The organism is Leclercia adecarboxylata (genome assembly GCF_006874705.1).
Lineage (GTDB): Bacteria > Pseudomonadota > Gammaproteobacteria > Enterobacterales > Enterobacteriaceae > Enterobacter > Enterobacter adecarboxylatus_C.
The window spans coordinates 4,584,063-4,697,187 of the sequence record NZ_CP035382.1 but is presented as its reverse complement, the minus strand read 5'-3'; the positions used below and the strand labels follow the sequence as shown (position 1 = coordinate 4,697,187).

Below are 113,125 nucleotides of genomic sequence, written 5' to 3'. Positions count from 1 at the left end.
CCGTGATAGTGCGGGATCACCTCTTCAATCCAGGGTTTGTCGGCCACCATCGCCTCGGTGATGCGGTGAATCGCCATCGCCTGCGGGCTGATGGGGCGATCCGGACGCACCAGATGGCTGCATGGGTTGACGATCTGCCCGTTCACAACATCGACAGACGCCACTTCCACAATCCCTCCCTGCAGATCGCAGGTTTCGGTGTCGATGACACGTAGCATGGCTCTCTCCTGGCCGTAAAAGGTTTAGCGTAATGGAATGATCTCACCTTGCCAACTCTGCTCTACATAGCGACCCGTTAATAACAGCTCGCCGGGATCGGCGCGAAGGATTAACTGTCCGCGCGCATCCCACAGGGCGCTACCGCCGTCGTGATTGGCCACCAGCACCGCAATCCCGTAGCGATGGGCAAAACGCTGCCACTGTGCAAAGGAGGCGGGCCTTTCAGCTTCACTCACCGCCATGCCGCGGGTAAACAGCGTGGCGTTGGGGGTGATATTGGGCGGCTCGGCGTGAGCATCGACAAGAGACAGGCCGCTGCTGTGTCGACTCTCCAGACAGGCACCTGCGCCATGCGGGTAGAGAATGGCCTGGGGCCGTTCCGGGCTAAACCACGCCAGCCCACGCTGACGCTGGCCGTTATCGTCCACCGTGATCCCGGCAATAACCGAGAGGTTACACGCCTTCACGGCCTCATGCAGCGGCGCGAGCTGCTGGCGAGCAGGTGGGGCAGGGAGTTGGCTGTTTGGTAAGACCGGGCCGGTTAACGAGAGTTCCGGAAAGAGCAGCAAATTGCACTGCTGGCGTGCGGCGGCGGTGATAAAACGCAGATGGTGTGATACGTGGTCGTCCACGCAGTGATGGGTCGGCTGGTACTGAGCAGACGCAATAGTCCAGTGAGACATCGTGATTTCCTTATGCACGGAGTCGCAGAGATTCATAAAGCCCCTGAATGAATCAGGGCTTTTTATCCTGGCATAATCTGTGTAAGGAACTGTAACAGCGGGTAAGGTTACTTAACTTTCGGCTCCCACGGCAGGCGCGAGAGGTTAACAGAGGTTAATCGATGCGCAATCAGTCGCTCGCGGAACCAGTCGCGCAGGTGCGCCGGTTGTTCCCGCTCTACCACCTCAGCGATAACCGGCATGTTATAGCGCTCTTTAAAAGCTACGCCCGCAGCGGCCAAATCTACATTCACTTTGTCCATCTCCTCCTGGGGGAGGGTGGCGAGATTAGTCTTCATAAGGGTCTCCTTCATTTGCGGGCCAACGTTACCCAAACGGCGGCGCATTGACAAGCCCGGGCAGGATGATCCTCGACTGGATCATTATACAGAGTTATCCTCTGACAATCAGGCATAACAAAAAGGAATGTATGTGATGGCGATACCCCTTTCCCGTGCTCTCTGCACGCTGACTCTGTTATTGACTACGTTGACGACGCCGGTTGTCTTTGCTCATGCCCATTTGCAGCATCAATACCCCGCGGCCGATGCCGCCGTTGACGCGGCGCCCCAGGCATTAACGCTCAACTTCTCCGAGGGGATCGAGCCGCGGTTTAGCGGGGTTTCCGTCACGGATGATAAACAGCAGCCCGCCGAAACCGGGGCGGTAAAACGCAATGAGAAGGACCCGACCCAGCTGATCGTGCCATTAAACTCTCCGCTGACGGCAGGCACCTACCGGGTGGACTGGCATGTGGTCTCCGTGGATGGTCACAAAACCCAGGGTAGCTACCGTTTTAGCGTGAAGTAAAATGCTGGCGTTCTGCTACATTACGCTGCGTTTTGTCCATTTTTCCGCCCTGATGGTGCTGTTCGGCAACGCCCTGTACGGCGCCTGGCTGGCACCCGTCTCGCTGCGGCGTCTGCTGGCGCGCCGTTTTCGTCGCCAGCAAAAAGCGATCGCTTCTGTTGGCCTGCTCTCAGCAGTGATGATGCTGGCGCTACAGGGCGGGATGATGGGCGATGGCTGGCAGGATGTTATTAGCGCACCAACCTGGCTTGCAGTACTCACCACCCAGTTTGGCCGGATCTGGCTATGGCAGATTATCCTTGCCCTGATGACCTTCTGGATTGCCTGGCTGGAACCGCGAAAAGCCGTTCCGCTGATCCTGCTGTTTACCGCCGCGCAGTTTATCCTGCTGGCGGGCGTCGGGCATGCGGCGATGCATGAGGGCATTCTGGGGAGGGTGCAGCGCAGCAATCATGGCCTGCATCTGCTGTGTGCGGCCGTCTGGCTGGGTGGCTTATTGCCGCTGCTCTTTTGCCTGCGCCTGTCGCGCGGACGCTGGCGGGAGGCCGCCATCTATACCATGATGCGCTTCTCGCGCTATGGTCATCTGGCCGTCGCCGGGGTGGTACTCACCGGGGCGATCAATACCCTGCTGATCCAGGGCTGGGTAGCGCCGTGGCACTCGGCATGGGGGCGGCTGCTGTTGTTGAAATGTGCGCTGGTGGCAATGATGGTGGTAATTGCGCTGGTGAATCGGTATGTTCTGGTGCCGCGATTTCGTTCTGGCGACGGACGTGAGCAACGTTATTTTATCAGGATGACGCAGACTGAGGTTGTGCTGGGGGCGCTGGTTCTGGCGGCAGTCAGCCTGTTCGCGACCTGGGAACCCTTCTGACGAGGTGGAACACAATGAAAAAAACAGTACTTTCTCTCTTATTGCTGGCCTGTTCCGGCACGGCGCTGGCGGCACCGCAAGTGATCACCGTTAGCCGGTTTGAAGTGGGTAAAGATAAATGGGCGTTTAACCGGGAAGAGGTGATGCTGACCTGCCGTCCGGGCCATGCGCTGTATGCCATCAACCCAAGCACGCTGGTGCAGTATCCCCTGAACGACGTGGCGCAGCAGCAGGTCGACAGCGGTAAGAGCAACGGCCAGCCGATTTCTATTATCCAGGTTGATGACCCGGCTAACCCAGGGCAGAAGATGAGTCTGGCGCCGTTTATTGAGCGCGCCAATACGCTCTGCTAGCTTCCCGCTTCCAATAAAAAAACCGCAGGCTTCTCTTCGGAAGCATTGCGGTTTTTGTGTTTAAGGACAGGCTAACGCTTTTTTTCAGGCCACTTTTGCTGCGGACTGGAAAACCTGGCGTCGTCATCTATTCTTAAAGTGCAAGGCGACTTAGCCTGCATTAATGCCAACTTTTAGCGCACGGCTCTCTCCCAAGAGCCATTTCCCTGGACCGAATACAGGAATCGTATTCGGTCTCTTTTTATCTGTTGAAAGTAAACGCATTTTCCTGTTGCGGACTTTAACAGTTGGGCAACATCCTCTGTTATTCCTTAAACCATACCACACTACGCCCGGCGGAAGTCCAGCGCTTTTTAGCGCTTGTGTTAAATTTTTGCCTGTCACCGATGAAAGCAGATATTAGCGGCAAAACCGGACGCGGATGGCCTGCTCAATCTCATCCAGCAGCTGAAAACGACGACGGTATTCGGCGCGTTTTTTACTGGCAATGCTCTCCAGTGATTTGCGTTCCATGCCGGCTGGCAGGGCCCAGCGGAAGGCATTGTCCTGCTTACCGCCCAGTGACGCCCAGAATTCATCGTAGCTGGCGTGCAGATGGCGCCCTTTGCTCAGACGGTAACGCAGGGCGCGAAAAACATGGCCCTCATCGCTGACGCCGTAAATGGCGCTGATATCTGACTGCTTCGCCAGGTTGAAGACGGCTTCCAGCAGAATACGTTTCGGAAACAGGCCATAACAGGCCCGTGTGGCGTTTTTAATCGTCTCCCGGCCGACATCCCGGCGTGGCCCCTGCAGGCCGCCAATCACCAGCGCGCTGCGCCCGTTCTCTCCGACGACGCTGAAGGTCAGACTCGCCAGCAGGGTATTATCCCCGGCGCGTAACCAGAGAGTGGTTTCGCCCTCGCGCTCGGCCTTCACCGCGGAAGTGGCGCAGATCGTATAGCAGGCGTCCTCTTTGGTGGCGAACTGCAGCAGCGGAAGCGGCGACGGGCTGGTAAAAAGATGCGCCAGGCTACTATCCGGTAGCGCATCAATCCAGGCGTAGTGGTGCAGGATCGCCGCCGCGCGCTCACCGGCCGTCAGCCCGCGGGTGAGGTACTGGCGCTGGGTTTTCACCGGCAGCGTTGGCTGTGCCTTCAGCAAGGTTGAAAAATCATCGCGACGGGCGATCGTCTCCAGCATGCGGGTGGTCGAAGACCAGAACAGCAGGGTGCGCAGGAAAAATTTCAGCCGGTAATCGCGTTTTTGCCACAGCGGCCCGGGCGTAAGATCGCCTTTCGTCAGGGCGAGAATAACGGAAGAACGGTGCGCGTATGGCACCTCAGCAGGCAGGATAGTATTTGACACGATGAAGACCTCTTTATAATTCTGCAATTATCTTAAAGGTCATCGGATAATCATTTAACCGTTGCTAAACCTTTATTTCCGCTTCGTTTAATAACGATTGAGGTTATTAAACAGGGTGCCTTCCTCTCCTCACCAGTGCTCCATTCCGCAGGGGCTATACTGATCCTGAGGAGGCGCTATGTATCTAAAACTTGATGGTCACAACTGGCGACACGTCTGGGTGGTAAGCGATCTTCACGGCTGTTATCAACTGCTTATGGATGAAATAGAGCAGCGACATTTTAATCCGTATGAGGATTTACTTATTTGCGTCGGCGATCTTATCGACCGCGGGCCGGACAGCGTCAAATGCCTGCAGTTATTAAATGAAAACTGGTTTTATGCGGTGCGCGGCAATCATGAGCAGATGGCGCTGGATGCCCTGCATAATAAGAGCTTCGGGCTGTGGTTGATGAACGGCGGCGTCTGGTTTGCCGAATTAAAGGGCGACCAGCAGCAGGCTCTCGACCTGTTCAGGCGCTGCGAAACGCTGCCGTGGATTATCGAAATCACCTGCGCCAACGGCGTGAACGTGATTGCCCATGCCGATTACCCGTCATCGCAGTATGAATGGGATAAACCGGTCGCGAAGCAGCGCATTCTGTGGGACAGGGATCGCCTGCGGGCTCTAATGAACGGTCATGAGGAGGGGATCGCCGGGGCCGATCACTTCTGGTTTGGCCATACGCCGCTAAGTCAGCGGTTTGATTGCCAGAACCTGCACTATATCGATACCGGGGCGGTGTTTGGCGGGTCGTTGACTCTGGCGCAGCTACAGTGATTAGAGGTCGGCATACTCCTGAGCCGGACGCCAGAAGCCGTCGATAAAGTCTTCGACCGGATAGCAGCCGCCGTGACGGATCCGCTGATCGTCCATCGAAGCCTCGCACTGCAGTTCGGTGCGATAAACGTCCACGACCAGGTCTTCGCAACCCGCGTCCAGATAACAGATAAACAGAACCAGTGCGTACATCATGCCCCTTAGCATTCACTATCGTATTAATATTGTAGGGGATGATTCAGGGAAGGGGAAAATACGCTGACAAATAACCCGCCTGCGGGCGGGTTCTCTCCAAATCATGCAAGGCGCATGATCCAGGCATCGGAACCTTGGTCGTAATGCTCACGGTATAGTACGGAGTGTTCGCCATCGAGGAGTGCCGGGACGCTGGTATCTGCATCCCAGGCATCGAGCTGCATGCACAGGTCAGGGTCAGACTTGCAGGGGATGGTTAACGTTCGTTCGCCCTGCGTATCGCCGTTTAACTCGGCATCATCGATTTCGAATGCGCCAATGCGCACATTGGTTTTCGTCATAATGCTCTCCAGAATCTCGCTGTGGTCTGGTACGACCAGTATAGTCGCCCACTTTTCAGCCTGGTCAATGGAGAGCAAAAGCGCCAGTAAAAAAGTGCCTTTTTTTAGCCCGCGTCACCGTTACCGGTAAACAAACGACCATCGCGAACCAGCTCGCGCGGGTAGCTATTCTTCAGACGTGAGCCCACTTTTTTCGCCAGACCGAGGGGGAAGCCCTGGTAAGTCACTACCGCATCATCTCCGGCAGGGCTCTCCTGCGGCCAGACGTCGCGGCCGCGATACCACTCTTCCGCTTCCTGCTGGGTTAAGGCAAAGGCGTTGTCCTGACTGGCCAGGGCGATCACCGCTTCATGCTGCCAGCGGTAACCTTTATTGTGGGTTTCTGCCAGGCGGATGCCGAGGCGGGAGAAGCGCACTTTGCCGATCAGCGGCTCAATCTCCGTCGGGAATAACCACACCTCTTTGTCGCGCTGCCACAGGCGCAGGTTGTCGCCCCAGTGCAGACCGGCCTGGTTTGCCGCAGCGGCGATCTGCGTGGCTTCACGAGTTTTTAGCGGCGTAAACGGGAAATTGCCGACCTTGAATTTAGGGGCTGGCAGCGGCGCGATGGCGGCCGTTTTGCGCAGCCGCGCCACGAAGAAGCCTTCGCAGTCGTAGATGTGCGGGAAGACGTGCAGGAAGCCTTCCGGCGTGACGCATTCACTGGCGCTGGCGAACAGGTCGTTCAGCGGCAGAAACTCCACGGCGTCGGGATACTGCTCTTTTAACCACAGGCAGACCGCTTCGTTCTCGTCGCGGTTGAGGGTGCAGGTGGAGTACACCAGGGTGCCGCCGGGGCGCAGGGCATGGAAGGCGCTGTCGATCAGCTCGCGCTGGGTGGCGGCGATCTCCAGATTGCTGGCCACGGACCAGTTCTTCAGCGCATCGGGATCTTTGCGCACCACCCCTTCGCCGGAGCAGGGGGCGTCCAGCAGGATCGCATCAAAAGCTTCCGGCAGGGCGGCGCCAAAGACGCGGCCATCAAAATGGGTTAACGCCACGTTGCTGATCCCGCAGCGGCTAATATTGGCATGCAGCACCTTAACGCGGCTGGCGGAAAACTCATTGGCGAGGATCGCCCCCTGATTATTCATCCGCGCGGCGATTTGGGTAGTTTTGGAGCCCGGGGCTGCCGCCACGTCCATCACGCGGGATGGCGTATTGTCGTCAGCAAAGAGTGCGGCAACCGGCAGCATGGAGCTGGCTTCCTGAATGTAAAACAGCCCGCTCAGGTGCTCGGCGGTACTGCCCAGCGGCAGGGCTTCCTCGTCGTCACGTTCGATCCAGAATCCCTCTTCGCACCACGGAACCGGCGTCAGTTGCCAGCCGTACGGCGCGACCAGGGTGAGGAAATCCGCCACGCTGATTTTCAGGGTATTGACGCGCAGGCTGCGGCGCAGCGGGCGCTGGCAGGCGGCGATAAACGCATCGAGAGCGAGAGAGTCAGGCAGAGCCTGGCGCATTTGCGCCAGAAATTCATCTGGCAGATAGACGGGACGTTGAGACACGAGCGCACCACAGGGAGTAAAAGAGGCGCGCAGTGTACCACAAAGGCTCCGGTGGGTTGACACCGGAGCGCAGGCATTAACGTGGCAGGGCGGTTCCCCAGGTGCGCCACTCTTTCGGCTCGCTCTCCTGCAACAGGAAGTGCTTGCCGGGCTGGGATTTCGGTGCCAGCGGCGTGCCCGGTGGCGTCGCGAAGGCGATCCCCCCACGGATAAACTGGTTGAAGGTCCCGGTTTTCACTACCCCGCCGGTCAGGCCGAAATCGAGCGAGTAGCCGGAGGCCAGCCAGAAGACCGAGTTGTTCCGCACCAGATGCTGATAACGATCGCTGATGCGCAGGGCCACCATCACCCTGTCGGAAAGCGTCCCCAACGTCAGGCCAGTGACCGTGCCCACTTCCATTCCGCGGAACAGCACCGGCGTACCGATATCGAGCGATGCCGCATCCGGCACTTCCACCACAATGCTCAGGCCATCGAGATAGCGTGAGTCGGTGATGGTCGCTTCCTGCAACTCAAAATCGCGGCGCGGTTTGCCCTGTCCGGGCTCGACGTTGATATAGGGCTGGAGGATAGTATCCAGATGCTCCACGCCTGCGGCGGAAATCTGCGGGGTGATCACCGAGAAACGCGTTCCGGCGCGGGCGAAGTTATCGACATATTCCGGATACAGCACCGCCGTGGCCTGCACTTCATTGCGGGCGGTAATCAGCTTCAGGCTCTGGACCTGACCAATATCAATCCCCAGATAGCGCACCGGCATCCCTTCCGCGAGCTTGCCGGCATCAAAGGCGTGCAGGGTGATCTGACCGCCCACCGCGCGGGCGGCAGTTTCAGACGGATAGAGGATCCGCTTGTCACCTTTACGCTGGCTGGCGCTGGCACCGCTCAGGTTGTCAAAGCTGATGGCGCCGCGCAGGGCACGGGAGAGCGGGGAGGCCTGCACCGTCAGACCGCTGCCGTTGAGCTGCACCTTGGCCCCGCCTTCGGCCCAGAACACGCTGTTGCTGGTCAGCAGCTTGCGGTACTCCGGTTTGATATGCAGTTCGATATCAAAGGCATTTGCGCGCGGGCGCACAAGGATCACCTCGCCCACTTCGAATTTGCGATACAGCACCACCGAGCCCGCCTGCACGTCCGGCAGGGTGTCGGCTACCAGCGTGAGGGTGGTGGTCGGCAGATCGCTCAGGCTGTTTTCGAGGGCTTTGTCCAGGTTGGCATACAACGGGTAGCTGTCGCGCATGGCGCCTTTCTCACCCGGCAGGATACGGATCCCGCCGCTGATCCACTCGCTGGCGCTGGCCGCCAGGAACTCGACCCCGTCGAGCCCGACTTTGACATCCACCCGGCTGTTGACCACGAATTTGCTGTCGCCATGCACCAGCTCGCGGTACTGCGGATCGATCGCCACCTCAAAGGTAACCCCTTTGCTGGTTAACGACCGCTCAAGCACCTGACCAATCTGCACGCCGTGCAGAATCAGCGGCTGACCGGCGTCGATACCGTAGCTTTCCGGCGCGCTAAGGCTTACGGTCAGGACACCTGGTTTTTGTAACAGCGCCTTATCGGCAGGGGCGATAGTAAACTGATTGACCGGTTCGCCGCCGCCGGGGATCAGCTCAAAGGTACTGCCGGTGAGCAGGCTGCTGACGCTGGGGTTGCTGAGGGACAGCTTAGGGCTGCGCATTTCGATACGCGTTTTTTCCCGCAGCAGATCGACCACGCTGGGATCAACGGTCATCTCACCGGTCACCAGGCCGCCAGGATTCAGCGTCATTTTGGTGAGCTGACCTACCTGTAGCCCCTGATACATCAGCGGCGTGGAGTCGGCCTTGAGGCCATCCGCAGAGGGGAGGGTGAGCTTGACGATCACGCCGCGCTGGCTGTGGGCCAGATCTTTGTACAGGCCGAAATCATCTTCCTGTGTGGCGGGCTCGGAGCCTTCCGGCGAATCGAAGGCGATGGCACCATTCACCAGCGCCGCGAGGCTTTCCAGCTTCACTTTGGCCCCGCTCAGGCTCAGGTCGGCATCGACGCCAGAGACGTTCCAGAAGCGGCTCCCTTTTTTCACCAGCGAGGTGAAGCGTCGTTCAATCAGCACGTCGATGGTCACCCCCTGCTTATTGGGGGTGATGGCGTAGTCGTAGACGCGGCCCACGGGGATCTTGCGGAAATAGACCAGCGACCCGCTGTTCAGTGAGCCCAGATCCGGGGCGTGGAGATGAATCATCAGATCGCCGTTGTTGAGCCGGTACTTCGGCTGCGTATCCAGGGCGGTAAAGTGATCCTTTGGCTCACCTTTGCCCGGCATCATGCCGATGTAGTTGCCGCCGACCAGCGCATCCAGCCCGGAAACGCCCGCCAGCGAGGCTTTTGGCGTCACCAGCCAGAACTGCGTCTCTTCCCGCAGGGCGTCTTTCATATCGGACTTGATGCTGGCGCGAACCTCAATTTTATTCAGGTTCTTGTCCAGAGAAATATCCTGGACGGTGCCCACCTCAACCCCCTGGAAACGCACGGGCGTACGGCCCGCAACGATACCGTCGGCGCTCTGGAAATCAATGGTAATGGTATTGCCGCGATCTTCATAACTGGTCCAGATTAACCAGCCGGCGATCATCAGAGCGATAACCGGCAGTAACCAGAAAGGCGAAATACGACGTTTTGTTTTAACTCGCGCTTCAGTCGGCGAAGCTGGCGTTTCCTGACTCATGTGCATCCCAAAGTAAGCGGCTATCCAGCCATTCCACTGCAAGAATAGTCAATATCACCGCAGTACCGAAATAGAGCGCCGCGGGTCCCATAGTAAAAGCAAGGAGCTGATCGCGATTGATCAGCGACATCATCAACGAAATAACAAACAGATCCAGCATTGACCAGCGGCCAATCCAGGTAACGAAACGCAACAGCAGTATGCGGGTTCTTAGCCCCTGTTCACATTTAAAATGAATGCTGACGAGCAGGGTAAACATCACCACGACTTTGGTAAAGGGCACCAGAATACTGGCGATGAACACCACGGCCGCGACGGCGATGTTGCTCTGCGCCAGCGAGACGATGCCCGACATAATGGTATCTTCCTGGCGTGCACCGTTGACGTAAATCACCGAGATGGGCAGCAGGTTAGCCGGTAACAGCAGTATTAGCGAGGCGATCAGCGCCGCCCAGCATTTTTGCAGACTGTTATGGCGGCGCAGGCGCAGCGGAATATGGCAGCGCGGGCAGCGACCGCGCGCGTCGGGTAGCCCGGTATAGTGACAGCCCAGACAGACCCGCAAATCGGTGTTGTAGCGGGTGGCAGGGCGCTGGGGGTAAAACCGCTCCCAGAGCTGCTCCACGTTCAGGTGGATCATTGTGAGAATGCTGAGGATCACCAGCGCGATAAAGGCGAACAGACCACTGCCGGGCTGCAGCCAGGCGTAATCCTGCACCTTGATTGACGCCACGACGATCCCCACCAGGTAGATATCCAGCATCACCCACTCCTTAAGCCTCTCGAGCATCAGAAGCACCGGGCGCAGGTTCATCCCCAGAATATTGCCAAACCACAGGTAGGCGATGGCGGCCACCAGCACTACCGGCGCGCCGACGGTGCAGAACAGTACCATCGAGGCGGTGAGGGGATCGCCCTGGCGGGTCATCTGCCAGATCCCCTCCAGCAGGTTGGCGTCAATACGCACACCCAGCAGGTGCAAACTGAGCAGCGGTTCGCTCCAGGCAAAGGGCATCAGCAGCATCATGGTGACGGCCATCGCGGCCAGTCGCGTCAGGGACCAGTCGCGGCCATCGCGGATTTTTGCGTTGCAGCGCGGGCAGAAAGCACTTTGGTATGATTTCATCTTTGGCAACGTAAAAAGCGTATCGCATTGCGGACAACGCTGATAATGTGCACGGGGCAGCGCATCGCCAACCGCATGCACAGTAATCTTTTTCGCCGGTGTTATTTTCGGTGTTTTAAGAGCCATCGGTCGCGCTAAAAAAGGATAGTTAATAGTTATCTTAACTCATGAATGGATTCATCTTGAGCATGAACGTAAATAATGCGTATTTTAATAGGCTATGCTGTAATTTTGTAAGACAACCAAGTGATTGAATAATGAACAAAACAGAATTCTACGCGGATTTGAACCGTGACTTTCAGGCATTGATGGCAGGTGAAACCAGTTTTTTAGCCACGCTGGCGAATACCAGCGCGTTGCTTTTCGAACGTCTGTCTGATGTGAACTGGGCCGGTTTCTATCTGCTGGAAGGCGAGACGCTGGTGCTGGGACCCTTCCAGGGCAAGCTGGCCTGCGTACGTATTCCGGTCGGGCGCGGCGTGTGTGGTACCGCGGTGGCGCAGGACCAGGTGCAGCGTGTTGATGATGTCCACGCGTTCGACGGGCATATCGCCTGCGACAGCGCCAGCAATGCTGAAATCGTACTTCCTCTGAAAGTGAATAATCAGATTATTGGTGTACTGGATATCGACAGCACGGTCTTCAACCGCTTTACCCACGAGGATGAGCAGGGGCTGCGCGAGCTGGTGGCGAACCTTGAAAACGTCCTCGCCGCGACCGATTATCATAAATTCTTTGCGAGCGTCGCAGGATAATCAACGGATAACGTAGCATTTACCGATGGCGTCATTATAATGACGCCTGTTCATGCCTGCGGCTTGTCGGCAACGTCCGTTGTAATCAGGAAATTTCATGGAAAATCAACCTAAGTTGAATAGCAGTAAAGAAGTTATCGCGTTTTTGGCCGAACGTTTTCCTCAATGTTTTAGTGCCGAAGGCGAAGCTCGTCCCCTGAAAATTGGTATTTTTCAGGATCTGGTAGAGCGTGTTGAAGGTGAGATGAACCTCAGCAAAACCCAACTCCGCTCCGCCTTACGTCTTTATACTTCGAGCTGGCGTTACCTGTACGGTATCAAAGCGGGCGCAACGCGTGTGGATCTCGACGGCAACCCTTGCGGTGTGCTGGATGAGCAGCACGTTGAGCACGCCCGTAAGCAGCTCGAAGAAGCCAAAGCGCGAGTTCAGGCTCAGCGTGCTGAACAGCAGGCGAAGAAGCGCGAAGCTGCCGCGGCCAATGGCCAGGAAGAAGCCCCTCGCCGTGAACGCAAGCCACGTCCTGCACCGCGTCGCAAAGAGAACACCGAGCGTAAGCCACGTGCTGAGCAACCGGCGGCAAAAGCCCCGCGTGCGCCTCGTGAAGAGCCGCGCCACACTCCGGTTTCTGACATTAGCGTCCTGAGCGTTGGTCAGTCTCTGAAGGTGAAAGCGGGTAACAATGCTATGGATGCCACCGTACTGGAAATCACCAAAGATGGCGTTCGTGTACAGCTGACTTCTGGTCTGTCAATGATTGTACGCGCAGAACACTTGTTGTTCTAAAACGGAGGCCAAGCCCGGCATGAACACATTTTTTAAGCTCACCGCGCTGGCTGGCCTGTTTGCGATAACAGGCCACGCCTTCGCTGTGGACGAGATTACGCGTGTCGATCAAATTCCGATTTTGAAGGAAGAGACCCAGCACGCAACGGTCAGTGAGCGCGTTACCTCGCGCTTCACCCGCTCGCACTATCGTCAGTTCGACCTTGACCAGGCCTTTTCGACAAAAATTTTCGACCGCTATCTGAACCTGCTGGACTACAGTCACAACGTCCTGCTGGCCAGCGATGTCGAACAGTTTGCCAAAAAGCAGTCTGAGGTGGGTGACGAGTTACGCAGCGGCAAGCTGGACCTGTTCTACGATCTGTATAACCTGTCGCAGAAACGCCGTTTCGAGCGCTATCAGTACGCGCTTAAGGTGCTTGAACGTCCGATGGACTTCACGGGTAACGACACCTTTAATCTTGACCGCAGTAAGTCGCCGTGGCCGAAAGATGAAGCCGAGCTGAATGCCCTGTGGGACAGCAAAGTGAAGTACGACGAGCTGAGCCTCAAACTCACCGGTAAAGATGAGAAAGAGATCCGCGAAACGCTGACCCGCCGCTACAAATTTGCCATTCGTCGCCTGGCGCAGACCAACAGTGAAGATGTGTTCTCGCTGGCGATGACCGCCTTTGCGCACGAAATCGATCCACACACCAACTATCTCTCTCCGCGCAACACCGAGCAGTTCAACACCGAAATGAGCCTCTCCCTTGAAGGGATCGGTGCGGTGCTGCAGATGGACGACGATTACACCGTCATCAACTCCATGGTTGCCGGGGGCCCGGCTGCCAAGAGCAAGGCGATTAGCGTAGGCGATCGCATTGTGGGTGTCGGCCAGGTTGGCCAGAACATGGTCGATGTGATCGGCTGGCGTCTGGATGATGTCGTTGCTCTGATCAAAGGGCCAAAAGGCAGCAAGGTCCGTCTGGAAATCCTGCCTGCCGGTAAAGGCACCAAGACCCGTATCGTTACCCTGACCCGCGAGCGTATCCGTCTGGAAGATCGCGCGGTGAAGATGTCGGTGAAAACCGTGGGTAAAGACAAAGTCGGCGTGCTGGATATTCCTGGCTTCTATGTGGGCCTGACGGACGACGTCAAGGTTCAGCTGCAGAAGCTTGAAAAACAAAACGTTAAGAGCGTCATTATCGATCTGCGTACCAACGGCGGCGGCGCCCTGACCGAAGCGGTTTCGCTTTCGGGTCTGTTTATCCCGTCCGGCCCGGTGGTACAGGTACGCGACAACAACGGTAAAGTGCGTGAAGATGCCGATACCGATGGCGTTGTTTACTATAAAGGCCCGCTGGTGGTGCTGGTCGATCGCTTCAGTGCGTCGGCATCGGAGATCTTTGCCGCTGCAATGCAGGACTACAGCCGCGCACTGATTGTTGGCGAACCGACCTTCGGGAAAGGCACGGTGCAGCAGTATCGTTCCCTGAACCGCATTTACGATCAGATGCTGCGTCCGGAATGGCCGGCGCTGGGCTCGGTACAGTACACCATTCAGAAGTTCTATCGCGTGAATGGCGGCAGTACCCAGCGTAAAGGCGTGACCCCGGATATCATCATGCCGACTGGCACTGAAGAGACGGAAACCGGCGAGAAGTTCGAAGATAACGCGCTGCCGTGGGATAGCGTTAACGCTGCTACCTACGTGAAGTCGGGCGATATGACTCAGTTTGGTCCGGCGTTGTTGAAGCAGCACGACGATCGCATCGCCAAAGATCCTGAGTTCCAGTACATCGTGAAGGATATTGCCCGTTTCAATGCCCTGAAAGCGAAACGCAATATCGTCTCTCTGAACTACGCTCAGCGTCTGAAAGAGAACGAAGAGGATGATGCAACACGTCTGGCGCGTATCAATGACCGCTTTAAACGTGAAGGCAAGCCTCTCCTCAAAAAACTGGACGACCTGCCGAAGGATTACCAGGAGCCCGATCCGTATCTTGATGAGACGGTGAAGATCGCCATTGACCTGGCGCAACTGGAAAAAGATCATCCTGCCGGGAATCCCGCCCCGGCGAAATAATCTCCCCTGACAGGCACAAGAAATTGTGCCTGTTTTTTTGTTAACCGCATCCAGCCGTCAGGCAGTCATTTCATTGTGTAAAGTTGTGTCTTTCTGGTGACTTACGCCGCTGCAATCCTTGAAAATATGCGGAATACCCATACGATGTGGGTAATCGCATAGTGCGTTTTGTTAAACTGAGGTTAAAAGAATATTATGATGCGAATCGCGCTCTTCCTGCTCACCAACCTTGCGGTCATGGTGGTCTTCGGGCTGGTGCTCAGCCTGACAGGAATTCAGTCGAGTAGCGTTCAGGGCTTGTTAATCATGGCGCTGCTGTTTGGTTTCGGTGGCTCCTTTGTCTCGCTGCTGATGTCCAAGTGGATGGCGCTCAAGTCCGTGGGCGGCGAGGTTATTGAGCAACCGCGTAACGACATGGAACAGTGGTTGATGACCACCGTTGCCAACCAGGCCCGCCAGGCGGGTATTGCTATGCCGCAGGTCGCGATCTATCACGCGCCGGACATCAACGCCTTCGCCACCGGCGCGCGTCGCGACGCGTCTCTGGTTGCGGTCAGTACCGGCCTGTTGCAGAACATGAGCCGTGACGAAGCCGAGGCGGTTATCGCCCATGAGATCAGCCACATTGCCAACGGCGATATGGTGACCATGACCCTGGTTCAGGGTGTGGTGAACACCTTCGTTATCTTTATCTCGCGTATTATCGCGCAGATTGCCGCAGGCTTTATGGGCGGCGATCGGGAGGAAGGCGAGGCGAGTAACGGCAACCCGCTGATTTACTTTGCGGTCTCAATGGTGCTGGAACTGGTGTTTGGTATCCTGGCGAGCATTATCACCATGTGGTTCTCCCGTCACCGTGAGTTCCATGCGGATGCCGGCTCAGCTAAACTGGTAGGTCGCGAGAAGATGATTGCCGCGCTGCAGCGTCTGAAGACCAGCTACGAGCCGCAGGAAGCCTCCAGCATGATGGCGTTTTGCATCAACGGTAAATCGAAATCGCTGAGTGAACTGTTCATGTCCCACCCGCCGCTGGACAAGCGTATCGAAGCGCTGCGTAGCGGCGAGTACCTGAAATAACGGTTTTGGGTAGGAAATAAAAAAGCGCGTCCCCGGACGCGCTTTTTTTATGCCTGCGAACGTGGCTGCGTCACCCTTAGCCCGCTGATAATGGCCGCGACGGTGGCCAGCGTACCGGCGGTCAGCAGCGCCAGATGGGTCCCGCTTTGCCCGGCCAGGTTAAACATCAAGGCCACCAGCGCCGCCCCGGTACTTTGTCCCAGCAGGCGGGCGGTACCCAGCATGCCGCTGGCGCCGCCGCTGCGATGGCGAGGGGCGGCGGTAATAATGGTATGGTTATTTGGCGACTGGAACAGACCAAAGCCCGCCCCGCACAGCATCATCCGCCAGATAATATCCAGATCGTGCGGTGCCACCGGCAGCAGGGCGAGGGCGAAAAGACCGACCGCCATTATCACCAGCCCCAGCGCCCCCAGTAAGCCCGCATGCACCCGTTCAATCAGATAGCCTGCCAGCGGCGCCATCACCATCGTGGCCAGCGGCCATGGGGTTAACAGCAGACCCGTTTCCACTTCCGAGCGACCAATCACGCTCTGCAGGAAGAAGGGCAGAGAAACCAGGGCCAGCATCTGCGCGCAGAAGGAGCATATTGACGTACCGATAGAGAGCGAAAAGAGCGGAATACGCAGCAGATCCACCGGCAGTAATGGTACCGGCAGGGCCAGCTGACGCCGCACGAAGACGAAGCCGACTACCAGCAGCGCCACAACTTCGCCGGCAATTAACGTCAGCGACTGTCCCTGGGCGAAACCGCTGAGGGCGGTGATCAGCAGGCCAAAGGTGAGGGCGTTCATCACCGCGCTCGGCAGATCGAATTTAGGCATACTGCTTTTTGGGCCGTTGGCGGGCAAGTAGCGCAGGGCGAACAGCAGCGCCACGATCCCCAGCGGGACATTGATCAGGAACAGCCACTGCCAGGAGGCTACCGAGAGGATCGCCGCCGCAATTGTCGGGCCTGCCGCCGAGGAGACGGCGACAATAAAGGAGTTAATGCCCATCCCTCGTCCCAGATGCCGCTGCGGGTAGATAAGACGAATCAGCGCGGTATTGACGCTCATCAGCGCTGCGCCGCCAAACCCCTGAACGATGCGCGCCAGCGTCAGGGTGTGCAATGTGTCTGAAAGGGCGCAGAACAGGGAGGTCAGGGTAAAAACCACCAGTCCGCACTGATAGACCCGGCGGTAGCCAAACATGTCCCCGAGGAAAGAGAACGAGAGCAGCGAGATGACAATCGCTATCTGGTAGGCGTTGACGATCCAGATCGAACTGGCAGGCGAGGCATTCAGGTCGCTGGCGATGGTCGGCAGGGCAACGTTGGCGATGGCACCATCCAGCACCGCCATGGAAATACCGATAATAATGGTCGCAATGGCACCATAGCGCTGCGGTAACGGCAGGCCATCTGTGAGGGTTTTTGTCATGAGAATGAATGAGCAATACAGGTTATTATTAACAGGGTAACGATATTATCACTGTTATTTCGGTTATATGTCGCAGATTTGTAACCAGGTTAGCCAGGATTGATTGCAGCAATGCGGTCGCGAATTTATAATAAAAACCGGTTCTAAATTTTATAAAACACTTGCGTTGAGGTGATTAATGGCAATCGCGGATTTGGATAAACAGCCAGATTCTGTTTCTTCTGTGTTAAAGGTGTTCGGCATCCTGCAGGCGCTTGGCGAAGAGCGCGAAATTGGTATTACTGAGCTGTCCCAGCGTGTGATGATGTCAAAAAGCACCGTTTACCGCTTTTTGCAGACCATGAAATCACTGGGTTATGTTGCACAGGAAGGCGAGTCTGAAAAGTACTCCCTGACTCTGAAGTTATTCGAACTGGGCGCACGCGCGCTGCAGAACGTCGATCTGATCCGTAGCGCGGATATTCAGATGCGTGAACTCTCTCGTCTGACGAAAGAGACGGTGCACCTGGGTGCGCTGGATGAAGACAGCATTGTCTACATCCATAAGATCGACTCCATGTATAACCTGCGCATGTATTCACGCATTGGCCGCCGCAACCCGCTGTACAGTACCGCCATCGGTAAAGTCCTGCTGGCATGGCGCGACCGTGAAGAAGTGAAGCAGATCCTCGAGAACGTCGAGTACAAACGCAGCACTGAACGTACCATCACCACCACCGATGAACTGTTAGCGGTGCTGGATAAGGTGCGTGAGCAGGGTTATGGCGAAGATAACCAGGAGCAGGAAGAGGGCTTGCGCTGCATCGGCGTACCGGTATTTGACCGCTTCGGCGTGGTGATTGCAGGCCTGAGTATCTCCTTCCCGACGCTGCGTTTCTCTGAAGAGCATCTGCACGAATACGTGGAAATGCTGCACACGGCGGCGCGGAAGATCTCTGAGCAGATGGGTTATAACGACTATCCGTTCTGAGTTGTTCCTGCATAAAAAAACGCTGCCTGATGGCAGCGTTTTTTATGGATGGGATCAGCCGTTATCGACTACTGTCTCGCTCTTTCGCAGCAGCGGGCAGCGGGAGAGTCCAATAATTCCGCTGTCAGAATGAATATACTGCGCCGTGCTGAAGCCGCGTGCGGTGAGGTACTGACACTGAATACCCAGTCCGCCAGCGTTCTCTTTACTGCCCGTCAGCACGCCGTAGCCTGCGAGCAGTAAACCTGTCCAGACCAGTGCTATAACAATCAGTGTGCGAATAAAAAAGCGCATTATTGCCTCATTTTTTTTAATGACTGCCGTCTAGCGTAACCGATAAAGTCGCGTGAACAAGCCTATGATTCCGAAAAGCTCGTCTTCACGTTACAGTTAGGCATGGTTTAAGTTGCGCATGATAACCTGGCATCAGGCAGTTATGGGACGGAGAGTGGAGTGAAAAAAATACGCTGGGTAATTCTGGTGCTGGTACTGGTGGCCTGTGTGTTGCTCTGGACGCAGACTATCAATGTGATGTGTGACCAGGATGTACAGTTTTTTAGCGGTATTTGTTCTATCAATAAGTTTATCCCCTGGTAACAGGCATTTTTATCGCAAATGATTTCCTTCCGTAACGCGAGTGCTAGAATGAGCGTTTTTATTGGGGGGTGAAATGGGTGAGTTAGTGAATTCCGGGATGCTTAGTGTGGCATCTCTGGCGATTTCGGGAATATTGCTGATCGTGGGTCTGGTGCTGTGGTTTTTCGTCAACCGAGCAAGCTCCCGTACCAATGAGCAAATCGAGCTGCTGGAAACATTAGTTGATTTGCAAAAACGCCAGAACGCGCTGCTGCGCCGCCTGTGCGAAGCCAATGAACCGGAAGAGAAAGTAGCACCAAAAGCGGCAGAAGAGACGGTTAACAGCCAGGACGATGACTTTATTCGTCTGGTAGCCGAACGCTAACCAGTCAGGGGAGGTGAGTATGGCCTGGAGCAATCCCTGGTATAACGCCTCCCTCGCGCATCATACCCCGCAGGGTTTTCGCAACACCGATGGAGCTGAGCACCAACCCGGCGATGTCGAACGCTGGCAGAAAGAACGAAAGGCCGCCGGTTTGCCGAAACCGCCCGAACAGGGCTACGACCAGTTTATCCGCCAGTGGTGGCAACCTGTCACACTCAATACCCTTGAAGAAGACGGCGTCTGGTGGCTGGGACATGCCAGCCTGCTGCTGCGCCTGAACGGGAAATACATTCTCACCGATCCGGCGTTTTCCCGTCGCGCCTCCCCGGTACCCTTTGCCGGGCCGATCAGAAAAACGCCCCCGGTGATGAGCGTCGCGGCGCTTCCACCCCTTGATGCGCTGGTCATTTCCCATAACCACTTTGATCATCTGGATTCCGCCACCTTCCGCCAGCTTCTGCGGCGTTTTCCGCAGCTGACCATTTTCGTGCCGTTAGGCCTGGGGGAGTGGTGCCACCGGCGTGGGGCAAAACAGGTCGTCGAGCTGGACTGGTGGCAAAGCTATACCTTCGAAGGGCTGGGATTCACCGCCGTCCCGGCGCAGCACTGGAGTATGCGCACCCTGTGGGATCGCAACCGCTCGCTCTGGTGTGGCTGGGTCTTTGAGGGGCAAAACCAGCGCTTCTGGTTCAGCGGCGATACCGGTTATACGCCGGAGTTACTGACCATTCCGCAGCGGCTGGGAAAACTGGATACCATTGCGATACCCGTTGGCGCGTATGCACCACGTTGGTTCATGTCTGTTCATCATATGGATCCGCAGGCGGCGGTAGCGCTCTGGCAACAACTGGGGATGCCGACGGCGATCCCGATCCACTGGGGGGTGTTTGAGCTGGCGGATGAATCGCTGGATGAGCCTGTAAAAGAACTCTCTTTGGCCCTGAATGATTTATCGCTGCCGGGGGCTAACTTTCAGCCTCTACGCATTGGTCAATATTTATCCATATAAACTATTCTCTGTTCAGTTAGCACTTATTCCGTATTAAACCGACGCATGTCATATTTTATTTTAATCGAAACGTTTTGATTGCCTTTTTTTGATGCAGGTTCATAAAAATATCATTATTTTGGTGCATGGCAACAATCAGCGTTGCGGTGTATATAAGTTAAACAAGCGAAGCGACCCAAAGTGTTTTTTTTCAAGGAAACAAATGCCTGCCGTTACGATTAAATCAGCATAACTTCTTACCAATTGTTCTAAAGGAAATAACCGCCGCACGAAATCGGCCACGCTTGCTGGACGATATGAAGTTCTTGGTCTAAGTTAAAAAAGTCTTTGATAACAGCGTCTACCCTGACGGTTACTGATCGAGCAACAGACGGGCTATGTATACACGTAAGTGCATTACTGTGCAGATTGTGGCAAATCAGTCCCTGAATTTGTGCGGCTGATCGAGACACGTTTAAAAATGGCTTGCCATTATTTAAGTTGTGTGTGATAACACGGTTTGGGTCAAACGAGGTACAGTTCTGTTTATGTGTGGCATTTTCAGTAAAGAAGTCCTGAGTAAACACGTTGTCGTTGAATACCGCTTCTCTGCCGAACCTTATATTAGTGCCTCATGCAGTAATGTCTCAGTTTTATCTCAGTGAATGCCCGCGGGCTAAGAAAACATTCTAAGGAATTTTGCAAATGGCAAAGATTAAAGGTCAAGTTAAGTGGTTCAACGAGTCTAAAGGTTTTGGTTTCATTACTCCTGCTGACGGCAGCAAAGATGTGTTCGTACACTTCTCTGCAATCCAGGGTAACGGCTTCAAAACTCTGGCTGAAGGCCAGAACGTTGAGTTCGAAATTCAGGACGGCCAGAAAGGTCCGGCTGCTGTTAACGTAACCGCTATCTGATCGAACCCCTGCCTAATCTGAAGCGTTCCGGCGTTTCAGTTGCAGAGATAAAGCCTCGCGTATGCGGGGCTTTTTAATGCATTTTTTTCAAAGTGTTACCACCTGCGTCTCTGTTTGCAGTTTGTTGCAAAGCTGCGAGAGTATTAGCATTGTTTTCCCCCTCAGGGTGCAAATTTGCCGTTAAATCAGGGCGTTGTTATTCAGCCCTGGAGCCCTGGTGAAAAAGAAACCCGTCAATCCCGCAGCAAACTTCACCCCGTTACGTTTTGCCCTTCTCTGCCTGGCCATTTTTGGCAGCCTGGTTTTCCTGCTGGGGCGCGTCGCCTGGCTGCAGATTGTAAAACCGGATCCGCTGGTCAAGCAGGAGGATATGCGCTCGCTGCGTGAGGTGGCTATTAACGCCCCGCGAGGGATGATCGTCGACAGGGAAGGGCGGCCGCTGGCGGTGAGCGTGCCGGTGCAGGCGGTGTGGGCCGATCCGAAAACGGTGCTGGCGAAAGGCGGTGTCGGGTTTGACGATCGCTGGCAGGCGTTAGCCAGCGCCCTGCATCTGTCGCTCACCAACCTTGCCGCGCGGATCAACAGTAATCCGCAGGGGCGTTTTATCTATCTGGCCCGCCAGGTCGATCCCGCTCAGGCCCAGTGGATCGACAAACTCCATCTACCGGGTATCAGCCTGCGGGATGAGTCACGACGTTTTTACCCGGCCGGACACGTGGCGGCTAACCTGATTGGCTTTACCAATATTGACGGGCAGGGCATCGAAGGGATCGAGAAAAGCTTTAATGCGCAGCTCACCGGCAAACCCGGCCTGCGCCGAGTGCGCGAAGATCGCTACGGGCATGTGATTGAGAATATTACCGAGGTCCCGCCAGTGCCGGCGCACAATATCCAGCTGAGCATTGATGAGCGGCTACAGACTATTACGGAAGATGCGCTGGACAACGCTGTGGCATGGAACAAAGCGGAGTCGGGGGCCGCGGTGCTGATCAACATTCAGACCGGCGAGATTCTGGCGATGGCCAGCTTCCCGGACTTCAATCCCAATAACCGTGACGGCGCCACGCTGAATGATTTTCGTAATCGTGCCATCAGCGATACCTTTGAGCCGGGCTCTACCGTCAAGCCGCTGGTGTTGATGACCGCGCTGCAGCAAGGGCTGGTGCAGCCGGACAGCGTCATCGACACCCATCCCTACACCCTGGCCGGGCACCGCATTCGCGACGTCGGTTACTACCCGGAGCTGACGCTGACCGGCATCCTGCAAAAATCGAGCGATACCGGCGTGTCCCGCCTCTCGCTGGCGATGCCGATCCAGCGGCTGCTGGATACCTATCACGGGTTTGGCTTTGGCCGCTCCACCGGCCTCGGGTTAACCGGGGAGAGCAGCGGCCTGCTGCCCGAGCGTAAATTCTGGAGCCAGCTCGATCGCGCTACCTTTGCGTTTGGCTATGGCCTGATGGTCACTCCGCTCCAGCTGGCGCACGTTTACGCCACCATTGGCAGCTATGGTCTGGAGCGTCCGCTCTCTATCACCCGCATTGACCCGCCGGTCATCGGCACCCAGGTAATGCCCGTTCCGATTGTGCAAGAGGTAGAGCATATGATGGAGAGCGTGGCGCTGCCCGGCGGCGGCGGGGTCAAAGCGGCGGTACGTGATTACCGGGTAGCAGTGAAAACCGGCACCGCGAAGAAAATCGATGACGGCGGCAACTATGTGGATAAATATGTGGCCTATACCGCCGGCGTCGCGCCGGCCAGCCGTCCGGTATTTGCCCTCGCGGTGGTGATCAACGATCCGCAAAATGGGGCCTACTACGGCGGGGTGGTCTCGGCACCGGTGTTCAGCCAGATTATGGGTGACGTGCTGCGTATCGAAAACATCAAGCCGGATGGCTTACCGGCCGATTCCAGCCATCTCATCGTAATGCGTTAAGGCCGTTTTATAGCGGGGCGATTAGCGGTACACTTTCGCCCTTTATGATTGCCCGGAGTTACCATGACATTCTGCTGTCCTCTTTGCCACGCGCCTCTGGCGCACACGGATAAAAGTTACGCCTGCCCGCAGGGGCATCGGTACGATATGGCGAAAGAGGGCTATGTTAATCTGCTCCCGGTGCAGCATAAGCGTTCCCGGGATCCGGGCGACAGTGCGGAGATGATGCAGGCCCGCAGAGCCTTTCTCGATGCCGGCCATTATCAGCCCCTGCGCGACGAGGTCGCCGGTAAGCTGGCAGCGTTATTGCCTGAAGGGGCGACATCGATCCTCGATATCGGCTGTGGAGAAGGATATTACACCGCCGCCTTTGCCGATACTGCCCAGAAAAAGGGCGCCGCAACCTTTGGGCTGGATGTCTCTAAATCCGCCATCCGTGCCGCAGCTAAACGCTATTCGCAGGTCACCTTTTGCGTGGCGTCCAGCCACCGCCTGCCGTTTGAAGAGAGCAGCATGGATGCGGTGATCCGCATCTACGCCCCCTGCAAAGGCGAAGAGCTGGCCCGAGTGGTGAAAGAGGGGGGCTGGGTGATCACCGTTACGCCGGGTCCGCGTCATCTGATGGAGCTGAAAGGGCTGATCTACAGCGACGTTCTGCTGCATGCCCCGCACTCGGAGCAACTGAGCGGCTTTGCGCTCCGGGAGGAGCAGTCGCTGGGGTATAACATGTCGTTGAGCGGAACAGAGGCGGTGGCGCTGTTACAGATGACGCCGTTTGCGTGGCGGGCAAAACCTGAGGTGTGGGAGACGCTGGCAAAACAGGAACTTTTCAGCTGCCAGACCGATTTTAGCATCCACTGCTGGCAGCGCGTCGCTTAACCGGCGAAGTGGCTCCACATAATTTGAGCGCCGATACCGATTAATACAATACCGCCGAGGATTTCGGCGCGTTTCCCTAACAGCGGGCCGATAAACCGGCCGATCATCATCCCCAGGGTGGACATGATTAAGGTCGCGCAGCCAATCGCCAGCGCGGTAGCGATAATGTTCACCTGCAGGAACGCCAGCCCCACGCCGACGGCCATCGCATCAAGGCTGGTGGCGATCGCCGTGGTCACCAGCAGCCAGAAGCCGTGGCGGTGAACGGGCTCATCTTCATCAACGTCATTACGAATGCCTTCAATAACCATACGTCCGCCGAGGAAAGTCAGCAGGATAAAGGCGATCCAGTGATTCCACTCCAGCACGAACTGGCTGGCGAGCATCCCCAGACCCCAGCCAATCAGCGGCGTCAGGGTTTCGATAGCACCAAAGATCAGACCGGTACGCAGGGCTTCAGAGAATTTAGGTTTGTGGAGCGTGGCGCCTTTTCCCATGGAAGCAGCAAATGCATCCATAGACATACCAAAGGCCAGAAGAAGTGTTGCAGAGAGGTTCATCAGCGCGTCCAGACCGGGATATCCATATGACACATCACTGCCCCCAGTAAACAGCAGTTGATGCGTCTATGGTCTCGCCTGATTGGTCTGCCTGACGCAGAAACAATCCGTACGTGCCACGTTTTGCAACGAGTATGTTGACACGTACATTTCCGGCATACCGGAAATCGGCTACTCCCCAACGACGGGCGCAACCTTAACATATTTTGAGAAGTTAAAACAACAACCGGAAAGTATTATTCTCCCGGCTGGTTGATAACGATTTTCATTTAGATTTTGATGTGAAAATAACGTTAATAATATGGCGTGTATTCACGCAGAAAATATAGCTTTGGCTATATGACAGGGTAATTTTTTCGTCAAAATATAGCCAGTGCTATTATTTTATCTTACTGAGTTTTAACGAGTAATTTGTATATCTTCTCCAGGTCTTCAATATTCTTCACCCGGATAAGCAGGCGTCGCTGTTCCAGTTGCATCACCAATACGCCGTCTTCCGATAAATTCATCTCTTTAATACGGTTATATTCTATCCAGACATTGGCGAAAAAGAATCCACTGGATTTGAAGATTATTTTCGGCACCCGCATCCAGAACAGATAAAACGCCATTAATGCCAGAACACATAATAACCATGTGGTTAATAACGCACCCTGGCTCATGACGTTGTTATAAATCAGGATCATCAGCAGGCCGGCGAAGATCACGGCATCGACGCGACCGCGACGCAGCAGGGGGATAGTGAGCAAGGTAGGGCCGTTGCGGCGCGGCATGATCAATTCGTCGTAGATGGCATACGCCAGAAGGGCAACAATAAAGACAACCAGTACGATGTCCGTGACCGTCATTCATCCTCCGGATAAAAAAACGGGGGCATACATGCCCCCGGTGTATTCAGTGAAAACTTACAGACCCAGCAGACCGATAGCGTAACCCACGATACCGATAACGAAGAAGCCGACGATAATCCACAGCGCATTCACTTTCTTACGCAGCAGCCACATACAGGCGAAGGTCAACAGCAGCGGCACCAGGCCCGGCATCAGCTGGTCAAGGATGGTTTGCACGGTGGTTACGCGAGTCTGACCATCCTGACCGGTGATGGTTGACACCACCAGCGGAATGTTGACGTGCGTCCACTTGTTTACCAGCGCCCCCATCACAAACAGGCCGAGGATTGACGCCCCCTCAGTCAGTTTCTGCAGGAAGCCGCCGCCCATGTCCTGAACGATATCCACGCCCTTACGGTAGCCGTAAGCGACGCCGTAGTAACGGGTCGCCAGACGCACTACGTTAAACAGGATAAAGAACAGCAGAGGACCGAGCAGGCTGCCGCTCATGGCGATACCCGCCCCCAGCGCCGCGAAGACCGGACGCACGGTACCCCAGAAGATCGGGTCACCGACGCCTGCCAGCGGTCCCATCAGACCGACTTTGATACCGTTAATAGCACCATCGTCGATTTCGGCACCGTTCGCACGCTGCTCCTCCATCGCCAGCGTAACGCCCAGTACCGGGGCCGCAACGTAAGGGTGGGTGTTGAAGAATTCCAGGTGACGCTTAATCGCCTGGCGACGCGCTTCGTTATTTTCCGGGTACAGACGTTTGATCGCCGGTACCATTGAGAAGCAGAAGCCCAGCGCCTGCATACGTTCGAAGTTCCATGAACCCTGGAACAGGTTTGAACGGATGAACACGCCACGAATATCCCCTGGAGTCAGTTTTTTCTGAGGGGTAGTTTTAGTCATATCAACCATGTCGCTCACCTGCTAGTCCAGTTCGTTATCGAGATCGTTATTACCAGCAACCTGTGCACCACCGGCTACGCGGTTATATTTCGGGCTCAGCTGGATGTAGAGGATAGCCATGACCGCACCAATCACGCCCAGTGCTACCAGGTTGAAGTTGGTAAATGCCGCGGTAACAAAGCCGAGGTAGAAGAACGGCATCAGGTAGCCTGCGCGCATCATGTTAATGACCATCGCATAACCAACCACCACGATCATGCCGCCGGCGATGTTCAGACCACCGGTAACGACCTCTGGAATGGCGTTCAGCATGCTCTGGACTTCGCTGGTGCCGACAGAAATTGCCACGATAACCGCCGGGATAGCAATACGCATCGCCTGCAGGAACAGGGACGAGACGTGGAGCCACGAGAGCGCCGTCAGGTTGCCATTCTCCGCCGCCTTATCAGCCGCATGCTGGAAGGCAACGGTAATGGTACGCACGATAATGGTCAGAACCTGGCCCGCAGCCGCCAGCGGGATAGCCAGCGCGATACCGGCACCGATATTTTGATGGCCGGCGATAACCAGCACGGTAGAGATAATGGAGGCGAGCGCCGCATCCGGTGCAACCGCAGCACCGATGTTCATCCAGCCGAGGGCGATCATTTCCAGGGTACCACCGATGATGATACCGGTTTTCATATCCCCGAGAACGGCGCCGATTAACGTACAGGCAACCAGCGGACGGTGAAACTGAAATTCATCAAGTACGGATTCCATACCCGCTATACAAGCGACGATGAACACCAGCACAATCTGAAGAGTGGTAATCTCCATTGTACTTCTCCTATGACATAAGCTTTATGTGAAAAATCAGCGCGGGGTTATTTCCCGACTTTGCCGATCAAATCCATCATTTTCAGTTTCTGGTCGGTGGAAACCTTACGGGCCTCCAGTTCAATGCCGCGTGCATTCAGCTTGTTAAAGGCTTCAATATCCTTCTCATCGACTGAAATCGCGTTGTTCACCTGAGTTTTACCCTGGCGGAACGCCATACCCCCAATGTTGACGGACTTGATGTTCACGCCGCCTTCGACAACGCGTTCCACGTCTGTCGGATTGGTAAACAACAGCATGATGCGTTCGCCCGCATATTTCGGGTTGTTATAAACGCGGATCATTTTGGCGACGTCTACCACGTGGGCGGTTACGCCCGGTGGGGCCACCTGGGTAAGGAGGGTTTTACGGACCGTATCGGCGGCCACTTCATCGCTGACTACGATGATGCGCTGGACGTTGGTCTCTTTGGTCCAGCGCGTCGCGACCTGACCGTGGATCAGACGGTCGTCGATACGGGCAAGGCCAATCTGCATGTAATCGTTCGGGCCCATTGGCTTAAGCGGGGCGGCGGGTTTAGCAGCGGCTGCGGCAACCGGCGCGGGTTTCGCGACTTCGACCGGTTTCGCTTTCAGCGCTTTCACGCCTTCGCGACCGGTTTCAACCGCCAACGCAACCAGCTCGTCAAAGCTCGGGTTGTCGTCGCGTGCCATCAGGGTTTCAACCAGCATCGGAATATTGACCCCGGCGACCACCTCATGCTGCTCTTTATCGACCACAATGCGGCTGGCGGCGTTAAACGGGCTGCCACCCCATGTGTCAACAAGGAACAATACGCCGCTGCTGGTGTCCAGTCTGGACAGTTGAGCCGTGTATTTCTCTATCAGTGTCTCGGCGTTTTCACCGGGAACGAAATCGATCCAGCCGACGTTTTCCTGTTCGCCTAAAAGCATTTCTGCGGTTTTAAGTAACTGCTCTGCAGCCCAACCATGTGTGCCTATAACAATAGCAATAGTCACTTGCTACCTCCTTTTATTATCGTTAATGCCCAAAACGCGTCAGGACATTAGTGATCTTCTTCGAAAGAACGAATCGATTCAGATAAGGGTTAGAGTTCAACTCACTCAGTCTTACGCGATTTATTTTAGACAGTGAAAAAATAATTTATGTGATGAAGATCCGTAATTTAGCCTAAGCCAATGAGATATTTCTGTGATCAAAAAAAGCGCTGAAACATCTGTTTGCAAAGGAAAGTAAATCTTTGCCATAAAGCCCATGTCTCTGATATGTTTAGCGTCCGTTTACTTGTCAGGAGTATTGGGCAGCAGCCCACTGTATGGACCGTCACCGACGCCAGTCACACACCCGGCCAATTCTGGCCAGCCTTACCGGCGATTCGCGCCACTCACTGTTTACGCCTTTTACCGCTTCGCCCGAATCTATCGCGGCGCCGTTTTGCCATTCCTTTAGCAGGAGCTTGTCATGGAATTCTTAATGGACCCGCAGATCTGGGTGGGATTGCTCACGCTGGTGGTGCTTGAGATCGTACTCGGCATCGATAACCTGGTGTTTATTGCCATCCTTGCGGACAAACTTCCGCCTAAACAACGGGATAAAGCACGCTTAATCGGCCTGTCACTGGCGCTGATCATGCGTCTTGCGCTGCTGTCGGTCATCTCCTGGATGGTGACGCTGACGCAACCGCTGTTCACCGCATTCGATTTCACCTTCTCAGGGCGTGACCTGATCATGCTGCTGGGGGGTATATTCCTGCTCTTCAAGGCCACAACCGAACTCCATGAACGGCTGGAAAATCGCCAGCATGACGACGGACACGGTAAAGGCTACGCCAGCTTCTGGGTGGTGGTTCTGCAAATTGTAGTGCTGGACGCCGTCTTCTCCCTCGACGCGGTGATTACCGCTGTCGGCATGGTGAACCATCTGCCGGTGATGATGGCCGCCGTGGTCATTGCGATGGCGGTGATGTTGCTCGCCTCGAAGCCGTTGACACGATTCGTCAACCAGCATCCGACCGTGGTGGTGCTCTGTCTGAGCTTCCTGCTGATGATTGGTCTGAGCCTGGTGGCAGAAGGTTTCGGCTTCCATATTCCGAAAGGCTATCTGTACGCTGCAATTGGTTTCTCGATCATTATAGAGATGTTTAACCAGATTGCCCGCCGCAACTTTATTCGCCAGCAGTCGAACCAGCCGCTACGTGCCCGTACCGCTGATGCGATTCTGCGTCTGATGGGCGGCCGTCGTGAAGCCAAAGCGCAGCAGGACAGCGACAACCATGCTCCGGTGCCGGTACCCGAAGGTGCCTTTGTGGAAGAAGAGCGTTATATGATCAACGGCGTGCTGTCGCTGGCCTCGCGCTCCCTGCGCGGGATCATGACCCCGCGCGGCGAGATCAGCTGGGTCGATGCCAGCCTGAGTGTGGAAGAAATCCGCCAGCAACTGCTCTCCTCCCCGCACAGCCTGTTCCCGGTCTGTCGCGGTGAGCTGGATGAGATCATCGGCATTGTGCGTGCCAAAGAGATGCTGGTGGCGCTGGAAGAGGGTGCCAATGTGGAAGCTATCGCTGCCGCGTCGCCTGCCATCGTGGTGCCGGAAACCCTCGACCCGATCAACCTGCTTGGCGTGCTGCGCCGTGCCCGGGGTAGCTTTGTTATCGTGACCAACGAGTTTGGCGTGGTGCAGGGCCTGGTGACGCCGCTGGACGTACTGGAAGCCATTGCCGGTGAGTTCCCGGATGCCGACGAAACGCCGGAAATCATCAATGATGGTGACGGCTGGCTGGTAAAAGGCACCACCGACCTGCATGCGCTGCAACATACGCTCGGTCTGGAACATCTGACCAACCATGACGATGATATCGCGACGGTAGCCGGTCTGGTGATCGCCGTTAACGGTCAGATCCCGCGTAGCGGTGATGTGCTTGAATTACCGCCGCTGAAGATCACGATCGTGACCGCCAATGATTACCGCGTTGACCTGGTGCGCATTGTTAAAGAGCAGTCTGCCCACGACGAAGAAGAGTAATCAGGGTAGTGACGGCATCATGTTCCCGCTGTGAGGGGGTGGCGGAGGTGAACTCTCCGCCAGCCACTGCGGGAAATCCCGCAGCGGCATGGGCCGCGCATACAGGAACCCCTGCAGAATTTCGACACCGTGCAGGCGAAGATGCTTCGCCTGGTCGCAGGTTTCCACCCCTTCGGCCACCAGCTCAATGTTCAGACGCTGGGCCAGGGCAATAATAATATCCGTCACCGTCGAGTTAACGGCATCGGTGCCAATCGCGGCGGTGAAGGATTTATCAATTTTCAACACTTCCGGATTGAGTTTCTCCAGCCACGACAGCGAGCTGTTGCCGGTGCCGAAATCATCGATCGCCAGCTTGACCCCTTTCTGATGCAGTGCCTCCACGATGTTGTAATCCATCTCCAGCAGGGTATCGCGCTCGGTGAGCTCTATCACCAGCTGCTGCGGGGGGGCGGCGCTGAACCAGACGTGATTCAGATCGTGGAGAAGCACCCCGTCGCGAAAATGTTTGGCCGCCACGTTGATGCCAATATGAAATCCCGGCGCGGGCGGAAATATTGCCAGCTGGCTGACGGTTTCGATCAGCACGTAGCGGGTCAGGGGGACAATCAGGTTATGCTCCTCCGCCAGCGGGATAAAAATATCCGGGGCGATCCATCCCTGCCGCGGATTATTCCAGCGCAGAAGGATCTCAACCCCGACGCAATCCTGTTTTTTGGCATCGATCAGCGGCTGGCAAAACAGCTCAAACTCACCGGCAGCAAGCCCGTAATTAATCTCCCGGGTGAAGCTCATGCGACTGGCCGTGGCAAGCCAGGCGATATAGCCCACCAGCATGGTGAATATCACCGCCAGCGGCAGCTGCGACGGGAGGTTTTTCAGCGCCAGATCCGTCGGGCCAGGGCCGTTAACGGTAATGGTGAACGGGAAATTGCCGGAGGCCTGCTGATACACCGTTTCGTCACTGTCAAATACCAGCGCGTCTGAGAGCTGGCGCTCATGGTTCAGATGTTTACCGCCCACGCTGAGATTGACGTCGTTGATGATCGGCAGCTGGGGCTCCAGAAGTAGCCTGGCAATGAGATCGATATTCACAATCTCCATCACCCCGTCGTCGCTCTGGCCGGGCACCGGATACCACTGGATAAGCACCGGGCTGCCTTTCAGCAGGGCGTGGTCGGAGGTGAGAAGCAATAAAGGCTGAGACGCGGGCAGTCGGGGCTGGAGCTGGCTGATGGGAATGTCGCGGTTACCGAACATGCTGGAGCAGTAGAGGATACCGTCCTTAATCAGGCCAATCGAGCGTACGGTTTGCAGGGAAGCGGCCTGTTTGCGCAATAAGAAATTGACCTCCACGCAGGGCAGGCCGATCAGCGGCTGTACCACGTCGCGCCCGGTCTCCAGCGGCTGGAGGATCTTATCCAGCGTCTCGACAGCATGCGATACGAAGGCGGCGGTAGACTGCTGATTTAAATTGCGCTGCGAAATAAAGCCGATAATGAGCGTGCAAACAAGGGTGGAAAGTGACAGCACCAGGCAGACGATGATCCGTTTGCGGCGATAATTTTTAATTATCCTGTGAGCTGTTTGCATGCCACGGCCACCTGAAGAGCCACGCGGATGCCCGTGGCAACTCAGGTAGTGTAGTGGGCATTATTTCAGGTAACGAGAAAAGTGCATAAAATTCGCCCATCCGTATCAGATGGGCGAAAGAGGTATGAAAGACAAAAGTCGCAGTGGCGCCGTCAGAGGATTAGTCGCACTGCACCTTGATGGCCAGGCCGCCGCGGGAGGTCTCACGGTATTTGGCGTTCATGTCTTTGCCGGTTTCATACATGGTTTCGATCACCTTATCCAGCGAAACGCGTGGTTCGCTGGTGCGGCGCATCGCCATCCGCGAGGCGTTGATCGCTTTCACCGAAGCAATGGCGTTACGTTCGATACAAGGTACCTGTACCTGGCCTGCAACCGGGTCGCAGGTCAGACCGAGGTTATGCTCCATGCCAATCTCCGCAGCCACGCACACCTGTTCCGGGCTGGCGCCCAGCAGCTCTGCCAGACCGGCCGCCGCCATTGAGCAGGCCACGCCCACTTCACCCTGACATCCCACTTCTGCACCGGAGATGGAGGCGTTCATCTTATAGAGCGCGCCCACCGCGCCCGCGGCGAGGAAGTAACGAATATAGATATCCGGGCTCACCGATTCGATAAAGTGATCGTAGTAGGCCAGTACCGCCGGAACGATACCGCAGGCACCGTTGGTGGGAGCCGTTACCACGCGGCCACCGGCGGCGTTCTCTTCGTTTACCGCCAGGGCAAACATGTTCACCCAGTCGATGACGTTCATCGGATCGTTGGAATATTTGTCGGTGGTGACCAGCATCCGGCGCAGGGCAGAGGCGCGACGCGGTACGCGCAGCGGGCCCGGCAACACGCCTTCGGTATTGATACCGCGATCGATACAGGCGCGCATGGTCTGCCAGACGTTAGCAAAATAGTCTTCAATCTCTTTCTTGCTGTGCAGCGCCAGTTCGTTCTGCATCACCATGCCGGAGAGGGACAGGCCGGTCTCGTGGCAGTAATCCAGCATCTCTTTCGCCGACTTGAACGGGTAAGGCACGTTCACGTCGCCCGTCGCGTCCTGGCCGAAATGCTCTTCGTCGACAATAAAGCCACCGCCGATGGAGTAATAAGTTTTGCTGTAGACCACTTTGTCGCCGCTGAAGGCGTGGATCTGCATCCCGTTTTCATGCAACGAGAGATTGTCGCTGCGAAAACGCATGCCGTCGTCCTGTGGGAAGTCCACTTCCTGCCGGCCATTCGCCAGCAGCAGACGACCGCGCGTTTCCACGTCGCGGATAAACGCCGGAATGGCGTCAATATCTACGGTGTCCGGCATATTTCCGGCCAGACCCATAATAATGGCGATATCGGTGTGGTGGCCTTTACCCGTTAACGACAGTGAACCGTAAACGTCCACGGCCACGCGGGTAATGCTGTCCAGTAATCCTTTTTCGACCAGGTCATCGACGAACTGTTTACCGGCCTTCATCGGCCCTACAGTGTGGGAAGAAGAGGGACCAATCCCCACTTTGAACATGTCGAATATACTAATCACTTTAACACTCCTGACAGGGTTACCGGGTTTCCAGTAACGATGTAATAACTTCGCATAGTGTAAGAGGGAAGCCCGCCGTCAGCTCAACTATTCACATGAATTAAACTAATGCCTGAGGCGGGATAAACTAATAGCGGGAGGCGGATCGCAAAGGTACAAAAAAAGGGCGAATGTAAAGTATAGTCAAGGTTTCAGGCCGATCTGCAGCGCCAGCTCACGAATAATTCCTGCCGTCATGCCCCAGACAAAATAATGCTCATACCAGGATAACCACACCCGATGATCGTGGCCACGACGATGAATATCGAGCGGATGATAACGGCCCAGACGCAGGGCTTCCGCCAGCGGCATTTCGAACACCGACTCCACTTCGTCTTCGCTGGCGTGATAGTGCAGATCCGGCGGGATAATGCCCACTACCGGGGTCACCTGAAAACCGGTCACGCTGTCTACCGGCGGCAGGACGCCAATCACCTCGACCTTGTGCGGCGGGATAGCCACCTCTTCCTCGGCTTCACGCAGGGCGGCGGCAATTAACGAGGCGTCGGTGCTGTCCACCGCGCCGCCGGGAAAGGCCACCTGACCGGCATGCTTGCGCAGCTTCGCCGAGCGCCGGGTCAACAGCAGGCCCGGCTGCTCCCGGCGCACCACCGGGATCAATACCGCCGCCTGACGCTGGTTCAGCGACGTGCTGTTCACCTGCGGGCGCAGAAGCTGAAAACGCGATAAAAAATTGTCGAGGGTCAGGTCGTGGGTATTCACCAGTTAGCGCTCCAGTTGTTGCAGAATACGATTCACTTTATCAAAGGTTTCCTGATATTCCGCCGCGGCCTGGCTGTCAGCCACGATCCCGCCGCCTGCGGAACAGTAGATCTGCCCGGCCACCGCCGTCAGGGTGCGAATAGTGATGCTGGTGTCCATGCCGCCGCACAGGCTGAGATAGCCGATGCTGCCGCACCAGGCGTTACGACGATGGGGTTCCAGCTCGTCGATGATCTCCATTGCCCGCACTTTTGGCGCGCCGGTGATCGAGCCGCCCGGGAAGGCGGCGCGCAGTAGATCGCACGCGGTCTGCGCTGGCGGCAGCCGGGCGGTAATGGTGCTCACCAGGTGATGCACGGCCGGGAAAGGCTCAACCACGAACAGCTCCGGCACCCGCACGCTCCCCGGCTCCGCTACCCGGCCAATGTCGTTGCGCATCAGATCGACAATCATCAGGTTTTCGGCTCTGTCTTTCGGCGAGGCGGCGAGCTTCTCCGCCTGCTGGCGATCGGCATCCGCATCCGCGAGGCGCGGCAGGGTGCCTTTGATCGGGCGGGTCTGGATAGTGCCATCCGCCAGATGGATAAAACGCTCCGGCGACAGGCTGAGGATCGCCCCCTCGTCGAGGCGCAAAAAGGCGCTGAACGGAGCGCGGTTGCTCGCATTCAGTCGGGTAAAGGCCTGCCATTCGTCCCCTTCATAGCGGGCCTGGAAACGCTGGGCCAGATTGACCTGATAGCAGTCGCCGCTGTGCAGAAACGCCTGCACACGATCGAATTTTTCATGATACTCCGCCGCGGTCATATTGGCCTGCCAGCCGGAGGTCAGCCGGAACGCGGGCACATTCGCGGGCGCGCGTCGCGATTCAAGCCACGCCAGGCGGGCTTCAGCATCGCCATGACAGACCAGCGACACCTGCTGGCGGTGATGATCGACCAGGATCGCCCAGTCGTAAAGACCCACGGCCATGTCCGCCAGGGTGATATCGCGCCAGGCCCGTTCCGGCAGCTGCTCAAAGCGGCGGCCGAGGTCGTAGCCGAACAACCCCAGCGCGCCGCCCTGGAAGGGCAGGTCCGGGTCCGGCGTGCAGGGCAGGCCCATCTCATCAATGGCCTGCTGAAGCAGACTCAGCGGACAGGCGTCAGAGTGAACCCCGTCGATCAGCGTATCCACCCCGTGGGTCACCAGCGTGGTGCGCGGGTCGGCCACCAGAATGTCAAAGCGGCTGTAAGGATGATCCGCATGACCAGAATGCAGCAGCATCGCCCACGGCAGATGACTTATTGGCGCAAACCAGAATTCTGCGGCGTCAGGACGCCAGGGTAATGTCAAAACAGTGGGGGATAACGGGTTCATGGGTGGTAGACTACCGGGCAGCGTGAAATAATTAGCGCTGATAATTTAGCAGGAGTTGACGATGTTTGCAGGTTTACCTTCACTGAGCCACGACCAGCAGCAAAAGGCCGTCGAGCGTATTCAGGAGCTGATGTCCCAGGGGATGAGCAGCGGACAGGCTATTTCCCAGGTGGCAGAAGAGCTGCGCGCCACCCATACCGGCGAGCGGATCGTGGCGCGTTTTGAAGATGAGGATGAAGAAGAGTAACGCCCTTACACCGCGGCGATAATCTTAATTTCAACCTTATACTGCGGTTTCATCAGCGCCGCCTGTACCGTGCAGCGTACAGGCGCGTGACCTGCCACGACCCACTCATCCCAGGCTTTGTTCATCGCCGCAAAATCGTCTTTATTGGCCAGGAAGATAGTCGCATCCAGAATGCGGGACTTATCGCTGCCCTGTTTTTCCAGCACCGCGTCGATCTGCGCCAGGGTATTGGCGGTCTGCTCATACGCGTCGGCGTCGAGATTCGCCGGTACGCCGGTGTAGTACAGGGTCTGGTTGTGGATCACTACATCTGACCAGCGGGCTTCGGCATCAATGCGCACAATTGTCATATACGTTTCCTCGTGAGTGTCTGTTTCAGCAGGCAAGACTGCCATATTGTTTTGCCTGCGTCACTCTCGACTGGCGCCAGGGCGAGCGGCCTGACATAATCCCCTGTGCAAAAATACAGGGGGCAGAGTGGCAGACGATTTCGCAGCAGACGGACAGTTAGCAAAGGCAATTCCAGGCTTTAAGCCGCGCGAGCCGCAGCGTCAGATGGCGCACGCGGTGGCCGATGCGATCGACAGCGCCCAGCCGCTGGTGGTGGAAGCGGGCACCGGCACCGGTAAAACCTATGCCTACCTCGCGCCCGCGCTGCGCGCCAAAAAGAAAGTGATCATCTCCACCGGCTCAAAGGCGTTGCAGGATCAGCTCTACAGCCGCGATCTGCCCACCGTAGCTAAGGCCCTGAAATATAAAGGCCGTCTGGCCCTGCTGAAAGGGCGCTCCAACTACCTCTGTATTGAACGTCTCGAACAGCAGGTGCTGGCGGGGGGCGATCTGCCGGTACAGACCCTCAGCGACGTGATCATCCTGCGCAGCTGGGCCAACCAGACCCTCGACGGGGATATCAGCACCTGCGCCAGCGTGGCCGAAGACTCCGCCGCCTGGCCGCTGGTCACCAGCACTAACGACAACTGCCTCGGCAGCGACTGCCCGCTGTACAAAGACTGCTTTGTGGTCAAAGCGCGTAAAACGGCGATGGATGCCGACGTAGTGGTGGTCAACCACCACCTGTTCCTGGCGGATATGGTGGTGAAAGAGAGCGGCTTTGGCGAGCTGATCCCCGAGGCCGACGTCCTGATCTTCGATGAAGCCCATCAGCTCCCGGATATCGCCAGCCAGTACTTCGGCCAGCCCCTCTCCAGCCGTCAGCTGCTGGACCTGGCGAAAGATTTTACCATCGCTTACCGCACTGAACTGAAAGATACCCAGCAGCTGCAGAAGTGCGCCGACCGACTGGCGCAAAGCACGCAGGATTTCCGCATGCAGCTCGGGGAGCCAGGCTATCGCGGCAATCTGCGCGAACTGCTTGCCGATCAGCATATCCAGCGCGCGCTGCTGCTGCTCGATGATGCCCTTGAGCTCTGCTACGACGTGGCGAAGCTCTCCCTGGGGCGCTCGGCGCTGCTGGATGCCGCCTTCGAGCGCGCCACCCTGTACCGCGCCCGCCTGAAACGGCTGAAGGCGTTTAACCAGCCGGGCTACAGCTACTGGTACGAATGCAACTCGCGCCATTTTACCCTCGCGCTGACGCCGCTCACCGTGGCCGATAAGTTCCAGGAAGTGATGGCGCAGAAGCCGGGCAGCTGGATTTTTACCTCCGCCACGCTGTCGGTAAACGACGATCTGCACCACTTCACCGAACGTCTTGGTATCGCAGAGGCCAAATCCCTGCTGTTGCCGAGCCCGTTTGATTATGCCACCCAGGCGCTGCTCTGCGTCCCGCGCAATCTGCCGATGCCTAATCAGCCCGGCGCCGCCCGTCATCTGGCGGCCATGCTCAAGCCGATGATCGAGGCCAACAACGGCCGCTGCTTTATGCTCTGTACCTCCCACGCCATGATGCGCGATCTGGCGGAGCAGTTCCGCGCCACCATGACCCTGCCGGTGCTGTTGCAGGGTGAAACCAGCAAAGGCCAGCTTCTGCAGCAGTTTGTCACCGCGGGGAATGCCCTGCTGGTGGCGACCAGCAGCTTCTGGGAAGGGGTGGACGTGCGCGGCGACGCTCTGTCGCTGGTGATCATCGACAAGCTGCCCTTCACTTCGCCGGACGATCCGCTGCTGAAGGCGCGGATGGAAGATTGCCGTCTGCGCGGGGGCGATCCCTTCGACGAGGTGCAGCTCCCTGACGCGGTCATCACCCTCAAACAGGGCGTGGGCCGTCTGATCCGCGACGTGGACGATCGCGGGGTGCTGGTGATCTGCGATAACCGTCTGGTGATGCGTCCTTACGGGGCCACCTTTATCGCCAGCCTGCCGCCGGCACCGCGCACCCGGGATATCGATCGCGCGGTGCGTTTCCTGGCGGCGTCTCAGTCGGAGTAATTTGCTGACGGGTGTGTTAAAATGCGCGCCTTTTTGTGACTGACCCTTGCGAGAGCGCGACAACACATGCGAATTCTGGCTATTGATACCGCCACAGAGGCCTGCTCTGTTGCCCTGTGGAACGACGGTAAACTCTGTGCTCATTTCGAAGAGTGCCCCCGGGAACATACCCAACGTATCCTGCCTTTGGTGAAGATGATCCTCACCGAGGGCAACACCTCCCTGAATAACCTCGATGCTCTGGCTTATGGCCGCGGCCCCGGCAGCTTTACCGGCGTGCGCATCGGTATTGGCATTGCCCAGGGGCTGGCGCTGGGCGCCGAACTGCCGATGATTGGCGTTTCGACCCTCGCCACCATGGCTGAGGGCGCCTGGCGCAACACCGGTGCCACCCGCGTGCTGGCCGCCATTGACGCCCGGATGGGCGAAGTCTACTGGGCGGAGTACACCCGCGATGAGCAGGGCGTCTGGCACGGTGAAGAGAGCGAAGCCGTGCTCACGCCGGAAGCGGCAGGCGAGCGCATGAAGCAGCTTTCCGGTGAGTGGGCGACCGTCGGGACCGGCTGGCCGGCGTGGCCAGCGATGGCAAACGACAGCGGTCTGACCCTGGTGGACGGCAAGGTGCTGCTGCCTGCCGCCGAAGATATGCTGCCTATCGCCCGTCAGCTGCTGGCCGCAGGAAACACCGTGGCGGTCGAGAAGGCCGAGCCGGTTTATTTGCGAAACACCGTAGCGTGGAAGAAACTTCCGGGCCGGGAGTGAATCTCAGTATCAGAGCCTGAGAAAAAGGAGTCGCATCATGGCGGTTCAAAAATATGTCGTTCGTCTGCTGACCGTCGGGGCGCTGGCCCTGGCATTAACAGGATGTGTCTCTGTCCCTGATGCGATCAAGGGCAGCAGCCCGACACCGCAGCAGGATCTGGTCCGGGTGATGAACGCCCCGGAACTGTACGTCGGCCAGGAAGCACGCTTTGGCGGCAAAGTGGTGGAGGTGATGAACCAGCAGGGGAAAACCCGTCTGGAAATTGCCACCGTTCCGCTGGACAGCGGCGCGCGGCCGATGTTGGGTGAAGCCTCACGCGGGCGCATCTATGCCGATGTGAACGGTTTCCTCGACCCGGTAGACTTCCGTGGCCAGCTGGTCACCGTCGTCGGCACCATCACCGGCGCGGAGCAGGGCAAAATTGGCAACACGCCGTATAAATTTATGACCCTGCAGGCCAACGGCTATAAACGCTGGCGAGTAGTGCAGCAGGTAGTGATGCCGCCGCAGCCTATCGATCCCTGGTACTGGGGCCCGCATCCGTGGCGCTATGGATATGGCTACGGCTATGGCGGCTGGCCAGGTTATGGTCCCGGACCGGCTCAGGTTCGGACGGTGGTAACAGAGTAAATATCTGTTATGACTGAAGAAGAAACAGCGGCCCTGCCGCTGTTTCGTTTTTTTTATCGCTATAACAAAAATAAATAGTGACGCGCTTCGCAACCTTAAATCCGGACAATTAATAAACTGGTACGCTGAGTTAATATTATGTTAACGACTTGTTTATTAACCGGGGCTGTGATGACGACGAACACGCATTTCAGAGGTGATGTAGTGAAGAAGGTTTGGCTTAACCGTTATCCTGCGGATGTGCCTGCAGAGATCAATCCTGACCGTTATCAATCCCTGGTTGAACTGTTTGAAAACTCCGTGACGCGCTACGCCGATCAGCCTGCGTTTGTGAACATGGGTGAGGTGATGACCTTCCGTAAGCTGGAAGAGCGCAGCCGGGCGTTTGCGGCCTACCTGCAACAGGGTTTAGGCCTGAAAAAAGGCGACCGGGTCGCGCTGATGATGCCGAACCTGCTGCAATATCCGGTGGCGCTGTTTGGCATTCTGCGCGCCGGGATGATCGTGGTTAACGTTAACCCGCTGTATACCCCGCGCGAGCTGGAGCATCAGCTGAACGACAGCGGCGCAGCGGCAATTGTGATTGTCTCGAACTTCGCGCACACCCTCGAGAAAGTGGTCGACAAAACCCAGGTGAAACACGTCATTCTGACGCGGATGGGCGATCAGCTCTCCACCGCCAAAGGGACGCTGGTGAACTTCGTCGTCAAGTACGTCAAACGTCTGGTGCCTAAATATCACCTGCCGGACGCCATCTCCTTCCGCCGGGCGCTGCACAACGGCTACCGCATGCAGTACGTGAAACCGGAACTGGTGCCGCAGGATCTGGCCTTCCTGCAGTACACCGGGGGGACCACCGGGGTGGCGAAAGGGGCGATGCTGACCCACCGCAACATGCTGGCGAACCTCGAGCAGGTGAACGCCACCTACGGGCCGCTGCTGCATCGTGGCAAAGAGCTGGTGATCACCGCGCTGCCGCTCTATCACATCTTCGCCCTGACCATGAACTGCCTGCTGTTTATCGAGCTTGGCGGGCAGAACGTCCTGATCACCAACCCGCGCGATATTCCGGGGCTGGTCAAAGAGCTGGCGAAATATCCTTTCACCGCCATGACCGGGGTGAACACCCTGTTTAACGCGCTGTTGAATAACAAAGAGTTCCAACAGCTCGACTTCTCCACCCTGCATCTGTCGGCGGGCGGTGGGATGCCGGTGCAGCAGGCGGTGGCCGAGCGTTGGGTCAAACTTACCGGGCAGTATCTGCTGGAGGGCTATGGCCTGACCGAGTGCGCCCCGCTGGTGAGCGTGAACCCGCACGATATCGACTACCACAGCGGCAGCATCGGCCTGCCGGTGCCCTCCACCGAAGCCAAACTGGTGGATGATGAAGATAACGAAGTGGCGCATGGTGAACCGGGTGAACTGTGCGTGAAAGGGCCGCAGGTGATGCTGGGCTACTGGCAGCGTCCGGATGCTACCGATGAAATCATCAAGGACGGCTGGCTGCACACCGGGGATATCGCGGTGATGGATGACGAAGGTTTCCTGCGCATCGTCGATCGCAAGAAAGACATGATCCTGGTCTCCGGGTTCAACGTCTATCCGAACGAGATCGAAGACGTAGTGATGCAGCACAACGGCGTGCTGGAAGTGGCTGCAGTAGGTGTTCCGGCGGGCAGCAGCGGTGAAACGGTGAAAATCTTTGTGGTGAAAAAAGATCCGTCCCTGAGTGAAGAGGCGCTGATCACCTTCTGCCGTCGCCAGCTGACCGGCTACAAAGTGCCGAAACTGGTGGAGTTTCGCGACGAACTGCCCAAATCGAACGTCGGGAAGATATTACGACGAGAATTACGTGACGAAGCGCGCGCCAAAGTAGACAATAAAGCCTGAGCTTCGTGTTAGTCACCCAAAGACGCTGGCCATGCCGGCGTTTTTTTATGGGCGCAAACCAAAGAGAATATGATTTGAATTACCAGATGATCACCACCAACGACGAGCTGGCTTCGCTGTGCGATGTCACCCGTGACGCACCCGCCATTGCGCTGGATACCGAGTTTGTGCGGACCCGCACCTATTACCCGCAGCTGGGTCTGATCCAGATGTATGACGGAAAAAATGTGTCGCTTATCGACCCGCTGGGGATCACCGACTGGGCGCCGATGCGCGAGTTGCTGCTGAATACCGCCATCACCAAATATCTGCATGCCGGCAGTGAAGATCTGGAAGTTTTCCTTAATACCTTCGGCATCATGCCGGAGCCGCTGATCGACACCCAGATCCTCGCCGCCTTTGCCGGTCGTCCGCTGTCCTGGGGCTTTGCCGCCATGGTGGAAGAGTACACCGGGCTGGCGATCGACAAGAGCGAGTCCCGCACCGACTGGCTGGCTCGCCCGCTGACGGAACGCCAGCTCGACTACGCGGCGGCGGATGTGTTCTACCTGCTGCCGATCGCCGGTCAGCTGATGAAAGAGGCCGAAGCCTCCGGCTGGCTGCCTGCCGCCCTGAATGAGTGCCGGATGACGCAGCTGCGTCGTCAGGAGATCACCGATCCGAAAGAGGCGTGGCGCGACATCAGCAATGCCTGGCAGCTGCGCACCCGCCAGCTGGCCTGTCTGCAGCTGCTGGCCGACTGGCGTCTGCGTAAGGCGCGCGAGCGCGATCTGGCAGTGAACTTTGTGGTGCGTGAAGAGCATCTGTGGGCCGTGGCGCGTTACATGCCGGGTAGCCTGGGCGAGCTGGACAGCATCGGGCTTTCCGGTTCGGAGATCCGCTTCCACGGTAAAACCCTGCTGGCGCTGGTGGAGAAGGCGCAGGCGTTGCCGGAAGAGGCATTGCCGCAGCCGCTGTTAAACCTGATGGATATGCCGGGTTATCGCAAAGCGTTTAAGGCGATCAAAGCCCTGGTGCAGGAAGTGGCGGCGGAAAGTAAAGTCAGCGCCGAGCTGCTGGCCTCACGTCGTCAGATCAACCAGCTGCTGAATGCGCACTGGAAGCTGAAACCGCAGAATGGTACGCCGGAACTGATGGCAGGCTGGCGCGGAGAACTGATGGCCGATCGCCTGAATGCGTTGCTGGAAGAATATCCGCAGTAACTGGGCTCTGTAACCCCCGGCGGCGCGATGCTTGCCGGGGCTACAAATCCGTAGGCCGGGCAAGCGTCGCGCCGCCCGGCAACAACCACGGTTAAGAACGCGACTCTTCCGCTTCCGGCAGGGTCACGTTGAGCTCCAGAATCGAGATATCCCCGTCCTTTTGCTCCAGCTGTACGGTCACCATTTCCGGGTCAATCTGCACATACTTGCAGATCACTTCCAGAATGTCTTTACGCAGCTGCGGCAGGTAGTGCGGTTCCGCGTCGCTGCGGCGGCGTTCTGCCACGATGATCTGCAGACGCTCTTTTGCGATGTTAGCGGTGCTTTTTTTCCGCGAGAGAAAAAAGTCCAGTAATGCCATAACTTATCCTCCGAACAGGCGTTTGAGGAAACCTTTCTTCTCTTCTTCTATGAAGCGGAAAGGACGTTCTTCTCCGAGCAGACGATCTACCGTGTCCGCATACGCTTTACCGGCGTCTGCGTTAGCGTCGAGGATAACCGGTTCACCCTGGTTAGACGCGCGCAGCACGGATTGATCTTCCGGGATGACGCCAACCAGTTTGATGCGCAGGATCTCCAGCACGTCTTCCATACTCAGCATATCACCTTTATTGACACGACCCGGATTATAACGGGTCAGCAACAGGTGCTCTTTAATCGGTTCTTCGCCATTTTCCGCACGGCGGGATTTCGAGGCGAGGATCCCTAAAATACGGTCGGAGTCGCGCACGGACGACACTTCCGGGTTGGTGGTGATGATGGCTTCATCGGCGAAGTAGAGCGCCATCAGCGCGCCGGTTTCGATGCCCGCCGGTGAATCGCAGACCACGAAATCGAACTCCATTTTTTTCAGCTCATCGAGCACTTTTTCCACGCCTTCACGGGTCAGCGCATCCTTGTCGCGCGTCTGCGAAGCGGGAAGAATATAAAGGTTGTCGGTACGTTTATCTTTAATCATCGCCTGATTCAGCGTGGCGTCACCCTGAATCACGTTCACAAAATCGTACACCACGCGGCGTTCACAACCCATAATCAGGTCAAGGTTACGCAGGCCGATATCGAAATCAATAACGACGGTTTTCTTTCCCTTCTGGGCCAAACCAGTAGCGATGGCCGCGCTGGAGGTGGTCTTGCCAACGCCTCCTTTACCCGAAGTAACAACAATAATGCGTGCCATAGAAATTCCTTGTTAAAAAGGGATCAATTCAACGGTTGAACGGTCAAAGCGTTGTCTGCCAGGCGCAGACGTGCCGCTTTGCCAGAAAATTCGGCCGGGATGTTATCACTCAGCCAGTAAACACCTGCGATGGAGACCAGCTCCGCCTCCAGGTGGGTACAAAAAATTTGCGCATCGCGATCGCCGCTGGCACCCGCCAGCGCACGGCCTCGCATTGAGCCATAAATATGGATATTGCCATCCGCAATCAGCTCCGCCCCCGCGCTGACGTGGTTGGTCACAATCAGGTCACAGTTTGGCGCATAAATGCGCTGACCGGAACGCACCGGCAGATCAATCAATCGCGTTTTTGTGACAGGAGTAACAGGGACTTCAGGTGGGGCAGGGGGCTCTGCGCGTGGGGCTTTATCTTTGCCTTCGTTCAGCAGCGGAAGACCCGCCCGATCGATTTCGGCTTTCAGTTCAGCGTCTTTGCAGCCGCTGATGCCCACAATTCGCAGGCCGGTGGCGGTGACCGCCTGCTGCAAATGGTGCCAGTTAACCGGCGCTTCGAGGCCGCTTACGTTGATGACCACGGGCGCATGTTTCAGAAATGCGGGCGCCTGGGCGATTTTGTCTTCTAACGCCTGACGAATAACCTCGGGTTTTGCTTCATGCAAATGAACCACTGATAAGGTGAAGCTACTGCCTTTAAGCTCGATGGGCGTGTTTGACATCCTGGCCTTACTCAATTTGCTTTTACCACGACGTGCGCGCCGTGATATTCCGAAGAGTATCAGGCATGTTATAGTCACAATTATATTGAGGCAAGTCACCCTCCCGCTTAATTCAGAGTAAATATATGTTTTGTGTGATCTACAGAAGTACCCAGCGCGACCAGACCTACCTGTATGTCGAAAAAAAGGACGATTTCTCCCGCGTGCCTGAGGCACTGCTGAAAAGCTTCGGTAAGCCGCAGCTGGTGATGCTCATGCCCCTCGACGGGCGTAAGCAGCTGAGCAACGCCGATCTGGAAAAAGTAAAAACCGCATTGACCGAACAGGGCTATTATTTACAACTCCCTCCACCGCAAGAGAATTTACTCAAACAGCATCTCGAGGCGCAGGGGAAAAAATAGTTTAAGAATTATCTGTCAGCGTCACATTAACCGTTCAGGGGACGTATATGTATCAACATCATAACTGGCAAGGAGCCTTACTGGATTATCCGGTAAGTAAAGTCGTCTGCGTAGGAAGTAATTACGCAAAGCATATTCAGGAAATGGGAAGCGCGATTCCGGACGAGCCGGTGCTGTTCATTAAACCGGAAACGGCGCTCTGTGATATCCGCCAGCCGCTGGCATTACCCCAGGGGCTTGGCTCGGTTCACCACGAAGTGGAGCTGGCGGTGCTGATCGGCGCCACGCTGCGTCAGGCTTCTGAAGATCATGTGCAGAAGGCGATTGCCGGTTATGGTGTGGCGCTGGATCTGACCCTGCGCGATGTGCAGGGCAAAATGAAGAAAGCGGGCCAGCCGTGGGAAAAAGCCAAAGGTTTTGATAACTCGTGCCCGATCTCCGGATTTGTCCCGGTATCGGAGTTTCAGGACGATCCGCAGAACACCACCCTGAGCCTGAAGGTGAACGGCGAGGTGCGTCAGCAGGGCACCACCGCCGACATGATCCATAAGATTGTGCCGCTGATTGCCTATATGAGTCGTTATTTCACCCTCAAACCGGGCGATGTGATCCTCACCGGCACCCCGGAAGGGGTGGGTCCACTCTCCGGCGGCGACGAGCTGGAAGTGGCCGTTAACGGCCTGTCGCTGAAAACCCGCGTGCTGTAATCCCCGCTTGCCGCCCCTTTTGGGCGGCAAAACTTGCATCGAGGTGCCAGACTGGTTATAAGGTGCGCTTTATTTTGACGTGTGGACATCCTTATGAGCGAAATCCCTTTCTGGCAAAGCAAGACTCTCGACAACATGACCGACGCCGAGTGGGAATCGCTGTGCGATGGCTGCGGGCAGTGCTGTCTGCATAAGCTGATGGATGAAGACTCGGACGAAATCTATTTCACCAACGTCGCCTGCAATCAGCTGAACATCAAAACCTGCCAGTGCCGAAACTACGAGCGCCGCTTCGAGTTAGAGCCGGACTGCATCAAGTTGACCCGCGATAACCTGCCGACCTTTGAATGGCTGCCGCCGACCTGCGCCTATCGTCTGCTGGCGGAAGGGAAAGACCTGCCGAAGTGGCACCCGCTGCTGGCCGGTTCTAAAGCGGCGATGCACGGCGAGCGAATTTCTGTGCGCCACATTGCGGTGCGGGAATCAGAGGTGCGCGACTGGGAAGACCATATTATGAATCACCCAAACCGCGCATAATAAAAAACCCGCCTCGGCGGGTTTTTTATTGCCGGGTGGCGCTGCGCTTACCCGGCCTACAACACCGTAGGCCCGCGCAAGCGAAGCGCCGCCGGGCATTAGCGCCCAAACAGATCGCGTTTTTTCGGTTTAAACGGCTGGGCAATCAGCACCAGCAGCGCTACGACCAGATAGGCGGCGAAAATGCCCACCAGCCACTGCGGCATCTCAAGGGTCAGGAACTCCCACTGACGCACGGAGCAGTCACCGCTTGCCACGAATACCTGCGGCAGCCACTTATCCAGCGGCAGCCAGCTCGGGAAGCGGGCGGCAAAATCGCAGGTCTGAAACGGCGACGGATGCAGCTGGATCATGGTGTGCTCCCAGGCCAGCTGCAGGCCTTTTCCGGCGCTGTAGAGCCAGATGGCAATCGCGCCGTAGCGCAGCGGGCTTTTCGGCGCGATGGCGCCGACCAGGCCTGCGCCCATCACGCCAAACAGCGCGCTGCGTTCATAGATACACAACACACAGGGCTTCAGCAACATCACATGCTGGAACCACAATGCCACCATTTCGAGCGCGAAGGCGGTCAGGGCCAACAGCAACCACGCTCCGCGTCCACGCGAGCATTGGTTCAAAAATTTCAACATAATCATTTCCCTGGAACAGGTATAGAAAGCGCAGTGTAAACGAAAACAATTTGCGCGCCAGTCTCGGCACGCAAAATATAACGTAATCGGATATTTATCATTCGTCAGTGCAGCCGGGTAATAAATTACCCGGCTGACTCACTTAATGCGTCGCCAGTATACCCGTCTGTAACATCCATTGGGTAAAAGGAATGAGGGTAATTTTGACGCACAACAAACCGACGCAGGTTAATACCACCGTATAGGGCAGAGCCATCCACACCATCCGGCCATAAGAGAGTCTTATCAGCGGCGCCAGCGCCGAGGTGAGCAGGAACAGGAACGCCGCCTGGCCGTTTGGCGTGGCGACGGAGGGCAGGTTGGTCCCGGTGTTGATCGCTACCGCCAGCAGTTCAAACTGTTGCTGGTTTATCGCCCCGCTCTGTAGCGCGGTTTTGGCCTCATTGATATAGACCGAGCCGACAAACACGTTATCGGAGATAGCCGACAGCAGGCCGTTAAACAGATAGAAGAGCGACAGCTGGGCATCTTGCTCGGCCTGTAGCACGTAGCGGATGATCGGCGCAAACAGCTGCTGGTCGACTATTACCGCCACCACCGCGAAAAAGACCGCCAGCAGGGCAGTAAAGGGCAGCGCTTCGGTAAAGGCTTTGCCGATAGCGTGCTCGTCCGTCACGCCGGTGAAGGAGGTCGCCAGGATGATCACCGACAGGCCAATCAACCCCACCTCCGCCAGATGAAACGCCAGGGCGATAATCAGCCAGACGCCAATCATCCCCTGAAAAATCAACGCCAGCTTCTGTTGACGGGTCCGCTGGCTGCGGCTCTCATCATCGTAACGCTGCAATACTTCGCGAACCTGAGTCGGGAGCAGGGTGCCGTAACCAAACCATCTGAATTTCTCCACCAGCCAGCAGGTCAGCAGGCCGCACACCAGCACCGGCACGCTGACCGGGGCCACCCGCAGGAAAAACTCGGTAAAGTTCCAGCCCACGGCTTTGGCGATGATCAGGTTCTGCGGCTCGCCGACCATGGTCATCACCCCACCCAGCGCGGTGCCCACGCCGGCGTGCATCATCAGGCTGCGCAGGAAGGCGCGAAACTGCTCCAGCACCTCGCGCTGTTTGTTATCAACCTTGCTGTCATCATGCAGGTTATCTTCCGGCTGGGCGGAGGCCACCCGGTGATAGATCCCGTAGAAGCCGACGGCGACGCTGATCACCACCGCCACCACCGTCAGGGCATCGAGGAAGGCCGATAAAAAAGCGGCCGCGATGCAGAAGGCCAGCGACAGCATCGTTTTCGAGGGGATACTCAGCAGCAGGCGGGTGAAGATAAACAGCAGCAGCTGCTTCATAAAGTAGATCCCGGCCACCATAAACATCAGCAGCAGGAGCACTTCCAGATTCGACGCCAGCTCCTCTTTCACATGCTCTGCGCTGGTCATGCCGATCGCCACCGCCTCAAAGGCCAGCAGGCCGCCCGGCAGCAGGGGATAACATTTCAGCGCCATCGCCAGGGTAAAGATGAACTCGGCGACCAGTAACCAGCCTGCGGCAAACGGGCTCACGAGAAAGATAAGAGGATTGATAACCAGAAAAATAATAAGAGTCAGTTTGTACCAGTCAGGCGACTGGCCTAAAAAATTGCGCCAGAAGGCGCGGCTATAAGACATTTCCACAACAGATTTCCTTGCCCGTCACATAATTACGTTTTAAGTATACGCAAACTGACACATGGAGGGGGCGTCAGGCCTGACTTTTAAATGATAAAAATAAAACGGCGATCCCTTTTTTCTCGCCTCGCTGCGCTATCTGCCTCTGCCTGCCTCTGGTATGATGAGTGAATTTTGTAAAAAGCAGTTAATGGAAAACTCACTATGGTCATAAAGGCGCAAAGCCCGGCGGGTTTCGCGGAAGAATACATTATCGAGAGCATCTGGAATAACCGATTCCCCCCTGGCTCGATACTTCCCGCAGAACGCGAACTCTCTGAACTGATTGGCGTCACACGTACCACCTTACGTGAAGTGTTGCAGCGACTGGCCCGCGATGGCTGGCTGACGATCCAACACGGCAAACCGACCAAAGTGAATAACTTCTGGGAAACGTCGGGCCTGAATATTCTTGAAACGCTGGCGCGCCTCGATCACGAGAGCGTACCGCAGCTGATCGATAATCTGCTCTCAGTGCGTACCAACATCGCCACCATCTTTATCCGTACGGCGTTTCGCCAGCATCCGGATAAGGCGCTGGAAGTGCTGGCCCGTGCTACCGCCGTGGAAGATCACGCCGATGCCTTCGCCCTGCTGGATTACAACGTCTTCCGCGGCCTGGCTTTTGCCTCCGGCAACCCGATCTACGGCCTGATCCTCAACGGCATGAAAGGGCTCTATACCCGCATCGGTCGTCACTACTTCGCCAACCCGGAAGCCCGGAGCCTGGCGCTCGGCTTCTACCATAAGCTGAGCGAGCTGTGCTCTGAAGGGTTGCACGACCAGGTGTACGAAACCGTGCGTCGCTACGGTCGTGACAGCGGCGAGATCTGGCACCGGATGCAGAAGTCCCTGCCGGGCGACCTGGTGATTCAGGGGCGCTAAAATAAAAAACCTCTCGCTTGAGAGGTTTTTTTTCGCCCGATGTCTGGATTTCGTAGGCCGGGTAAGGCGTAGCCGCCACCCGGCAAAACAGGCCGCACCGAACTACAACATATTGCCTTTCACCGGGCACCGCTCCAGCAGCTCCACGCTGCCGTCTTCGTTCTGCTGCTCAAGCATAATGTCAAAGCCCCACAGGCGGTGCACATGCTTCAGCACTTCCTTGCGCCCTTTATCCAGCGGCGCGCGGTTGTGCGGAATATAGCGCAGCGTCAGGGAGCGATCCCCGCGCAGATCCACATTCCAGACCTGAATATTCGGCTCAAGGTTGCTTAAGTTGTACTGGGCCGAGAGGCGGGAGCGGATCTCACGATACCCCTCTTCATTGTGGATCGCCGAAATCTCCAGGTAGTTGTTGTGATCGTCATCCAGCACCGTAAACAGGCGGAAATCACGCATCACCTTCGGCGACAGGAACTGGCTGATAAAGCTCTCATCCTTGAAATCGCGCATCGCGAAATGGAGCGTCTCCAGCCAGTCGGACCCGGCGATATCCGGGAACCAGTATTTATCCTCTTCCGTCGGGTTCTGACAGATACGCTTGATGTCCTGGAACATGGCAAAGCCCAGCGCATACGGGTTAATGCCGCTGTACCACGGGCTGTTGTAAGGCGGCTGGAACACCACGTTGGTGTGGCTGTGAAGGAACTCCAGCATAAAGCGTTCTGTCACTTTGCCTTCGTCATACAGGTGGTTAACGATGGTGTAGTGCCAGAAGGTCGCCCAGCCTTCGTTCATCACCTGAGTCTGTTTTTGCGGATAGAAGTACTGGCTCACCTTACGCACGATGCGCAGGATCTCACGCTGCCACGGCTCCAGCAGCGGGGCGTTCTTCTCCATAAAGTAGAGCAGGTTCTCCTGCGGCTCGGAAGGGTAGCGGCGCGCTTCCACTACCGTTTTCTCTTCTTCACGTTTCGGCAGGGTACGCCACAGCGTATTCACCTGGCTTTGCAGATACTCTTCGCGGCTTTTCTGCCGGGCTTTCTCCTCCTGCAGGGAGATCTTCTGCGGACGTTTGTAGCGATCCACGCCGTAGTTCATCAGCGCATGGCAGGAGTCCAGCAGCTTTTCGACCTCATCCACGCCGTAGCGCTCTTCGCACTGGGTGATGTAGTTACGGGCAAAGATCAGGTAGTCGACAATCGAACTGGCATCGGTCCAGCTGCGGAACAGGTAGTTATTTTTGAAAAACGAGTTATGTCCGTAGCAGGCGTGGGCCATCACCAGCGCCTGCATGGTGATGGTGTTCTCTTCCATCAGGTAGGCAATACAGGGGTTGGAGTTGATAACGATCTCATACGCCAGCCCCTGCTGACCGTGTTTATACAGCCGTTCGGTTTCAATGAATTTTTTGCCAAACGACCAGTGGGTATAGTTAATGGGCATCCCGACGCTGGAGTAAGCGTCCATCATCTGTTCGGAGGTAATGACTTCAATCTGATGGGGATAGGCATCCAGACGGTAGAGTTTCGCCACCCGGTCAATTTCCGCCAGATAGGTGTCCAGCAGCTCGAATGTCCAGTCGGGTCCATCGCTCAGACGTGTGGTGTCCTTATTCATGGAATCAATAGTAGCCATTAGCGCGCCCTCATTGTTGGTAGCTCTCTCTGTCTGGAGAACCTCTTTTCAAGCATAGAACACGCCATTCAAAAGCGTGCTGGCACGCTATTTTTTTCTTTGCGATTTCCCGTTTTCCACATGACAAAAAAAGGGTGTCTCTCAGCATAATATGCTGGTTAAAAATGCCGCGCAGCAGGAGATGCCAAAACCGCGCTGCCCGCGTCAGCAGGGGAAGGTGTGAGTTATGTCACCATAAAAAAGGCCTATGTTGAATAATATTTTCAGCTGGGTTATCAATATGTAATCAGAAGATTGTTCTTTTGCTTATTAAGGGAGTGGCTATGCGTGTTGTCATACTGGGAAGTGGCGTCGTTGGCGTAACCAGCGCCTGGTACCTGAGTCAGGCCGGGCACGACGTGACCGTCATCGATCGTGAGCCGGGTCCGGCGCTGGAGACCAGCGCCGCCAATGCCGGGCAAATTTCTCCGGGCTATGCGGCGCCCTGGGCGGCCCCGGGTGTGCCGCTGAAGGCGATTAAATGGATGTTCCAGCACCATGCGCCGCTGGCGATCAGTCTCGACGGCACCCAGTTTCAGCTCAAGTGGATGTGGCAGATGCTGCGCAACTGCGACACCTCACACTATATGGAAAACAAAGGGCGGATGGTGCGTCTGGCGGAGTACAGCCGCGACTGCCTGAAAGCGCTGCGCGCCACCACCGGCATTCAGTATGAAGGCCGCCAGGGGGGCACGCTGCAGCTGTTCCGCACCGCCCAGCAGTACGAAAACGCCACCCGCGATATCGCCGTTCTTGAGGATGCCGGGGTGCCGTATCAGCTGCTGGAAGCCAGCCAGCTGGCGCAGGTCGAACCGGCGCTGGCGGAGGTCGCCCACAAGCTCACCGGCGGCCTGCGTCTGCCCAATGACGAAACCGGCGACTGCCAGCTCTTCACCCAGAATCTGGCCCAGATGGCCGAGCAGGCGGGGGTCAAATTCCGCTACAACACCTCAGTCGATAAGCTGCTGTACGAAGGGGAGAATATCTACGGCGTGCTGTGCGGCGAAGAGGTGGTAAAAGCCGACGCCTACGTGATGGCCTTCGGCTCTTACTCCACGGCGATGCTGAAGGGCATCGTCGATATTCCGGTCTACCCGCTGAAGGGTTACTCGCTGACGATCCCGGTGAAAGAGGACAGCGGGGCCCCGGTTTCAACTATCCTTGATGAAACATACAAAATCGCGATCACCCGTTTTGACAATCGGATCCGCGTGGGAGGAATGGCGGAAATCGTCGGCTTTAACACCGAGCTGCTGCAGCCGCGTCGGGAAACGCTGGAGATGGTCGTGGGCGACCTCTTCCCGCGGGGCGGTTATATCGAACAGGCGACCTTCTGGACCGGGCTGCGCCCGATGACCCCGGACGGTACGCCGGTGGTGGGCCGCACCCCGTTTAAGAACCTGTGGCTCAACACCGGGCACGGTACGCTGGGCTGGACGATGGCCTGCGGTTCAGGGCAGTTGCTCAGTGATTTGATCTCCGGGCGCACACCGGCTATTCCGTTTGATGATTTAAGCGTCGCGCGCTACCGTCCGGGGTTCACTCCGTCACGTCCACAGCATTTACACGGCGCGCATAACTAACAAGGAGTCGTCATGTCCCGTCCTGTTGTGGCTCAGCTGGATCTGCAGGCCCTGAAAGATAACCTGCACATTGTCCGTCGCGCTGCGCCAGCTTCACGCGTCTGGGCGGTGGTCAAAGCCAACGCTTACGGCCACGGTCTGGATCGCATCTGGAGCGCACTCAGCGCGACCGATGGTTTTGCGATGCTGAATCTGGAAGAGGCCATTCTGCTGCGCGAGCGCGGCTGGAAAGGGCCGATTCTGATGCTCGAAGGCTTCTTTAACAGCGATGAACTGCCGCTGTTTGATAAGTACCGCCTGACCACCAGCGTGCACAGCAACTGGCAGGTCAAGGCGTTGCAGAATGCAAAGCTGCACGCTCCGCTCGATATCTACCTGAAAGTGAACAGCGGCATGAACCGTCTCGGTTTCCAGCCGGATCGAGTTCACAGCGTCTGGCAGCAGCTGCGGGCGGTGAAAAACGTCGGCGAAATGACGCTGATGGCCCATTTTGCCGATGCGGAAAAGCCGGACGGCATCACGGAGCCGATGATGCGCATTGAACAGGCGGCGGAAGGGCTGAACTGTCCGCGTTCGCTCTCTAACTCAGCGGCGACCCTCTGGCACCCGGAAGCGCATTTTGACTGGGTGCGACCGGGAATTATTCTCTACGGCGCGTCTCCTTCCGGCCAGTGGCAGGATATCGCCAACAGCGGCCTGAAGCCGGTGATGACCCTGCGCAGTGAAATCATTGGCGTCCAGACCCTGAAAGCGGGGGATACCGTGGGCTACGGCAGCCGCTATCGTGCCTCGGGCGAGCAGCGCATCGGCATTGTCGCCGGGGGCTATGCCGACGGCTATCCGCGCATTGCCCCTTCCGGTACCCCGGTCTGGGTGGACGGCGTGCGCACCGGCACGGTGGGCACCGTGTCGATGGATATGCTGGCGATCGATCTCACCCCCTGCCCGCAGGCCGGGATCGGCACGCCGGTTGAGCTGTGGGGGAATGAGGTGAAAGTGGACGATGTTGCGGCAGCGGCGGGCACAATAGGGTACGAGTTGTTAACCGCGTTAGCCCCGCGGGTGCCCGTCATTACGGTATAAAGTCGTTATAGGCCGGGTAAGGCGTAGCCGCCACCCGGCATGAACGCCGGAGCCAAACGCCGGGTGGCGCTTACGCTTACCCGGCCTACTCCTCGATATCCTCCGCCACGCGCACGCCCACTTTCCGCACCCTGTTATCTTCTTTCTCCGCCACCGTCCAGATCATCCCGGCAAACTCCACCTGATCACCCACTACCGGCGCGGCACCGAGCAGCTTCTGGATAATTTCGCCCAAGGTCTGCTGGTTATCCCGATACTCCAGCCCTTCATCCAGGCCGTAGATCAACGCCACGTCGGCAAATTTGGCGCTGGCTTCGAGAATAAAATCCCCAAAGAAGCGCTGATCCAGCGCCACCGGCGGTGACTGGCTGAACAGCTTACCGAGGGCAGGGAGGTCGCGCTCGCGGCCAATCACGCAGAGAATATCCCCCTCGCGCAGCCGGGTGCTCCCGGTCGGGTGCAGCAGGGCATTATCGCGGAACAGGGCGGCAATGCGCGTCTCTTCAGGCATATGCAGATCCCGCAGCGAAGCCCCCACGCACCACTTGTCGGCGCTGAGCTTGTAGACAAACTGTTCCCACGGATTCTCCGGATGCAGATCCAGCCCCACGCGTGAGACCGGCCAGCCCACCGGCGGGATCACCACTTTGGCCTTTTTCGCTGCCCACGACAGGGAAGTCCCCTGGAACAGCAGCGACACCAGCACCACGAAGAAGGCCACGTTGAAGAACAGGCGGGCGTTGTCCAGCCCGGCCATCATCGGGAACACCGCGAGGATGATAGGGACCGCGCCGCGCAGCCCCACCCAGCTGATAAACACCCGCTCGCGCAGGTTAAATCCCTTAAACGGCAGCAGGCCGGCAAACACCGACAGCGGACGGGCAAAGAAGATCATCCATATCGACAGCAGCAGCGCCGGAATGGCAATCGGCAGCAGATCCGACGGCGTCACCAGCAGCCCCAGCACCAGGAACATGCCGATTTGCGCCAGCCAGGCGAGGCCGTCAAAGTTCTGCAGAATGCCAAAGCGGTTGCGGATCGGCCGGTTCCCGAGGAGGAAGCCACACAGGTAGACCGCCAGAATGCCGCTGCCGTCCATCGCTGTAGTGAGAGCGAAAATCAAAATCCCGCCGCTCAGGGCCAGCAGCGGGTAAAGCCCGGCAGGCAGCGAGATACGGTTGATCATCTGTTGCAGCAGGTAGCCGCCGGCGAGGCCAATGATGATCCCGAGGCCAAACTGCTGAATGATGTGCCAGGCGAACATCCAGCTCAGGCTGGTTTCATGCTGCTGGATCATCTCAATCAGGGTGATGGTAAGAAACACCGCCATCGGGTCGTTGCTGCCGGACTCAATCTCCAGCGTCGAGCCGACACGTTCGTTCAGCCCTTTGCCGCCCAGCAGCGAGAAGACCGCCGCGGCATCGGTCGAGCCGACAATGGCGCCAATCAGCAGGCCTTCCATGATATCCAGCTTAAACAGCCACGCTGCCATCATCCCGGTCAGGCCGGAGGTGATGAGCACCCCGACCGTCGCCAGCGACAGGGCCGGCCCCAGCGCCACGCGAAACGAGCTGGCCTGGGTGCGCATCCCGCCATCCAGCAGGATCACCGCCAGCGCGAGGTTACTGATCATGTAGGCAAAGGGGTAGTTATCGAAGGGGATCCCCCCGACGCCATCAACGCCCGCCAGCATGCCGATGGCGAGGAAAATAACCAGAATGGGGATGCCGAGACGAGAAGAAAACGAACTCAATAATATACTGCAGGTTACAAGAACTGAACCCAGGATAAAAAGACTGATTATTGCTGCGGCATCCAATGTGTGCGTACTCCCTGCGTGACGCGATGACTGTTATTAAAACCCTAACATATTAATGCCCCTTACAGCGTGCTAATCCGGCGCTTAAGGGGCTTTTTTTATGCCTTAATCACCGGATGTCCGCTCAGGGTTAAACAGGTCTTACCTGCGGCATGAACAAGCGTAGCCTGCGCACCCAGCGGCAGAGTGACGGTCTTCTGTTCGTGGCCGAAATCGAGCCCGCTGATAATCGGCACCGACACCCGGGCGCGCAGATAATCGATCATGGTCGCCAGATCGTAGCCGGCATCGTAATCATTGGCAGTCGCGCCGCTAAAACTGCCGAGCACAATCGCCTGCTGACGGTCGAGAATGCCCGCGTGATGCAGCTGCAGCAGCATGCGCTCAACGCGGAACGGGTGCTCGTTGATATCTTCCAGCACCAGAATGCCGTTCTCAATGGCGGGCAGCCAGCGGGTGCCGATCAGCGACACGACCATCGCCAGATTGCCGCCCCACAGCTGGCCTGCGCGTTCACACGCCGGGCCCTCGCCCTGCCACTCCACGGAATAAGTGCTGTTTTGCAGCGCGCGCCAGAAGTGATCCAGGGTAAAAGCGTTCAGCTCCGGTGCGCCAAAGTTGCCCGCCAGCATCGGGCCGCTGAAGGTGATGACGTTATGCAACGCCAGCAGGCCGAGCTGGATGACGGTGAAATCGCTGTGGCCGCAAATCAGCAGCGGGTCCTGCTGCTGGCGTTCGGCCAGCCCCTGCCAGTCGATCTGCTCCAGCAAGCGGCTGGCGCCGTACCCCCCGCGCACCGCCAGTACAATCTGGTTGGCACCCGGCAGGCGAGCGAGGGCGTTTATGTCGCTCAGGCGCTGCGCCTCGGTTCCGGCAAATCGCTGCTGACGGCGGGGTATAATTATCTGATTTTGCACCTGATGCCCGTCGTCCAGTAAACGCGCAACGCCCCGGTGGGCCGCTTCCTGATTAATGCAGTAACCTGATGGTGCGATGAGATGAAACTGAGACATGGCATTTCCTTGCTGACTTATAAATCTAAATGTATATATCATGCCGCCTGAGCGCGTCCTTCATCAAGCGGAGGATAGGGTAACAGCGATGAATGACCATAAGGACAGATGACGTGAAATTGAGATGGTTTGCTTTTTTGATTGTGTTGCTTGCAGGCTGTAGTTCAAAGCAGGATTACAAAAAACAGGAATGGAACCCGGAAGTCCCGGTGAAACGGGCGATGCAGTGGATGCCGATCACTGAAAAAGCCGGTGCTGCCTGGGGCGTCAGCCCGCGTCTGGTGACCGCCATCATTGCGGTTGAGTCGGGCGGGAACCCGAATCTGGTCAGTAAATCGAACGCGGTGGGCCTGATGCAGCTGAAAGCCTCCACCGCCGGGCGGGAAGTCTACCGCCATATGGGCTGGAGCGGACAGCCATCCACCAGCGAGCTGAAGAACCCGGAGCGCAATATTTCGATGGGTACTGCCTATCTGAGCATTCTGGAGCACGGGATCCTGCAGGGAATTGAGGACCCGGAAGTGATGCAGTATGCGCTGGTGGTTTCCTACGTTAACGGGGCAGGCGCGCTGCTGCGCACCTTCTCCTCGGATCGCAAAAAGGCGATTGCCGAGATCAACGACCTGGACAAAGACGAGTTCTTTGAGCACGTTGTCAACAATCACCCCGCTCCGCAGGCGCCGCGCTATATCTGGAAAGTGCAGAAGGCGATGGACGCCATGTAATCCGTTGCCGGGCCGCCACGTGCTGCCCGGCCGCGATTAACGCACCTTGTTGGCGCGCTCCCGCGCTTCACGCTCCAGCGAGTAGATAATCCGCTGCAGTTCCCGCTCCGGGCCTGGCCCGACATTGAGAAAACGGAAGCTCAGACGCGGCGTGGTGATGGTTTCGTTTTTGCTGTCCACCACTTTACGTTCGCTCACCGTGATCAGCTGCGCATCGAAGAAGAAGCGACCCCAACCGCCCATATCCAGTTCGATTTGCGAAAAGCGCATCCCTTCGACCAGAGCGTCGGGTTTAGCGCTATCCATCAATGCCCCCATGCCGCCCAGGGAGAGATCGTGCAGGCGAAAACGGATCACGCTCTTGTCCGGCATTTTGGCTTTACAGAAGTAGGCCGGATGCAGCGGAGCATTGATGCGGAAATATTCCCGTCGCTGGATACACCATACCGATGCCGGCAGCGAGGTGATAAAGGCGGGCAGCCCCTGCCAGGTTCCCTGTTCCAGCCGCGGCAGCTCGAACTCCACTTTCGCCCCCTGGGTGTCGGCGGCCACGGTGATGGTTTCTGCGCGCAGCACCGCACGGTTTTCGTACTCCTGGCTGCCTAAATCCATTACCAGCCGCTCTGGCGTTGCATCCAGAATTTTGCTGATGAACTGGTTGTTCCCCCAGCTGATACGCACGGGAACATTCTGTTTTTGCAGATCGCGTAATACCCCTAATACAGCCAGCGGATTAGTTTTCAGGAACTGCTCACTGTAATTACTCACGCCCCAGGGCTCCTCGATAAATGACAGTCTGTGGTTGCGTTATCGGCAGGCAACGGCGGAACTTAATACAAACCAGCAATTATTTTTTTTCGCCACAGCCGCAATTAAGTCAGTGTCCTCAATATGGTTTTCCGGCTATTGCCTATACTTATATGACTTGCGCGGGCGGGTGTTCTGCGCAAGCTTAACTCTGCAAGAGGGCATCACTATGGGTATTATCGCCTGGATTGTATTTGGTCTGATTGCTGGTGTTATCGCAAAATTCATCATGCCGGGACGGGATGGTGGCGGTTTTATTGTGACCTGTATCCTTGGGGTCGTAGGTGCGGTTGTCGGCGGCTGGCTGGCAACGATGTTTGGCATCGGCGGCAATGTATCCGGATTTAACCTGCAAAGTTTTCTGGTCGCCGTGGTGGGCGCTATTCTCGTGCTACTGGTTTACAGGATGGTACGACGCGCCTGACACACGTAAAAACGGCTCTTTTGTAAGAGCCGTTTTTTTGTGCGGTTTTCCCTGCAACATCGCCGGGTGGCGGCTACGCCTTACCCGGCCTACGTCCTGCCTTTGAACTTGTAGGCCCTGCAAGCGTAGCGCCGCCGGGCAGCAGGCCGCACCGGGGCTACATCGCCGGGTGGCGGCTGCGCCTTACCCGGCCTACGCTCTGCCTTTGACCTTGTAGGCCCTGCAAGCGTAGCGCCGCCGGGCAGCAGGCCGCACCGGGGCCACATCGCCGGGTGGCGGCTGCGCCTTACCCGGCCTACGCCCTGCCTTTGACCTTGTAGGCCCTGCAAGCGTAGCGCCGCCGGGCAGCAGGCCGCACTGGGGCCACACTGCCGGGTGGCGGCTGCGCCTTACCCGGCCTACGCCCTGCCTTTGACCTTGTAGGCCCTGCAAGCGTAGCGCCGCCGGGCAGCAGGCCGCACCGGGGCTACATCGCCGGGTGGCGGCTACGCCTTACCCGGCCTACGTCCTGCCTTTGACCTTGTAGGCCCTGCAAGCGTAGCGCCGCCGGGCAGCAGGCCGCACCGGGGCCACATCGCCGGGTGGCGGCTGCGCCTTACCCGGCCTACGTCCTGTCTTTGTCCTTGTAGGCCCTGCAAGCGTAGCGCCGCCGGACAGCAGGCCGCACCGGGGCCACATCGCCGGGTGGCGGCTACGCCTTACCCGGCCTACGACACCTTACTGCCCGACACTCTTCTGCGTTTGTGCCGATTCATCATTCGCGGCTGGCTGTGAGGTGGACGGGGCGCTGGCCGCCGGTGGGTTACTCGCGGCTGGTGGCGTTGTTACCGCCGGTTGATTGCTGGTGGCCGCAGCATTAGCCGCAGGCTGCTGGGCTGGCAGTTTGTCGCAAGGGTTGGCCTGCGGGCAAACCAGATCCAGCATCTTCAGCGTTACGCCGTTGGTCCAGCCAAAGCCGTCCTGCAACGGATATTCGCCGCCACCGCCGCCCGTGCCGGTGGTGGACACATCATATTTCTCCACCAGCTTCTGCTCGCGATCGTAGGTGTGCTGGACGTTGGTAAGGAAGCGCCAGGTAACGTCCATCGCCACTTTTTTATGCCCGTAGTTCTGCAGGCCTTCGGTGGCGACCCACTGCAGCGGTGCCCAGCCGTTTGGCGCATCCCACTGCTGGCCGCTGTTGACGTTGGTCGTCGCAATCCCGCCGGCTTTCAGCAGCTGGGCCTCGGCGGCCGTGGCCGTTTTGTCCGCACGCTCCTGCGAGGCCGCCTGCACATACAGCGGGAACAGCGCCGCGGCGGTCAGCTGATCGCGCACCTGTTTGGTTTTCAGATCGTAATCCGCATACCAGCCCTGTTTGTCGTTCCAAAGATAGCGCTCCATCGCTTTCTGGCGATCGGCTGCCAGACCCTCGTAACGGCTGGCCGCCGCGCTGTCCCCGCCGTCCTGACTGGCCTTCGCCAGCAGTTTTTCCATCTTGAACATCAGGGCATTCAGATCCACCGGCACGATGCTGGTGGTGCGGATCGTCCCCAGCTGCTGCGGATCGTCCATCCAGCGTGAGCTAAAGTCCCAGCCGGAGGCGGCGGCGGAACGCAGATCGCGGTAGATCTCGGTCGCCGGGCGGTTGGGGTATTTTTTCGCCGTGTTGATATCATCCAGCCAGGATTCCGGGCGTGGGGTATCGCGATTGTCCCAGTAGCGGTTCAGCACGGCACCATCGTCCAGCTTCACCACCCGCTGGCTGGCCTGGCCCGGCTGGAGGGCATCCACCCCTTCCATCCAGTAGGCGTACTCTTTTTCCATCTGCGGACGGTATTTCTTCAGCGCCTCGCTGTCGTGGGTCGCCAGCAGCTCGACCATCAGGGAGAAGAACGGCGGCTGTGAGCGGCTCAGGTAGTAACTGCGGTTGCCGTTGGGGATATGGCCCCAGCTGTCCAGCTCATAAGCGAAGTTCGCCACCATATCGGCGACTTTGTCCCAGTGGCCGCTCTCGGCCAGACCCAGCATGGTGAAGTAGCTGTCCCAGTAGTAGATCTCGCGGAAACGCCCGCCCGGCACCACGTAAGGTTTCGGCAGCGGCAGCAGCGAATCCCACTTCCCGGCGCTGGAGGTGGTGCGCGTCAGCACCGGCCACAGGCCGTCGATATGCGCGCGCAGGCTCTGTCCGGCAGGCGGAACGTACTTTTCCTTTTCCGTCGGCAGGGTAAAGTTCATGTCAACAAAGTGACGCAGGTCGAAGCCGGACTGTTTGCGCTGCATGTGGTAATCGGCAAGGATCGCCTGGGGATCGTTTTTCGGTACGGCATCGGCAAAGGTTTTCTGGTCGGGGAAGAGTTTGGCGCTTTGCACGTCGTTAAACAGCGGCCCGAACAAAATGTCCGGGGGTTGTTTCTGGGCGCTGGACGAGTCGTCCGCATAGCTGAAGGCGGTGATCCCAAGCAGGATGCCGCCAATCGCCAGCCGCAGTGTGGCGGGGCGTTGAGGTCTCATCATGGTTGTTCTCCTAAGTTCGCTGGGCAGCGTGGCCGCTGTCATCAATCACCTGAAAACCTTAGACGAATCTTAGCCATTTCGCGTGTCGGATAGCGCATTTTGCGCATATCCAGACAATTTACCGTTGCGGATGGATCGGAGCGAAGCCGCTGTTTTTTCACATATATGCCGGAACAATCCCCACATCTGCACTACCTTCATAACCAGGCTAAGTGAAAGGGAGTGCCAATGAAATCTTTACCTTTGATCGTTCCAGCCATCCTGCTTCTTGTCGGCTGCGGGGCAAACAACTCACCGCCGCAGGCCCCCATCCCCGGTGAAAGCACCTCCGCCAAAATGCGCACCCTGGAAACGGGCGCCCAGGTGATTCAGTCCCGCCCGCCGGTGGAGGCCATCAGCGCGTATCTCGACGGCTTTCATTTTTACAGCGGGGATAAAAACGGACAGATGGAGGCCCATCACTACGTGACGGTGCTCAATGAAGACGTGATGCAGGCGGTTATTTATGACGGTAATACGAAGGATGCCCGGTTGATGGGCGTCGAGTACATCATCAGCGAGCGCCTGTTTAATACCCTGCCGCCGGAGGAGAAAAAGCTCTGGCACAGCCATCAGTACGAAGTGAAATCAGGCAGCCTGGTGGCCCCCGGCCTGCCGGCGGTGGCGGACAAGGCGCTGATGAGCAAAATCGTCAACACCTACGGCAAAACCTGGCACACCTGGCATACGGATCGCGACAAAACCCTGCCGCTCGGCATCCCGGCCCTGATGATGGGCTTTACCGGGGAAGGGCAGCTCGACCCGGCGCTGCTGGCGGATCGCGATCGGCGTCTGGGGATCGATACGCAGGAGATTAAACGCCAGCGTGCCGATATCGTTGCCCACCCGGTGGCGACAGGCGCCAATGCCTGGCAGCAGGGCGAGGTCATCCAGCTCCGGCGCGTGCAGGGCAGCGGTGAACACGGTCACGGCGACACTACGCATTTTGGCACGTCCGAACAGAGTCAGCAGACGCAATCACGTTGATGAGGAGGCGATATGAAGATCCATCACCTTAACTGCGGGTGCATGTGCCCGCTGGGCGGCGCGTTTTACGACGGTTTCAGCAAGGGGCTGCATGCGCACCTGGTCTGCCACTGCCTGCTGATCGAAACCGAGCGCGACGGGCTGGTGCTGGTGGATACCGGCTTCGGCCAGGGGGACGTGCGCGAGCCCTCCCGGCTGTCTGGCTTTTTCCGGGTGCTGAATAACATCCAGCGCCGGGAGTCGCTCACGGCCCGCGCCCGGGTCGAGGCGCTGGGCTTCAGCGTGGCGGACGTCCGCCATATTATTCTGACGCACCTGGATTTCGATCATGCGGGCGGGCTGACCGATTTCCCCCACGCGCGCATCCACTTAATGCAGCAGGAGATCGACACCGCGCAGCAGCGCCACAGCTGGCTGCAGCGGGAGCGCTATCGCCCCGGGCAGTGGAGTGCCACCTCTGGCTGGGAGGGCTATCAGGTGCAGGGCGAGCGCTGGTTTGGCTTCGACGCGGTAACGGCCCTGAACGGACTGCCGCCGGAGATCCTGCTGGTACCGCTGGCCGGGCACACGCCGGGGCACGCCGGGATTGCCATCCAGCAGCCGCAGGGGTGGCTGCTCCACGGCGGCGATGCCTGGTTTTACCGGGATGAGATGCGCCAGCCGCAGCGCCACTGTACCCCCGGGCTGCGCTTTTACCAGTGGATGATGGCAATGGACAACGATGCCCGGCGGCGCAACCAGCAGCGGCTGCGCGAGCTCTCCTGCACCCATGCCCACGACATCACTTTTTTCTGTAGCCATGATGCGCGGGAGCTGGAAAGTCTGTCGACGCAGCCAAAACCGTCCTGATTACCGGAACTTAGGCGTGGCCTGCTTTTGCGGGGATACGCTTAAAAATTATACTGGATATTTGAACAGGTATTTGTATACTATTAGAGCAAATTACCCGAGTAATGTATGAGTGAGGGGTGAAACCTATGGTAATTCCTGTTCAAAATTTCCAGTCCAACAACCAGCTTGCCACCATCAGCAGCCGTGAGATCGCAAAAATGACCGGCATTGCCCATACCGAGGTGAAGCGCATGGTGAAGAGTCTGGAAACAGCGCAGCGTCTTTCGCAGCCGGTAACGGCCAGTCTGTACGAGCGCGAAGGTGAAACGCGGCAGGAGTTTTTGCTGAACAAACGCGACTCCCTGCTGACGGTTTCACGCATCTCCCCGGGCTTCACGGCTGCCATGCTGGATCGCTGGCAGGAGCGTGAGAGAAACGCCAATATCCCGGACTTTACCAACCCGGCGGCGGCGGCACGCGCCTGGGCCGAGCAGTATGAAAAATGCCACCGGGCGGAGGAACAGCTTGCGCTCTGGGCTCCAAAGGCGGTGTTTTTTGACCAGTTCGTCAGAGTGAAAGAGGCGATGGGTTTTCGTCAGCTCTGTAAGATGCTCAAGGCAAAAGAGCCGCAGTTCCGCGAGTTCCTGCTGGAGCGCAATATCATGCAGCGCGTCGGCGGCAATCTGGTGCCGCCGCAGCACCATATCGACGCGGGCTATTTTACGCTGCACAGCGGCGTGGGCGAAAACCAGCACACCTGGTCTCAGGCGCGCTTTACCGCGCGCGGCGTGAAATGGGTGGCCGATCTGTGGTCAAAACATCTTTCCACGCTCACCATCGAACTGCCCCGCGAGGAGCGCAGCGAAGGCACACCGTCGCAGCAGAGCTGGCTTTAACCGCTAATCGAACCGGTCAGATCTCCTGTGGGGTCTGGCCGGCTTCGCGTAATGCCCCCGGCGACTGGCCGACAATCCGCTTAAACGCCCGGCTGAAGGCCGCCAGCGAGCCGTAGCCGAGGCGCAGGGCCACGGTCTCAATCGCCTGATTCTCCTGGCCGATATACTGGATCGCCAGCCGCATCCGCAGCTCGGTCAGGTATTTCGCCGGGGTCGTGCCGGTAGCCGAGAGAAACCGCTCGGCAAACACCGACCGCGACGTTCCTGCCTCTTTTGCCAGCTCCGCCACGCTCCAGTTAACTCCCGGCTGCTGGTGCATGGCGTAGATCGCCCGGCTGAGGCGCGGATCGCGCAGCACCTGGATCCAGCCGGTGGCTTTTCCGCACCCGGCCTCGACCCAGCCGCGCACAATCAGCGCCGCCACCACGTCCGCCAGCCGGGCGAGGATCCCGGCAAATCCCACCTGACGGGTCATCGACTCGCGCTCCATCGCCTCCAGCAGAGGATGGATCTCCGGCCAGGTGGTCATCAAACGGCTGACCATCATCACCTCCGGCATCGCCTTGATCAGCGGCTGCATCCCGCCGAGATCGAAATCCATACACCCGCTGAATATCACCACGTTGTCGCTGTCCGGGCAGGGCTCGCAGCGGATATCGCAGACGCTGTTGCAGATCGGCTCGCTGGGAAAGGCCGAGACCGGGGTCACCGTCGCGTCGTCTCCGGAGAGCAGGGCATGAGCATCGCCGTTGGGGATAAACACCGCGTCGCCGCTGTTCAGCGCCAAGCGCGCTCCGCTGTGCATCCGCAAGATCGCCGGACCGCGGCTGATAAAGTGGAACTGGGCTTTTCCCGCGGCCGCGCTGAAGGCCACGCCAAAGGGCATGCTGGCCTCAATCCGGCGGTATTTCACCCCCGACAGGCGCATTCCGCGCAGTAACTCACTGATCAAATCAGGCGACTGGAGCGTCATTTCTCGATTCCCGGACGAATAATCAATAAGTGGAGATTATATGTCATAGATCGTCCGCGGTGAACTGCCTATGCTTTGCGACATACATCACATTTTCCTGACGGGAGTAGTACAAATGCATTCATCCATCGCCGCAAATGATACCAGCGCCCCGGCCAGACCCGCCTGGCGCGCGGTCTGGTCGCTGGGGCTGGGGGTATTCGGCCTGATTGTCGCCGAGTTTCTGCCTGCCAGCCTGTTGACGCCCATGGCTGCCAGTCTCGGCGTCAGCGAAGGGGTGGCCGGGCAGTCAGTGACCGCCACCGCGCTGGTGGCGCTGGTCACCGGCCTGCTGATCACCTCCGCCACCAAAAGCATCGACCGCCGCTGGGTGCTGATGTTCTTCTCGGTCCTGCAAATTATCTCCAGCCTGATGGTCGCCTTCGCGCCGACGCTGCACGTCCTGCTGATGGGCCGCTTGCTGCTCGGCGTGGCGATTGGCGGCTTCTGGGCAATGTCCACCGCCACCGCGATGCGCCTCGTGCCCGCCAGCGACGTGCCAAAGGCGCTGGCCATTATCTTCTCCGGGGTGTCGATTGCCACCGTGGTGGCCGCGCCGCTGGGTAGCTATCTCGGCAGCCTGATCGGCTGGCGTAACGTCTTTATCCTCTGCGTGGTGCCCAGCGCGCTGGCCCTGCTGTGGCAGCTGTGGGTACTGCCGTCGATGCGCCCGGAGAACAGCGGTAGCCTCAGCACGCTGTGGCGGGTTCTGCGTCGTCCGGGGATGATCGGTGGCCTGCTGGCGACTATTCTGATCTTCAGCGGCCATTTCGCCTTCTTTACCTATTTGCGTCCGTTCCTCGAGACGGTGGGGCAGGCGAGCGTGGAAACCATTTCCCTGATCCTGCTTGGCTTTGGCGTGGCAAACTTCGTCGGCACCTCTATTGCCGGGCATCTGCTGGCGCGCAACCTGCGCCTTACCCTGGCGCTGGTGCCGTTCGCGATGGGGATCCTGGCGTTGCTGATGGTGGCCTTTGGGCATCTGGCGCTGGTCGACGGCCTGCTGGTGAGCCTGTGGGGCTTCGCCTTCGGTCTGGTACCGGTGGGCTGGTCAACCTGGCTGGCGACCACCGTCACTGACGAGGCCGAAAGCGCGGGCGGACTCATGGTCGCCGCGATCCAGCTGGCGATCGGCGCCGGTGCGGCAGGGGGCGGGGCGGTGTTCGATCTCAACGGGGCCAGCGGGGTATTTACCGCCAGCGGCGTGCTGCTGGTCGCAGCGATGGTGATGGTGTTTGCCGGGGTACGGGTGAAACCGGTCGCGGCGGAGTAAGTTTGCATGCCCGGCGGCGCTGCGCTTGCCGGGCCTACAAAAACCGTAGGCCGGGTAAGGCGTAGCCGCCACCCGGCGATGCCACTACTGCTGCGCGGTATTTTTCATTGGAATCAACGAAATCACCACCGCGCCCAGCACCAGGAAACCAGCCACCATAAAGATCCCGGCGTTGAAGTTGCCGGTGACATCCTTCATCCAGCCCATCAGCAGCGGCCCCAGCGCGGCGCCGGTCATCCCGGTGGCGTTGATCACCGCAATCCCCAGGGCACGGGCGCGCAGCGAAATAGAACGGTCCGGCGTGGTCCAGAAGATCACCATCGCCGCAAAGGCACCGGATGAAGCCATCACGATCCCGGTGAACTGCAACATCGGATCGCTGCTGGTGGCGGTCAGGATCCAGCCTGCGGCGGCAAACAGGTACGGCAGCAGGGTGTGAACTTTACGCTCGTTGCGCTTATCGGAACGTTTACTCCACCAGACCATCGCCACTATGGTACAGACCTGCGGGATGGCGCTCAGGATCCCGATGGTCACGTTGCTGCTCTCCTCGCTGATGCTGCGCAGGATCAGCGGCGTCCAGACGCTGAGGGCGCTCAGGGTGTTGGTCAGGCAGAAGTAGGCGAGGGTGTAGAGCATGATGGTCGGGGTGAACAGCTCCCGCATCAGGCTGCCCTGTTTCGGCGCCAGCGCGGCCCGCTCCCGCTGCTGGGTGCTCTCAGCATTCAGGCGATCCGCCTCCAGCATCTCCTTCAGGCAGGCCTTGTCATCCTGGGTCAGCCAGCGGGCTTTGTCCGGGCTGTCGTCCAGCCAGAACCAGACCACGAAGCCCAGAATCACTGACGGGAAGCCTTCCAGCAGGAACAGCCACTGCCAGCCCTTCAGGTTCATCACCCCATCGAGGTTCAGAATGTACCCCGAGGCCAGCGAGCCCAGCGCCATGGTCACCGGCATGGCAATCATAAACAGGGCGTTAGCGCGGGCGCGGTAGTGCGCCGGGAACCAGAAGGTTAAATAGAGCAGCAGGCCCGGCAGGAAGCCGGCTTCGGCGATCCCCACCAGCATGCGCAGCACATACAGGCTACCAGGGCCGGTGGCGAACATGGTGGCGGTTGATGCAATCCCCCAGACCACCATCAGAATGGCGATCCAGCGCCGGGCGCCCACGATACTCAGCATCACGTTGCTGGGGATCCCGCAGATAACATACATCACGTAAAACAGGGTGGTCGCCAGGCCAAACATGGTGCTGGTGAGGCCCAGATCTTTGCCCATCGTTAGCCCGGCAAAGCCGATGTTGATGCGATCCAGATATGAGAAGACGAACAGGATGAACAAAAAAGTGATTAGCCTGCGGAATAACTTTTTGATCACCCGCTGTTGACGCGGATCGAGCGTGACGTCAGCAGGCGAAGGTGGAGCCAGCACGTCAGCGCGTGTCTGTTCCAGCGATGGACTCTCGTTCATGAAAAGCTCCACATTGCGGTTATAGGTATTGTTGTTTCGTGCAACCTGAACACGTGCGCTAACGTATAGGAAATCGCACACATAAACGTCAATGTTATGTTTGAAAAATGATACGCAATTGTTAATCACGTAGCGTTTTCGAATCATATTGCGATATCGATCGGCTTTCGTGGCGCGCAGGTAATAAGAGAAGGCATTGCCGGGCGTGAAGAGGCTATAGCGGGCGGACAATAGCGGGTATAATTGCGGCCATTGCATCACTTCTGGAACGTCATTTCATGAGTCAAACCACACCATCGTCAGACACCGGCTCCTCTTTTCATCGCGAAGAGTTCCCGTTCTACTGGATCGTTAATGTCTATGCGCGCTACACGCAAGTTATGGAAATCACACTGAAAAAGGTGCAGCTCGATGTTTCCCGCTTTCGGGTGCTGATGATTACCGAGCAGTACGGTAAGGCCAGCATCTCGCAGATCTCCGAATATGCGATGACCAAGATGCCGACCGTCACCAAAATTGTCGGTCGCCTGCGTGATGACGGCCTGGTGACCACCGCCAGCAGCGTGCAGGACGCCAGGGTGACCGAGGTGATGCTCACCGATACCGGACGTGAAAAAGTGGCCGAGGCGCACCGCCTTACCAGCAAGGTTTTTGAGAAGGGTTTTAAAGGGATGACCGCCGCCCAGATGGAAAAAATGAACCTCTCGCTGGCGAAGGTACTCGATAACCTGAACGAGCTTTGAAGCGGCCGCAGGGAGAATTGCGGATTTGTGACAGCCTTAAAAATTTCAGATAATCTAATTTAAAACAATGAGTTAATAAAAAGCCGCGCTGAGTCCCAGCGCGGCTTTTTTTTCATTTCCGTGCAGTTTTAATTGTTATTAATCATCATCATACCCCTCTCGCCTGCAAGTGTTATAAAAATGTTTCCATGTTATTTTTACGTAAAATTAACGTGAAAAATTACTTGAATATTCATCTAAATATTCCATCATTGACCTGAGTTCACGTGGGTCGAATCGCAGCGAAGACTGCCCCGCCCGAATATGATTCGTTTTTTCTGTCTAAGGTGCGAATTATGCAGCCTGTTACTGAGAGCAATGGTTACGTAGCACGGTTTACCCTCGGCGAGGGCGACCTCAGCTTCGCGGTGAAAGACACCCTCGACATCGCAGGCTTCCCGACCCGCGCCGGCTGTCCGGCACTGGCGGCCAACCCGGCGGCGGAACAGCATGCCGACGTGGTGGCGACCCTGCTCGGACAGGGCTGCGTCCTGACCGGAAAAACCACCCTGCATGAGCTGGCGTTTGGCGTCACCGGGATTAACCCCTGGGGCGGCACGCCTATTAACCCGCGTTTCCCTGACCTGATACCCGGCGGCTCCTCCAGCGGTTCGGCCGCGGTGGTGGCCGCCGGTGAGGTGGATTTCGCCCTCGGCACCGATACCGGCGGCTCGGTGCGGATGCCCGCCGCCTGCTGCGGGATCCTCGGCTTAAAACCCACCTACGGCCGGCTTAGCCGGGCAGGGGTGATGCCCGCTCACAGCTCGCTGGACTGCGTGGGCATCTTTGCCCGCAGCAGCAGCGTCCTGCGCCAGGTGCTGACCCGTCTTGCCCTTCCGGTCGACGCGCCCGTGACCACGCTGCCCGCGATGGGCTTTATCCCGACGGCCACGAGCGACATAGACGCGCTGCTGCTGAATTTCCTCGCGCAGTGGGACCTGCGCCCGCAGCAGGTTGATCTCCCCCTGCTGGGCGATGCTCATCGCGCCGGGCTGACCCTCATCAGCCGCGAAAACTGGCAGGCCTTTAACCCCTTACTGAGCGACGACAGAGTGTCTGCCGACGTGGCAACCCGCATTCGCGCCGGAGCCAGCATTGATACCGACGCCCTGAATGGCGCTGAAGATATCCGCCGGGCATTCACCGCCCAGGTCGATGCCCGGCTTGCGAAAACCCCGCTGCTGGCGCTGGCAACCCTGCCGGAACTGCCCCCGACCCTGGACGAGGCGAAAGACCCGCTTAGCGTGGTCAACCTCACCCGGCTGGTGCGCCCGTTCAACCTCAGCGGCCATCCGGCGCTGACCCTGCCTGCGGGCACGCTTGGTGGCCGTCCGGTGGCGTTGCAGCTGATCGCCGCCAAAGGGCAGGAGGGCCTGCTGATCCAGGCCGCCGAATGGCTGGCTGAACGACGACGCCGCTAACCATCCCGTTTTACCGCGCCCGGTTTTAACAATAACTCAGTGAGTACCACTCATTGCGGCAGCGCTCGTCTCTCTGCGGGCCGCACACTCTTTTCGGGAGGAAGCTATGTCAGCCATTCATGTTCGTGAGGAGCTCGTTCCACTGCTGAATGACGTTGCGGCCCGCAGCGCCGATTTTGAGCAGCAGCGTCATATCTCTGACGACATCATCGCCCGGTTTAAGCAGGTCGGCGTCTACCGCGCGCTGGTCCCCAAAATCTATGGCGGCGAGGAGTGCTCTCCGGCGCAGTTCTGTGAGCTGATCGAGCAGATCGCCACCGCCGATGGCTCTGCAGGCTGGGTCGCCAGCTTCGGCATGAGCCCGTTTTATCTCGGGGCGTTGCCAAAGGACACCCTGAAAGCGCTCTACCGCGACGGCCCGGACGTGGTCTTCGCTGGCGGTATCTTCCCGCCGCACAAGGCAGTGCTGGCCGACGGCGGCTATCGGGTCAGCGGACGCTGGGGCTTTGCCAGCGGCAGCATGGGCGCCTCGGTGTTTGGCGTCGGCATCCTGCCGGAAAGCGGCGAACCTCTGCCGCGGATGGCGGTTCTGCCGCGTGATTGCGTGCAGATCGACCCGGTGTGGAACACCGTCGGCCTGGCCGGAACCGGCAGCCACGATCTGGTGGTTAACGATGCCTTTGTGCCCCAGGAGTGGACCTTCGTGCGCGGCGGCGCCCTTAACCTCGACGGGGCGCTCTATCGCTATCCGGTGCTGTCTCTCGCCACTCAGGTGCTCTCGGTGGTGGCGCTCGGCGTGGCCCGCGCCGCCCTGAATGAAATCTATGCCATAGCCCATCGTCAGCAGTCGGTAACCGGTGCCCCGCGGCTGGCCGACCGCCCGCAGGCCCAGATGCAGATTGCCCGCTGCGAAGCGGATCTGCGCTCCGCCCGGGCCTGGTTCTACGACGCCATCGACGATGTCTGGCAGTGCATTCTCGCCGGGGATGAGCCCGCCAGCGAGCAGATCAACGCCCTGCGGCTCTCCTCTACCCACGTCACCCGCGTGGCCGCCGAGGTCACTCGCCAGGCGCTGGCGCTGAACGGCATGGGCGGTATCACCATGAAAAGCCCGCTGCAACGCTACGTGCGCGACACCATGGTGATCACCCAGCACGCCTTTATGGGCGACCTCTCTTATCTCAACGCCGGTACGGTCTATTTCGGTGGCCAGCCTCTGCCGGGTTATTTGTAATTTTGACGAAAGGAGCAACAGATGAGCCAGACAACAACCTTACGCGTGCTGTTTTGTATCGGCGTGAACCAGAACTTCTTTGATGCCACCCCGGCGGAAGCCAAACAGGTTTGGGGCGCGTTCGGCGTGATGATGAAAGGCATCGACGAAACCCAGGGCATCCGGGTTATCGGCAACATGGACGACGACCGTCTGATGGTTGGCCCGTCTACGACCTCCCCGTGGACCACCTACGTGCTGGCCGATGCCGACAACCTCGACAGCGTGGTGGCCGCCTGCAACCTGTTCCGCACTACCCCGGTGGGCGACGGCGAGAGCAAGCTGTGGAAGTACTGCAAGATCGAAGCCCGCGTCGGGCGTGAACTGATCATTCAATAACGGAGCCCATCATGAGCCCACAGGATGCGCTGCGTTTACAGCAGCTTGAGGATCAGCAGGCAGCCCGGGTCTGTATCAGCAACTACATGCGGCTGTGCGATCGGCTGGACAGCATGGAGACGGTACAGGCCATCGGGGCGCTGTTCAGCGCAGACGCCTGCTGGGAAGGGGTGGGGGAGCCCTACGCCACCCGGCTGGGCAGGCATCAGGGGCGTGCGGCGATTGAGGCGATGATGGCGAGCTACGTCCGCCACCCGGCGCACTTCGCCCTCAATGCCCACTTTCTCTGTTCCGAAGCCCTGTATCAGGATGCCGACGGCGAGCTGCACGGCCGTTGGCTGATGCTGCAAACCTCCGCCTTTACCGCCGGAGGGGCGCACCTGAACGCGGCCGAGTTGCAGATTATTTTCCGTCGCGAGGCGGGGGAGATGACCATCCACCATTTCACCACCCGCAACCTGTTCAGCAGGCCGGTAAGCCACTGGCAGACGGCGGATGCGCTCCCGGTACCCGACAACAATCAGACCCCCGACGACGAGCAGGAGACAGATTATGCAGTGTGACCACATCATCAATGTCAAAAATATCGATACCACGGCGCAGCCCGTCCCGACCAGAGAAGAGATTGCGGCCCTGGTGAAGGCGGACCGCGTCCACACCTCGCTCTATACCTCAGATGAGCTGTTCCAGCTGGAGCTGGACCGTATTTTCACGAAAACCTGGGTCTGGGTGGCGCACGTCAGCGAGATCCCGGAGACCGGCAGCTTTAAAACCACCGAGATCGGCACCCAGCCGGTGATTGTGGTGCGCGACCGCAAAGGCACCGTCCACACCCTGCTGAACCGCTGCCGACACCGCGCGGCCACCGTCTGCGAACACCGCACCGGCAAAACCAACAGCTTCGTCTGCCCGTACCACGGCTGGGGCTACGCCCTCGACGGCAGCCTGCGCGGCGTGCCGCACCCGGAAAGCTACGCCGACCAGCTGGAGAAAAACGAACTGGGGCTGGTGTCGCTGCGTACCGAGCAGTACGCGGGCATGGTGTTCGCCACCTTTAACGAGCAGATCGAACCCCTGGAGGATTTCCTCGGCGCGGCGAAGAAGTGGATGGATCTGTTTATGAAGCAGGGGGCGGGCTACCCGGTCAAGACCGGGCCTGCGCACCGCTTCCGCTTCCCGGGCAACTGGAAAATCCAGCTGGAGAACACCACCGACGGCTACCACTTCCCGGTGGTGCACCGCTCCTTCCTCAGTTCGGTCGATAAGCAGACCGAAGAGATGCTCAATTTTGTGGACGGCAGCGGCTATGTCGAAGATCTCGGCAACGGCCACAGCGTGATGGTGATGATCCCCGAGCTGGTGGATCTGGAAGCCAACCTCGATGCGCCGATCCCGGAACGCTTTATCGGGCTGGCGGACGAACTGCGCAAAGAGCACGACGAAGAGCAGGTCCGCCGCATCGTGCGGGCGGTGGGCGGCTCTGGCTTCAACCTCAACCTGTTCCCGAACATCGCCTGCTCGATGGCCTTCTTCCGCGTTCTGCAGCCGATCTCGGTGATGGAAACCGAAATTCACCACGCGGTGATCACCATGGACGGCGGGCCGGAGATTGCCAACCAGGCGCGTCTGCGTCTGCACGAACACTTCCAGGGCCCGATGGGCTTTGGCACCCCGGATGACTCCGAGGCCTGGGAACGCGTCCAGCGCGGGGCCACAGCGGGGGACGACCTGTGGATCATGCTTAACCGCGGCCTGGCCGGGGAGTACCGCACTGACGACGGCCTGCGCAGCGACGTCAGCGCCGAAACCGGGATGCGTGCGGCCTACCAGCAGTGGAAAAAGTTAATGACGGAGAGCGAAAAATGATGACGCCAGATTCTGTGCTGTTTGCGGCGATGTCCGTAATTAACCTCGAAGGCGATCTGCTGGACCAGGGCGAGTTCAACGCCTGGCTGGATCTGTGGCAGCGCGACGGCCTGTACGTGGTGCCGATCGACCCGAACGAGAACGATTTCAAAAACACCCTTAACTACGCCTGCGACGATCACCACATGCGCGAGCGCCGGGTGAAGCGCCTCTACAGCGGGGAGTCAATCTCCACTACGCCGCGGGCCAGAACGCTGCGCACCCTGTCGCGCTTCCGCCTGCTGGAGTCCAGCGAGGATCTGATCGTGGTGCGCGGGGCGCAATCCCTGTGGGAGCACCGCAAAGGCCACAGCCGCCACTACGCGGCGGACATCACCTGGCACCTCAAGCCGCAGGAGGGCAGGTTGCTGATTACGCAGAAGGTGATCCGCCTGGTTAACAGCGACGATGTGCTGCACAGCATCGGCTACATCCTCTGAGGAACCGTCCATGACGCAAACCGTATTAGTGACCGGCGCCGCCGCCGGTCTGGGCAACGCCATTGCCGCTCATCTGCTGAAGCAGGGTTATCAGGTGGTGCTGACCGATGTCGATGTGGATCGCGCCCGGGAGGCCGCAGATCGTCTCGATGACGGTCAGGGCAGGGTGCTGGCGCTGGGGCTGGATATCTGCCAGCCGCAGGATTTCACCCGGGCGCTCGAGGCGACCATTGAACGCTTCGGCAGCCTGGAGGTGCTGGTCAACAATGCTGCCCTGACCCTCGCCACCCCGGTGATGGAGATTGACGTCGAGGAGTTCGACCGGGTGATCGCCACCAACCTGCGCGGCACCTTTGTCGGCTGTCAGACCTTTGGGCGCTACTTCGCCACCCGCGGCTACGGTCGCATCATTAATCTGGCCTCGCTGGCCGGGCAGAACGGCGGCACTGCCTCCGGGGCCCACTACGCGGCCTCGAAGGGCGGCATTCTGACCCTGACCAAAATCTTTGCCCGCGAGCTGAGCAAATCCGGCGTAACGGTCAACGCCATCGCCCCGGGCCCGCTGGATCTGCCCATGGTTCACGCCCTGGTGCCGGAAGAGAAGATGCCCGGGCTGCTGCAAACGATCCCGGTGGGCCAGCTAGGGGAAGCAGAGTTTGTCGCCCAGGCCGTGGCCTTGCTGGCATCCGAACAGGCGTCGTTTGTCACCGGGGCGACCTGGGACATCAACGGCGGTCTGTTTATGCGTTAAGGAGTCAACATGCTGACATTACAGGTTATCAGGCGGGAGTTGCAGGGCGAGGTGGTCCTGCTGACGCTGGCGCATGCTGAGGGTATCGACCTCCCGGCCTTCAGCGCGGGGGCGCATATCGATCTGCATCTGGCAGACGACCTGGTGCGTCCGTACTCCCTGTGCGGCGACCCTGAAGATCGCCAGCACTACCAGCTCGGCATTCTGAAAGATACCCAATCCCAGGGGGGCTCCCTTGCCGCCCACGCCCTCAACGTGGGGGATCGGATCCCGGTCAGCGAACCGCGCAACCTGTTTGCGCTGGATGCGTCAGCCAGCCACAGCCTGCTGATTGGCGGCGGAATTGGCATCACCCCGATGCTGGCGATGGCCGCCGAGCTGCACGCCTGCGGGCGCTCTTTCAGCCTGCACTACTGCGCCCGTACCCGCGATGGGGCGGCCTTTATTACGCAACTGGAGCAGGCGGCCTGGGCCGACCGCGTTCAGCTGCACTTCAGCGACACCCGGCGGCTGAACCTGGCGGCAGTGCTGACCGACGTCCCGGCCAATACCCACGTCTACACCTGCGGCCCGACGCGGCTGATGGATGCCGTTACTGAACAGGCCGCGGCCCTGGGTTACTGCCCGGAGCAGGTGCATCTGGAGTGTTTCAGCGCCGAAGTCGAAACCGGCGGCGCGGCATTCGAAGTCTTCGCGGCAGCCAGCGGCATCACCGTGCAGGTGCTGGAGAGCCAGACCATCGTCGAGGCGCTGGCACTGGCCGGGCTGAAGGTGTGCGTCTCCTGCAAACAGGGGATCTGCGGCAGCTGCCTGACCGACGTGCTGGAGGGCGAGCCGGACCATCGCGACAGCTACCTGACCGACGAAGAGAAAGCCGACGGCGACCAGATTTTGTTGTGTTGTTCCCGGGCGAAAAGCGCCCGTTTAGTTATCGATCTGTGAGGAAACCCTTATGACACTGCAAACCGAATTTCGTAATGCGATGGCACAGCTGGGAAGTGCGGTCTCGGTGATCACCACCGACGGCCCGGCGGGCAAGTTTGGCTTTACCGCCTCCGCCGTGTGCAGCGTTACGGACTCGCCGCCGACGCTGCTGGTCTGCATGAACCGCAACTCCTTTGCCCACGCGCCCTTCAGGCAGAACGGGGCCCTGTGCGTCAACGTGCTCTCCAGCGACCATCAGGATCTCTCCGGGGTGTTCGCCAACGCCAGCCTGCGCTCCGAGCAGCGCTTTGCGTATGACTCCTGGCAGGTGCTGGCCAGCGGCGCACCGGTGCTCAGCTCATCCGTCGCCAGCTTCGACTGCCTGATCGATACCTGCCATGAAGTGGGCAGCCACTCGGTTTTCTACTGCCAGGTGCAGGCGATACGCATCAGCGAAACGCCGCGCGGCCTCGTTTACTTTAACCGTCGCTACCATGCCGTCGGGCATGACCTGGAAGCGTAACACCCAAAATAAAAGGTAACGCGGATGAGCCATGTTGAGACTCAAACAACTGCTGCCCCGGCTGCGGGCGCACAGGATGCCGGACAGCTGCGCAAGCTGGTGATCGCCTCGGTGCTGGGCAATGCCCTGGAATGGTATGACTTCTTCCTCTACGGCACCGCCGCGGCGCTGGTCTTCGGGCCGCTGTTCTTCCCGGTGGGCGGCGACCCGATGCAGGGCACGCTGCTGGCCTTCTCCGGCTTTGCGGTGGGTTTCCTTGCCCGTCCGCTGGGCGGGATCGTCTTCGGCCATATCGGGGATCGTTACAGCCGCAAGATGACGCTGATCATGACCCTGACCCTGATGGGAGCCACCACCTTTGTGATCGGCCTGCTGCCGGTCTATGCGCAGATTGGCATCTGGGCGCCAATCTCGCTCATCACCCTGCGCTTTTTACAGGGCGTGGCGTCCGGCGGCGAGTGGGGCGGCGGGGTGCTGATGTTGAGCGAGAACGCCCCGGCGTCGCGTCGCGGCTACTTTACCGCCTGGAGCCAGATGGGGGTGTCCGGCGGGTTTGTCCTCTCCGCCTTCGCCTTTTATCTGGTGCAGAAGCTGCCGGAAGACGACCTGATGAGCTGGGGCTGGCGCGTGCCTTTCCTGCTCAGCATCGTGATTTTCCTGGTCGGGGTCTATATCCGCAAAAACATCCGCGAGAGCAAGGCTTTCAGTCAGGCAAAACCGGAGGCGAAGCACGAGAAGATCCCGCTGATGGTGCTGATCCGCGAGCACCCGAAGGCGCTGCTCCAGGCCATCGCCCTGCGTCTGCCGGAGAACGGGGCCTCCTATATCTTCTTTACCTTCTCGGTGGTCTACGCCAAACACATCGGCATTGGCACCGGGGAGATCATCAGCGCCGTGACCCTGGCGATGCTGGTGGAGTTCTTCTCGATCCTGTTCTGGGGCGCGCTCTCGGATCGCATCGGCCTGAAGCCGGTCTACTACATCGGCGTGATGGGTCTGCTGGTGATGGCCTTCCCGTTCTTCTGGCTGCTCTCCACCGGGGACTACGGCTGGATCATGGTGGCGATGCTGCTCGGCCTGCCGTTCTGCCACGGGGCGATGATCGGCACTCAGCCCTGCATCATGAGCGACCTGTTCCCGGTGCGCGTGCGCTACTCCGGCCTGGCGCTGGGGCATGAGGTGGGCTCGATCTTCTCCGGCGGTCTGGGACCGATGCTGGCGGTGGCGCTGCTGATGCATTTCGACGCCTCCTGGCCGGTCTCCCTGCTGCTGATGGCCTATGCGCTGCTGGCGTGGATCGCCCTGCGCAGCCTGCCGTCCACGAATAAAAACAACGAGGTAAGCAAATGATTGATAAACGGATTGCCGCCGCCGATGCCGCCGTGGCGGACATTTTCGACGGCGCGGTGGTGATGGTGGGCGGATTTGGCGCGGCCGGTCAGCCCGCCGAACTGCTGGATGCCCTGATCCGCCGCCAGCCGCGGGATCTGACCCTGATCAGCAACAACGCCGGGAACGGTGATTACGGCCTGGCTGCGCTGCTGAAGGCCGGCTGCGTGAAGAAGGTGATCTGCTCCTTCCCGCGCCAGACCGACTCCTGGGTGTTTGACGACCTCTACCGCCGGGGCGAAGTCGAGCTGGAGCTGGTGCCGCAGGGCAACCTTGCGGCACGCATTCAGGCGGGCGGCAGCGGCCTGGGGGCAATTTTCACCCCCACCGGATTTGGCACAGAGCTGGCGGCGGGCAAAGAGATTCGTCACATCGACGGCAAAGATTATGTCCTCGAGTACCCGCTCAAAGCCGATTTCGCCCTGATCAAAGCCCTGAAGGCCGACCGCTGGGGCAACCTGGTGTATGACAAAACCGGGCGCAACTTCGGGCCGATCATGGCTGCGGCGGCCAGCTGCACCATTGCCCAGGTGAGCGAGATGGTCGCCCTCGGCGAACTCGACCCGGAAGCGGTGGTGACGCCGGGGATTTTTGTTCAACGCGTGGTGACGGTCGCACCCGTTCGCCTGCCGCAGACAGCATAAGGAGATCCCGTGAATAAACTGACCCATCAACAGCTGGCCGAGCGCATTGCGCGGGACATCCCGGAAGGGGCCTACGTGAACCTCGGCATTGGCCTGCCGACCCGGATCGCCAACTACCTCCCGGCGGATCGCGAGATCTTCCTGCACAGCGAAAACGGCATTCTCGGCATGGGGCCTGCGCCTGCGCCGGGAGAAGAAGATCCGGAGCTGATTAACGCCGGGAAACAGCCGGTGACCCTGCTTCAGGGCGGCTGCTATTTCCACCACGGCGACTCCTTCACCATGATGCGCGGCGGCCACCTCGATATCTGCGTGCTGGGGGCCTATCAGGTCTCCGAGCGCGGCGATCTGGCCAACTGGAGCACCGGCGAACCGTCCTCCATTCCTGCCGTCGGCGGGGCGATGGATCTGGCGATTGGCGCGAAGCGCGTCTATGTGATGACCGAGCATCTGACCCGTCAGGGCGAGTGCAAAATCGTCCAGGCTTGCACCTATCCGCTGACCGGGATGGCCTGCATCGACCGGATCTACACCGATATGGCGGTGATGGATATCACTGCGCAGGGCATCCTGGTGCGCGAGCTGTTTGGCGACGTGACGGCGGAGTATCTCCAGTCCGTCACCCCGGTGGCGCTGACCTTTGCCCTCAACGCCGAAACCGAGGAGGCGTAAATGGATCTGGAATATCGCCTCGATGGCCCGGAAGAGGCCCCGGTGCTGGTGCTCTCTAACTCGCTGGGCACCACCTGGCAGATGTGGCAGGGGCAGATGGCCGACTTTACTCAACACTTCCGCGTGCTGCGCTACAACACCCGCGGGCACGGTCGCTCTCCGGTTCCGGCAGAGGGCATCACCCTTGATTTGCTGGGGCAGGACGCGATCGCTCTGCTGGATCATCTGGATATTGAGCGCGCCTTTTACTGCGGCATCTCTCTCGGCGGGATGACCGGGATGTGGCTCAACCGCCACGCCCCGTCGCGTTTTCCGCGCATCGTGGTCGCCAATACCGCGGCAAAAATCGGCGAGTCCAGAGGCTGGTTGCAGCGTGCGGCCACCGTGCGCCAGCAGGGGATGGGCCCGGTCGCCAGCACCGCGGCGGATCGCTGGTTTACTCCGGCGTATCGCCAGCAGAACCCCGGGATGGTCCAGCTGCTGATCGACGATCTCGCCGATACCCCAACCGAAGGCTATGCCGCCTGCTGCGAAGCGCTGGCAACGGCGGATCTGCGCGATGAGGTCGCCGCCATGCTGCGCCCGATGCTGGTGATTGCCGGTACTGAAGATCCGGTCACTACCGTGCAGGACGCCGAATGGCTTGCCGCCCAGGCGAAGCAGACCGAATGCGTCGCCTTGCCCGCCTCACACCTGTCGAACGTGGCCTGCCCGTCCGGGTTCAACCACCACGTCGTGACCTTTTTAACCGCAGGAGCTGTACATGACCATCACCATTGAATCCCTGGCCTGCTGGCTGGTGGATATCCCGACCATTCGCCCGCACAAGCTGTCGATGGCGACCATGGGCTGCCAGACGCTGACCATTGTCCGCATGGAGTGCGCGAACGGCATCACCGGCTGGGGCGAAGCCACCACCATCGGCGGCCTGAGCTACGGCGCCGAAAGCCCGGAGGCGATCAAATCCGCCATTGAAACCTATCTGGCTCCACTCCTGTGCGGCCAGTCGTTCCACGGCGTGGCCGACCTGGCGGAGAAGATGAACGCCAGCGTGAAGGGCAACACTTTTGCCAAATCCGCCCTCGAAACCGCGTTTCTCGATGCCCAGGGTAAAGCGCTGGGTCTGCCGGTGAGCTCCCTGCTGGGCGGGGCATTGACGCAACGCCTGCCGGTGCTGTGGACCCTGGCGAGCGGCGACACGCAAAAAGACATTGAAGAGGGTAAACGCCTGCTGGCGGAAGGGCGGCACAACACCTTCAAGCTGAAGATTGGCGCCCGCGGGCTGGATGTGGACATTCGACACGCCCTGGCGATCAAAGCCGCGCTGGGGGATGAGGTGAGCGTGCGGGTCGACGTTAACCAGGCCTGGGATCTGACCACCGCCATCAAAGGGATGACCCGGCTGCAGGACGGCGGGATCGACCTGGTGGAACAGCCGATCCCGCTCTGGGATCGACAGGGGCTTATCACTCTCAGCCAGCGTTTCGCGGTACCGATCCTCGCCGACGAAGCGGTGGCAACCAGCCATGACGGCTACGCCCTCGCAAGCGGCGGCTTTACCGGCGCGTATGCCCTGAAGATCGCCAAAGCGGGCGGCCCGGCGCAGGCCCTGAAGCTGGCGCACGTGGCGCAGGCGGCGGGTGTGGCGCTGTACGGCGGCACCATGCTGGAAGGGACGCTCGGCACCGTGGCCTCGCTGCATGCCTGGTCGACGGTAAACATGCAGTGGGGCACCGAGATGTTCGGCCCGCTGCTGCTGAAGGATGACATCGTGGTACGTCCGCTGGAATTCAGCCAGGGAGAGGTGACGTTACCGCAGGGGCCAGGACTGGGCGTCGAGATCGATGAAGACAAGCTGCGTCATTACGCACGTCAATAAAAGGAAAACGCGATGCTTTTTAAAGTGGAAATGACGGTCAACATCCCGTCGTCGCTGCCTTCGGCAGAGGTTGAAGCGATCAAAGCGAAAGAGAAAGCCTACTCCCAGCGCTTACAGCGGGAAGGTAAATGGCCGCACATCTGGCGCGTGGTCGGGCAGTACGCCAACGTCAGCATTTTTGACGTGGCGGACAACCAGGAGCTGCACGACATCCTGACCGCGCTGCCGCTCTACCCCTGGATGGAAATCAGCGTGCAGCCCCTGTGTACGCATCCGTCCTCCATTCATAACGAACAGTAGTCGTCGACATAACAACAAACTGAACCCTACAAAGAGGAAGATGCAATGTCCGTGAATCCTGCACATCAAACCGAACTGGAATCCTTACTGGCGATCAGCAGCGGCTTAAACGCCACCGGCGGTAACGATCGTCTGAAAAACATCATGCACCAGCTGCTGAGCGACCTGTGCAAAACCATCAAGCAGTTCGACGTCACCGACGAAGAGTTCTGGGTGGCGGTGAACTACCTCAACGAGCTGGGCGGTCGCCAGGAAGCGGCGCTGCTGGCGGCTGGCCTGGGCCTGGAGCACTATCTGGATATGCGTGCCGACGAGAAAGAAGCGGCATCCGGCGAGAACCAGGGAACCCCGCGCACCATCGAAGGCCCGCTGTACGTGGCAAATGCGCCGCTGAGCGATGGCTTTGCCCGCATGGACGACGGTCGGGAGCAGGCGGAAACCATGTGGCTGCAGGGCCAGGTGACCGATCTGCAGGGTAAGCCGGTGGCGGGCGCGATCGTGGATATCTGGCACGCCAACACCCTCGGCGGCTACTCGTTCTTCGACCAGTCCCAGAGCGAATATAACCTGCGCCGCCGCATCCGTACCGGTGAAGACGGCCGCTATGCGGTGCGCAGCATCGTGCCGTGCGGCTACGGCTGTCCGCCGGATGGCCCAACCCAGAAGCTGCTGACAGCCATTGGCCGCCACGGTAACCGCCCGGCGCACGTGCACTTCTTTGTCTCGGCACCGGGGTATAAGCACCTGACCACGCAGATCAACCTGAACGGGGATGAGTATCTGTGGGATGACTTTGCCTTTGCGACGAGGGCGGAGCTGATTGCGGATCCGGTGAAGATTACGGACAGTGCCGTAGCTAAACAGCGGGATCTTGACGGGGAGCATACGGAGGTGAATTTTAGTTTTGCGTTGGTGGAAACTGCTGAAAGTAATGAAGAGCAGAGAGGGAAGCGGGCGCGGGTTAAGGAATAGGTCCGAAAGGTTAGAGGGCCGGGGCCGCGTTGCGGCCCAGGTTTTTATGTTTGTAAGTAAAATGACTCTTCAGAGCATAAAGTAATAGAATCGTCTGCCCCAGATAATTGAAGAAAAATAGAGTTGAATTATTTAAATATGGATGTGGTTTTTTATAAATTGATAAATTCAGTACGGAACTAAAGTAACAACCATAGATAAGGTTAAATTTCCCAAGATAATTTCTCTCTAAGGAACCCTTATCCTTCCATATATCTTGTTACTTTATCATTGCTAAGAAAATCAGTATTAATTTATGGGGTTGATTAATGTATTTTAATGCTTGGTTAAAATTAAGTGAACAAAATAAGTGTTACTCAAGGAATGATAACTTCATTATCTTCAGTAACACTTGATTCTTTTTTTATTCTGGTAAGGGTGATACATATCCCAGGCCAATGCGACTTACACTTACCCCAATGCGTTGAATATAATTTAGGGCATATTCATAACGTAATTTCGCGATTACTTGAGCTTCTTTTTGTTCACTCTTAATTTTCATCTCATCAAGTTCGAGTTGAAGCTCTAATAATGAAAGTTTCCCATGTTCGATTACCCCCCCTCGCTGTGCTACGAATGCACGCCAATCAACTTTTTGAATTGCAGGAGTAGTAGTATCGTCTTTTGGAGACTTGACCCCAAGCCCTAAGATATTTCCTTCGTACTCAACGTAGCAATATGAACCGGTGTTAATATGAGAGGCTGTAAGTTCATCCAAATTAGTAACAGGGTGAAGTCTGATTGCAGTAAAAGGACGCAGATTTATATCACTACCTTTTTTGAAGGCTATAGTGTTCTGGCCAGGTTGTAAATCACAAGCAGGAGTTGCGCACACCCACCAAGTATTGTCCAATTTAAAAACATGTCCGCTATCTAGTTGTTCTGTTCTAGTTTTATCTAATATATCTTCTTTTGTTGGTAAGCAGCAAACATAGCGATTATATTGGTTAATTGCAGTTTTATTATCGGAAGCCGTGTCCAGACTTACCCGATAATGGTCTTTGAAAGTAAAGCCAGTTGCAGCGTCAACTTCATATATTTTTTTACCAAAGTCAGCAACATTTTCTTCAACCAAAAATGACAACATTTCAGATTGGCGAGATACATGATCTTTTAGTTTATAATGACGTAGAACTTCAATTTGTTCTTTTGGTAAGCCAGCTAAACCAGGATCACGTATTGTCTCATAGAATTTAGCAAACGCATGTTTCTGCTTTAATGAAGCATCTTCAACTTCAGCACCTATCCGGCTAATCTCATAACGGAATTTTGCCGATAGTAAACGAGATGGGGTAGGCTTCCAATCGACCAATGCATTCTCGAGCTCTGTTAATAGATTTTCTGGACCTTTGCTTACGAAGCATACAAACCCTTTGGAAGTACGTAACCACCTACAGGTGTTGGAAATATTCCATGATAAGCCTATTGGCGGAGTAACAGTAAACTCTGCAAGATATCTAGCCTCAAATAACTGTATTGCCCAATAAAAGAACCATTTCTTTTGTTGTGGTCTTAGTGTTAATTCATTTGCCCATGCAGTTAAGCTAGCATAGCTACCTCTACCACTCATAAACTCGCCAAGAGCTTTTTGCAGGCCACCATCAGGATGTCGTGCTTGGAAGTAAGAAGCCATATCAAGCTTTTCTTCGATAATTGATCTATCAAACTCGTCTGCATCTTCTTTTTCAGTAATCAAGTCATCTAAAATATTTATTTGTTCTTTACATTTATCATCATATTGAGATGTACAACTCATCATTAGTGAACGAAGGCACTCATAAATGACGTTATCTAACTCCTCGCTTGTATGAACTACTACCAAATTAAAATTTTGATTATCTAAAACAGAAGATAGAATTTTGCGTGCAATTTCCCCTCCCGTTCCGGCTTCAGCACCTTCGAGATTATAATCTAAAATTAATAAATCTGATTGATGAAGATGATTAGCCAGTTGGCTTGCAGATTCGCTACCAGCTGTTTTTAGAGCTGAATTGGATGAAACTCCATCATGAATATCAATAATAAAACCTGGTTTTCGACTACGAAATTCTTTTATCAAGTTCATAACTTCGATTGCAATATCTGAATTTTTCCACTTTTTCTTGCTTGAGATTTCTTCTATTTGCGGAGAATTTTCTTGTCCTTCAATCTTAGAGTTAAATATTTCCTCCCAAGTAGGGTATTGATCATCAATAATTAATACAGATCGTAGCGGAGCGATGAAAGCTTCGCTAACCAAACCCTGCAAAGTATTTGCCTCAGCCAAAATTAGCTCCCTTAAATTCGATCATAAAATTAGCTCCATCTAGTGGCCTAAACTTACGCTCTGTTGCGTACTCAATAGAATGGCCACCAACCATTAAATTTACTCGACAGAGATACAATCCAATACCTCTTCCCCCACTGGATTTCCGAGTAAAGAACATTTTAAAAAGATTATCTTGGTCAACTGGGTTGATACCTGGTCCGTTATCGGAAACTATTATCTTCCTATCTTTAGTCGAAAGATAAATTTCAGGATCTAAGGTTTGTGTAGTAACCAACCAATAGACACTATTATTAACTAAATTAACGAAAACAGGATACAAACGAGATGGTTGCTCATATATCGAAAACATACGAAATTCATCCGACGCATGTATTTTGATTTTTCTGTTTCGCAAGACCGTTTCAAAAAAGCTGATGATATAATTTTCAATTTCTCTACCATTAATTTCTCGACGGGTTTTGTTGCCTGATACTTTTAATGGAGATAGAAACTCAAGTTGTTGACTAATTGCCTCAAATCCTTCTATGATTAGATTTGTACCTGGAATCGCTCCCGCAGAACGAATTTGTCTTAGCCCTTCTCTAACCATTCGTTCGTTGTTGGTTAGTTCATGCCCAAGTATTTCAACAGTTATTCCCAATTGAGCAACTTGATTGAGACGATTTAAATCGTCTCGTAAGATAATGTTATCTGCTGTCCCTTGCCTAGCAATCAGCTCGATATTGATATTTTCACTCATCAATTCAAGAGAGTTTAAATAAGATTGAAAAGTATCTTCATTTTCAGCATCAAGTTTTGTGTAAATATTTTTCATCTCTTCTAGTACTTGATCAAGACCAAGAATGCCCAATCGTACTTGATCAACTAAAGGCATTGTTTCAAGATGAAAAGCCTTATTACGTTCGTCAAAGAGTGCTGAAACTCTTTCTCTCTCCGTTTCCTGTATATTATCAATCGACTTTCGCCAACTTTTAAGACGTGCCTGTAATCTGCTGGCGTGACTATTAAGTTGTTTTCTAGCAATATCTTCTGGTTTTGCTGGATTTATATTCTGAATCGCAATTGCTCGTTTCCCTTCGAGAGCTCGGATACGCTCAAGCATTTCAGCATACATAGCTCTGAATGAGCGATAATCCTCTTCCACAGCCCCTAGTTTTGCTGGAGCTCCAACTACTCTTAAATCAGCCAACCGCATATTTAATTCACTTATCAGTGTTTGCGTATCATCTAGGTCCTGTTCACATTTGATATGAGCATTAGCCAATAAATTCTGCGTCTCAGAAATCATTGATACCAAAAGTGGTAAGTTCATTTTTAATCGTGACCGAAATTTTTGAGCGTTTGTTTTTGCGAGCTTCTTTCGTTCATTTTCAGCTTTTTCTTTTTCATTTTGAGCTTTAATGTCAGGTAGAAGTTCTTTTCGGAGAACCGCATTACTCCCAAAAAATTCGTAAGCTGCTCGTTTCAGTATGTTTTTTACGACCTCACGCAAAACCTTAGTTGCGCGGTTATCGATAAAGCCTTCACGACCAGCTTTATCACGCAGATTTGAGTTCAACTCTCTCGAAATTGCGATACGACCAAACATACGTCTGGCATTCCAAAATTCTCGTCCAGCATTGATGCTACGTTGTTTTTCTATTTCAAAGAAGTCATTAGTTTCTCACCCATATGGCAGGACTCGTAACCCATTACGGAATATTAGAAAACCACTATGTTGTTTAGCTAGTTCGATGAATCGAACAAAATTTTCTTGCGAGAGGGTCGAGTTCTCTCTTGTTTGTTCAAATGTAGCCACATGTATGCTGAATGGACCAATGAATGTACTAGGTCCTTTCGGTATTGTTAGATCTTTAGGAGGGTAAATTACATAATCATTTCCAATTTTTCGCCACTCTCCAAAAGCTTTTACTTGACCCCTAAAGACACCGAATTCATCAATATTTCCAGATAACACGTGTTCCATTTGTTCTGTGACTTCTCGGTTGATGGCATCTCTATCATTTTCAATGATAGTAGTTGATAGCTTACCTAGCCATGTTTTAACTTCATAGGAAAAGTCAGGATCAAAGGCGTTGAACTCACTGGCATCGACCCCAACATAGGGATCAGTAAACGCAGAGAGTGTGCTAAAAAAAGACTGTCGAATATTTTTTACATTCGAGTCCAATTCGATAGATGATAATTGCGCTTTGAGGTCGTAATTAATGTCAGAAACGATTAAGGCTGTGCCATGTTGTCTTTTTTCATTCCAAACTAGCCAAGGCTCAAAATGGCGTTCTTCAAAGCGTGCTTTAATTATTGTGTTAGCAATAAGTTCTGATGGTTTTTTGGCTTTAGGATCATTATCTAACACGAGCCTGTCATAAATATCCCATGCGAGTTTCAGTCGTTTTGCTCTTTTTTCGTCAGAATTACCACCCCATAAATTATCCTTTAAACGGTTAAATAAATCAGGAAGCAATTGAAAGAGTTCTGACCGTTCAACAAATTGAGTAACAGGTATTTCAATATCTGATAAAATAAGGTATGGATTCTCGAAAATACGCCAGTCTATCAGCGCGGCAACAAAGTCCGCATTTTTTCTTTTGCTGACAATTAATAGTAGGGGACCAAGATTTGCTGATGATAGTCGGCCAATTCCTTTTTGGCCTTGCTTAGTTCGTTTTGGTAAACCGTCCCGGTCATCTTTATCCAAAGCACTTTCATAGTATTTTGAATCTGTTCCGACAATGAGCCAACGATTGATAAATTCATCATAACTCATGCCGTGTCCATCATCGTAAACAGCTGCTACTGGCTCCGGATCATCAAAAATATGTAGGCTTACGTTGCGTGCATAAGCATCGTAGGCATTTTTCCAAAGCTCAGAGATAGCTGTTGGGCAGTCAGCGATTTGCTCGCGCCCGAGGTGATCAACCGTCCTGGCTTGGGTACGAAAGGCAAGTGTCTCAATCATACTTTCTCTATTTCCTTCTCTTTGACGCTTGAAGATGCATCAACTCCCGTCTGGTCTAAGGATCTGTCAAGTAAATTACTTTTGATATATTTGATCAAATACCTGCCTAGCTCAACAGGTACTGCATTTCCGATTTGCCGGCCCGCAGCAGTAAGGCCACCAATGAAAGTGAAAGTATCAGGAAATGTCTGGATTCTAGCTGCTTGTCGAAGTGTAATGCCATGATGTTCTGTTGGATGTACGAAACGGCCTTTTGAGGGATTAATACATGCTGTTGTCATCGTTGGTGCAGGCTCAGCTGGATTGATTCGGCCATAGACATCTTTGTGTCCATCATGTTTTTCATGACATGGAAGTACTCGTCCTGAATCTTTTCTGCTTCCCCCATTTGGTGGTGTGTTGCGAAATGCATTAACTAAGTCGGAGCCGTGATTCATATGAATGTCATTTTCATCATTAACAGGAGCGGCTTTAAAAACATCTGCGCATGAGATCCACTGTTTTTGTCCCGCTTTAGCTTTCCCTGGTGCGATGTGAGTTGCCTTTGGTGGCCAGACAAAACTTTCCGCATCTATCGGGTCTCTCACCCCTAAGATGAAAACACGTTTTCTACGTTGTGGTACGCCGAAATCTCTAGCATCCAATACGACAGGACTAAAAATTGTATAGCCAGCCCTGGCTCCTTCTTCATAAAATTTTTCGAGGAATGCTTTATGGCGTTCCCAAAGTATGCCGGGAACATTCTCCATCAAGAAAACGCGAGGTCGAAAAGCTTTAACGAATTTGAAATACGCAAGAACCAGTTGATTTCTAGGGTCATTCACGCCAGCATCCAGTATTCGATGCGTAGAGAAGCCTTGACAAGGGGGCCCTCCCAAAAGCAAATCGCACACCGTGCTTCCGAGAAATTCATCACGTACTGATTCAGGGACATACTCAAGTATGCTTCTATCAAGTACCTTGGCCTTTTTTGCTGCATCGTACTTAAGTATATTAGTTGTATAGGTTTTTACAGCATAAGCGTCATTTTCTATAGCAATGGCAATTGTGCAACCAGCTTGTACAGCTGCAAGAGAGAATCCACCTGCACCTGCAAATAGATCGATCGCGATGGGCTTAGTGACACGATTTTTTTTATCCATTTAATTTTTAACGCTCAAGTGAAGCTAATTTGTTGATAGGTTTATTGGGTAAGCATTTCAAGCACAGTTTCGGCCAACAGTGCAGGCAAGTCTGAAAGCAGATCAGCCATAGCTTTACCTCATATGTTTTGCCACCCAAATATTGCATATAGCAAGTCTAACAATGGATCTTATAGTAAGAAAGTCTAAATGACCTTATTGAGTCAACCATAGGGCACTTATCAAGTATAAATGGTTACATTTTGTTCTTTAGCAACAGTCAAATTCCCCTATGCGCTATTGTACAAAATCAGATTAATAATTCCCAAAAGTTAAACCTTTTTACACGTTCCATCCCGCAGAAAACTTGTCTATGATTGTATTAAAGGGGCTCGTCATAGCCCTGCTTATCGCTAAACGCTGCAGTGATTTTCATCAGTTCTTATTGCACGGTAATATACGGCTCCTTCACAAACTCCGCCAACAACCACACCATATCATGCAGCAAACCCGTTAACTCCTTCGCCACGCCAGGCGGCAGAGTACCTGCCAGCAGCGCCTGCGTTAACGCCTGCGCATAGTCCACCTGTAGCGCAGTTTCCTGCCAGCACTCCGGTACGCAGGAGGTGACTTTCTCCCCCACGATAAGCTGTGTGACCAGGTACGGCGGCAGGTCGGCATTGCCGAGTTCCCGCAGCTGGCGCAGGCCATGCAGCACACGTTCACAGAGCGCAGTACATGTTTCTCTATTGTCAGTTTCAAGCAACACACTCACCAGTGCGGCGCAGCGAAGTAGTAGCGCTGACGGAGGTAGGAATGCCGTGCACGACAAAAACGGCCAGCCTTGCGGCTGCTCCGCCAGCGCCACCGTGATTTTAAAGGGATGAGCGCTGTCGCGACAAAAATATTGCCGTGGCGTGAAAGTACGGGTTCCTGGGCCCGATTGCGGATGTGCCGCAACGCCGTCACTCTATGACGCCGATCCTCTGAAAAAAAGAGTTCACCCCGAATTACATCAGGTTGCTTAAGGCTTTGCGAGGCGGCTTCCAGAAAGGTCATACCGGGTGATTTGCTTGCCCTGCGCGGCTAACTACACTCCCTTTTAGCCAAATAAAAAGAGGGAGAAGATCGTGAACATCAGCTTTCATTCACCGACCGCTCAACTCAAACAGTGGCTAAATCGTCTGGTCGCAGTAACGCTGAAAGAGATATTCGCGATTCAGGTTATCGCTGCCGTGCTGGTGTCGGTGCTGTTGTCCGATCTGGCGGGTTTTGATTACCCTGGCTGGGCAGCACTCAGTAGCTACGCGGTCATGAATACGTCAGTCAAGGCCTCGACGGTCCGGGCTTTCAACCGGGTGACAGGGACGGTACTTGGCGGTGTGCTGGCACTCCTGCTTACCACGTATCTCATCCAGGATGCGGCGTTTCTGGTCCTGTTCTGCGCAATTGTCGGGGGCGTGGCGGTATGGCGGGCGGACGTCTCCCGCTGGTCATACTCCTGGGTACTGGGGGCGGTCACATCCATGATGGTGATGGCGGAAGCGCAGAAGAACAGTGAATTTCGCCATCTGCTACGTTTTACGTTTAACCGCATCGAAGAGGTGGTGCTGGGTTGTGCAGTCTGTATTGCGATTACGATACTCTTTTACCCGTTGAACCGTCGCAGACAGGTTGCAACGCCGCAGCAAAATAGTCACCCTGAGCCGCCCCGCCGACCGCTGTTGCCCCTGCAGGCCGGGATCACCTTGTTACTGGTGACGCCGATACTGCTTGTTTTCCAGCTGACGGGATTCTGGCAGGCGATGGTTTCCGTGCTGGCGGTCTTTATTCTTCCGGCCTCAACTCAGCCCGTACAGCAGCAGGTCAGCCAACGAATGCAGCAACGTTTATACGGCTGCATGGCCGCTACATTGCTGAGTTTGATCCTTTTACCCGTCATGCACCATTATCCCCCGGTTTATATTGCCACGCTGGTTGCGGGGTTATGGCTGGGGTGTCACCTGCAACAGGGAAAGCCGTCCGTCAGTTATTTTGGTCGGCAGTTTACCGTTGCCTGGATCATCGTTTATATCCAGGAGTCGTTGTGGCTGACCGAGCCGATTCAGGCGGTCATGCGCTCTGTCAGCATCCTGATCGCCATTATTATCATTGGCATGGTGATGGCGGTGTTTCGCGCGTTAAAACTGAGTGTCTGAAATAGTGCACATCGTGGCGGGGTGGAGCAATGCCGGGGGCGCTTCGCTTGCCCGGCCTACAAACCAGATCTCATTTTTACTCTGGCTTTTGGTGTTGATTCTTAAGATAGTTATCGCACTAAGCAATACAAGGGAAGCAATAATGTTAACGAAGATAAATACCGGGCACCCCGCGTCCGCGACGGGCGAATTTCGGGCCGGTATTGCCGCCTGTATCCCGACCATTGCGGGCTACTGGAGCATTGGCTTTGCCGCCGGGGCGATCGGCACGCTCTCGGGTTTTACCACCGGACAAATTGCCCTGCTGGCCAGTGCCCTCTACGCCGGGTCGGCGCAGTTTCTGTTTTACTCTCTGTGGGCGGCGGGAGCCGAAATGGCATCCGTGGTGCTGAGCGTGCTGCTGGTGAACCTGCGCTACCTGCTGATGAGCTCCTCCATGAGCGTCTTTTTTCGCGACTACACCACGCTGCAAAAAGTGGTCAGCGGGCTGCTGCTGACGGACGAAACCTTTGGCGTGGCGGTTCAGCGCGCCAGCCCACAGGGCAACATCAGCTATGCCTGGATGCTGGGCCTGAACGTGACTGCCTGGCTGAACTGGATCATCGCCTGCGTGACCGGTGCCTGGCTGGCGACCACGCTGCCTGCATCGCTGATGGAGGGGCTGGGCTTTAGCCTGGTGTCGATGTTTATCGGCCTGATCCTGATGATGTGGTTCGCCAGCCGCAGAAAGGTACTCGAAACCATCAATATCGCTGTCGCGGTGGTCATTACGCTGTTAACTGCCGGGAATGGCTCGCTCAGTCTGGTGGTGATTGTGGCCGCCTCCCTTGCCGCGACCCTGGCGACGCTGCTGTTACGCACCCGGAAAGGAAAATAAGATGGAACGACATATTCTGCTGACCATTCTCGCCTCGGCGCTGGTCACCGCTCTGATGCGTACCGTGCCGGTGTTATTGCTGTCCCGCTTCCGTCTGCCGGATGTGCTATTACAGTGGCTGAGCTTTATCCCCACCGCCATCATGGCCGCCCTGGTCGCCGCTGAACTGTTGAGCAAGCCCGCGATGACCGATTCCGGGATCAGCATTTCGCTGCTGGCGGCGGGATTTGCCACGCTGGTGGGCATTCTGACCCGCGGGTTATTTGCCACGGTCATTGCCGGGGTAGTGGCGTTTTGCGCGGCGGGGTATTTATTGGCGCATTAATCTTTGAATAGTAAAGGCATGCCGGGGGCGCTTCGCTTGCCCGGCCTACACATTGCGCCGTCTGATGATAGAGTGAATACAGGCAGCCACTCACCAGGAGAAAAGCACATGAACGAACATCCGCTTCGCCAGATCATTAAGGCCTGTGACAGGGCGATCACAGCCAAAGATTTCGATTCGTTGATGGAGTATTACGCTGAAGACGCCGTGCTGGTGGTTAAGCCCGGTACGATCGTTAAGGGCAAAAACAATATCCGCAGCGCGTTTATCTCTATCTCGGACTATTTTCAGGATCGGCTCATCGTCAAACAGGGCGAAATGCAGATCATCGAAGGCGGCGGAGATGCGCTGGTGATCATGGAAACCCAGCTTTTTTATCCGGATGAACTGGGTGGAACTGCTGAGATAACGCGTCGGGCAACCTATGTCTTCCGCCTGGAAAATGACCGTTGGCTCTGCACCATCGACAACTCTTACGGCACTTCGCTTTTAGATGGTGATAATGCCTGAATATTGCTCTTACGTAGGCGTCACCAGCCCGACGCTGACCATGCCTTTGTCCCAGATGATTTGGTGCAGGGAGGTCTGAATAATGCTGGTGATAGGTTTCGGGGTTAGCAGTGCCCAGCAAATACCTTCCCGGTGGCGAACCGAGCGGTATGTTATGCCGGTCTCACCCGCGACGCGCAGGCTTGCGCCCAGCTGTTGCGGTGCGCGGTAGTCCGTTGGATGGTACCAGGGGTGCGTATCCGGCAGGCCGGTGATATCGGCAAAGGACGAGCCGCTCAGCTCCGTCTCCAGACAACGGTACTCGAACCGTTCGAACTTCAGTTCAGGCACGTTCTGCCAGTAGCGCCGGCAATGATAGACCACTTCGGCCAGCGCCGTTTCCTGGCTGTTCCCGAGATAGTAGACGCCAAAATCGCCATTCGAAAAGCGGCTGCCGTCGGGGTTGATATGGGTGAAGGCCGCCATTGCATAATGTGCGCCGCGGATCCCCAGCACCCACTCCTCGCGAGGCAGCAGCGCCAGATTTCCCACTTCCTGCGACAGGCGTGGATTGGTTAATTTCTGGATGTCATAGAGAACGTCAAACTCTTCCGGGGTGGCAACGTCCTCGAACACGTAAATGGCAGGGTACTTGGTATGGAGCAGGCGGTAGCCTTTGATGGGAGTTTGTGCCGTTCTGGGGATCTCAGGATGGATCATCCGGACAGGCCTCCGCGCAGGACATCAACCCGCTTGGCGACTTCATGCAGGTTGCCGAACTCCCCCCCCTCAATCAGGGACAATGGCGTTGCTCCATTGAAGTAAGCATTATGATTTGCCATGGACATAAACCCGTAGACGTTCTCGGGGTTGCTGAACACGATCCGCAGCGCCGAGTGCATATTCAGCAGGTAGCTGATCCGGGTTAACTGATCGTGAGTCAGCGAGGCCGTCTTCGTCTCTTTCTGGCGGTATTTGTAGAGCGCCGCTCTGGAGAGTTGCAGAATGTTCTGCTGTTGCTCTGTCGAGCAGCCCCATTTATCCAGAATGTTCATTGCAGCTCTGATGGCGATGAGATCGCGATCGCCGCGGGCTTCAGAGTTAAGGTTCAGGTGCTTCGTCATGTGATCGCTCCCTCAGCTCAGCGTGACTGATATAGTCTTAGCATGAACCAAATAAGACAATCTGTCTACGCGAAGACACCTTTGCCTGTTTAATGCGCATGGCGCGCTATAGCGTCCTCATCTCTTTTGAACGCAGGGTGATACGTACCGGCACCGATTTATACGATGGCGTGCCGCTCTCCTTATCAAGATAATTGAGCGGAACCAGCACGTTAGCCTCCGGGTAGTAGGCAGCCACCGTGCCCGGCGCAATGCTGTAGGCCACCAGGGTGATGTCGTCGAGGCGCTGCCGACTGTCGGGCAGGGCGGTGGTGATATCCACCCGGTCGCCATGCTCCAGCCCCAGCTGCTGCATATCCTCTTCATTCATAAACAACACGTCGCGGCGACCAAACACCCCACGATAGCGATCGTCCAGGGCGTAGATGGTGGTGTTGTACTGGTCGTGACTGCGCAGGGTGACCAGGCGCAGCACGTTTTCACCTTCCCCCGGGCTGTTCTCCGTTACGCCGTCAAACAGGGAGAACATCGCCTTGCCGCTGGCGGTAGGCCAGACGCGCTCGGTAGGCGGCAGCGGCATGCGGAATCCGCCGGGAATACGGATCCGTTCATTGAAGTTCTCAAAGCCGGGAAGAGTCTGTTCGATCCGGTCGCGGATGCGATCGTAATCGGCCACCAGCGCCAGCCAGTCTGTTTTACTGTTCGTCAGGGTGGCGTGGGCTATCCCGGCGACAATGGCCGGCTCCGAGCGCAGCCACGGCGAGGCCGGTTTCAGCTTCCCGCTGGAGGCATGCACCATCGACATGGAATCTTCCACGGTGATCGACTGCTGGCCGCTGCGCTGTATGTCCAGCTCGGTGCGCCCGAGGCAGGGCAGCAGATACGTCTCTTTGCCGACAAGCAGGTGGGTGCGGTTCAGCTTGGTGGCAACATGTACGCTGAGATCGAGGCTTTTGAACGCCGGGAAAGCCTTGTCATGATCGGGCATCGCTACGGCAAAATTGCCCCCGAGGCAGAGCAGCGCTTTGGCCTCGCCGTCGATCATCGCCTGGGCGGCCTGCACCGCGTCGTGGCCGTGGGCGGCCGGCGGCGTAAAGCCAAACACCTCGCCCAGCCGGTTGAGGAAGGCGGTGGTCGGTTTTTCGGTGATCCCCACCGTGCGGTTACCCTGCACGTTGGAGTGGCCGCGCAGCGGGCAAATACCTGCTCCGGGCTTGCCGATATTGCCGCGCAGCAACAGCAGGTCGGCAATCAGGCGCACGTTGGCGGTGCCCTTGTTGTGCTGGGTGATCCCCATGCCGTAGGTGATGATGGTGGCGTGGGATTTGGCGTAGATCTGCGCCACGTTCTCCAGATCGGCGCGGCTGAGCCCGGACTCGCGTTCGATGGCCTCCCAGGTAGTGGCGGCGATGTCGGCGGCAAACTCCGCGAACCCCTGGGTCTGGGTGGCGATAAAGTCGCGATCCAGCGCGTCCAGCACCAGCAAGTGTTTGGCGATCCCCTTTAACGCGGCGGCGTCGCCCCCGGCTTTCACCTGATAGTAGGTTGAGGCGATATCGGTGGCGCTGTACGTCGCCATCTCGCGGACGTTTTGCGGATCGGCGAAGCGCTCCAGGGCGGTTTCGCGCAGCGGGTTAAAGACGATAATCGGCACGCCCCGGCGGGCAAGCTCGTGCAGGGTACCCATCATCCGCGGGTGGTTAGTGCCCGGGTTATGGCCGATGGAGATCACCAGCTCGGTGTGGTCAAAATCCTCCAGCGAGACGGTGCCTTTACCAATGCCGATGGAGCGGGGCAGACCGACACTGGTGGCCTGATGGCACATGTTGGAGCAGTCGGGGAAGTTATTGGTGCCCAGTTCGCGGGCAAACAGCTGATACAGGAACGCGGCTTCGTTCGAGGCGCGCCCGGAGGTGTAAAACTCCACCTGATTCGGCGCCAGGCTGCGCAGTACCTCACCGATACGGGCAAAGGCCTCGTCCCACTCTACCGGGCGAAAGGTGTCGCTCTGCGGATCGTACTTCATGGGATGGGTCAGACGGCCATAGCCCTCCAGCTCAAAATCGCTTTTCGCCCACAGGGTGCTGACGGTGTGCTCCGCGAAAAATTCAGGAGTAACGCGCTTCGTGGTCGCTTCCCAGGTCACCGCCTTGGCGCCGTTCTCGCAAAACTGAAAGGTGGACTTGTGCTCTTTGTCCGGCCAGGCGCAGCCCGGGCAGTCAAAGCCGTCGGGCTGGTTGGTGCGCAGCAGGATGGCGGGGGCGTCAAAGGCATCCATCTGCGTGCGCACGGCAATGGCCGTGGCTTTTAAGGCTCCCCAGCCGCCCGCCGGCCCGGCGTAATGGCGGATCCCGGGAACCGCTCGTCTGTTGTTACTCATCTGCACTCCTGTCTGTTCTCTCATCATGACGGCGGATCTCCGCCAGCAGCAGCGACGCCTCCTCTGAGTGTGGCACAAGCTCGCCCGGCGTCTCCCCCTGCCACCAGATCCCGCTGGCAGGCGAACAATGATTTCCGGCTAACTGCCAGTGACCGTTCAGCACATATGCGATGCCCTCCGCCCCGGGTCGCAGAGCGCTGGTGGCAATGGTCACCTGCGCGCGGGCCCGGCTGCGCTGGGTCATGACATTAAAATCCAGGCCCGGCCCGGTGACACCCTCGCTGGCAAGCGGCCACTCGCCAGGAAAGGCCCAGGGTACGCCGGGCTCAAGGCGGTGCAGCAGGTCGTCGCCGCGCAGCCACAGCCCGGAACCGCCGAGCAGCATAATCACCCGGTCGACACCTGGGAAGAGGGAGAAAGGTCCATCCTGGCCGAGCGTAGCGATGCTGGCTCGCCACAGAAAGGGGGCATCCGCCGAGGGAATACTGACAATTTCCCGGGTTTCGCCCGCCCCGTTTTTCCACGGGGTGACCGGCAGGGAAGCAAGCGTAAAGGGGGTAATCATGTCCGTCTGACCCTGATTGTGGTGGTTAATGATTCATATGTGCTACAGATAATTTTCAAAATAATTACAAATTATTCACAGTTCAGTTCACAAATCCATCATCAGATTCGTGTCGGCAGATGTCAATGGTTGTATATACATGATCTGTCATGTGGCGTTGCCCTGACGCAGGCAGGGTGTCTGGCGGTCATTCATTATCCATTCAGAGAGGAAGCTATGTCGTCTTTTTCGTCTTCAGAAACGCAGTCAAAGAAAAACGGGACGCGGTTGTCGGAAACGCGCTCCATCGATTACATCCCGGATAATGAACGTCATGGTCACCCCTTCAGTCAGTTCACGCTGTGGTTTGGCGGCAACCTGCAGATCACGGCCATTGTGACCGGCGCGCTGGCGGTGGTGCTGGGCGGCGATGTGGTGTGGTCCATTATTGGTCTGCTGGTGGGGCAGGTGATCGGGGCGACGGTGATGTCATTCCATGCCCTGCAGGGGCCACGTCTGGGCCTGCCGCAGATGATCATCAGCCGCGCTCAGTTTGGCGTGTTGGGGGCGGTGATCCCGCTGGTGCTGGTATGCGTGATGTACGTTGGCTTCTCCGCCAGCGGAACGGTGCTGGCCGGACAGGCGATGGCGAAACTGCTGTCGGTATCGAACGTGGCGGGGATGATCCTGTTCAGCGCGATCATTATCGTGATTGCTGTGCTGGGCTATCGCGTGATCCACAAGCTCGGCAAGGTGGCGAGCGTGGTGGGCGTACTGGCGTTTGTGTACCTGTTTATCGCCCTGCTGATGTCCAGCGATCTGGGGGCGATTGCGCAGAACAACCACTTCTCGATGCCGATGTTCCTGCTGGCGGTGTCGCTCTCTTCATCCTGGCAGATCGCCTTTTGTCCCTACGTGTCGGACTACTCGCGCTATCTGCCGCGAGACGTCTCCGGGGTGAAAACCTTCTTCTCCGTCTTCAGCGGTACGGTGCTGGGCACCCAGGCCTCGATGACCCTCGGGGTGATCACCGCGGCGATTGCCGGCAGCGCTTTCAAGGGACATGAGGTGAGCTACATTGTCGGGCTGGGCAAAAGCGAGGCGATGGCGATGGTGATCTATTTTGCGATCTGCTTCGGCAAAATCACCTTCACCACCCTGAACGCCTACGGCAGCTTTATGTCGTTGACTACCATCGTGTCGGGTTTCCGCAACCAGACCACGCTGAGCCAGAGAAGCCGGGTGATCTTTGTGGTGCTGATGGTGGCTATCTCCTGCGTGATTGCGCTGCTCAGCGAACCGGCATTCCTGAAACACTTCACCCATTTCCTGCTGTTCCTGCTGGCGTTTTTCGTGCCGTGGAGCGCCATCAGCCTGACCGACTATTTTATTATTTCCCGTAAAGCGGTGGATATTCCGGCGCTGTTCGATCCGCGTGAACGCTACGGATACTGGAATATGTTTGGGATTAGCGTGTATGCCGTTGGTGTCCTGATCCAACTGCCGTTCATTGAAAACCCGCTCTATCACGGCTCCCTAACGTGGATCTTCGCCGACAATGACGTGTCGTGGATCATCGGCTGGTTCTGTACGGCGGCGCTGTACTATGCGTTCAGACGTTTTGATCGCCGGGTGCTGCCGGAGCAGACCATCTATCCGGCGACGGGCAGGTAAGGGGAGTGCCAGCGACCCCGCAGATGATACGGGGTCGCTGTTGCTTTACCGGTCGTTAAAAGCAAAACCTTCGTCGGCCCACCCGGTCATGCCACCAATCATAATTTTCACCGGGCGACCCAGCTGCGCCAGCTTCAGCGCCGCGCGATCGGCACCGTTGCAGTGCGGCCCGGCGCAGTAGACCACAAACAGGGTATCGGCTGGCCATTCCGCCATCCGCTGGGCGGTGATCTCCCGATGGGGCAGATGCAGGGCGCCCGGAATATGGCGCCGGGCAAAGATCTCCGGGCTGCCCACCACGTGCAGCAACACAAAATCGGTATCCCCCTCTTTGAAGGCACTCCAGACATCGGCACAATCTGTCTCCACGCTCAGTCGCTGTAAAAAATGGTTCACCGCGTTTTCTGCCGCCGCGGCAGGGTAATCAGTCACATAGCTCATACTTTCCTCCAGGATTGAGACTTTACTCTACGGCGGCAGCGCGCTTTTGACAGCTGGCAGAAATGCCATATACCATCGAGATCATGACAAAAATACCCTGAGTGCGGTGATGAAAAATCCTCTGGTGGTTGCGCTGGCCTATGACGGCTTGTGTACGTTTGAATTCGGCATCGCTGTGGAAATTTTTGGCCTTGCCCGCCCTGAAATGGGGGATCACTGGTATCGCTTTGCGGTGGCGGGTGTCGAACCGGGGGAGCTGCGCGCCACGGGCGGCATCCGGCTGGTGGTCGACGGCGGGCTGGAGCTGCTGGCGGAGGCCGGGACCATTATCGTTCCTGGCTGGCGGGGCGCCGATGTCCCGGTACCCGCCGCGCTGTGTGAGCAGCTGGTCGCCGCCCATCAGCGTGGGGCGAGAATTTTATCTATTTGTTCTGGCGTCTTTGTGCTGGCCGCCGCAGGGTTGCTCGATAATCGTCAGGCCACCACCCACTGGCGTTACACCGACCTGCTGCAGCAGCGTTATCCAGCCATTCAGGTGTCCCCTGACGTATTGTATATCGACAGCGGTGATGTGCTGACCTCCGCCGGCAGCGCCGCGGGTATCGACCTGTGTCTGCATCTGGTGCGCCGGGATTATGGCAGCGTGGCGGCTAACCAGGTGGCGCGTCGGCTGGTGGTGTCGCCCCATCGTGATGGCGGCCAGGCGCAGTTTATCCAGCAGGCGGTGCCTGTCGCCTATGAGGGCCACCGGCTTGGCGCGCTCTTTGATTACCTGCTTGAAAACCTTGCCGCTCCGCACAGCGTCGATTCGCTGGCGAAATTTGTCGGCATGAGTCCCCGTACCTTTCTGCGCCGTTTTGCGGCGACCACCGGCAAAACACCTGCCCAGTGGTTGCTTCATGCTCGCCTGACTCGTAGCCAGGATCTACTGGAGAACACCCAGCTGTCGATAGAGCGGATTGCTGAACAGGTGGGATTTGGCAGCGTAGCGACCATGCGCCATCACTTCCGCAATCAGCTGTCGACCACGCCTGCGGCGTACCGGAGAGGAGAGAGGTCGCTTCGTTGAAAAAAAAAATCAAATTAATGGGAATAATGTTTGATAGCAGGAAGGATTACCTTAAGTAAAAGCCTTAGAGGTGGTTTCAAAAAATATTAACATCAATGAACGTTTGTTTTTGTTCTTCGCGATATATATTAACTCTCCGGTAGAATTTAACCATAAGAATGAAATGTCATTAATATAATTATTGGGAACGTATTAACATTATTATCAGCGCGACGTGGTAAATGATCTTTACCACGTCGGCCCCCTTTTAGTTGAGGTAGTTTCCACTTTTTTTGTAACGGTAGTGTTCAACAAGTGCTTTGCCGCAGTCTGGGCTACCGTGTCTTAACCCGTCTGAAAGCGCTTTTTTAATGTCTGGCAGCTCACTAATGGCTTGCTGCACGAGTTCGGGAATGATTTCCTTAACACGATCAATAGCGTACTCATAACCGGCTTGCACGCCAATCGATACGCCATCACGAAGCCCCCGTATATAGTCGTCACTCCCGCCGCCACCCCCACCTGATGCCGGAATCAATTCTCCCTCCCGGGAGAGAATTAGGGGTAATTTTGTACTTGAATCATTGTTATCCTGCATACTGCCTCCGGGTGTTTGATAAACTGAACTGCGTTGTTTTCGATAGAGACAGGTTACTCACCCGTGAAAAAAGATGAAATCCGGCTTTTTTTTGGGTTTTAGCCTTGTGAATTGATAGAGGTTGTGTTAGTGGCGCGCAATGTAGAGATAAGATGAGACCATAATGCAAATGAGATTCAGGGGTGCAGACATGAATAATGAGTTAGCTTTAAAACGGATTTTTGAAGCCGGGGTTTTCTATAATATGGCAGGTACGCTGTATCCTGAAGATATTAATCTAATAGATAACTTTATCGATGATTATGAGAATTCCCAGCCTGAGCTTACCCACAGCATTGGCGATTTACTGTTTCTCTATATGATTGAAAAGGAACCACAGCAAGCGTCACTTTTTTTTCAGGCGATATATAGTTTTACCTCAGGGGCAGACATTGTTTTTGCCGCTCGGGATTTGAAAGAGAAGCTAGTGCTTCCCTGGCCGCCATCCTATTTATCAAAAAAAGAACGAGAAGCTGTACGGCCAGAGGTCTTGCTTGATGAGTTTTTAACATTGGCATGTAATAAGAAAGGATTTAAAACCATCACGACAGATGATGTAAACCGGGTTGCCGAAAAATTCTCAATATTGACACATTTTCGTGAGGGGAATCATTTCTTTCAGCATCGGATAAAAATGAAAAGAAACAGTGGAAATGGGCATATCCACATATATTACGATCGCGACCGGGTGTCATTCAGAAAGTCACTTATTTATGCAATGGAAAATATAAAACATGCGCATGGTAAGGATGTTCTTGCCGATAAATGGTCTGCTAAAAGCATATCTACCTTGGGCAGGATGCTGTTAGCACAGGCCTATTTTCACACAGAAGATAGCCATGGTTTGTCTCAGGAAGCCTATTTTGAACGTCTCCTTGAGCGCTACCCCAAAATGGAATATATCGGCCTAAGGGATAAAAAAAGCCTTTTCGAGGGGAAGCGAAAGTTGGCCGCATTGGCGTCCGTGTTTACCAAAAACTATCATGCGGATACTGATGAATTCGCTATTCAGCGCCGGAATTTTGGGCATAGGAACTCTGATGACATAGATGCCAGAATCAGCCCTCCGGTTTTACTAAAAAGCGCGTTATCAAGTTACATAAATTATTATGCTTTTGCTTTATCGCATGTGGGTTTTATCAGGCAATTATATCAACTGCGCGATTCGATATATGATATTGCGACCAAGCAATTTAATTTAAATGAATTTGTGACTTTCTATATTCTTAATAATATCAACAAGTCTTCCACCGAATCGTTGCAGGCACTCTACACCGAGATTATTATGGCGGTAGAAATCCAGTGTCATGGTTTGTTAACTGCGCTTAGAGCCTACCCCGTTCGTCAGGAGTATTGGGGATACTTTGCCTACCAATATATTATTCCGACAATTGGCAAAATAGTGAAATCAATGGGGACTCTTTCTACACTGTGCAATGTAAATTATCAGCACATAACGGATGAGCATTTGAAAGCGCTGGGTTGGAAAGACGAACTCAACAAGGCGGTAATTTTGAACCGTATTATTGCGAGTGATAATGATTTTATCTGCGCAGGCTACGGACTCAGTAATCATACGATAGTACTACCAATGAATGCGCCGAATAATGTTTATGGCAGTATTCAAGCCGCGCTGGATCTGTATGATAAAAATCTAAAAAATAATTATCTTTCCAGTACAATTATCCATGAGGATATTCAACAGCTTCAAAGCATTTTGTGGGGCTTCCATCATCTTTATCATAAGGAATTTTCTCCCGGCAAAATAACGAATGAACTTTCCATTGACGAGATAGGTCGGTTTTATCGACAACCGATATCTGAAAGTCAGTTTAAAAAGGGGAAAAAAGCGGCTCAACAATTGATAGCTTCTTACAAAAAGTAAAAATACCGTAACGGTATTATTCCTGCAATGATTTAGAAGCCATCATTATGGATTCATTTTTCTCAGCAGCTAACTCAATGTTAGCTGCCTTTCTACGATAGTATCTGAGCAACTATGAAATGAAAAATCCATGCATTTGCGTGGATCTTAATAGGATGCTCAACCTTAAACGTTAAACAAGAAGTTCATCACATCGCCATCTTTAACGATGTAATCTTTCCCTTCAGCACGCATCTTGCCGGCTTCTTTCGCGCCTTGCTCACCCTTATAGGTGATGAAGTCTTCAAACGCGATTGTCTGCGCACGGATAAAGCCCTTCTCGAAGTCGGTGTGGATCTTACCCGCAGCCTGAGGAGCGGTCGCGCCAACAGGGATAGTCCATGCACGCACTTCTTTCACGCCAGCGGTGAAGTAAGTTTGCAGGTTCAGCAGTTCGTAACCGGCGCGGATCACACGGTTCAGACCTGGCTCTTCCAGACCCAGCTCGGCCATGAACTCTTCACGGTCGGCATCGTCCAACTCGGCGATATCAGATTCCACCGCAGCACAGACAGCCACAACCACAGAGCCTTCGGCCGCCGCGATTTCGCGCACTTTGTCGAGGTATGGGTTGTTTTCGAAACCGTCTTCATTGACGTTAGCGATGTACATGGTTGGCTTCAGGGTCAGGAAGCTCAGGTATTTGATCGCCGCTTTGTCTTCTTCGGTCAGGTTTTTCAGCGCGCGCAGCATGCCGGCGTTTTCCAGCTGTGGCAGGCATTTTTCCAGCGCAGCCTGTTCCGCTTTCGCGTCTTTGTCGCCGCCTTTGGCTTTCTTCTGCACGCGGTGCAGGGCACGCTCGCAGGTGTCGAGGTCAGACAGCGCCAGCTCGGTGTTGATGACTTCGATATCGTCAGCCGGATCCACTTTGTTGTTCACGTGGATGATGTTGTCGTTTTCAAAGCAACGCACCACGTGACCGATGGCTTCGGTTTCACGGATGTTGGTCAGGAACTGGTTGCCCAGGCCTTCACCTTTGGATGCGCCTTTAACCAGACCAGCGATGTCCACGAACTCCATGGTGGTTGGCAGAATGCGCTGCGGCTTAACGATCTCAGCCAGCTGGTCCAGACGCGGATCGGGCATTGGCACGACACCGGTGTTTGGCTCGATGGTGCAGAACGGGAAGTTAGCTGCTTCGATGCCCGCTTTAGTCAGCGCGTTAAACAGGGTGGATTTGCCAACGTTAGGCAGACCAACGATACCGCATTTGAATCCCATTTCTGAATCACCTTAATATCTTGATATTCAACACGTTAACATTAACGAGTCGAAGAAAAGTAAATAACTTTGCCTATTATACACGTAACCCGCAGCCTGCGGGGCAAAAAAGGCGTCTCGCGCCGGTTATTGCGCTTTGAAAGCGTGCAGACGGTTGGTGGCCTTGGTTAAGCCATCCTGCAGCCAGATTTCGGTACAACGCACCGCTTCGTCTACCGCCTCGTCGATCAGCTTCTGTTCTGAAGCCAGGGGCTTACCGAGGACAAAGCCGACAACTTTGTTTTTATCGCCCGGATGACCAATACCGACGCGCAAACGGTGAAAATTGGGGTTATTGCCCAGTTTGCTGATGATGTCTTTTAAGCCGTTATGCCCGCCGTGACCGCCGCCGAGTTTGAATTTCGCCACGCCCGGCGGCAAATCCAGCTCGTCGTGGGCCACCAGGATCTCATCCGGGTTAATACGGTAGAAGGTCGCCAGCGCGGCAACGGCTTTGCCGCTTAAGTTCATAAACGTGGTCGGCACCAGCAGACGCACATCGGCTCCGGCCAGGTTCACGCGTGAGGTATAGCCGAAGAATTTCGGTTCCTCGCGCAGGGGAGCGCGCAACCGCTCGGCCAGCAGATCAACATACCAGGCGCCCGCATTGTGGCGGGTGGCCGCATATTCCGCGCCGGGGTTGGCCAGGCCGACAATCAGTTTAATCGTCACGTTTTGGTTCCTGAAAGTGCTAAGTCTGGCGCGTAGTGTACTGTCTGCCGCGTCGCTTGACAAAATTCTGCGCGCCGTCACGGTGAATCAGAATAATACCGTCTCTGAACCATTAGAATTTCATGCTACTCAAAGGCTTATTTGTAAAGTTTTGTTGCTCCGATGTGCGTAAATGTGATCCCTCACGCAATCAGCAAAAGGGGTGTTGTCTATACTTTACACACAAGGATTAGGGAGATTATTTCCCTGCAACCCAAAAGTTCCGGAGGTGACATATGAAACGCAGCAACGCTTCGTTACTCGGTAACGTGCTAATGGGGTTGGGATTGGTGGTCATGGTTGTTGGCGTCGGTTATTCCATTTTAAACCAGCTGCCGCAACTTGACCTGCCGCAATATTTTGCACATGGTGCGGTGCTGAGCATCTTTCTGGGTGCTGTATTGTGGCTGGCGGGTGCCCGCGTCAGCGGCCATGAGCAGGTCTGCGACAGATACTGGTGGGTGCGCCACTACGATAAGCGCTGCCGTCGCGATCAGCATAAGCACAGTTAATGTGCGAACCCAATGAATACCGAAACGGCTCCCTCTGGAGTCGTTTTTTTTTGCATCATCTATTGACCCTCACGTAACGTAAGGCTCCAGAGTGACGCCACTGGCACAAGAAGGAGCCGTTATGTTAATTCAGGTCGGGGAACTGGCGAAACGCGCCGGGATCACCGTGCGCACCTTGCACCATTATGAGCAAACAGGGTTGTTGCTGCCTTCTGCCAGAAGCGCGGCAGGGTACCGGCTCTATAATCTGGCCGATGTTCAGCGTCTGCATATGATTCAGGCGCTGGCAAAGGCAGGGCTGGAACTTGCTGAAATCAGGGACTTTCTGGAGAAAGATTCACTCTCGCTATCGGAACTGCTCGAGGCGCAAATCCACCTGCTGGACAAGCAGGTGCGCAGCATCACCACGCTGCGCGACCGGCTTGTGGCGTTGCGCACCGGGCTCGATGCCCATGAGGATCTCGATCTGGAGTCCTGGCTACAGACTCTGGAGTTGATGAATATGTACGATCGCTGGTTTAGTAAAGACGAGTTGCAGCAGTTACCGTTTGCGCAGCACAAGGAGGCGCTGGCGGATATCTGGGCCGCTCTGGTTGTGGAGGTGAAAAACCTGCTGGAGAACGACGTTACGGTTTCCGATCCCCGGGCGAGGGATCTGGCTACGCGTTGGATGGTTCGCCTCGAGCAGGATACGGCGGGCAAACCGGAGTTTCTCAACCGTCTCAACGAGATGCACAGCGTTGAGCCGCAGATGCGCGAACAAACGGGCATCACGGCGGAGATGACGGATTACATTACGCGGGCGTTTGCCGAATCAAAGCTCATCATCTGGGAAAACTATCTCACGCCGGAGGAGATGGCCTTCACCCGGGCGCACTATTTTGATCGCATGATGGAGTGGCCACCGCTGGTGGCGAAGCTGCACCGGGCCCAGTCGGAGGCGTTAGATCCGGCATCCGACGCCGCGCAACAGCTGGCCGAAAACTGGCTGGCGCTGTTCCAGTCTTACGCCGGAACTGACCCAGTGACGCAGCAAAAATTCCGCCAGGCGATGCAGCAGGAGCCGCATCTGATGAAGGGCACCTGGATGACGCCTGCTGTGCTTGAGTGGCTCCAGCAGGCGATTGGCATCATGATGCAGCGGCGGATGTCACAGATCCGCTAACGCTGCCTCGCGGTTCGGATAGAACGCCAGACGACCGGCAATGGGTTGCACCCCTGCGCGCGCCATGGTGCGCAGGGGCTGGAACTCGAGATTGCTCACCCGCAGTTCACAGCCTTCCGGCAGGCGTTGCACAAACCGCTGGAAAGCGTCCAGCCCGCCCGCATCCAGTACCGGAACCGCATCCCATTTCAGTACCACAATTCGTTTCCCCGCGATGCGCGACTCGAGATCGCTGAACAGGCCCTCGGCGGCGGCAAAGAACAGTGGGCCGATCACCCGCAATACCAGCACGTCGTCAGGCACCGTCACGTTGACCGTCGCCAGGCGGGTCATACGGGCAATGCGGCGCATAAACAGCAGCGAGGCCAGCACAATCCCGACGCTTATCGCAATTACCATGTCAAAGAGCACGGTCAGCGACATGCAGATAAGCATCACGATGATGTCGTCCTTCGGCGCGCGGCGCAGCAGGTTCACCACTTTATGCGCCTCGCTCATATTCCATGCCACCATCAGCAGCAGGGCCGCCATCGCCGACAGCGGCAGCCACGAGAGCAGGGGAGCCAGCACCAGCAGGGCGAGGATCACCAGTATCGAGTGGATCACCGCCGAGACCGGGGAGGTTGCGCCGGCGCGCACGTTCGCTGCCGAGCGGGCGATGGCTGCGGTGGCGGTGATCCCGCCGAAGAACGGCGCGATGATATTGCCCAGCCCCTGGCCGACCAGCTCGCTGTTGGCTTTGTGTTTGGTGCCGGTCATGCCGTCCAGTACGACCGCGCAGAGCAGGGACTCAATCGCCCCCAGCATCGCCATCGAAAAGGCGGCAGGCAACAGGGCGCGCAGAGAGTCCCAACTGAGGGTGAAGCTGGATCCGGGCATATCCCACGGCAGCACCAGCTGCGGCAGAAGCTGCGGGATACCGTTACCCTGCGAGCCATCTGCCAGCACATAGTGGAACTGCGAGCCGATGGTGGCGACGTGTCCGCCCAGCAGATTAACTACCCCCATCACCGCACAACCCAGCAGCAGGGCGGGCAGATGTCCCGGCAGGCGGATGCCCAGTCGCGGCCAGAGGATCAGCGTGCCCAGCGTTACCACGCCGATCGCCGCATCGCCCAGGTTTGCTGTCGGCAGCGCCATGATGAGCGCCCCCACTTTTTGCAGGTAATGCTCCGGCACGTGGGCCATCTGCAGGCCGAGGAAATCCTTGATCTGCATGGTACCGATGGTGATGCCGATCCCGGAGGTAAAGCCCAGGGTCACGGAAAGTGGAATGTACTCAATCAGCCTGCCAAAACGCGCCAGGCCGAACAAAATCAAAAATACCCCGGACATCAGGGTCGCCACCAGCAACCCGGCGAGGCCAAACTGCTGGGAAACCGGATAGAGGATCACCACAAAGGCGGCGGTCGGTCCGGAGACGCTGAAGCGCGACCCGCCGGTCAGGGCGATGACAATCCCGGCGACGGCAGCGGTGTACAGGCCGTATTGCGGTGCCACGCCGCTGCCAATCGCCAGCGCCATCGCCAGCGGAATGGCAATGATACCGACGGTGATCCCGGCAATCAGGTCACGGGTAAAGCGTGACAGGGTGTATTTCTCTTTCCAGCAGGCGTCGATGAGGGCGCGGAAGGGCAGAACATGAGAGGAAGCGTTTTTCACAATCATCATCCATGTGCGCATCATCTGTCATATCAATGGCAGGTGAAGGAGGCATTAATCATACAAATAAATACCACAGACAAAAAAACCCGCCGTAGCGGGTTTTCAGACTGCGTCCGATTAGTGTTCGAACATTGCAGAGATGGATTCTTCGTTGCTGATACGACGAATCGCTTCGGCCAGCATCCCGGACAGGGTCAAAGTACGCACGTTTGGCAGCGCTTTGATTTCGTCGCTCAGTGGGATGGTGTCACACACCACAACTTCATCAATGACGGAGTTGCGCAGGTTGTTCACTGCATTGCCGGAGAAGATCGGGTGAGTTGCGTAAGCGAATACGCGTTTTGCACCACGCTCTTTCAGCGCTTCGGCGGCTTTGCACAGAGTGCCGCCGGTGTCGATCATGTCGTCAACCAGCACGCAGTCACGGCCAGCGACGTCACCGATGATATGCATCACCTGAGAAACGTTAGCGCGTGGACGACGTTTGTCGATGATCGCCATGTCGGTATCGTTAAGCAGTTTGGCGATAGCGCGTGCGCGAACCACGCCGCCGATGTCCGGAGAAACCACAATCGGGTTGTCCAGGTTCAGCTGCAGCATGTCTTCCAGCAGGATTGGGCTGCCGAATACGTTATCAACCGGAACGTCGAAGAAGCCCTGGATCTGCTCGGCATGCAGGTCAACCGTCAGAACGCGGTCAACGCCAACACTGGAGAGGAAGTCAGCAACAACTTTAGCGGTAATTGGCACACGTGCGGAACGGACGCGACGGTCCTGACGGGCATAACCAAAGTAAGGAATAACAGCAGTGATACGGCCAGCGGAAGCACGGCGCAGGGCATCGACCATGACAACCAGTTCCATCAGGTTATCGTTAGTTGGAGCACAGGTGGACTGGATGATGAAAATATCACCACCGCGTACATTTTCGTTAATTTGTACGCTGACTTCGCCATCGCTAAAGCGACCTACGGCGGCGTCGCCAAGAGAAGTGTACAGGCGGTTGGCAATACGTTGTGCTAGTTCCGGGGTGGCGTTACCAGCAAAAAGCTTCATATCAGGCACGAGAAGAACCTCAGGCATGCGTCCAGTGGTGGATAGTTCGCCGTAAACTGTGCGGGCCAGGCGAATGCTATCCAGGCGGTGTATTAAAGAGCGCGATGCAACGTCTGGAACAGGGTGACGTTGTCACCGAAACTCAGATTGCGCCAGAATGGCCTGCTGCAGCGGGGAGATGTTCATACCACGCGCTACGAAACCATGCAGCCACTCTGGAGCCAGCTCGAGCACCTGACGTGCAGCGGATTCCGTATCAAATTCAGCAAAGACACAGGCCCCTGTGCCAGTCAGGCGCGACGGCGCGTATTCTAACAGCCAGGAAAGCGCGACATCAACCTCGCGAAAACGTTTTCTTGCGATATCCTCGCAATCGTTGCTGAATTCACAGTTTAATAACGTTTCTATTGACCTTACTGGCGTATCGCGCGGAAGGTCCGGATCTTTAAAGATAACCGGGGTCGGAATGCTGACCCCCGGGTGGGCCACCAGATACCATTTTTCTGCCGGTTCTGCCGGGGAGAGGATCTCGCCCACCCCTTCAGCAAAGGCCGCATGTCCGCGGACAAACACCGGCACGTCGGCCCCGAGCGTCAGCCCGTGCGCGGCCAGCTCATCCACCGTGAGATCGCAGCCCCACAGGTGGTTGAGCACCACCAGCACGGTGGCGGCGTTAGATGATCCGCCGCCGAGCCCGCCGCCCATCGGCAGCCGTTTTTCAACGCTGATATCCGCGCCGCTGCCCACAGGCAGACGTCCGGATTGTTGCGCGGCGCGCATCAGCAGACGGGCGGCGCGCACGATCAGGTTATCCTCATCGGCCACGCCTTCAACTGGCGTCAGCAGACGGATTTCTCCGTCCTGACGCAGTTCAATGGAAATCGTGTCGCCATAGTCAACAAACTGAAACAGCGTCTGTAGGGTGTGATACCCGTCAGCACGCTGGCCGGTAATGTATAAAAACAGGTTCAGTTTTGCGGGCGAAGGCCAGTGGGTCATCATTTGACAATCCAGTTATCCATTTTCAGCTTGATGCGCTGGCTGCCTTCGGTCAGTTCCAGGCTGGACGGCAGGGCCGGTTTGCTGTTGCTGTCGTAGCCGCCGTACACCACTTTCCAGGTTTTGCCGTTCTGGCTGTAGTTCACCTCGCTCAGGCGATACTGGTCGTCGAGCTTATAGTCGGTGGCATCGCCAGGCAGGCCGAGGATCCACTGGCGCAGGCTGGTGATCGGAATCGGCATCCCGGTCAGCTTGCCGATCATCTCTTCGGCATCGGTACCGGTATATTTCTGCCCTTTATTGTCGGTGACCTGGGCGCTGCCAGGCTGGGCAATCAGCTCCATCTCCGTGCTGCCAAGCGGGTTCAGCAGCAGCAGGCGATAGCGATCCTGGCCGGTTTGCTGCCAGAAGAAGCGGGCGTAGACCTTCTGCTGATCCGACAGATAAGCAAAGGCGCCGCGGGTCTGATATTGGCTTAATGTGCGCACTTCCTGTTGATGCTGGCGCCACTGCGGGGAGTCCGGGCTTTTACCTGGCCCTTTAGGCGGCGTAATGGAACATGCGGTCAGCACCAGCGCGGCCAGGGGCAGCAGGCGAATCAGTCTGGTCATAATGAGGACAAATCCTTGAGATACGTGGCAGTTATAGTTCTTAATGCTAGCGCCCGGTAGCGGGAGCGTCTACGCTCAAGTTGTCCTAAATCATCAAATTAACGGTTAATAACAACTAATAACCTATTACTCCGAAAGGGTGCAGTCTCTTTTATTGATCTCGCGCATCCTGTATGATGCGGCCTGCTAACCTTATTAACGCTGGTACTACTCCCGCTCATATGACCCTTTTAGCACTCGGTATTAACCACAAAACAGCCCCGGTATCACTGCGAGAACGTGTGACGTTTTCGCCGGACACGCTCGACCAGGCGCTGGACAGTCTGCTTGCCCAGCCGATGGTGCAGGGGGGCGTGGTGTTGTCAACGTGCAACCGTACTGAGCTCTATCTCAGCGTTGAAGAGCAGGACAACCTGCACGAAGCGCTGGTCCGCTGGTTATGCGAGTACCACAACCTGAACGAAGAAGAGCTGCGCAACAGCCTGTACTGGCATCAGGATAACGATGCGGTCAGCCATTTGATGCGCGTGGCCAGCGGGCTCGATTCGCTGGTGCTGGGCGAGCCGCAGATCCTCGGTCAGGTGAAAAAAGCCTTTGCCGATTCGCAAAAAGGCCACCTTAAGGCCAGCGAGCTGGAACGCATGTTCCAGAAATCCTTCTCCGTCGCCAAGCGAGTGCGAACCGAAACCGACATTGGCGCCAGTGCCGTTTCGGTTGCTTTCGCCGCCTGTACCCTGGCGCGACAAATCTTTGAATCGCTCTCCACGGTCTCTGTGCTGCTGGTGGGCGCGGGCGAAACCATCGAGCTGGTGGCGCGCCATCTGCGCGAACACAAAGTTAAAAAGATGATGATCGCCAACCGCACCCGCGAACGCGCTCAGGTGCTGGCGGATGAAGTGGGGGCAGAAGTGATCGCCCTCAGCGACATCGACGCCCGTCTGAGCGAAGCGGATATCATCATCAGCTCCACCGCCAGCCCGCTGCCGATCATCGGTAAAGGCATGGTGGAGCGCGCCCTGAAGTCCCGCCGTAATCAGCCAATGCTGCTGGTGGATATCGCCGTTCCGCGCGATGTCGAGCCCGACGTCGGCAAGCTGGCGAATGCCTATCTGTACAGCGTGGACGATCTGCAAAGCATCATTTCGCACAACCTTGCCCAGCGTAAAGCGGCAGCGGTGCAGGCGGAAACGATCGTTGAGCAGGAAACCAGCGAATTTATGGCCTGGCTGCGCGCGCAAAGCGTCAGCGAGACCATTCGCGAGTACCGCGGTCAGGCGGAACAGGTCCGTAATGAACTGACTGCCAAAGCGATGGCGGCCCTCGAGCAGGGCGGCGATCCGCAGGTCATCATGCAGGAACTGGCATGGAAACTGACCAATCGCCTGATCCATGCCCCAACCAAATCACTTCAACAGGCCGCCCGTGACGGGGACGACGAACGCCTGAACATTCTGCGCGACAGCCTCGGGCTGGAATAGCGCGCCATACCCATTTTATTATTATAAGGTGCACTTACGCCTATGAAGCCCTCTATCGTCGCCAAACTGGAAGCATTGCACGAGCGCCATGAAGAAGTTCAGGCGCTGCTTGGCGATGCCGCAACCATTGCCGACCAGGAACGTTTTCGCGCCCTGTCGCGTGAATACGCGCAATTAAGCGATGTTTCAAAATGCTTTACCGACTGGCAACAGGTTCAGGAAGATATCGAAACCGCGCAGATGATGCTCGACGACCCGGAAATGCGCGAGATGGCGCAGGAAGAGTTGCAGGACGCCAAAGTCCGCGCGGAAGAGATGGAGCAACAGCTGCAGGTGCTGCTGCTGCCGAAAGATCCGGACGATGAACGCAACGCCTTTGTCGAAGTCCGCGCCGGAACCGGCGGGGATGAAGCGGCCCTGTTTGCCGGGGATCTGTTCCGCATGTACAGCCGCTATGCCGAATCCCGCCGCTGGCGCGTGGAGATCATGAGCGCCAACGAAGGCGAACATGGCGGCTATAAAGAGGTGATCGCCAAAATCAGCGGTGACGGCGTATACGGTCGCCTGAAGTTTGAATCCGGCGGTCATCGCGTGCAGCGCGTACCGGCCACCGAATCACAGGGGCGTATCCATACCTCCGCCTGCACCGTGGCGGTGATGCCTGAGCTGCCGGAAGCAGAACTGCCGGACATCAACCCGGCGGATCTGCGTATCGACACCTTCCGCTCCTCCGGAGCCGGCGGTCAGCACGTTAACACCACCGATTCCGCGATCCGTATTACCCACCTGCCAACCGGCATTGTGGTTGAGTGCCAGGACGAACGTTCCCAGCACAAAAACAAAGCCAAAGCGCTGTCGGTGCTGGGGGCGCGTATTCATGCGGCAGAGATGGCAAAACGCCAGCAGGCCGAAGCCTCTACCCGTCGCAACCTGCTGGGCAGCGGCGATCGCAGCGATCGCAACCGTACCTACAACTTCCCGCAGGGCCGCGTGACCGATCACCGCATCAACCTGACCCTCTACCGTCTGGATGAGACCATGGAAGGCAAGCTGGATTCCCTGATCGAACCTATCGTGCAGGAGTACCAGGCCGATCAGCTGGCGGCGCTGGCAGAGCAGGATTAATGGATTTTCAGCACTGGCTACAGCAGGCGATTAGCGGGCTGGCGGGCGGTGAGAGCCCCCGTCGCGATGCGGAGATCCTGCTGGAGCATGTGACGGGCAAAGCACGCACGTATATTCTCGCCTTTGGCGAAACGCAGCTTACTGCCGATCAGCAGGCTCAGCTTGACGACTTCCTGGCCCGCCGCAAGGCCGGCGAGCCTGTGGCCCACCTGGTGGGTGAGCGTGAGTTCTGGTCGCTGCCGCTGTATGTCTCCGCGGCGACTCTGATCCCCCGTCCCGACACCGAGTGTCTGGTGGAGCAGGCACTGGCGAGACTGCCCGCCACGCCCGCGCGCATTCTGGATTTAGGCACCGGCACCGGAGCCATCGCTCTGGCGCTAGCCAGTGAGCGCCCGGATTGTCAGGTCACCGCCGTGGATGTCATGCCCGATGCGGTGGCGCTGGCACAGCGTAATCTTGCGCGTCTGGCGCTGCCAAACGTCACGGTGCTGCACAGCAGCTGGTTCACCGCCCTCGACGATCGGCAGTTTGAGACCATCGTCAGCAACCCGCCCTACATCGATGAAGCCGATCCGCATCTCGCTGAAGGCGATGTGCGCTTCGAGCCGCGCAGCGCGCTGGTCGCTGCCGATCATGGCCTGGCCGATCTCAGCCATATCATTACTCAGTCCCGTCAGCATCTGGTGACCGGCGGCTGGCTTCTGCTGGAACACGGCTGGACGCAGGGCGAAGCGGTGCGGGCACTCTTCCTGCAGGCCGGTTTTGAACGCGTCGAAACCTGTCGCGATTATGGCGGCAATGAGCGTCTGACCGTGGGCAAACTGCCATGAATAGCTTCTCCGTGCTGATCGCCCTGCATCTGACCGCCGTCACCCTGACCATCAGCTTTTTCGCGCTGCGTTACTGGTGGCGTTACAGCAATAATCAGCTGATTAACGCCCGCTGGGTGCGGGTGCTGCCGCACTGCATCGACACCGTACTCTTTGTGTCGGGCGCGGGGCTGATGTGGGTGACTGGCTATCTGCCGTTCACCGATGACGGC

At 56.8% G+C, this 113,125-nt stretch carries 114 protein-coding genes, 2 pseudogenes and 1 riboswitch (2 of these 117 only partly in view); of the genes and pseudogenes, 66 read left to right on the top strand and 50 right to left on the bottom strand.

All coding sequences use genetic code 11. The features are described 5' to 3' along the window. The 3 genes from exoX to ES815_RS23435 form a co-directional block, all read right to left on the bottom strand. Positions 1–218: the beginning of an exodeoxyribonuclease X gene (exoX, locus tag ES815_RS23445; RefSeq protein WP_142489960.1), read on the bottom strand. Its footprint begins 445 nt before the window's first position; the window shows 218 of its 663 coding nt (coding positions 1–218); its start codon is at positions 216–218; its stop codon lies off the left edge, out of view. Between the two features lie 24 nt (positions 219–242). Continuing rightward, positions 243–902: a nitrilase-related carbon-nitrogen hydrolase gene (locus ES815_RS23440; protein ID WP_142489959.1), complete on the bottom strand. Its 660-nt coding sequence runs from the start codon at positions 900–902 to the stop codon at positions 243–245. 107 nt (positions 903–1,009) lie between these two features. Next, entirely contained in the window at positions 1,010–1,240 is a 231-nt protein-coding gene (locus tag ES815_RS23435; RefSeq protein ID WP_142489958.1) for a DNA polymerase III subunit theta, read from the bottom strand. A gap of 136 nt (positions 1,241–1,376) precedes the next feature. Here ES815_RS23435 and yobA point away from each other — a divergent pair, with 136 nt between their 5' ends. The 3 genes from yobA to ES815_RS23420 are packed head-to-tail and all read left to right on the top strand — an operon-like array spanning position 1,377 to position 2,978. Then, entirely contained in the window at positions 1,377–1,751 is a 375-nt protein-coding gene (yobA, locus tag ES815_RS23430) for a CopC domain-containing protein YobA (protein ID WP_142489957.1), read from the top strand. 1 nt (position 1,752) lies between these two features. Further along, entirely contained in the window at positions 1,753–2,625 is an 873-nt protein-coding gene (gene copD, locus ES815_RS23425) for a copper homeostasis membrane protein CopD (protein WP_142489956.1), read from the top strand. 14 nt (positions 2,626–2,639) lie between these two features. Further along, entirely contained in the window at positions 2,640–2,978 is a 339-nt protein-coding gene (locus tag ES815_RS23420) for a YebY family protein (protein WP_142489955.1), read from the top strand. Positions 2,979–3,377: 399 nt separating this feature from the next. Here ES815_RS23420 and ES815_RS23415 read toward each other — a convergent pair whose 3' ends face one another. Beyond that, complete coding sequence (locus tag ES815_RS23415) at positions 3,378–4,325, bottom strand: VirK/YbjX family protein (RefSeq protein WP_142489954.1); 948 nt, start codon at positions 4,323–4,325, stop codon at positions 3,378–3,380. Positions 4,326–4,503: 178 nt separating this feature from the next. Here ES815_RS23415 and pphA point away from each other — a divergent pair, with 178 nt between their 5' ends. After that, positions 4,504–5,145: a protein-serine/threonine phosphatase gene (gene pphA, locus ES815_RS23410; protein ID WP_142489953.1), complete on the top strand. Its 642-nt coding sequence runs from the start codon at positions 4,504–4,506 to the stop codon at positions 5,143–5,145. On the opposite strand, the gene ES815_RS23405 is transcribed toward pphA, so the two are convergent. The 5 genes from ES815_RS23405 to yebS all read right to left on the bottom strand — a co-directional run bounded on the left by ES815_RS23405 (position 5,146) and on the right by yebS (position 11,190). Next, positions 5,146–5,337, bottom strand: a complete 192-nt coding sequence (locus ES815_RS23405; RefSeq protein WP_142489952.1) for a YebW family protein — start codon at positions 5,335–5,337, stop codon at positions 5,146–5,148. Between the two features lie 104 nt (positions 5,338–5,441). Beyond that, the gene (locus ES815_RS23400; protein ID WP_032611546.1) at positions 5,442–5,681 is read right to left on the bottom strand and encodes a YebV family protein; all 240 of its coding nucleotides are present in this window, start codon (positions 5,679–5,681) and stop codon (positions 5,442–5,444) included. A 104-nt stretch (positions 5,682–5,785) separates the two neighbouring features. Then, positions 5,786–7,228, bottom strand: a complete 1,443-nt coding sequence (gene rsmF / locus ES815_RS23395; RefSeq protein WP_142489951.1) for a 16S rRNA (cytosine(1407)-C(5))-methyltransferase RsmF — start codon at positions 7,226–7,228, stop codon at positions 5,786–5,788. Positions 7,229–7,304: 76 nt separating this feature from the next. Beyond that, on the bottom strand, positions 7,305–9,938 hold the full coding sequence (locus ES815_RS23390; RefSeq protein WP_142489950.1) for a PqiB family protein: 2,634 nt from the start codon (positions 9,936–9,938) through the stop codon (positions 7,305–7,307). Next, positions 9,907–11,190: a membrane integrity lipid transport subunit YebS gene (gene yebS, locus ES815_RS23385; RefSeq protein WP_142489949.1), complete on the bottom strand. Its 1,284-nt coding sequence runs from the start codon at positions 11,188–11,190 to the stop codon at positions 9,907–9,909. The genes ES815_RS23390 and yebS overlap by 32 nt, the downstream gene beginning before the upstream one ends. 131 nt (positions 11,191–11,321) lie before the next feature. Here yebS and ES815_RS23380 point away from each other — a divergent pair, with 131 nt between their 5' ends. From ES815_RS23380 to htpX, 4 genes are all read left to right on the top strand, one after another. Then, positions 11,322–11,819, top strand: a complete 498-nt coding sequence (locus ES815_RS23380; protein ID WP_142489948.1) for a GAF domain-containing protein — start codon at positions 11,322–11,324, stop codon at positions 11,817–11,819. A gap of 97 nt (positions 11,820–11,916) precedes the next feature. Further along, positions 11,917–12,603, top strand: a complete 687-nt coding sequence (gene proQ, locus ES815_RS23375; RefSeq protein ID WP_142489947.1) for an RNA chaperone ProQ — start codon at positions 11,917–11,919, stop codon at positions 12,601–12,603. Between the two features lie 19 nt (positions 12,604–12,622). Further along, positions 12,623–14,671, top strand: coding sequence for a carboxy terminal-processing peptidase (gene prc / locus ES815_RS23370; RefSeq protein ID WP_142489946.1), 2,049 nt, complete (start codon positions 12,623–12,625; stop codon positions 14,669–14,671). 195 nt (positions 14,672–14,866) lie between these two features. Beyond that, the gene (htpX, locus tag ES815_RS23365; RefSeq protein ID WP_142489945.1) at positions 14,867–15,748 is read left to right on the top strand and encodes a protease HtpX; all 882 of its coding nucleotides are present in this window, start codon (positions 14,867–14,869) and stop codon (positions 15,746–15,748) included. 47 nt (positions 15,749–15,795) lie between these two features. Here htpX and ES815_RS23360 read toward each other — a convergent pair whose 3' ends face one another. Then, entirely contained in the window at positions 15,796–17,169 is a 1,374-nt protein-coding gene (locus tag ES815_RS23360) for an MFS transporter (protein WP_142489944.1), read from the bottom strand. A 178-nt stretch (positions 17,170–17,347) separates the two neighbouring features. Between ES815_RS23360 and kdgR the strand changes: the two genes are divergently transcribed. Then, entirely contained in the window at positions 17,348–18,139 is a 792-nt protein-coding gene (gene kdgR, locus ES815_RS23355) for a DNA-binding transcriptional regulator KdgR (protein WP_106993296.1), read from the top strand. Positions 18,140–18,193: 54 nt separating this feature from the next. Here the strand turns inward: kdgR and ES815_RS23350 are convergent, their stop codons facing one another. Beyond that, positions 18,194–18,433 carry a YobH family protein gene (locus ES815_RS23350; protein WP_142489943.1) on the bottom strand — a complete coding sequence of 80 codons (240 nt, stop codon included), beginning with the start codon at positions 18,431–18,433 and terminating at the stop codon, positions 18,194–18,196. A 159-nt stretch (positions 18,434–18,592) separates the two neighbouring features. Between ES815_RS23350 and mgrB the strand changes: the two genes are divergently transcribed. The 7 genes and pseudogenes from mgrB (at position 18,593) to rlmA (ending at position 23,818) form a co-directional block, all read left to right on the top strand. Next, positions 18,593–18,736: a PhoP/PhoQ regulator MgrB gene (gene mgrB, locus ES815_RS23345; protein ID WP_103180034.1), complete on the top strand. Its 144-nt coding sequence runs from the start codon at positions 18,593–18,595 to the stop codon at positions 18,734–18,736. Between the two features lie 73 nt (positions 18,737–18,809). Then, positions 18,810–19,100, top strand: coding sequence for a YebO family protein (locus ES815_RS23340; RefSeq protein ID WP_142489942.1), 291 nt, complete (start codon positions 18,810–18,812; stop codon positions 19,098–19,100). A gap of 19 nt (positions 19,101–19,119) precedes the next feature. Continuing rightward, the gene (locus ES815_RS23335; RefSeq protein WP_142489941.1) at positions 19,120–20,109 is read left to right on the top strand and encodes an MBL fold metallo-hydrolase; all 990 of its coding nucleotides are present in this window, start codon (positions 19,120–19,122) and stop codon (positions 20,107–20,109) included. A 527-nt stretch (positions 20,110–20,636) separates the two neighbouring features. After that, positions 20,637–20,781 (top strand): annotated as a pseudogene (locus ES815_RS23330) (DUF2627 domain-containing protein). A gap of 12 nt (positions 20,782–20,793) precedes the next feature. After that, complete coding sequence (gene cspE / locus ES815_RS23325; protein ID WP_001062678.1) at positions 20,794–21,003, top strand: transcription antiterminator/RNA stability regulator CspE; 210 nt, start codon at positions 20,794–20,796, stop codon at positions 21,001–21,003. A 217-nt stretch (positions 21,004–21,220) separates the two neighbouring features. Continuing rightward, a complete protein-coding gene (gene ftsI, locus ES815_RS23320) occupies positions 21,221–22,939 on the top strand; it encodes a peptidoglycan glycosyltransferase FtsI (protein ID WP_142489940.1) in 1,719 nt (572 codons plus the stop codon). A gap of 63 nt (positions 22,940–23,002) precedes the next feature. Next, positions 23,003–23,818: a 23S rRNA (guanine(745)-N(1))-methyltransferase gene (gene rlmA / locus ES815_RS23315; protein WP_142489939.1), complete on the top strand. Its 816-nt coding sequence runs from the start codon at positions 23,003–23,005 to the stop codon at positions 23,816–23,818. On the opposite strand, the gene mntP is transcribed toward rlmA, so the two are convergent. From mntP to manX, 5 genes are all read right to left on the bottom strand, one after another. Further along, complete coding sequence (gene mntP, locus ES815_RS23310) at positions 23,815–24,378, bottom strand: manganese efflux pump MntP (RefSeq protein ID WP_142490115.1); 564 nt, start codon at positions 24,376–24,378, stop codon at positions 23,815–23,817. The two genes, rlmA and mntP, sit on opposite strands and share 4 nt — an antisense overlap. 1 nt (position 24,379) lies before the next feature. Continuing rightward, positions 24,380–24,570, bottom strand: a riboswitch (yybP-ykoY riboswitch). 197 nt (positions 24,571–24,767) lie between these two features. Continuing rightward, positions 24,768–25,226, bottom strand: coding sequence for a DUF986 family protein (locus ES815_RS23305; RefSeq protein ID WP_142489938.1), 459 nt, complete (start codon positions 25,224–25,226; stop codon positions 24,768–24,770). A gap of 57 nt (positions 25,227–25,283) precedes the next feature. Further along, positions 25,284–26,135, bottom strand: a complete 852-nt coding sequence (locus tag ES815_RS23300) for a PTS mannose transporter subunit IID (RefSeq protein WP_039030789.1) — start codon at positions 26,133–26,135, stop codon at positions 25,284–25,286. 12 nt (positions 26,136–26,147) lie between these two features. Next, on the bottom strand, positions 26,148–26,945 hold the full coding sequence (locus tag ES815_RS23295) for a PTS mannose/fructose/sorbose transporter subunit IIC (protein ID WP_142489937.1): 798 nt from the start codon (positions 26,943–26,945) through the stop codon (positions 26,148–26,150). A 47-nt stretch (positions 26,946–26,992) separates the two neighbouring features. Next, positions 26,993–27,964, bottom strand: coding sequence for a PTS mannose transporter subunit IIAB (gene manX, locus ES815_RS23290; protein ID WP_142489936.1), 972 nt, complete (start codon positions 27,962–27,964; stop codon positions 26,993–26,995). Between the two features lie 317 nt (positions 27,965–28,281). Here manX and ES815_RS24180 point away from each other — a divergent pair, with 317 nt between their 5' ends. Then, positions 28,282–28,440 (top strand): protein YoaL, encoded by a 159-nt coding sequence (locus tag ES815_RS24180; RefSeq protein ID WP_374049295.1) that lies wholly within the window; start codon positions 28,282–28,284, stop codon positions 28,438–28,440. Next, positions 28,428–29,987, top strand: a complete 1,560-nt coding sequence (yoaE, locus tag ES815_RS23285) for a CNNM family cation transport protein YoaE (RefSeq protein WP_142489935.1) — start codon at positions 28,428–28,430, stop codon at positions 29,985–29,987. The genes ES815_RS24180 and yoaE overlap by 13 nt, the downstream gene beginning before the upstream one ends. Here yoaE and ES815_RS23280 read toward each other — a convergent pair whose 3' ends face one another. The 4 genes from ES815_RS23280 to pabB form a co-directional block, all read right to left on the bottom strand. Then, positions 29,988–31,580 (bottom strand): EAL domain-containing protein, encoded by a 1,593-nt coding sequence (locus tag ES815_RS23280; RefSeq protein WP_142489934.1) that lies wholly within the window; start codon positions 31,578–31,580, stop codon positions 29,988–29,990. Positions 31,581–31,740: 160 nt separating this feature from the next. Next, positions 31,741–33,105 (bottom strand): L-serine ammonia-lyase, encoded by a 1,365-nt coding sequence (gene sdaA, locus ES815_RS23275; protein WP_142489933.1) that lies wholly within the window; start codon positions 33,103–33,105, stop codon positions 31,741–31,743. 183 nt (positions 33,106–33,288) lie between these two features. After that, on the bottom strand, positions 33,289–33,867 hold the full coding sequence (locus ES815_RS23270; protein WP_142489932.1) for a CoA pyrophosphatase: 579 nt from the start codon (positions 33,865–33,867) through the stop codon (positions 33,289–33,291). 3 nt (positions 33,868–33,870) lie between these two features. After that, on the bottom strand, positions 33,871–35,223 hold the full coding sequence (gene pabB / locus ES815_RS23265; RefSeq protein ID WP_142489931.1) for an aminodeoxychorismate synthase component 1: 1,353 nt from the start codon (positions 35,221–35,223) through the stop codon (positions 33,871–33,873). A 61-nt stretch (positions 35,224–35,284) separates the two neighbouring features. Between pabB and ES815_RS23260 the strand changes: the two genes are divergently transcribed. Beyond that, a complete protein-coding gene (locus tag ES815_RS23260; RefSeq protein ID WP_142489930.1) occupies positions 35,285–35,470 on the top strand; it encodes a YoaH family protein in 186 nt (61 codons plus the stop codon). 5 nt (positions 35,471–35,475) lie between these two features. Here the strand turns inward: ES815_RS23260 and ES815_RS23255 are convergent, their stop codons facing one another. After that, positions 35,476–35,820: a RidA family protein gene (locus ES815_RS23255; RefSeq protein WP_142489929.1), complete on the bottom strand. Its 345-nt coding sequence runs from the start codon at positions 35,818–35,820 to the stop codon at positions 35,476–35,478. A gap of 127 nt (positions 35,821–35,947) precedes the next feature. On the opposite strand from ES815_RS23255, the gene ES815_RS23250 reads away from it, so the two are divergent. The 5 genes from ES815_RS23250 to rnd all read left to right on the top strand — a co-directional run bounded on the left by ES815_RS23250 (position 35,948) and on the right by rnd (position 42,343). Beyond that, entirely contained in the window at positions 35,948–37,858 is a 1,911-nt protein-coding gene (locus ES815_RS23250) for an ATP-dependent DNA helicase (RefSeq protein ID WP_142489928.1), read from the top strand. 66 nt (positions 37,859–37,924) lie between these two features. Next, the gene (tsaB, locus tag ES815_RS23245; RefSeq protein WP_142489927.1) at positions 37,925–38,620 is read left to right on the top strand and encodes a tRNA (adenosine(37)-N6)-threonylcarbamoyltransferase complex dimerization subunit type 1 TsaB; all 696 of its coding nucleotides are present in this window, start codon (positions 37,925–37,927) and stop codon (positions 38,618–38,620) included. Positions 38,621–38,657: 37 nt separating this feature from the next. Continuing rightward, a complete protein-coding gene (locus tag ES815_RS23240; protein ID WP_142489926.1) occupies positions 38,658–39,251 on the top strand; it encodes a Slp family lipoprotein in 594 nt (197 codons plus the stop codon). Between the two features lie 204 nt (positions 39,252–39,455). Next, a complete protein-coding gene (gene fadD, locus ES815_RS23235) occupies positions 39,456–41,141 on the top strand; it encodes a long-chain-fatty-acid--CoA ligase FadD (RefSeq protein WP_142489925.1) in 1,686 nt (561 codons plus the stop codon). A 74-nt stretch (positions 41,142–41,215) separates the two neighbouring features. Continuing rightward, a complete protein-coding gene (rnd, locus tag ES815_RS23230; protein WP_142489924.1) occupies positions 41,216–42,343 on the top strand; it encodes a ribonuclease D in 1,128 nt (375 codons plus the stop codon). Positions 42,344–42,434: 91 nt separating this feature from the next. On the opposite strand, the gene minE is transcribed toward rnd, so the two are convergent. From minE to minC, 3 genes are read right to left on the bottom strand one after another with little or no spacing between them, the layout of a single operon-like run. After that, positions 42,435–42,704 carry a cell division topological specificity factor MinE gene (gene minE / locus ES815_RS23225; protein ID WP_032611475.1) on the bottom strand — a complete coding sequence of 90 codons (270 nt, stop codon included), beginning with the start codon at positions 42,702–42,704 and terminating at the stop codon, positions 42,435–42,437. Positions 42,705–42,707: 3 nt separating this feature from the next. Beyond that, positions 42,708–43,520, bottom strand: a complete 813-nt coding sequence (gene minD, locus ES815_RS23220; protein ID WP_142489923.1) for a septum site-determining protein MinD — start codon at positions 43,518–43,520, stop codon at positions 42,708–42,710. Positions 43,521–43,543: 23 nt separating this feature from the next. Further along, complete coding sequence (minC, locus tag ES815_RS23215; RefSeq protein WP_142489922.1) at positions 43,544–44,236, bottom strand: septum site-determining protein MinC; 693 nt, start codon at positions 44,234–44,236, stop codon at positions 43,544–43,546. Positions 44,237–44,361: 125 nt separating this feature from the next. On the opposite strand from minC, the gene ES815_RS23210 reads away from it, so the two are divergent. The 3 genes from ES815_RS23210 (at position 44,362) to ES815_RS23200 (ending at position 45,881) form a co-directional block, all read left to right on the top strand. Then, on the top strand, positions 44,362–44,637 hold the full coding sequence (locus tag ES815_RS23210; protein ID WP_142489921.1) for a YcgL domain-containing protein: 276 nt from the start codon (positions 44,362–44,364) through the stop codon (positions 44,635–44,637). Positions 44,638–44,684: 47 nt separating this feature from the next. Further along, positions 44,685–45,344 carry a fumarylacetoacetate hydrolase family protein gene (locus tag ES815_RS23205; protein WP_142489920.1) on the top strand — a complete coding sequence of 220 codons (660 nt, stop codon included), beginning with the start codon at positions 44,685–44,687 and terminating at the stop codon, positions 45,342–45,344. Positions 45,345–45,437: 93 nt separating this feature from the next. After that, positions 45,438–45,881: a YcgN family cysteine cluster protein gene (locus ES815_RS23200; protein WP_142489919.1), complete on the top strand. Its 444-nt coding sequence runs from the start codon at positions 45,438–45,440 to the stop codon at positions 45,879–45,881. 98 nt (positions 45,882–45,979) lie between these two features. Here ES815_RS23200 and dsbB read toward each other — a convergent pair whose 3' ends face one another. Then, positions 45,980–46,510, bottom strand: a complete 531-nt coding sequence (gene dsbB / locus ES815_RS23195; RefSeq protein WP_142489918.1) for a disulfide bond formation protein DsbB — start codon at positions 46,508–46,510, stop codon at positions 45,980–45,982. Between the two features lie 142 nt (positions 46,511–46,652). Then, a complete protein-coding gene (nhaB, locus tag ES815_RS23190) occupies positions 46,653–48,191 on the bottom strand; it encodes a sodium/proton antiporter NhaB (RefSeq protein WP_142489917.1) in 1,539 nt (512 codons plus the stop codon). Positions 48,192–48,389: 198 nt separating this feature from the next. On the opposite strand from nhaB, the gene fadR reads away from it, so the two are divergent. Next, the gene (gene fadR / locus ES815_RS23185) at positions 48,390–49,109 is read left to right on the top strand and encodes a fatty acid metabolism transcriptional regulator FadR (protein ID WP_142489916.1); all 720 of its coding nucleotides are present in this window, start codon (positions 48,390–48,392) and stop codon (positions 49,107–49,109) included. A gap of 102 nt (positions 49,110–49,211) precedes the next feature. Here fadR and ES815_RS23180 read toward each other — a convergent pair whose 3' ends face one another. Next, on the bottom strand, positions 49,212–50,744 hold the full coding sequence (locus ES815_RS23180) for a SpoVR family protein (protein WP_142489915.1): 1,533 nt from the start codon (positions 50,742–50,744) through the stop codon (positions 49,212–49,214). A 323-nt stretch (positions 50,745–51,067) separates the two neighbouring features. Here ES815_RS23180 and ES815_RS23175 point away from each other — a divergent pair, with 323 nt between their 5' ends. Together ES815_RS23175 and dadX are read left to right on the top strand one after the other, a co-directional pair. Beyond that, on the top strand, positions 51,068–52,366 hold the full coding sequence (locus ES815_RS23175; RefSeq protein WP_142489914.1) for a D-amino acid dehydrogenase: 1,299 nt from the start codon (positions 51,068–51,070) through the stop codon (positions 52,364–52,366). Positions 52,367–52,378: 12 nt separating this feature from the next. Further along, positions 52,379–53,449 (top strand): catabolic alanine racemase DadX, encoded by a 1,071-nt coding sequence (dadX, locus tag ES815_RS23170; protein ID WP_142489913.1) that lies wholly within the window; start codon positions 52,379–52,381, stop codon positions 53,447–53,449. An 85-nt stretch (positions 53,450–53,534) separates the two neighbouring features. Here dadX and ES815_RS23165 read toward each other — a convergent pair whose 3' ends face one another. Next, a complete protein-coding gene (locus ES815_RS23165; protein WP_142489912.1) occupies positions 53,535–55,268 on the bottom strand; it encodes a potassium/proton antiporter in 1,734 nt (577 codons plus the stop codon). A gap of 98 nt (positions 55,269–55,366) precedes the next feature. Further along, positions 55,367–56,281 carry a muramoyltetrapeptide carboxypeptidase gene (gene ldcA, locus ES815_RS23160; protein WP_142489911.1) on the bottom strand — a complete coding sequence of 305 codons (915 nt, stop codon included), beginning with the start codon at positions 56,279–56,281 and terminating at the stop codon, positions 55,367–55,369. Between the two features lie 113 nt (positions 56,282–56,394). Between ldcA and emtA the strand changes: the two genes are divergently transcribed. Continuing rightward, on the top strand, positions 56,395–57,006 hold the full coding sequence (emtA, locus tag ES815_RS23155; protein ID WP_142489910.1) for a membrane-bound lytic murein transglycosylase EmtA: 612 nt from the start codon (positions 56,395–56,397) through the stop codon (positions 57,004–57,006). 36 nt (positions 57,007–57,042) lie between these two features. On the opposite strand, the gene ES815_RS23150 is transcribed toward emtA, so the two are convergent. Next, the gene (locus ES815_RS23150) at positions 57,043–57,774 is read right to left on the bottom strand and encodes a flagellar brake protein (RefSeq protein WP_142489909.1); all 732 of its coding nucleotides are present in this window, start codon (positions 57,772–57,774) and stop codon (positions 57,043–57,045) included. 208 nt (positions 57,775–57,982) lie between these two features. On the opposite strand from ES815_RS23150, the gene ES815_RS23145 reads away from it, so the two are divergent. After that, positions 57,983–58,237, top strand: coding sequence for a GlsB/YeaQ/YmgE family stress response membrane protein (locus tag ES815_RS23145; RefSeq protein ID WP_142489908.1), 255 nt, complete (start codon positions 57,983–57,985; stop codon positions 58,235–58,237). A gap of 717 nt (positions 58,238–58,954) precedes the next feature. Here ES815_RS23145 and treA read toward each other — a convergent pair. Then, positions 58,955–60,733 carry an alpha,alpha-trehalase TreA gene (gene treA / locus ES815_RS23140; protein ID WP_142489907.1) on the bottom strand — a complete coding sequence of 593 codons (1,779 nt, stop codon included), beginning with the start codon at positions 60,731–60,733 and terminating at the stop codon, positions 58,955–58,957. A gap of 228 nt (positions 60,734–60,961) precedes the next feature. Between treA and ES815_RS23135 the strand changes: the two genes are divergently transcribed. From ES815_RS23135 to ES815_RS23125, 3 genes are all read left to right on the top strand, one after another. Further along, positions 60,962–61,759: an OBAP family protein gene (locus ES815_RS23135; RefSeq protein WP_142489906.1), complete on the top strand. Its 798-nt coding sequence runs from the start codon at positions 60,962–60,964 to the stop codon at positions 61,757–61,759. A gap of 12 nt (positions 61,760–61,771) precedes the next feature. Continuing rightward, positions 61,772–62,608 carry an MBL fold metallo-hydrolase gene (locus ES815_RS23130; protein ID WP_142489905.1) on the top strand — a complete coding sequence of 279 codons (837 nt, stop codon included), beginning with the start codon at positions 61,772–61,774 and terminating at the stop codon, positions 62,606–62,608. A gap of 128 nt (positions 62,609–62,736) precedes the next feature. Further along, positions 62,737–63,486 (top strand): phage antirepressor KilAC domain-containing protein, encoded by a 750-nt coding sequence (locus ES815_RS23125; protein WP_142489904.1) that lies wholly within the window; start codon positions 62,737–62,739, stop codon positions 63,484–63,486. A gap of 16 nt (positions 63,487–63,502) precedes the next feature. Here the strand turns inward: ES815_RS23125 and ES815_RS23120 are convergent, their stop codons facing one another. Further along, on the bottom strand, positions 63,503–64,459 hold the full coding sequence (locus ES815_RS23120; RefSeq protein WP_142489903.1) for an AraC family transcriptional regulator: 957 nt from the start codon (positions 64,457–64,459) through the stop codon (positions 63,503–63,505). 115 nt (positions 64,460–64,574) lie between these two features. Here ES815_RS23120 and ES815_RS23115 point away from each other — a divergent pair, with 115 nt between their 5' ends. Continuing rightward, positions 64,575–65,771 carry an MFS transporter gene (locus ES815_RS23115; RefSeq protein ID WP_142489902.1) on the top strand — a complete coding sequence of 399 codons (1,197 nt, stop codon included), beginning with the start codon at positions 64,575–64,577 and terminating at the stop codon, positions 65,769–65,771. A gap of 84 nt (positions 65,772–65,855) precedes the next feature. Here the strand turns inward: ES815_RS23115 and hpaX are convergent, their stop codons facing one another. Continuing rightward, positions 65,856–67,238, bottom strand: coding sequence for a 4-hydroxyphenylacetate permease (hpaX, locus tag ES815_RS23110; protein ID WP_142489901.1), 1,383 nt, complete (start codon positions 67,236–67,238; stop codon positions 65,856–65,858). A gap of 278 nt (positions 67,239–67,516) precedes the next feature. Here hpaX and ES815_RS23105 point away from each other — a divergent pair, with 278 nt between their 5' ends. The 17 genes from ES815_RS23105 (at position 67,517) to catA (ending at position 81,452) form a co-directional block, all read left to right on the top strand. Further along, positions 67,517–67,981 (top strand): MarR family winged helix-turn-helix transcriptional regulator, encoded by a 465-nt coding sequence (locus ES815_RS23105; protein ID WP_142489900.1) that lies wholly within the window; start codon positions 67,517–67,519, stop codon positions 67,979–67,981. A gap of 335 nt (positions 67,982–68,316) precedes the next feature. Then, complete coding sequence (locus ES815_RS23100; RefSeq protein ID WP_142489899.1) at positions 68,317–69,441, top strand: amidase; 1,125 nt, start codon at positions 68,317–68,319, stop codon at positions 69,439–69,441. Positions 69,442–69,547: 106 nt separating this feature from the next. Then, complete coding sequence (locus tag ES815_RS23095) at positions 69,548–70,675, top strand: acyl-CoA dehydrogenase family protein (RefSeq protein ID WP_142489898.1); 1,128 nt, start codon at positions 69,548–69,550, stop codon at positions 70,673–70,675. Between the two features lie 21 nt (positions 70,676–70,696). Continuing rightward, complete coding sequence (locus ES815_RS23090; protein ID WP_142489897.1) at positions 70,697–71,053, top strand: IacB protein; 357 nt, start codon at positions 70,697–70,699, stop codon at positions 71,051–71,053. Positions 71,054–71,064: 11 nt separating this feature from the next. Further along, positions 71,065–71,616 (top strand): nuclear transport factor 2 family protein, encoded by a 552-nt coding sequence (locus ES815_RS23085; RefSeq protein WP_142489896.1) that lies wholly within the window; start codon positions 71,065–71,067, stop codon positions 71,614–71,616. Further along, positions 71,606–72,919 (top strand): Rieske 2Fe-2S domain-containing protein, encoded by a 1,314-nt coding sequence (locus ES815_RS23080; protein ID WP_142489895.1) that lies wholly within the window; start codon positions 71,606–71,608, stop codon positions 72,917–72,919. The genes ES815_RS23085 and ES815_RS23080 overlap by 11 nt, the downstream gene beginning before the upstream one ends. After that, positions 72,919–73,398, top strand: coding sequence for an aromatic-ring-hydroxylating dioxygenase subunit beta (locus tag ES815_RS23075; RefSeq protein WP_142490114.1), 480 nt, complete (start codon positions 72,919–72,921; stop codon positions 73,396–73,398). The genes ES815_RS23080 and ES815_RS23075 overlap by 1 nt, the downstream gene beginning before the upstream one ends. A gap of 10 nt (positions 73,399–73,408) precedes the next feature. Further along, positions 73,409–74,149 (top strand): SDR family NAD(P)-dependent oxidoreductase, encoded by a 741-nt coding sequence (locus tag ES815_RS23070; RefSeq protein WP_142489894.1) that lies wholly within the window; start codon positions 73,409–73,411, stop codon positions 74,147–74,149. 9 nt (positions 74,150–74,158) lie between these two features. After that, positions 74,159–75,091: a PDR/VanB family oxidoreductase gene (locus ES815_RS23065; protein WP_142489893.1), complete on the top strand. Its 933-nt coding sequence runs from the start codon at positions 74,159–74,161 to the stop codon at positions 75,089–75,091. 10 nt (positions 75,092–75,101) lie between these two features. Continuing rightward, positions 75,102–75,596 (top strand): flavin reductase, encoded by a 495-nt coding sequence (locus tag ES815_RS23060; RefSeq protein WP_142489892.1) that lies wholly within the window; start codon positions 75,102–75,104, stop codon positions 75,594–75,596. Between the two features lie 24 nt (positions 75,597–75,620). Beyond that, complete coding sequence (locus tag ES815_RS23055; protein WP_142489891.1) at positions 75,621–76,946, top strand: MFS transporter; 1,326 nt, start codon at positions 75,621–75,623, stop codon at positions 76,944–76,946. Further along, on the top strand, positions 76,943–77,629 hold the full coding sequence (locus ES815_RS23050; RefSeq protein ID WP_142489890.1) for a 3-oxoacid CoA-transferase subunit A: 687 nt from the start codon (positions 76,943–76,945) through the stop codon (positions 77,627–77,629). Before ES815_RS23055 ends, ES815_RS23050 begins: the two co-directional genes overlap by 4 nt. Before the next feature lie 9 nt (positions 77,630–77,638). After that, on the top strand, positions 77,639–78,301 hold the full coding sequence (locus tag ES815_RS23045) for a 3-oxoacid CoA-transferase subunit B (protein ID WP_142489889.1): 663 nt from the start codon (positions 77,639–77,641) through the stop codon (positions 78,299–78,301). Next, positions 78,302–79,081 (top strand): 3-oxoadipate enol-lactonase, encoded by a 780-nt coding sequence (pcaD, locus tag ES815_RS23040; RefSeq protein WP_142489888.1) that lies wholly within the window; start codon positions 78,302–78,304, stop codon positions 79,079–79,081. Then, complete coding sequence (locus ES815_RS23035) at positions 79,065–80,180, top strand: muconate cycloisomerase family protein (protein WP_142489887.1); 1,116 nt, start codon at positions 79,065–79,067, stop codon at positions 80,178–80,180. The genes pcaD and ES815_RS23035 overlap by 17 nt, the downstream gene beginning before the upstream one ends. Positions 80,181–80,192: 12 nt before the next feature. After that, positions 80,193–80,480 (top strand): muconolactone Delta-isomerase, encoded by a 288-nt coding sequence (gene catC / locus ES815_RS23030; protein ID WP_142489886.1) that lies wholly within the window; start codon positions 80,193–80,195, stop codon positions 80,478–80,480. A gap of 45 nt (positions 80,481–80,525) precedes the next feature. After that, the gene (catA, locus tag ES815_RS23025; RefSeq protein ID WP_142489885.1) at positions 80,526–81,452 is read left to right on the top strand and encodes a catechol 1,2-dioxygenase; all 927 of its coding nucleotides are present in this window, start codon (positions 80,526–80,528) and stop codon (positions 81,450–81,452) included. 403 nt (positions 81,453–81,855) lie between these two features. Here the strand turns inward: catA and ES815_RS23020 are convergent, their stop codons facing one another. From ES815_RS23020 to ES815_RS23000, 5 genes and pseudogenes are all read right to left on the bottom strand, one after another. Continuing rightward, entirely contained in the window at positions 81,856–83,757 is a 1,902-nt protein-coding gene (locus ES815_RS23020; RefSeq protein WP_142489884.1) for a response regulator receiver domain, read from the bottom strand. Further along, positions 83,750–85,348 carry an ATP-binding protein gene (locus ES815_RS23015; protein ID WP_142489883.1) on the bottom strand — a complete coding sequence of 533 codons (1,599 nt, stop codon included), beginning with the start codon at positions 85,346–85,348 and terminating at the stop codon, positions 83,750–83,752. Before ES815_RS23015 ends, ES815_RS23020 begins: the two co-directional genes overlap by 8 nt. Before the next feature lie 75 nt (positions 85,349–85,423). Further along, a complete protein-coding gene (locus ES815_RS23010) occupies positions 85,424–86,719 on the bottom strand; it encodes an ATP-binding protein (protein ID WP_142489882.1) in 1,296 nt (431 codons plus the stop codon). After that, positions 86,716–87,861: a DNA cytosine methyltransferase gene (locus ES815_RS23005; protein WP_142489881.1), complete on the bottom strand. Its 1,146-nt coding sequence runs from the start codon at positions 87,859–87,861 to the stop codon at positions 86,716–86,718. The genes ES815_RS23010 and ES815_RS23005 overlap by 4 nt, the downstream gene beginning before the upstream one ends. Before the next feature lie 421 nt (positions 87,862–88,282). Then, positions 88,283–88,627, bottom strand: a pseudogene (locus ES815_RS23000) (hypothetical protein); the annotation flags it as partial. Positions 88,628–88,970: 343 nt separating this feature from the next. Between ES815_RS23000 and ES815_RS22995 the strand changes: the two are divergent. The 4 genes from ES815_RS22995 to ES815_RS22980 all read left to right on the top strand — a co-directional run bounded on the left by ES815_RS22995 (position 88,971) and on the right by ES815_RS22980 (position 91,750). Next, the gene (locus tag ES815_RS22995; protein ID WP_185902367.1) at positions 88,971–90,038 is read left to right on the top strand and encodes an FUSC family protein; all 1,068 of its coding nucleotides are present in this window, start codon (positions 88,971–88,973) and stop codon (positions 90,036–90,038) included. Between the two features lie 142 nt (positions 90,039–90,180). After that, positions 90,181–90,915: an AzlC family ABC transporter permease gene (locus ES815_RS22990; RefSeq protein WP_142489879.1), complete on the top strand. Its 735-nt coding sequence runs from the start codon at positions 90,181–90,183 to the stop codon at positions 90,913–90,915. A gap of 1 nt (position 90,916) precedes the next feature. Beyond that, a complete protein-coding gene (locus ES815_RS22985; RefSeq protein WP_142489878.1) occupies positions 90,917–91,240 on the top strand; it encodes an AzlD domain-containing protein in 324 nt (107 codons plus the stop codon). Between the two features lie 108 nt (positions 91,241–91,348). Continuing rightward, positions 91,349–91,750 (top strand): YybH family protein, encoded by a 402-nt coding sequence (locus tag ES815_RS22980; RefSeq protein ID WP_142489877.1) that lies wholly within the window; start codon positions 91,349–91,351, stop codon positions 91,748–91,750. 9 nt (positions 91,751–91,759) lie between these two features. Here the strand turns inward: ES815_RS22980 and ES815_RS22975 are convergent, their stop codons facing one another. The 4 genes from ES815_RS22975 to ES815_RS22960 form a co-directional block, all read right to left on the bottom strand. Continuing rightward, complete coding sequence (locus tag ES815_RS22975; protein WP_142489876.1) at positions 91,760–92,449, bottom strand: RES family NAD+ phosphorylase; 690 nt, start codon at positions 92,447–92,449, stop codon at positions 91,760–91,762. Beyond that, positions 92,446–92,853: an MbcA/ParS/Xre antitoxin family protein gene (locus ES815_RS22970; RefSeq protein WP_142489875.1), complete on the bottom strand. Its 408-nt coding sequence runs from the start codon at positions 92,851–92,853 to the stop codon at positions 92,446–92,448. Before ES815_RS22970 ends, ES815_RS22975 begins: the two co-directional genes overlap by 4 nt. A 106-nt stretch (positions 92,854–92,959) precedes the next feature. Then, entirely contained in the window at positions 92,960–95,233 is a 2,274-nt protein-coding gene (locus ES815_RS22965; protein ID WP_142489874.1) for an FdhF/YdeP family oxidoreductase, read from the bottom strand. Then, positions 95,226–95,798: a HutD family protein gene (locus tag ES815_RS22960; protein WP_142489873.1), complete on the bottom strand. Its 573-nt coding sequence runs from the start codon at positions 95,796–95,798 to the stop codon at positions 95,226–95,228. The genes ES815_RS22965 and ES815_RS22960 overlap by 8 nt, the downstream gene beginning before the upstream one ends. A gap of 267 nt (positions 95,799–96,065) precedes the next feature. On the opposite strand from ES815_RS22960, the gene ES815_RS22955 reads away from it, so the two are divergent. Continuing rightward, positions 96,066–97,451, top strand: a complete 1,386-nt coding sequence (locus ES815_RS22955) for a cytosine permease (protein WP_185902427.1) — start codon at positions 96,066–96,068, stop codon at positions 97,449–97,451. A 45-nt stretch (positions 97,452–97,496) separates the two neighbouring features. Here the strand turns inward: ES815_RS22955 and ES815_RS22950 are convergent, their stop codons facing one another. Continuing rightward, the gene (locus ES815_RS22950; RefSeq protein WP_142489871.1) at positions 97,497–97,892 is read right to left on the bottom strand and encodes a rhodanese-like domain-containing protein; all 396 of its coding nucleotides are present in this window, start codon (positions 97,890–97,892) and stop codon (positions 97,497–97,499) included. 109 nt (positions 97,893–98,001) lie between these two features. On the opposite strand from ES815_RS22950, the gene ftrA reads away from it, so the two are divergent. Continuing rightward, positions 98,002–98,961: a transcriptional regulator FtrA gene (gene ftrA / locus ES815_RS22945; protein WP_142489870.1), complete on the top strand. Its 960-nt coding sequence runs from the start codon at positions 98,002–98,004 to the stop codon at positions 98,959–98,961. A gap of 247 nt (positions 98,962–99,208) precedes the next feature. On the opposite strand, the gene ES815_RS22940 is transcribed toward ftrA, so the two are convergent. Next, positions 99,209–99,538, bottom strand: a complete 330-nt coding sequence (locus ES815_RS22940; RefSeq protein ID WP_142489869.1) for a hypothetical protein — start codon at positions 99,536–99,538, stop codon at positions 99,209–99,211. A 190-nt stretch (positions 99,539–99,728) separates the two neighbouring features. On the opposite strand from ES815_RS22940, the gene ES815_RS22935 reads away from it, so the two are divergent. Further along, on the top strand, positions 99,729–101,462 hold the full coding sequence (locus tag ES815_RS22935) for a hypothetical protein (protein WP_142489868.1): 1,734 nt from the start codon (positions 99,729–99,731) through the stop codon (positions 101,460–101,462). Between the two features lie 165 nt (positions 101,463–101,627). Here the strand turns inward: ES815_RS22935 and ychF are convergent, their stop codons facing one another. Both ychF and pth read right to left on the bottom strand, forming a co-directional pair. Beyond that, positions 101,628–102,722: a redox-regulated ATPase YchF gene (gene ychF / locus ES815_RS22930; protein ID WP_032611353.1), complete on the bottom strand. Its 1,095-nt coding sequence runs from the start codon at positions 102,720–102,722 to the stop codon at positions 101,628–101,630. 126 nt (positions 102,723–102,848) lie between these two features. After that, entirely contained in the window at positions 102,849–103,433 is a 585-nt protein-coding gene (gene pth, locus ES815_RS22925; RefSeq protein ID WP_142489867.1) for an aminoacyl-tRNA hydrolase, read from the bottom strand. A gap of 275 nt (positions 103,434–103,708) precedes the next feature. Here pth and ychH point away from each other — a divergent pair, with 275 nt between their 5' ends. Both ychH and ES815_RS22915 read left to right on the top strand, forming a co-directional pair. Then, entirely contained in the window at positions 103,709–103,984 is a 276-nt protein-coding gene (gene ychH, locus ES815_RS22920) for a stress-induced protein YchH (protein ID WP_142489866.1), read from the top strand. A 121-nt stretch (positions 103,985–104,105) separates the two neighbouring features. Then, the gene (locus ES815_RS22915; RefSeq protein ID WP_142489865.1) at positions 104,106–105,149 is read left to right on the top strand and encodes a MerR family transcriptional regulator; all 1,044 of its coding nucleotides are present in this window, start codon (positions 104,106–104,108) and stop codon (positions 105,147–105,149) included. Here the strand turns inward: ES815_RS22915 and dauA are convergent. From dauA to lolB, 4 genes are all read right to left on the bottom strand, one after another. Then, a complete protein-coding gene (gene dauA / locus ES815_RS22910) occupies positions 105,135–106,811 on the bottom strand; it encodes a C4-dicarboxylic acid transporter DauA (protein ID WP_185902366.1) in 1,677 nt (558 codons plus the stop codon). The two genes, ES815_RS22915 and dauA, sit on opposite strands and share 15 nt — an antisense overlap. A gap of 120 nt (positions 106,812–106,931) precedes the next feature. After that, entirely contained in the window at positions 106,932–107,879 is a 948-nt protein-coding gene (prs, locus tag ES815_RS22905) for a ribose-phosphate diphosphokinase (RefSeq protein ID WP_003856663.1), read from the bottom strand. Between the two features lie 123 nt (positions 107,880–108,002). Beyond that, a complete protein-coding gene (gene ispE, locus ES815_RS22900; protein WP_142489864.1) occupies positions 108,003–108,872 on the bottom strand; it encodes a 4-(cytidine 5'-diphospho)-2-C-methyl-D-erythritol kinase in 870 nt (289 codons plus the stop codon). Then, a complete protein-coding gene (gene lolB / locus ES815_RS22895; protein WP_142489863.1) occupies positions 108,869–109,480 on the bottom strand; it encodes a lipoprotein insertase outer membrane protein LolB in 612 nt (203 codons plus the stop codon). Before lolB ends, ispE begins: the two co-directional genes overlap by 4 nt. A 221-nt stretch (positions 109,481–109,701) precedes the next feature. Between lolB and hemA the strand changes: the two genes are divergently transcribed. The 4 genes in view from hemA to sirB2 are tightly spaced (at most 42 nt apart) and all read left to right on the top strand, a layout consistent with a single transcriptional unit that may run on beyond the window. Continuing rightward, positions 109,702–110,958 (top strand): glutamyl-tRNA reductase, encoded by a 1,257-nt coding sequence (gene hemA, locus ES815_RS22890; RefSeq protein WP_142489862.1) that lies wholly within the window; start codon positions 109,702–109,704, stop codon positions 110,956–110,958. Positions 110,959–111,000: 42 nt separating this feature from the next. Next, complete coding sequence (prfA, locus tag ES815_RS22885) at positions 111,001–112,083, top strand: peptide chain release factor 1 (protein ID WP_106993217.1); 1,083 nt, start codon at positions 111,001–111,003, stop codon at positions 112,081–112,083. Next, positions 112,083–112,913 (top strand): peptide chain release factor N(5)-glutamine methyltransferase, encoded by an 831-nt coding sequence (prmC, locus tag ES815_RS22880; RefSeq protein WP_142489861.1) that lies wholly within the window; start codon positions 112,083–112,085, stop codon positions 112,911–112,913. The genes prfA and prmC overlap by 1 nt, the downstream gene beginning before the upstream one ends. Next, positions 112,910–113,125, top strand: the 5' portion of a protein-coding gene (sirB2, locus tag ES815_RS22875; RefSeq protein WP_142489860.1) for an invasion regulator SirB2. The gene runs 177 nt beyond the window's last position; only the first 216 of its 393 coding nucleotides appear in the window; the start codon lies at positions 112,910–112,912; its stop codon lies off the right edge, out of view. The genes prmC and sirB2 overlap by 4 nt, the downstream gene beginning before the upstream one ends.

What these genes read in the sequence shown, in the direction of transcription:
- ispE (WP_142489864.1), bottom strand. Translation starts at nt 108,872, where the DNA reads ATGATGACCCACTGGCCTTCGCCCGCAAAACTGAACCTGTTTTTATAC.
- prc (WP_142489946.1), top strand. Translation starts at nt 12,623, where the DNA reads ATGAACACATTTTTTAAGCTCACCGCGCTGGCTGGCCTGTTTGCGATA.
- mntP (WP_142490115.1), bottom strand. Translation starts at nt 24,378, where the DNA reads ATGAACCTCTCTGCAACACTTCTTCTGGCCTTTGGTATGTCTATGGAT.
- pabB (WP_142489931.1), bottom strand. Translation starts at nt 35,223, where the DNA reads ATGAACCCGTTATCCCCCACTGTTTTGACATTACCCTGGCGTCCTGAC.
- ES815_RS22960 (WP_142489873.1), bottom strand. Translation starts at nt 95,798, where the DNA reads ATGATTACCCCCTTTACGCTTGCTTCCCTGCCGGTCACCCCGTGGAAA.
- ldcA (WP_142489911.1), bottom strand. Translation starts at nt 56,281, where the DNA reads ATGTCTCAGTTTCATCTCATCGCACCATCAGGTTACTGCATTAATCAG.
- ES815_RS23175 (WP_142489914.1), top strand. Translation starts at nt 51,068, where the DNA reads ATGCGTGTTGTCATACTGGGAAGTGGCGTCGTTGGCGTAACCAGCGCC.
- ES815_RS22975 (WP_142489876.1), bottom strand. Translation starts at nt 92,449, where the DNA reads ATGATCCATCCTGAGATCCCCAGAACGGCACAAACTCCCATCAAAGGC.
- ES815_RS23135 (WP_142489906.1), top strand. Translation starts at nt 60,962, where the DNA reads ATGAAATCTTTACCTTTGATCGTTCCAGCCATCCTGCTTCTTGTCGGC.
- tsaB (WP_142489927.1), top strand. Translation starts at nt 37,925, where the DNA reads ATGCGAATTCTGGCTATTGATACCGCCACAGAGGCCTGCTCTGTTGCC.
- ES815_RS23200 (WP_142489919.1), top strand. Translation starts at nt 45,438, where the DNA reads ATGAGCGAAATCCCTTTCTGGCAAAGCAAGACTCTCGACAACATGACC.
- prfA (WP_106993217.1), top strand. Translation starts at nt 111,001, where the DNA reads ATGAAGCCCTCTATCGTCGCCAAACTGGAAGCATTGCACGAGCGCCAT.
- dsbB (WP_142489918.1), bottom strand. Translation starts at nt 46,510, where the DNA reads ATGTTGAAATTTTTGAACCAATGCTCGCGTGGACGCGGAGCGTGGTTG.
- ES815_RS23105 (WP_142489900.1), top strand. Translation starts at nt 67,517, where the DNA reads ATGAGTCAAACCACACCATCGTCAGACACCGGCTCCTCTTTTCATCGC.
- ES815_RS23065 (WP_142489893.1), top strand. Translation starts at nt 74,159, where the DNA reads ATGCTGACATTACAGGTTATCAGGCGGGAGTTGCAGGGCGAGGTGGTC.
- pcaD (WP_142489888.1), top strand. Translation starts at nt 78,302, where the DNA reads ATGGATCTGGAATATCGCCTCGATGGCCCGGAAGAGGCCCCGGTGCTG.
- pphA (WP_142489953.1), top strand. Translation starts at nt 4,504, where the DNA reads ATGTATCTAAAACTTGATGGTCACAACTGGCGACACGTCTGGGTGGTA.
- minE (WP_032611475.1), bottom strand. Translation starts at nt 42,704, where the DNA reads ATGGCATTACTGGACTTTTTTCTCTCGCGGAAAAAAAGCACCGCTAAC.
- ES815_RS23400 (WP_032611546.1), bottom strand. Translation starts at nt 5,681, where the DNA reads ATGACGAAAACCAATGTGCGCATTGGCGCATTCGAAATCGATGATGCC.
- ES815_RS23180 (WP_142489915.1), bottom strand. Translation starts at nt 50,744, where the DNA reads ATGGCTACTATTGATTCCATGAATAAGGACACCACACGTCTGAGCGAT.
- kdgR (WP_106993296.1), top strand. Translation starts at nt 17,348, where the DNA reads ATGGCAATCGCGGATTTGGATAAACAGCCAGATTCTGTTTCTTCTGTG.
- ES815_RS23260 (WP_142489930.1), top strand. Translation starts at nt 35,285, where the DNA reads ATGTTTGCAGGTTTACCTTCACTGAGCCACGACCAGCAGCAAAAGGCC.
- ES815_RS23380 (WP_142489948.1), top strand. Translation starts at nt 11,322, where the DNA reads ATGAACAAAACAGAATTCTACGCGGATTTGAACCGTGACTTTCAGGCA.
- ES815_RS23305 (WP_142489938.1), bottom strand. Translation starts at nt 25,226, where the DNA reads ATGACGGTCACGGACATCGTACTGGTTGTCTTTATTGTTGCCCTTCTG.
- ftrA (WP_142489870.1), top strand. Translation starts at nt 98,002, where the DNA reads ATGAAAAATCCTCTGGTGGTTGCGCTGGCCTATGACGGCTTGTGTACG.
- ES815_RS23280 (WP_142489934.1), bottom strand. Translation starts at nt 31,580, where the DNA reads ATGCAAACAGCTCACAGGATAATTAAAAATTATCGCCGCAAACGGATC.
- catC (WP_142489886.1), top strand. Translation starts at nt 80,193, where the DNA reads ATGCTTTTTAAAGTGGAAATGACGGTCAACATCCCGTCGTCGCTGCCT.
- ES815_RS23115 (WP_142489902.1), top strand. Translation starts at nt 64,575, where the DNA reads ATGCATTCATCCATCGCCGCAAATGATACCAGCGCCCCGGCCAGACCC.
- ES815_RS23050 (WP_142489890.1), top strand. Translation starts at nt 76,943, where the DNA reads ATGATTGATAAACGGATTGCCGCCGCCGATGCCGCCGTGGCGGACATT.
- ES815_RS23440 (WP_142489959.1), bottom strand. Translation starts at nt 902, where the DNA reads ATGTCTCACTGGACTATTGCGTCTGCTCAGTACCAGCCGACCCATCAC.
- htpX (WP_142489945.1), top strand. Translation starts at nt 14,867, where the DNA reads ATGATGCGAATCGCGCTCTTCCTGCTCACCAACCTTGCGGTCATGGTG.
- yoaE (WP_142489935.1), top strand. Translation starts at nt 28,428, where the DNA reads ATGGAATTCTTAATGGACCCGCAGATCTGGGTGGGATTGCTCACGCTG.
- ES815_RS23335 (WP_142489941.1), top strand. Translation starts at nt 19,120, where the DNA reads ATGGCCTGGAGCAATCCCTGGTATAACGCCTCCCTCGCGCATCATACC.
- yebS (WP_142489949.1), bottom strand. Translation starts at nt 11,190, where the DNA reads ATGGCTCTTAAAACACCGAAAATAACACCGGCGAAAAAGATTACTGTG.
- ES815_RS23435 (WP_142489958.1), bottom strand. Translation starts at nt 1,240, where the DNA reads ATGAAGACTAATCTCGCCACCCTCCCCCAGGAGGAGATGGACAAAGTG.
- treA (WP_142489907.1), bottom strand. Translation starts at nt 60,733, where the DNA reads ATGATGAGACCTCAACGCCCCGCCACACTGCGGCTGGCGATTGGCGGC.
- ES815_RS23060 (WP_142489892.1), top strand. Translation starts at nt 75,102, where the DNA reads ATGACACTGCAAACCGAATTTCGTAATGCGATGGCACAGCTGGGAAGT.
- minD (WP_142489923.1), bottom strand. Translation starts at nt 43,520, where the DNA reads ATGGCACGCATTATTGTTGTTACTTCGGGTAAAGGAGGCGTTGGCAAG.
- ES815_RS23120 (WP_142489903.1), bottom strand. Translation starts at nt 64,459, where the DNA reads ATGACGCTCCAGTCGCCTGATTTGATCAGTGAGTTACTGCGCGGAATG.
- ES815_RS23055 (WP_142489891.1), top strand. Translation starts at nt 75,621, where the DNA reads ATGAGCCATGTTGAGACTCAAACAACTGCTGCCCCGGCTGCGGGCGCA.
- ES815_RS22980 (WP_142489877.1), top strand. Translation starts at nt 91,349, where the DNA reads ATGAACGAACATCCGCTTCGCCAGATCATTAAGGCCTGTGACAGGGCG.
- ES815_RS23390 (WP_142489950.1), bottom strand. Translation starts at nt 9,938, where the DNA reads ATGAGTCAGGAAACGCCAGCTTCGCCGACTGAAGCGCGAGTTAAAACA.
- ES815_RS22950 (WP_142489871.1), bottom strand. Translation starts at nt 97,892, where the DNA reads ATGAGCTATGTGACTGATTACCCTGCCGCGGCGGCAGAAAACGCGGTG.
- ES815_RS23085 (WP_142489896.1), top strand. Translation starts at nt 71,065, where the DNA reads ATGAGCCCACAGGATGCGCTGCGTTTACAGCAGCTTGAGGATCAGCAG.
- fadR (WP_142489916.1), top strand. Translation starts at nt 48,390, where the DNA reads ATGGTCATAAAGGCGCAAAGCCCGGCGGGTTTCGCGGAAGAATACATT.
- ES815_RS23075 (WP_142490114.1), top strand. Translation starts at nt 72,919, where the DNA reads ATGACGCCAGATTCTGTGCTGTTTGCGGCGATGTCCGTAATTAACCTC.
- ES815_RS23080 (WP_142489895.1), top strand. Translation starts at nt 71,606, where the DNA reads ATGCAGTGTGACCACATCATCAATGTCAAAAATATCGATACCACGGCG.
- ES815_RS22965 (WP_142489874.1), bottom strand. Translation starts at nt 95,233, where the DNA reads ATGAGTAACAACAGACGAGCGGTTCCCGGGATCCGCCATTACGCCGGG.
- ES815_RS23070 (WP_142489894.1), top strand. Translation starts at nt 73,409, where the DNA reads ATGACGCAAACCGTATTAGTGACCGGCGCCGCCGCCGGTCTGGGCAAC.
- ES815_RS23145 (WP_142489908.1), top strand. Translation starts at nt 57,983, where the DNA reads ATGGGTATTATCGCCTGGATTGTATTTGGTCTGATTGCTGGTGTTATC.
- ychF (WP_032611353.1), bottom strand. Translation starts at nt 102,722, where the DNA reads ATGGGATTCAAATGCGGTATCGTTGGTCTGCCTAACGTTGGCAAATCC.
- ES815_RS23405 (WP_142489952.1), bottom strand. Translation starts at nt 5,337, where the DNA reads ATGTACGCACTGGTTCTGTTTATCTGTTATCTGGACGCGGGTTGCGAA.
- prmC (WP_142489861.1), top strand. Translation starts at nt 112,083, where the DNA reads ATGGATTTTCAGCACTGGCTACAGCAGGCGATTAGCGGGCTGGCGGGC.
- ES815_RS22985 (WP_142489878.1), top strand. Translation starts at nt 90,917, where the DNA reads ATGGAACGACATATTCTGCTGACCATTCTCGCCTCGGCGCTGGTCACC.
- ychH (WP_142489866.1), top strand. Translation starts at nt 103,709, where the DNA reads ATGAAACGCAGCAACGCTTCGTTACTCGGTAACGTGCTAATGGGGTTG.
- ES815_RS22970 (WP_142489875.1), bottom strand. Translation starts at nt 92,853, where the DNA reads ATGACGAAGCACCTGAACCTTAACTCTGAAGCCCGCGGCGATCGCGAT.
- ES815_RS23205 (WP_142489920.1), top strand. Translation starts at nt 44,685, where the DNA reads ATGTATCAACATCATAACTGGCAAGGAGCCTTACTGGATTATCCGGTA.
- ES815_RS23420 (WP_142489955.1), top strand. Translation starts at nt 2,640, where the DNA reads ATGAAAAAAACAGTACTTTCTCTCTTATTGCTGGCCTGTTCCGGCACG.
- ES815_RS23210 (WP_142489921.1), top strand. Translation starts at nt 44,362, where the DNA reads ATGTTTTGTGTGATCTACAGAAGTACCCAGCGCGACCAGACCTACCTG.
- ES815_RS22935 (WP_142489868.1), top strand. Translation starts at nt 99,729, where the DNA reads ATGAATAATGAGTTAGCTTTAAAACGGATTTTTGAAGCCGGGGTTTTC.
- ES815_RS23100 (WP_142489899.1), top strand. Translation starts at nt 68,317, where the DNA reads ATGCAGCCTGTTACTGAGAGCAATGGTTACGTAGCACGGTTTACCCTC.
- cspE (WP_001062678.1), top strand. Translation starts at nt 20,794, where the DNA reads ATGGCAAAGATTAAAGGTCAAGTTAAGTGGTTCAACGAGTCTAAAGGT.
- proQ (WP_142489947.1), top strand. Translation starts at nt 11,917, where the DNA reads ATGGAAAATCAACCTAAGTTGAATAGCAGTAAAGAAGTTATCGCGTTT.
- ES815_RS22915 (WP_142489865.1), top strand. Translation starts at nt 104,106, where the DNA reads ATGTTAATTCAGGTCGGGGAACTGGCGAAACGCGCCGGGATCACCGTG.
- yobA (WP_142489957.1), top strand. Translation starts at nt 1,377, where the DNA reads ATGGCGATACCCCTTTCCCGTGCTCTCTGCACGCTGACTCTGTTATTG.
- ES815_RS23035 (WP_142489887.1), top strand. Translation starts at nt 79,065, where the DNA reads ATGACCATCACCATTGAATCCCTGGCCTGCTGGCTGGTGGATATCCCG.
- ES815_RS23095 (WP_142489898.1), top strand. Translation starts at nt 69,548, where the DNA reads ATGTCAGCCATTCATGTTCGTGAGGAGCTCGTTCCACTGCTGAATGAC.
- rlmA (WP_142489939.1), top strand. Translation starts at nt 23,003, where the DNA reads ATGACATTCTGCTGTCCTCTTTGCCACGCGCCTCTGGCGCACACGGAT.
- ES815_RS23295 (WP_142489937.1), bottom strand. Translation starts at nt 26,945, where the DNA reads ATGGAGATTACCACTCTTCAGATTGTGCTGGTGTTCATCGTCGCTTGT.
- hemA (WP_142489862.1), top strand. Translation starts at nt 109,702, where the DNA reads ATGACCCTTTTAGCACTCGGTATTAACCACAAAACAGCCCCGGTATCA.
- ES815_RS24180 (WP_374049295.1), top strand. Translation starts at nt 28,282, where the DNA reads ATGGACCGTCACCGACGCCAGTCACACACCCGGCCAATTCTGGCCAGC.
- ES815_RS22940 (WP_142489869.1), bottom strand. Translation starts at nt 99,538, where the DNA reads ATGCAGGATAACAATGATTCAAGTACAAAATTACCCCTAATTCTCTCC.
- ES815_RS23130 (WP_142489905.1), top strand. Translation starts at nt 61,772, where the DNA reads ATGAAGATCCATCACCTTAACTGCGGGTGCATGTGCCCGCTGGGCGGC.
- ES815_RS23005 (WP_142489881.1), bottom strand. Translation starts at nt 87,861, where the DNA reads ATGGATAAAAAAAATCGTGTCACTAAGCCCATCGCGATCGATCTATTT.
- minC (WP_142489922.1), bottom strand. Translation starts at nt 44,236, where the DNA reads ATGTCAAACACGCCCATCGAGCTTAAAGGCAGTAGCTTCACCTTATCA.
- ES815_RS23125 (WP_142489904.1), top strand. Translation starts at nt 62,737, where the DNA reads ATGGTAATTCCTGTTCAAAATTTCCAGTCCAACAACCAGCTTGCCACC.
- ES815_RS23240 (WP_142489926.1), top strand. Translation starts at nt 38,658, where the DNA reads ATGGCGGTTCAAAAATATGTCGTTCGTCTGCTGACCGTCGGGGCGCTG.
- ES815_RS23350 (WP_142489943.1), bottom strand. Translation starts at nt 18,433, where the DNA reads ATGCGCTTTTTTATTCGCACACTGATTGTTATAGCACTGGTCTGGACA.
- ES815_RS23090 (WP_142489897.1), top strand. Translation starts at nt 70,697, where the DNA reads ATGAGCCAGACAACAACCTTACGCGTGCTGTTTTGTATCGGCGTGAAC.
- ES815_RS23255 (WP_142489929.1), bottom strand. Translation starts at nt 35,820, where the DNA reads ATGACAATTGTGCGCATTGATGCCGAAGCCCGCTGGTCAGATGTAGTG.
- ES815_RS23360 (WP_142489944.1), bottom strand. Translation starts at nt 17,169, where the DNA reads ATGACAAAAACCCTCACAGATGGCCTGCCGTTACCGCAGCGCTATGGT.
- catA (WP_142489885.1), top strand. Translation starts at nt 80,526, where the DNA reads ATGTCCGTGAATCCTGCACATCAAACCGAACTGGAATCCTTACTGGCG.
- lolB (WP_142489863.1), bottom strand. Translation starts at nt 109,480, where the DNA reads ATGACCAGACTGATTCGCCTGCTGCCCCTGGCCGCGCTGGTGCTGACC.
- hpaX (WP_142489901.1), bottom strand. Translation starts at nt 67,238, where the DNA reads ATGAACGAGAGTCCATCGCTGGAACAGACACGCGCTGACGTGCTGGCT.
- ES815_RS23015 (WP_142489883.1), bottom strand. Translation starts at nt 85,348, where the DNA reads ATGTTTGGTCGTATCGCAATTTCGAGAGAGTTGAACTCAAATCTGCGT.
- ES815_RS23010 (WP_142489882.1), bottom strand. Translation starts at nt 86,719, where the DNA reads ATGATTGAGACACTTGCCTTTCGTACCCAAGCCAGGACGGTTGATCAC.
- dadX (WP_142489913.1), top strand. Translation starts at nt 52,379, where the DNA reads ATGTCCCGTCCTGTTGTGGCTCAGCTGGATCTGCAGGCCCTGAAAGAT.
- ES815_RS23300 (WP_039030789.1), bottom strand. Translation starts at nt 26,135, where the DNA reads ATGGTTGATATGACTAAAACTACCCCTCAGAAAAAACTGACTCCAGGG.
- ES815_RS22990 (WP_142489879.1), top strand. Translation starts at nt 90,181, where the DNA reads ATGTTAACGAAGATAAATACCGGGCACCCCGCGTCCGCGACGGGCGAA.
- copD (WP_142489956.1), top strand. Translation starts at nt 1,753, where the DNA reads ATGCTGGCGTTCTGCTACATTACGCTGCGTTTTGTCCATTTTTCCGCC.
- ES815_RS23340 (WP_142489942.1), top strand. Translation starts at nt 18,810, where the DNA reads ATGGGTGAGTTAGTGAATTCCGGGATGCTTAGTGTGGCATCTCTGGCG.